The following is a 115,343-nucleotide window of genomic DNA, read 5'->3' on the forward strand; positions in this document are numbered from 1 at the left end:
CGATCTGGATGGGTCGACGGTAACCGCCATTGTGGTGTTGGCACAGGACGGGGCCAAAGTGCCGTCGTTAACTCCGGTGTTTCTGAACGCGGATTGGAACGAACGTGAGTTTATGGAGCTGTATGACATTGAGGTGGTCGGTCACCCCAATCCTCGTCGATTGTTTATCGATGAGAACATCTCGCCGGCGGTGTTGCAGCGGTACATTCCGTTTTCCGATCTGGTCAACGCCGCAAGCACCAAATCGCTGTGGGAGAAGATCATGAATAGCCGAGGAGAGCACTGATGAGCGGTTATAAAGTTCCTGTTGGCCCACTGCACGTTGCCCTTGAAGAACCGATGTATTTCAAGGTGGATGTGGAGGGGGAGACCATTCGCGATCTGGAGATCACCGCAGGTCATGTGCATCGCGGATTGGAATACTTGGCGGTGAAACGCAATTTTTATCAAAACATTACTCTGACTGAGCGGCTGTGCTCGTTGTGTTCCAACAGCCACCCCACCACCTATTGCATGGCGCTGGAGTCGTTGGCGGCAATTGAGGTGCCCCTACGAGGCCAATACTTAAGGGTGATTGCCGATGAGGTAAAACGGGTGGCGTCGAACCTGTTTAACGTGGGCATCATGGCTCATATCATTGGGTTTGATTCCCTCTTTATGCATGTGCTTGAAACCCGTGAGGTGATGCAGGATGTGAAAGAGACCATCTATGGCAATCGCATGGATCTGGGGGCTAACTGCATCGGTGGAGTGAAATACGACATCGATGAAACGCAGCGGCTTTGGTTGCAGGAGCAATTGACCAAACTGCTGCCGGAAGTGGACAAGATTCGTGACATCTACAGCTCCGATCATTTCGTTGTTTCTCGTACCCAAGGGGTGGGCATTTTAACCTTGGAGGACGTGCGAAAACATGGGCTTGTTGGCCCAGTCGCCAGAGGGTCAGGCTTGGCGTACGATGTTCGAGTTCAAGCTCCCTATGCGGTTTATGATAGGCTCGACTTTGAGATTCAGACGCGAAGCGGCGGTGATGTCTGGTCGCGGGCCATGGTGCGTCTGGATGAAGTGGTGGTGGCACTGGAGCTGATTCTGCAGTGTTTAGAGCAGATGCCAGCAGGGGCGACGGCGATACCCGGTTTGCCCGTGATCCCGGCGGGAGAGGCCATTGCCAAGAGCGAAGCGCCCCGAGGAGAGCTGATCTACTATCTGAAAACCAATGGTTCGGATCAGCCGGAGCGCCTCAAGTGGCGCGTGCCGAGTTACCCTAACTGGGACGCCTTGAGAACCATGATGATTGGCGAAAAGGTGGGGGATGTGTCATTGATGGTGAACAGCATTGATCCCTGCATCTCCTGCACGGAACGGTAACGCGGCGTCAGAAAGCCAAATAAAGGAACAGCTGGATGTACTCTAAGATGAAATTGAGCCAGTTCAACATGATTGAACTGCTCAAAAAGCCCAAGTACGAAGGGTTTCTGTCCGATTTTTGCTGTCGTCAGTTGCGTCGGGGCCAGCTGTTGTCTCAGGACTGCCACGAAGAGAGTAAGGTGTTTGTGTTGGTCTCAGGCCGTTTGCGGCTGTATCTCTCCTACGAAGGGCGGGAGTTTACCCTCTCTTTCTTGGAGCCCGGCGACATCTTTACCACCCACAGCCGCATGCTGATTGAGGCCAGTCGAGAGAGCGCCATCATGATGATCAGCGTTCACCGCTTTCATCAGGAGGTGGTGAGCTTTCCTGAGGTGTCCATGGTGATGACCGGAATTCTTGGTCAGGTGCTCTCTGGTACTTTAGATGTGATTGAAGGGATCATCTTCCACGATGTGCAGTATCGGTTGGTGGAGTTTCTCTTGGCTTTGGCGCAGGAGCGCGGCACCCAAACCTCAAAAGGGCTGGCCTTTGAATGCGATCTCAACATGGAAGAGATTTCGCTGCTCATCGGCACCACTCGTCAAACGGCGTCCTCTCTGCTGAATAACCTCATCAAAGAGGGGGTGCTTGAGCGCCACAGCCGCCGAGATTTTGTGATTCCCGAGCTGGAAAAGATGGAGGCGCTGTTAGAGCAGCCCTCTTAACCTAGCTAAGCGCTCAATGTTCGTTGCCCAGAGCTGGCGCCTCACTAGAGCGCGCCATTTTTGAGCGCTTGTCACTCTCCCTATCATGGCTGGCATATATTTCAAGGTGCGCATCAATAACATTATTATTGATGTGGGCTTTGCCTAGGCGTACCCTGAAGCCCCCGTGTTTTTTTGTTAAATCTATCTGGCACCTCTGACTAAATTCGCTTAAGGCCTTCGAGTAGGGCAGTTTTGGCTGCGCCTTTATTGGCGAGCCGATGGCGTATTTGTGGTGGTGGAGAGGCCGGCGCCGTAAGGAGTTTTTGTGCGTAATTTTTGTTTGGTTTTGAGTCAGTGTCTGTTGGGACTGGTGTTGAGTTCGTCTGCGATGGCCACCGAGCTAAGCGACTTTAAACAGATGAGTGGCACCTTGAACATTGCTGGCGGCACTGCCCACATTCCGGTGATGAAGAAAGCCGCTCAGGCGATCATGACCACCAACCCAGAGATCCGCATCACCATCGCTGGTGGTGGCTCCGGTGTTGGCGCCAAGCAGGTGGGCAAAGGCTTGGTGGAAATCGGCAACACTGGCCGTCCACTTAAGCCAAAAGAGGCCGCTCAGGGCCTAAATTCCTACCCGTTTGCCATTGATGGCGTGGCGGTAATTGTGCACCCAGATAACTCAGTGGCAAACCTGACTCAGGCGCAGGTAATCGATATCTATGCCGGTAAGATCAGCAACTGGAAACAGGTGGGCGGCGCAGACGCGGCCATTCATATCTACACCCGCGACGAAGCCAGTGGCACTCGCTCGGTATTCGTGAAGAAGCTGCTGAATAAAGGCAGCGTGGTTAACAGTGCAAACGTCGTTGCTTCCAACGGCGCCATGAAGTCGGCGGTCTCCCGCGACAAGGGAGCCATCGGTTACAGCAGCGTTGGTTACATCGATGCCATGGTCAAAGCCCCAAGTCTGGATGGCGTGACGCCAACCAACGAAGCCTGCGCCAACGGCGACTACCCTGTGGTTCGTAAGCTGTTTATGAACACCAAGGGTGAACCTAGCGGGCTGACCAAGCAGTTTATCGATTACATCTTCAGCGCCGATGGTGCTAAGTACATTCAAGCTTCGGGCTACATCCCGGTTGCTGCTCAGTAATGGCTGAAGGTGTTCGTTGATTAATATCAATTCCCAGCGGCTGTTGCTGTTGCCCGTCGGGCTGGCACTGTCGCTGATTACTCTTCTGTTCGGCTTCCTGCTCTACTTCTCCCTGCCCGTGATTGCTCAAAGCGACCTGTCGATGTTGATAGGCCCTTGGCAGCCGGAGTCCGGGCAGTTTGGCATTGGGGCCATGATCCTCGGCTCGCTGCTGCTCGGCCTCTGCGCCACGGCGTTGGCACTGCCGCTGGCCATCGGCGTGGTCTGTTTCTGCCTGCTGGAGCGATACCAAACCCTGGGGCTCTGGCTGAGGCGGCTAATTCGTTTGATGGCGGGCATGCCAACGGTGGTGTACGCGTTAACGGCGCTGTTTCTGTTGGTGCCGCTGCTGCGGGAGATCTTCGTTAACAGCTCGGGTTTCTGCTTGCTGGCGGCCATTTTGATGGTGGTGCTGTTGATACTGCCCACCATGGTGATGATGCTGGATAACCATTGCCTCCCCTTGGTGCGCCGCTATCGACAACTGACCCAATCCTTGGGCTTTAGCGATCTGCAGCTGCTGCGCTACCTGGTGCTGCCTCGAAGTGGTCGCGGCCTGTTTAGTGCCACTTTGATGGGGTTTAACCGAGGCATAGGTGACACCTTGCTGCCGATGATGTTGGCGGGCAACGCGCCGCAATTTAGCGCTGATCTGCTTGATTCCATGCGTACGTTGACTGCCCATATCGGTTTGGTGATCGCCACCGAGCATGGCAGCGGCATGTATAACTCGCTGTTTGTGGCTGGGTTAGTGCTGTTGCTGTTCAGTACCTTGGTGACGGCGTTGGTGCGGCGTTTGGCTGCGCCGCCGAAGGGCAACGCAACCACATCAAGCACACCGGGAGCCTTGTCATGAGTGAGCGCTTACTGGGACGCTGGAGCCTGTTTGCCAGTACCTTGGTGGTGGCTTGCCTAGTGGCAGTCATCGGCTTTGTGGTGATCAAAGGTGGGCCAACGTTAAGTTTGGCATTGCTGTTTGGAGACGCCGAGCCGTGGGCGGCCATGCTGGGGAACACTCCGGTGTGGGAGGGGGTCTGGCCAGCCTGTGTGGGTACCTTAAAAGCGGTGTTGTTGGCACTGGCCTTAGCGTTGGTGCCGGGCATCGCCACCGGGTTGTATCTGGTGTTGACGCCACACTCTCGCTTTTCTCAGGCACTGGCGTTTGTGGTTGATCTGCTGGCGGGCATTCCATCGGTATTGATGGGGCTGTTTGGTTTCACCCTGATTGTATTTTTAAAGCAGCACCTGTTTGCCAGTGCGGGCAGCAGTTTGCTGCTCTCCTCAACGTGTTTGGCCATGCTGGTGTTGCCCTATCTGGCGATGGCCACGCGTATGGCGCTGATGGCCCAACCTTCAAGCCTTGAGGTCACGGCGCTGTCGCTGGGGATGACACCATGGCAGGCGCTGTGGCATGTGCGCTTGCCCGAGGCGCGCATGGGCATTGTCGCCGGGGTGATTTTGGCGCTGGGGCGTGCTGCCGAGGATACGGCGGTGATCATGCTGACCGGAGCGGTGGCCAGTGCGGGCTTGGCTGGCGGTCTGTTTGAACGCTTTCAGGCGCTGCCATTCACCATCTTTTATTACGGTGCCCAGTATCAGTCTGAGTTTGAGCTGCAGATGGCCTTTGGCGCCGCGTTGATCCTATTGATACTGACCGCGTCACTGTCCACCTTGGTGGTGGCGTTAGTGGGTGGTTACCAACAGCGAGTTTTATCCCCTAACCAAGGGCAGGAGGAAGCATGAGCCATTGTCCCCAAGGGGCGAGTTGTAAATCGTCTCGCATCGCCACCATTCGTAACTTGTCGGTGCAATTTAATGGCCGCACGGCTCTGGATGACATCAACCTAATGTTGGAAAAGCATAAGGTGGCCGTGGTCAGTGGCCACTCAGGGTGTGGCAAAAGTACTCTGCTTAAAGCCCTCAATCGCCTCAATGACAGCGATGGTAATTGTCACACCCAAGGAGACATCGAACTGATGTTGTCTAGCGGTCCGGTGTTGGTTAATCGTCTTCCTCAGCAAGGGTTACCGCAGCTGCGTCAACGGGTCGGTATGGTGTTTCAGCACCCGCAGCTGTTGCCGGGCAGCATCGAAGACAACCTGCTGTTGCCCCTTAAGGTGGTTAAGGGACTGTCTGAAGCGGCGGCAAGGGCTAAGATTCGCCGCGCCTGTGAACAAGCCAGTTTGTGGGAGGAGATTGGCGATCGGCTGACGCTAAGTGCCGATTCTCTCTCTGGTGGTCAGCAGCAGCGATTGTGCCTAGCGCGAACCCTCGCGATGGAGCCGGAGCTGTTACTGTTGGATGAGCCTACCGCGTCTTTGGATCCCAAAGCGGCGGCGCGCATCGAGCAGTGCATTAGCCAATTGGCGGCGCAGTACAGCATCGTGATGGTGTCGCACAGTGAGGCGCAGGTTGAGGCGCTGGCAGACGTGCACATTCAGATGCAGTCAGGACGAATCGTCGGCATTAGCTAGATAAATGCCTAACACTAAAAAAGGCCCCGCAGGGCCTTTGTGGTTTCTAGTGCTTAGTAATCCGCTTTCAGGGTCACCCCAGAGAACGATGAGTAACCGCGCAGCATGATGTACACCCGAGTATCACCTGAGGTACTGATGTTGCAGGTTTCGTTGTTGCCCCAACGATATGGGCGACAATCGTAGTTGGAGGTGGTTGGCGCCGCGCCAGCACGTACGTACAGATCGGCGTCGCCACTGCCACCGCTGATGGTCACGCTAACCGAGCTAGCACTGGCGGGCACGTCGATGTAGTAGTTGGTTTCAGAGCTGCTGGCACCACTTAGGTTGCTAACCGCAACGCCATCTTGCAGTTCACCGCCCACAGGGTCTGGATCCGGCGTAGAGCCACAGCTGGCGTTGACGCCCACGGTGTTAAAGGCGGCGATAACATCGGCGCTGTTGTAACCGGCATCGTCAGAGGCTTTTTTCACCCCACAGGCGCCTTCGTCGAAGGTGGTGTCGATGCTCCAGTACAGTTGGTTGGCACGCACCATCACTTCAAACGCTTTCTGAACGCCCCAACCATTGGTGTTGGCCAACAGGTAGAAGGCGCGGTTGAACACACCACTGGAGTAGTGCACGTCCATGCCGCTGGTGTAATCATCGGCGTGGCCGATGGAGCGGCCATCTTGGGTTGGGTCTTCGAAGTAGCGCAGAGAGCCATTGCCCTTGAAGATTTGAGCGCCGACCAACCAGTCGTTGCTGCCGTTCATGAAGTACTCGGCGGCTTCCCCTGCCATGTCGGAGAACGCCTCGTTAATGCCACCGGATTGGTTGGAGTAGCGCAGGTTGGAGTTCTGCTCGGTAAAGCCGTGGCTAACCTCGTGGGCAGAAACGTCCAGGCTCACCAACGGGTAGAAGGTGTTTTGGCCGTCACCGAAGGTCATGGAGGAGCCGTTCCAGAAGGCGTTTTCATAGTTGCTGCTGTAGTGCACTCGCATGGTGAGCTGGAACGTCAGCGGCGCGGTGTTGTACCAATCGTTGTACATATCGAACACCACATTACCGAAGTAGTGGGCGTCGTTAAGCGGGCTGTACGCGCCGTTAATGCTCTTTACGGTGTTGCGCGGGCAGGTGTAGCTGTAGGCGGTGGAGCCAGAAGTGCCACCGTTAAGGTTAACGGTTTTGACGTTGGCGTTGCTCATGGTGCAGGTGTTACCTGACTGAGTTACGTCCAGATAGCCAAAGTCGGTGCCGTACTCATACTGACCGGTTTTGGCGTTACCACCTGGGCCGGTGCCGACCTCGGCGTGGGCTAAGCCCTCCCATTGGTCGATGATCTCGCCGGTGTTGGCGTCCATGATGGCGAAGGGACGAGATGGGTGATCGCCAGCATCAAAGTAGGACAGACGGTACACCAAGCGGGCTTGGTTGTTGTCGTCCATGTAGATGAATAGCTCCGCGTTTTCGTTTTCGCGGGTCTCTGAAGTTGCAAACTTGCTCATGGCATCGTCTGGACTCAGGCGGGTCTGCATCGACGGCAAGTCTTGCTCTAGTTGGGTCATCACCTGACCGCTGCTGAGCTGCATATTGCCAAAGCTATTGGTTTGAGCCACCACCGAAGCGCCGTACACCTTGACGCCTTGGTACATCTGTTGATAGCGCACCTTAGTCAGTCCCGCGGCGGAGGTGATCGCCCGAACTTGCTCTAAGGTGTGACCGGTTGGCAGATTCAGTTGCTGGTTCAGTGTTTGGGTCATCACTGAGTTGGCTGAGATGCCTTGGTTACTGGAGGGGGTGACTTCTTGCCACTGGGCTGCAACGGCCCCCTCTGCGATAAGCAGCGCCGTGGCGACTGCGGTTACGGTTAATGTAGTTTTCATCTACAAGTCCTTTCTAATTTATAATAACTATCCATTTTTCAGCGATTTGTATCGTTGATTGCGTGAGCTGCAAAACAAAATTCCAGCTCACTAGTCATTTAGGCACAGTTATCAAAAGGAGGATGAAAGCAATAACCAATCAAAAAGGTCGGAAAAGAGCACTTTGTTTGTGAGTCTAGTGAAACCTTTACTGGATGGCGGATGTGGATCGAGGGATTGAGAAAATGCCACCAATGGCGAAAGAAAAGGGCTTCTTCGGGTGCAATCAAACCGCAGAAGCCCCGCAAAGGAAAACGCCAGCACCTAGGGAGGAGGGCTAACTAAGCCGCTAATTTATAGCGGTTTCTTTGCAGTTTTATGTCGGTACTGATTGTCTTGATTTGTTTGGCTGAAAACTGAGCGATTTTACGTGTTTTTCAAGCCGGTTTTCCGCGGGGTCTAGAACACCATCCTGAGTTATCAAGGGTTGGCAGTGGTCTTGATTACAGGGAATCTGGCGTATCTTGCCAGGTAGCCAACCAATGGGGGCGATGGACCACCAATAATGTGGTGGTAAACCCATTGAGCATGGCTTCGGGGAAGAAGAACAACGGCATCAAAACCAGATAGTTGTCTTGAACAATGTACCAGTCGTACTGGCCGCTGAACCATAAACTCAGCAGGAGAGTGCGAACCACAAAACAGGCGATGCCAGCGAGAAAACCATCAATAAAGATGTAGATCCACAGATTTCTTGGCAGGTAGTTGTGGCTTAGGGTCAAGATGGCAAAGCTCAACAAGATGGGCGCGGCAATGCCAAGCAGTGCCATGATGCCGCCACTGTGCCAGGGCTCAATGCCCACGGCCATAATGGCCAATTGCACCAAGCTGGCCACCACGATGGCATTGCGCCAGCCAAAGACTAAGGTAGTCACGGTGAGGGCCACAAAATGCAGATCCAAGCCATCGTAGATGCCCGCCCGCAGCTGCCACAGCAGAAAGAGGCCCACAGTAAAGCCAAGAGTTAGATGTTGTACCGAGCTGTGGCTGCGAATGCGTTGCCACAATTGACCGGTTCGTAAGCAGTATAACGCCAGCCACGCCCACAGTCCCCAAGCCAAAAATTCCAGTGCTGCCATCGTTATTATCCTTAATCGGCCTTATAAAAGCGTAACCTAATTCATCGGTGAGACTAAAGCCCTTGGGGGAAAATTCCTGTTTGTATGAGGGCGGTGTTGCTGTTGTTGAGTTGCTTCACTGGTTTGATATTAATTTTGGCATCGGCATCAGTGGCGCCGCTGTTTTTCCGAGGTGTGGTGCGAATGCGATTATTGCATCGACGACTATTTCAGTGACGATAATTTAATAATGATTCCTATTATTAAATAAATTCAGTTCATTTATTGAATCGATATTATTCGATATTTTTGGAAGGCCAGTTAATCAATATCAAAATGATAAATCCCATAGGTTGGTTATCATTTTGGTTAACGGTTCTGGAAGGACTCTTCTCGATAATCACTAACTGCAGTCATGAGTGTTTTGTGTTTATGTTATTGTTTTATATGGATTTGCTTGTTGGTTTTGTGATTTGAATCATTGTTGGCATAGATGTTGGAATCAAATGTTTGGACGCTTGTTATCACCGTGCGGGTCGTTTTGGACTCGCCGACGTAACAAGCTTAATCAGTGGTAATGATTAGGCGAATGTTAATGAGCCAATAAAACAAAATATAACGTAAATACTAGTCGGATTTACCTGCGGTACCGTGGCACCGGTTTTTAATTAACACCAACTGATGTGCGCTGTTGTCGTCAAGGTATGGGCTGCGTTGTTTGCTTTAAGTAAAGTGCAGAACCCCCATAGGTAAGCCCTATGAGAACCGTAACTAGGAATTCAGTCTGTGTTGATGTTATTGGCCGCCGCGATACTGGATCGCCAAGTGCCGGTAATGTCGAAATGTATGAAGTCGTTAACAGTCGAGAGCGCTCGGCATAACGGCTTGTTTTAGTTGATATGACAAACGAAATGTACCTTCGACTATCCATTCATACAACCCGGTGCTGTGGGAGAAAGGGGCGATCGGACGGAGGTGGCCGCTACAGCAGCATAACGCTAATGGAGTACGTTTCTTGGTTCATGTCGACAGCAAGGAGAACACTATGAGCAATTGTCCTAAGGATATGACGCTGCCACCGGATCTGACTTTGAAAAAAGGATCTGGCCCAGTTCGTACCAAGTTCCCTATCTATTCCAACTCTCTCCCGCCTTGCAATCATGCCTGTCCTACTGGCAGTAATATTCAAGAATGGTTGTCACTGGCTCAGTCTGAGCAGTATGAAGAGGCGTTCCAGGCGTTGATTAAAAACAACCCCATGCCAGCGATTCATGGCCGTGTGTGCTATCACCCCTGTGAGTCCGCCTGCAACCGTGCCAATGTGGATCAGGCGGTGAGTATCCACGCGGTAGAGCGCTTCCTCGGAGACCAAGCCCTTGAGAAAAAGTGGCCCGTTCGGTTTGACGCGGAGCCTAGCGGCAAGCGAGTGTTGATTGTTGGTGCTGGCCCCAGTGGTCTGGCGACGGCGTATCACCTTAAGCGCAAAGGCCATGATGTGGAGATCCGTGATGCGGCGCCGATGGCGGGTGGCATGATGCATTTCGGCATTCCCGCTTACCGATTGCCACGGGACGTGCTTGAGAATGAGATCGCCCGTATCGAGGGGATGGGCATCAACATCGTTCTAAACCATAAAGTTGAAGACCTGCTGGCGGAGAAAGTGAAAGGTCGATTCGATGCGGTTTTCCTGGCGATTGGTGCTCACGTTGGCCGTGGTGTCGACATTCCTAATGACGATCCGGGCAAGGTGATCGATGCGGTTTCCTACCTGCGGGCCATCGAGATGAACAATGCCCCTAAATTGGGGCAGCGAGTGGCCGTTTATGGCGGCGGTAATACCGCTATGGATGCGGCTCGAACCGCGCGCCGCATGGGGGCAGACGTGATGGTGATCTATCGTCGTGACCGTGCCCATATGCCCGCCCACGACTTTGAATGCGTGGAAGCCATGGAGGAGGGAGTCACCTTCCATTGGCAGCGCACCATCAATCAAATTGATGGCAACCGTTTTACGCTGGAGAAAATGAACATCGATGACAATGGTCGCCCTCAGCCATCCGGTGAGTTTGAGACCGTTGAAGCGGACTCGCTGATTCTGGCACTGGGTCAAAACATCGATACCAAGCTAACGGAAAATATCCCAGGCATCGAGCACAAGTGGGATGGCACCGTCATGGTGAACGCCCAGATGATGACCGGCTATCAGGGGGTGTTTGCTGGTGGCGACATGGTGCCTTGTGACCGCACTGTGACCATCGCTGTGGGCCACGGTAAGAAAGCCGCCGCCCATATTGATGCCTTCCTTAACAAGCGCATCTTCACCAAGGTGAGCAAGCAGCCGTTGATTAAGTTCGACCAACTGCACCTTTGGTACAAAACCGATGCCGATCAGAGCGAGCAGCCGGCGATTCCGGTGATCAAGCGGGCGACCTCATTTGATGAGGTGGTTGGGGGACTGACTGAGCAGGAAGCCTTGTTTGAGGCTCAGCGTTGTTACTCCTGTGGCAACTGCTTTGAGTGTAATGGTTGCTTTGGTGCCTGTCCTCATGGGGCGATCACTCGCCTAGGTAAGGGCAAGGGGTACAAGGTGGATTATGACAAGTGCACCGGCTGCGAAGCCTGCTACTTGCAGTGCCCTTGTCATGCGATCGAGATGGTCGCGGCGGAAATGGAGTAGAAGTTGATCATGACCAAAACAATGAACCTTTCATCCGAGCAAGTCATGCACACTTGCGACGGCAACGAAGCCGCGGCTCACATCGCCTATCGCGTCAGTGAAGTGTGTGCCATCTATCCCATTACTCCATCGTCGACCATGGCCGAATTCGCCGATCAGTGGGCGGCGGAGGATAAGCGCAATATTTGGGGCAACGTGCCTCTAATTGCTGAGATGCAAAGTGAGGGCGGCGCTGCAGGTACGGTGCACGGCGCATTGCAAAGTGGCGCTCTGACCACCACCTTTACCGCCTCCCAAGGGTTGATGTTGATGCTGCCAAACATGTACAAGATCGCCGGTGAGCTGACCTCAGCGGTGTTCCATGTGGCAGCACGCTCTTTGGCGGCGCAGGGGCTTTCCATCTTTGGTGACCATCAAGACATCATGGCCGCTCGCGGCACCGGCTTTGCGCTGTTGGCGTCCTCCTCGGTGCAGGAAGCCCACGACATGGCATTGGTGTCCCATGCCGCCACACTGGATGCGCGAATCCCCTTTATCCACTTCTTCGATGGTTTTAGAACCTCCCACGAGGTGAATAAGATAAGCCTGATCCCTGATGCCGACATTCGAACCATGATCTCTGACGAGCTGGTTCGTGCCCATCGCCAGCGGGGATTGAGCCCAGACTCGCCCTTTATTCGGGGTACTGCGCAAAACCCGGATGTGTACTTCCAGGGCCGTGAGACGGTGAACCCCTTCTATGCCAAGACGCCGGAGATTGTTGAGTCCTGCATGGATAAGTTGGCCGAGCTTACGGGACGCCGATATAAGTTGATGGAGTTTTTCGGTGCGCCGGATGCCGAGCACGTGGTGATTGCCATGGGCTCTGGTGTTGAGACCATCAAGGAGACCGTTGACTATCTGGTGTCCAAGGGCAACAAGGTTGGGGTGCTGCAGGTTCGCTTGTATCGCCCATTGTCGGCCAGCCACTTGCTGGAGGCGTTGCCGCTTACCACCCAGAAGATCACCGTACTCGACCGAACCAAAGAGCCCGGTGCCAATGCGGATCCTCTGTATCAAGATGTGCTCACCGCACTGATGGACAATCAGGACCATTTCCCAACCATGCCGCGCTTGGTGGCGGGTCGCTATGGCTTGTCCAGCAAAGAGTTTACGCCGGCGATGGTGAAGGCGGTGTTCGATAACCTTAAGCTGGAACAACCCAAACACCACTTTACCGTGGGCATCATCGACGATGTTAGCCACTCCCACCTGGATGTGGATGCCAGCTTCGATATTGAGTCCAGCGATGTGGTGCGCGCCATGTTTTACGGTCTTGGGGCCGATGGCACCGTGGGGGCGAACAAGAACACCATTAAGATCATCGGCGAAGACCCAGAGTATTTTGCTCAGGGCTACTTCGTGTATGACTCGAAAAAGTCCGGCTCGCAAACGGAATCTCACCTGAGGTTTGGTCACCATCCGGTGAACAGCCCTTACTTGATTCAGTCGGCCAACTTTATCGCCTGCCATCAGGCCACCTTCGTTCAAAGCACCGACATGTTGGCAAAGGCCGCCGACAAAGCCATGTTCCTGCTCAATACCACCGCATCGGTGGATGAGGTTTGGGATCGATTGCCAGCGCGGATGCAGCGGCAGCTGATTGAGCGCAACATGCAGCTTCATATTATTGATGCGTATAAGGTGGCTCGCGACACCGGCATGGGCAATCGCATCAACACCATCATGCAGACCTGCTTCTTTGCGCTGTCTGGCGTGTTGGAAAAGGATGTGGCGATCGCCAAGATCAAAAAAGCCATCGAGAAAACCTATGCTCGCAAAGGGCCTGAAGTGGTTCAGAAGAACTTCGCTGCGGTGGATCATACCTTGGCGCACCTGTATCAGGTGGAGCTGCCAAGTCAGGTCAGTGCTAGTGATGTTAGCAAGCCGGTAGTGTCTGAAAAGGCGCCGGAGTTTGTGCAGAAAGTGACGGCGCAGATGATGGCGGGCAAAGGGGATCTGATCCCGGTATCGATGTTGCCCGTTGATGGCACTTACCCCTCTGGCACCACCCAGTGGGAGAAACGTAACATTGCCCAGAAGATTCCGGTCTGGGAGCAGCAGGACTGCATTCAGTGCGGTAACTGCAGCATCGTGTGCCCCCATGCGGCCATTCGTGCCAAGTTCTACGATAAGTCGAAACTGGATGAAGCGCCCGACGGGTTTAAGTTTGCTGGGATTACCGCCCGTGGTTTCCCAGATACCCGTTACACCTTGCAGGTATACGCCGAGGATTGCACCGGTTGCAGCCTGTGCGTGGATGCGTGCCCGATGGTGATTCAGGAGGCCACCGCTGAGCAGCCTGAGCGCAAGGCGATTAACATGGAGCTCAAAGCGCCCTACATGGAGCAAGAGAAGCGCAATTTAGAGTTCTTTGACAGCTTGCCTTACAACGAGCGTGCCCGGGTTGATTTCTCCAATGTGCGCGGTGCTCAGTTCCTGCAGCCGCTGTTTGAGTTCTCCGGTGCGTGCTCCGGTTGTGGTGAAACCCCTTATCTGAAACTGATGTCGCAGCTATTTGGGGATCGACTGATGATCGCCAACGCCACCGGTTGCTCCTCCATCTATGGTGGTAACTTGCCAACCACTCCTTGGGCGAAAAACGCCGAAGGTCGCGGTCCGGCGTGGGCCAACTCATTGTTCGAAGACAACGCCGAGTTTGGCTTTGGCTTCCGCCTAGCGGCGGTGAAGCAGCATGAGATGGCTGAGCAACTGTTAGTCGAAAATCGGGAGCAACTGGATCCTCTGCTGGTGGATCAGCTACTGCACGCTGAGCAGCTGACGGAAACGGACATTCAGGCGCAGATCAAGCGGGTGGACGTGTTGAAGTCGGAACTGGAAACCATTGGCTCTGAGTCTGCACGAAATCTGATCTCGGTGGCGGATCAACTGATTCGTCGTTCCATCTGGATTGTGGGTGGTGATGGCTGGGCCTATGACATCGGTTCCAGTGGTCTTGATCATGTGCTTGCCAGTGGTGCCGACGTCAATGTGCTGGTGATGGATACCGAAGTGTACTCCAACACCGGTGGCCAGATGTCGAAATCTACACCGCTGGGCGCCGTGGCTAAGTTTGCCGCTGCCGGTAAACAGGCAACCAAGAAAGACGTGGCGATGCAGGCGATATCCTACAACAACGTCTACGTGGCTCGAGTGGCATTGGGAGCGGATCCGCAGCAGGTGCTGCTGGCGATGCGCGAGGCGGAAGCTTACAAAGGGCCGTCGATCATCATCGCTTACAGCCATTGTATTGCTCACGGCATCAATATGGAGGATGGCTTGCAGCAGCAGAAGCTGGCGGTGCAATCCGGTCACTGGCCGCTGTTCCGTTACAATCCTGCGCTGCGTGATGTTGGCGAAAATCCGTTCTCACTGGATACCTTGCGACCGACCATTCCTCTTGAGGAGTACCGCTACAACGAGGCGCGCTATCAAAGCTTGCGTCGCAGCAATCCGGACGCGGCGGCAGACATTACCGCTCGAGCCCAGAAGGTTGCCGAGCGTAAGTGGCAGCTCTATGAAGAGTTGGCGACTCGTCGCCAAGGTGCGGTAGCGCCCCATGTAGAGCTTGACGCGCACACTTCGTAGGCAAGCAAAACCAATAACAAAAGGGCCGTTAGGCCCTTTTTACGTTTAATGTCCGAGGAGCACTGTAACCTTAGATCGCGGCGCCTAGGGTTTGTTTGTGGTGCTGAGCCTCAGTAGGTAAGCCCCAATCCACCAGGTTGCCGTGCTCGATGGGGTCGTACAGGGTATGACCCGCAAGGTGGTTGAGGATGCGGGCGGCGCGCCAACTGGCGAGGCTAAGTTGGGGCTCGGCGATGCCATGGGAGCCCATGCCTGCGTTCACCATGTAGATGCGATTGTCCGCCTCTCCCTGCCACTGCACCGAGAAATCGGGCGACAGCTTAGGTCGGCCGCGGCTGTCCCACTCGATACGAGATTGCAACTGGTTGAGGCATGAAGGCGCAGTGCGCTTGAAGCCGGTGCACAGCACCACCACATCGGCGCTGATTTCGGTGCGCTCTCCTGTTAGGCCATGCACCAAACTGAGCTGATATTCGCCGCCGCGCTTGACCATGGAGACCAGGGTGCGGCTAGGTTGAATCTGCCACCAGTTTGGCTTTCTCAACACGTACTTGTCGTGATATAGACGCTGATAGATCCCCTGCAGGCACTCATTGGTGATGCCATCGCTAGTGAGCTTTTGCCGAGCCACCTCTTTGTCTTTTAATGGCTGTTCCAACTGGTAGAAGCCGTTGACGTAGTCGGGCATAAAATACTGGTCGGTAAAGCAGCCCTCATCCAGAGCCTCGATGTTGGCGCGGCGGGAGACCCAAGTTAAGGACTTGGCCGAGCCAAACTCGCCATCAAAGCTGTGCTGGAACACATCGGCACCGGTTTGGCCGCCGCCGATGATCGCTACCCGTTTACCCTCGAGCTGAGGATCGCGCAGGGCCAGCTCACTGGCGTGGAAGCAGTCATCGCCAACAAAGGGTTTGGCGCAATCGGGAATGGCCGCTTGGGTGCCGATGCCCATTACCAGATGTTTGGCCCGGTATTGCTGATCGCCAACGGTGACGGTAAACACACCGTCTTGCTGCTCAATGGCGGTGACGTCGGCTTTAAACTGCACGTTAGGCAGTTGATTGGCGGCCCAGCTTAGGTAGTCAGAAAATTCCAGGCGGCTGATGGTGGACTGTCCCGATGCCATAAAGGGGTAGAACTTTCGGCTTTTCACCAAGTAGTTCAAGAAGGTGTATCGGCTGGTTGGGTTGACCGCTGTTACCAGATCTTTTAGGAACGAGGTCTGCATTTTAGCATCGCTGAGCAATAGACCTGGGTGCCAAGCAAAGTGGGGCTTTTTATCTAAAAATAGAGTCGACAGCTCCGGCTTTTCAGCAGCCAGAGCGGCAATGCTGAGGTTAAATGGCCCTAGGCCGACGCCGATAAGATCGTAAATTTTGGCCTCATCTTGAGGCTGGCGGTGAGAGGTGTGAGATAACGTCATGCTGCCTCCTAGAAAGCAAACTGGTTGAAGAAGCGTTCACGGCCGCAGAGGATCAGCGCCGCGCGTTTATGGGGAAAATCGAACTCGAACTGTTTTTCCAGACCGATGCGTGCATTGAGCATCTGGACTCTGGGGTTGTCGGCACGGGGTTCGCCAACGACGGCGGCCATGCGTGGTGCGCGTTGGAAGCAGTATTGAACGATGCTGCGAGCCCATACATCGAAGTAACTGCCACCGCGAAATGCCATGTTGCCCACCAGCATGTGCACGCCGGTGTCGAAGAGACCGTGGTCGTAGAAGGGGCCGATGCGGTCTTCGGCGGCCCAGTAGATCTCAAAATAGCCAAAAGGCACGCCATCAAATTCGCCGATGACGCCGTAGGCGTGTCGATCCTGTTTTTGGGCATTGAGGTAATCTCGATGCAGTGTGAGGCTGCCTTCCAGCTCCCACATCGCTGCCACTTCCGGGTTGTTCTGCCAACGGTGGAAGCAGGGCAAGTCTCGCTCAAGTTCGATAACCCTTAGGGTCAAAGTGCGCTTTAAGTGGTAGTAGTAGCGCTGGAACATCACCCCTCTTGGGTGGGCTGGCCGCTTGGGGTGACGGCAGCCGTTGTCGGCGCTGACCATCTCTATGTCTCCGGTGTCTTTGGCTGTGCAAAGCCAAAGAGGGGACTGCTGCAGAAACTCAGGTTTGGAGAGGGATTTTTCCCCTTCGGGCCACTGGGGCATCACCACCTTCTGGGCATCGAAGCTGCCAAATAGGTGCTCGGCGGCGCTCCACCACAACATGGGATCGCTGAGATCAGAATCGAGGGCAGTTAGTTGCCACTGCTTTGCTGCCGACTCTTTAGCGATAAAAGAGGCTTGATGCTGCCCCTGCTCGTAGAGGGCAAAATCGCTGCGGCTGTCGAGGCTTTGTACCAAGGTGATCTGGCGGTTATCTGGAAGCGGCTTGTGGATTCGCTGCTGGCCGCTGCGCTCTGCAGGCCATTGCAGTGGGTTGGGAATGTCGCAGTAGATCTGTGCAGGGTTTTCCAATGTGGCTTCGTTGAAATCCGCCAAGAAGCAGAGGAAATTGCGCTTCCAGCGCAGAGTGGGTGAGTCCAGTAAGTAACGGTAGAAGGAGTCATCCTGAGGGTGGCGTTGTGCTAGAGCATCGAAATGGTCTCGGCACTGGGCCCAGAGCTTGGCTTCACTGATGAATCCCGCTGCGGCGATGGCGGCGATGCTGTTGAGTAGGGTGTTTCCCACCACGTAGTAGGCGTGATAAGGGTTAAGTTCATCGCTCTCCATGTAGTAGTGAGGGGGCTGGTGTTCAAACACCTCAGCAAAACGGCGTTTGGCCAACGTTGTTAAACCGAAACCTTGGCAGTCGCGAATGGCGACGCCCACGGGCAGATCTTGCTCCATCTCCACCATCAAGTTCTGCTGATGAGCCAGCATGACGATGCCGTAATCGGAGCGGGCGATGCACAGTGGGGTGATCACCTGTTGCAAAAAGGCCTGCATCCAGTTGAGCGCCGCTTGCTGCTTGGCGATCGCCGAAAGGGGACTGTCGTCGTTGACGTTGTGCAGCTGATTGGCATAGCGCTGGAGATGATCCGCTAACTGACTCCCGTTGCCCTGCGGCTTACTTTGGTTGAGGGTGGCCAGCATATGAAATCGTTTAGGATCAAGCCGCGACGTGTGGTCCTGATGGAAGGGGTTATCCCTGAGGCTTACCAGTGGCAGGTCAAGAATCTCACCCTGTGGCGTTTGGATGCTGCACCACAACGGTTCCTGCAATAGGTAAGTGTTTGGCAGCCGCTGACGCATCTGCTCTCCAGCTTCGGTGGCCATCAGTGCACTGAATTGAGTACCACGTTGAGCCTCTTTGGCGGACATGGTTCTAAGGGAGTTGGTTAGGCGGACCGGCAGTGACACCTTGATCATCCACGGGCAATCGGGATGGTAGATGGCTCTGGAGGAGGAGGTGGCGGTCCAGCCTGAGCTGGTCAGTTTAAGGTCTATCACCGCGGCGTCAGTCCAGGGCGTTTGGCTGGCAAATTCACGCCAGGCATCGGCTTGTAGGGGATGCATGGGCAGCGGCAGGTAACCCTGAGTTAATGGGTTTGTTTCTGGGAGCTCATTAACCTGTGCATCGGTGCAGTGCTCAAACAGCGCAAGAAGTTCAGTTGCCAGTTCGCCTGCGGCGGATTCTCCTACCAGATGGCTGCCCTTTACCGCGAACCAGTGAAGAGGAAATTGACCTGCAAATTCAGGCAGGTAGTTTGCCTGCTGTATGTCGTTGAGTGGCTCGTTGCATTTGGGCGCGGGATGCATGCTGTGGCCACCACTGAGCTGCTGTTCTGAGGCGATAAAGCCAGAACGATTGACGTCTATGTCGTGTCGATCAGCGACCGCCAGATCCGCTCTAGCCACATAGCGGTCAGATTGTTGTACCCGTTCAAGAAACTTACGTCGTTTGTGGTCGTCAATGTCGGAAAAGTGCGCATCGACTAAGGCTTTGGCGGCCTCAGCAAATTCGATGCGCTGCGGTTGTCCGTTTGGCGTTAGCATCAGCCCAATCTCGCCCTGATAGCGATGTCGCCCAGAGGGGGAGACGTAGCTTAGGGGCAGTTGCAGCTCGCGCTCTTTGTCCAGGGGCAGCCGCAAGATCTGCTGCGATACCTGTCCAAGGCCGGTTTCGATTAGCACACTGTTAAAAAAGTGCTGAATCGTCAAGGGGTGAGTCATGGTGTCGTCCTGTACCAATGTCTGTCGATAATCTGGCTACTGCCGAAGCAGTAACTGTTTGAATAAAATTCCGTTTTTGATCCGTATTCGGCTCAGGTCTGATACTCCTGCGGCTGATGAGTCGGCTGGGGATTCCGCCGCGCTAAGGTGATGACGCTCATGCACAGTCCAATACCAAATAGGGCGGTAAGCACCACCAAAGTCCATTGCCATTTAAGGAAAAGCGCCGCGCTTAGGGTGCCAATGAGGTGCCCGGTGGTGTGGGCGCGAGTCAGCAAACCGCTGGTCCGAGCCTTCATTGAGGGTTGTGATTGATGTCGTAGCAAGGTGGCGGTGTACCAAGCGGGTAGGCCGGAGATGGCCAAGCAGAGGCCACAGACCGAGAGAGCCAAGCTCCACCATTGGTGATGGTTAATGAGCAGCAAAGCACAGCCACTGAGTAGGGCCAGCAGCAATGTGGCCAATAACGTGGTTTGCGGCTGTTGGCTTAACTTAGGCACCAAAATGCGTTGATTGATCAGGGTCATGACGCCGATGCCCAGCATTAAGCCTGCGTATATCTGACTGGCTCGGTCGCCCACAAACCCTTGGTGAGTCACAAATTCCAAGGCAAATAGCTGAAAGGCCGCCACCAGAGCCGTGGTAAAGATGGCAGCGAGGAAAGCGGGACGAACCTGCGCTTTGGAGCGTGATTTGCCAATCTTGTGCTTGTCCAATCGAGAGGTGAAGGCTGTCTGCTCGGAACGCTTTTCTTTGCGCGGCGGCGTGCTCAGTAACAGTGGCGTGATAAGCAGCAGCGGTGCCGCCAGAAGTAGCGGCAGTGGCAAAGGCAGTAACATCAGTGCTGGGCCTAGCAAGCGTCCGAGAGTCAGAGCGCTGCTTAAGCGGCCGAGATCGGCGGTGGACGCTTTGCCCACGCCGGCCAATTGGGTATGAGCTAGGGGCAAAAAGGCGCTACCAAAACCGCCGGTGGCCAGTCGACAAAGTCCCAGTATCCACAGGTTGGTTGGCATCAATATCAGTGCGGCGATAAATCCAATGTTGCTGGCAAGGTAGCCCATTGCGGCAATGCGAGTGGTGGTGGAGATACCAAAACGGTTTAGTAACTTGCCCCAGCTTGCTGCCCCAAGCCAATAACTCACTAGGTTTAGGTTCATACATAGAACCAGCAGCCCCATGTCTGTGGCGGTGGCTGGATGGCGGGTTAATTCGGCAAGTAGGGGGAGTGCTGCAACCAGCAGAGTTTGGTTAAGCCCCAAAGCCAGCAGGGGAAGTGATAATGAAAACCGCATGTGACAAAACTGCAATATTAATAAGAATGATTGTTATTTTTATTGTTGTCATCTCGGCGAGAGCATGTCAATAATAGCGCCCTGTAAAAATCACTGAATATTCACAATTAGTTTGAATTAGCCGCATTTCGCTGAATTTCGTGTAAGAACTTGACCTTTTCGCTGCAAGGTTATGGCTGTTGGCCCATAGGTTGCGAGCATAGGTGGCGTGAAAGGCTAGCGGTTTTTGCCAGCGGAATGGCAACGCACCAAAACAGGGACGACCTTGGATGAACACCAGATATTGGACTGAAGTAAACCGCACACTGTGTGCCAAAATCATCTCAGAGCTGCATTATGAAGAGCTGCTCTCCCCCCAGAAAACGGCATTGGGCTGGCAGCTTGATGGCGCAACGCAGCAGTGGCGATTTCATGCCAACACCACCCTATGGGGCATGTTAGAGGTTGATCCTAAGTCGATCTGCCGAGCCGATGGTGCAAAGGTGGAAGCGGTGGCGTTGGTCTTGGACCTGCGCCAATCCCTTGGTATGACCGACATCAATCTGGCCAACTTTTTAGAAGAGCTGCAGCAGACGCTCTACAGCGACATGGTTCGCCTTGAGCAGTTAGAAAACCTGACAGCGACTGATTTGGTCAACATGGGAGAAGCCCAGCGGCAGCGCTATCTGGATGCTCACCCCAAAGCGGTGGCCAATAAAGGCCGCTTAGGTTGGGGGGCGGACGATCTTCATCGTTATGCGCCGGAGTCTGGAAATGCCTTTGCCCTGCGCTGGTTGGCGGTACGAAAAACCTGTTGTCAGGCTGGGGTTGCCCAAGGATTGGATTACCAAACGCTGCTCACTCAGGTGTTGGGACAAGCTGAGTATCAGCAACTGGTTGCTAAGCTTTCAGGCTCGGTCGACGACTTCCATCTGTTGGCGGTGCATCCGTGGCAGCATCAACGCTTTCTAAGCAGCCAGTTTGCCACGCTGTTTGCCAGTGGCGATCTGGTGGATTTGGGGGAGGCGGGCCCGCAATGGTTAGCGCAGCAATCAATCCGTACCTTAAGTGCCAGTGACCCTGGCGTGCCTTTCGATGCCAAGACCGCACTGACCATTCTCAACACCTCGTGCTATCGGGGCATTCCTGGCAAGTTCATTGTGCAGGGACCACAGCTGTCAGCTTGGCTGGCTAAACTTGCAGCCAGTGATGCAACCCTCAAGCGGCAAGGCCTTTACGTTCAGCAGGAGGTGGCGGGTTTTTTCTGTGAACAACCCTATCAAACTCAGATTGCTAAGGGGCCATATCGCTATCACGAACAGCTTGGCTGCATCTGGCGACAGCGGGCTGAATCGGTGATTGGAGATCATTGCCGACCAATCACCATGGCGGCGTTGATGCAAACCGATGCTGAGGGCATGCCGCTGATTCAAGCGCTGGTGGAGCGTTCTGGTATCTCTCCGGCGCAGTGGTTAACTCAGATGTTCGAGCATGTGGTGGTGCCTCTGTACCATCTGATGTGCCAGTATGGTGTTGGGCTGGTGGCTCACGGCCAAAACATTACCTTGGTGTTGGAAAACGACGCCCCTGTGGGGTGCACCATTAAGGATTTTCATGGGGATCTGCGCTTGGTGGATCAGGAATTTGTGGAGCTGGAGAGCTTGGATGATGACATTCGCCACACTCTGACCAAGCTGCCAGCGGAGCATCTAGTGCATGATCTGCTGACTGGCCACTTTGTGACTGTGCTGAGGTTTATCTCTCCGAAAGTCACAGGCATGGGGGTGAGTGAACTGAGTTTTTATCGTCTGCTCCGACAGGTGATTGAGGATTATCAGCAGCAGCACCCTGAACTTCGTCACCGTTTCAAGCAATTCGACCTGCTATCGCCGACGATCGCCAAGGTTTGTGTTAATCGAGTTCGGTTTAAGATCGGCTACGGTGACAGCGATGAGCGGCCACTTCCGGACATCGGTGAACCGATTGCCAACCCGCTGATGATGTAGCGGGCTGGCATTAAGTGGCCGTCAGAGAGTTATTGGTGTCTTAGGCGGCCAGATTCAGTACCCAGCCCATCAAGGTAAAGCTGGTGAGCAGCATGGTAAACAGCAGAGCCAGCAGCTTCCACTGCATCACCTGTTTGAGCATCACGAACTCAGGGAAACTGGCGGCGACGGTGCTCATGCAGAACGCTAAGGTGGTGCCCAGTGGTACGCCCTGCATAATGAGGCTCTCCATGATGGGAATCACCCCAGTGGCGTTGGCGTACAGTGGAATGCCCATGAGTACCGCACTGGGAACCGACCACCATTGGCCGTCACCCAAATTGGCTTCCAGCCAGCCGGCAGGAACGAAACCATGTAAGCCAGCACCGATGCCTACGCCAATGATCACCCACTTCCACACTCGGCCAACGATCTCGGTGGTTTCCGATTTCGCAAACTCATGACGCTGCTTTGCAGTCATCTTTGGAGCCTGCTCAGTGGCCTCTGAGGGCTGAGCATCCAGGCCCATCTGATAAGCTTTGGCGGCAATGGGTTGCAACCAGCGATGGGCTTTCAGGGCATCTAAGATTGCCCCGCCGATGATGCCGATGGCCATTCCGACCACCACATACAGCAGGGTGAGTTTCCAGCCCAGTAGGCTAAACAACAGCAGAATTGCCACCTCGTTGATCAGTGGGGAGGTCAGCAGAAACGCCATGGTAATGCCCACGGGAATGCCTGCGGAGGTAAAGCCAAGGAAGACCGGAATGCTGGAGCAGGAGCAAAATGGAGTGATGGCGCCAAAACCGGAACCCATTAGGTAACCCGCCCAGCGGCTTTTGCCACTTAAGTAGAGGCGAACTCGCTCTACATTCAGCGATGCCCTTAGCCAGCCGATGCCATAAATCATCAGCACCAGCAGGGCAAAAACCTTGGTGGTGTCTTCCACAAAGAAATGCAGCGCTGTGCCAAGCTTGCTGGCTGGCGACAGCCCCATGAGCTCGTACACCAAATAGTTGGCGAGATCGGTGAAGATAGACAACATGGAGAAACTTCCTTAGCCCAGAGCTGGGACCAGATAGAACCAGAGATAGTAGAGGCCAGCAGCCACAAAGATGACGCCGGAGAGGCGACGTGCCCACAGTTCAAATCGACCAATTTGTGCAAACAACTTGGAGACCTGCAGGGTTCCCGCAGCCAGCATCACGGCGATAACAAATACCGGCAGGGCGGTGCCAAAGCCGTATACCGCTGGCAAAATCAGGGCGGAGTCCTGTTGCATCACCAATGGCAGCTGCGAGGCGAAAAACAGCGCGGCGGAGGTCGGACAGAACGACAGCGCAAACAGCGCGCCCAGAGCAAAGGCTCCCAGTTGACCCTTGGCCACCAATTTCTGTTTTAGCGTGTCTGATAAGCCCACATTGGGCAGCGGCAAGTTGATGACGCCCAGCAGCAGTAATCCCACCAGCAACAGTACTGGCCCAAGGAATAAGTTCATCTGACTTTGCAGGAAGTTGGAGAGCTTTGGTGCCGATAATGCGCTAAACAGCAGTAAACTGGCCCAAAGCACATAACTTGCCATGCGCCCTAGGCTGTACCACATGCCCATCATCATCGATTGGCTGGGCTGACTCACCTGTTTCCCTAAGTAGGAAACCGCAGCCACGTTGGTGGCGAAGGGACAGGGAGAGATGGAGGTCAGCACCCCAAACCACAGGGCGCTTCCTAGCATGAGTAACCATTCAGACACTGGGCTTGTCCTGAGTGATGCGTTCGATCTCTTTGTAGAGGTAGTTGGTGAATTTCTGTTCGTCATTCACTAACTGCCACACGCGATCCAAGCGCTGCCAACTGAGGGTTTTGCCATCTTCGGTCAACTCTAACACCACGGATCGGGTCATCAGTTGAAAGTCTTTCACGTAGTGGCCATTGCCTTCGGCTTCGACGTTCACGGTTTTAAGCTGCAAGGTATGTTGACCCAGAGGCTTAAGGTAGCCCTGCTGGAGTGCTTGTGTGGTGTACTTCTCGATGCGCTTACAGGTGGAGCAACGCACGTTTCCGTGGAAGTAGTAGACGTTCAGCACCTGGTTGTCTTTAAGCTCAAGCGGTGCCGGCTTATAGAAAATTCCTGGAGAACTGTGCACGTGCTGACTGGCGAGCAGCAGAGCGGTGGCGACAATCAGCAAGCTGGCGACGCCGAAAAACCAATTTCGAACTGTCATGGGGGAATCCTCGAGGGGCAGACTAGCTTAACAGGGCTTGAATCTCAGCATCGTTTGGCACGGTGCCTGAGGTTTTTACTTGACCATCGATGACGATGGCTGGGGTGGACATCACGCTGTATTCCAGAATACGGCCCATGTCGGTGACTTTTTCTAGGTCGATGGTTTTGCCCATGGCATCCGCCACGGCCTGAATGTTAGCGGCGAGGTTGGTGCATTTTTTACAGCCGGAGCCGAGTACTTCTACTTTCATCATTTTTTTCCTACAGGAGCTATTTAATCAGTGCCGAGGAGGCTTTGGCGTTGCGTTCCAACACGGTTTCCACACAGCTTAGGGAGTTCAATAAGCAGGGAGTCTCTAAGCGATAGAAGATCTGCTTGCCCTGTCGCCGACTGCTGACGATGCCCGTCTGCTTCAACTGAGACAGGTGTTTGGAGATGGTGGAGATATCCACGTCGGTACCGTCTACCAGCTCGCACACGCACAGCTCTTGCTGTTGCAGCTGAGTCACCAGCCACAGGCGAATTGGATGAGCTAGGGCTTTGAGCACTTGGGCTCGAGCTTCATATTGTGTTGGGTCGTATGGGATCACAGTGCCTCCTTATTTGGACACTTGGCAAAATAACCAAATGTTGTGTGGGGATCTGTGATCGATCTCTCTAAGTGAGTATTTGCTGGGGCCCGCAGGGTACAGATTATCTTTGGTGGTGAAATTTTGCCCGAGGCGCCCGCATTGACAGTCACCCTAGTAGCCAACTCTTTTCACCTTAGACGATTTGCCTAGGCGGAGGCGGCCAACTACCTTTTGATAAGGTTTACAGGTGTTTGTTCAGGGAGACTTTATGTTGCAGCAAAGCCGAATTCAGTGGGTATGGTCGGCGATTATGCTGTTATTTGTGGTCAATGTGATTGCAGTGTGTTCCTGTCTTCAAGATTGGCAGACCCTGAAATCCAAGCCGCTAACACCCTCTAACTTGGCAGAGCGCTATCTGCGCTCCGGCGATTGGCCCGCGTCTCGTCATGACAGTGTGATTATTGAAGGCCATAAACGGTTTTTGATCACGCCTGAGGCGAGCGAAGACTTGGGGCGCCGCTGATGATGAGTTCGGTTAAATCGCCGCCAATCGGTTATCAAAGGCTGTGGCTGCAGACCTGTGGTTTGCTGCTGCTGTTTAATCTGGGGTTGTGGCTGTTTCGTAGGGCGGTCTCTCCCAGCCCAACCCTATCTTTGGATAAACTGCTGGCGTTTTTAAAGGACGGCGAGCTCAGCACTGGGCTGATGATGGATGTGGGCTTTTTCATCCTGATGGTCGTTATGCTGCACCTGGTGTGGGCGTTGGTCATTGTGTTGTCTTTCCGCCCATGGATGCAGATTAGTGATAATGCCCTACGAACCTCATTGTGGCTGCTGCTGGTACTCATACATTTGACTGCGGTGCTGGTGCTTAACTCCTATTTTACGCCAACGTCTCTGTATGGATTTTTCCGAGATACGCCGTTAATGCATCCGATTTTGGTGGCGCTGGTGGCGTCGGCGCCCCTGTTGGTGGCCATCTTTGCCATGATGCAGTGGTCAAAGTTGGGGTTTTATACCCTGCTGGTGGGGCTCAGTTTGTGGCAAGGGCTATGGACCTTGAGTCATCAACCTTTGTTGCAACAGCGCCAGAGTGACCCAAATATCATCATCATTGGCATTGATGGCCTACGGCCGGATCATCTGGCCAGCTTTGGCAGTGCAAAAGCGCTGACGCCGAACTTGGATCAATTTTTGGCCAGCAGCCAAGTGTATCCCAATACCTACACGCCCATCGCCCGCACTTACGCCGCGTGGTTTAGTCTGCTTCGGGGCCAATACCCCCGTCATCATGGGGTGAGGTTTAACTTGGCTCCACCAGAACTCACCGGAACTGAGCTTCTTCTGTTAGAGCGTTTGGCTGAGCGAGGGTATTGGCGGGTATTTGCCTTGGACGAGCGCCGCTTTAATCACATTGATGAGCGGTTTGGTTTCGATGCTGTGGTCGGACCTAAAGCCGGTGCCGCGGATACGCTCATCACCACCAATGGTGATAACCCCTTGGTGAACTTAACACTTCAGTGGCGCTGGTCCCAATACCTGTTCCCCTACCTGTACGATAACCGCTCTTACGGTAAAGCGTATCAACCGGCACGTTTTAACCGAGCGGTGGTTGATGCCAGTGCCATGGATAGGCCAAACCTAGTTAGTGCTCACTTCTGTCTGCTTCACTGGCCATACAGCTCGCAGGACTTTATCGATCTGCCCGCCGAGGATTGGCAGGGTAACTACTACCACTTTATGTATTTGGCGATGCTGAAAAAGGTTGATGCGCAGTTTGGTAACCTGATGGCTCAGCTGAAACACGCGGGCCTGCTTGATAACGCCATGGTGTTTGTGATGTCGGATCACGGTGAAGGCTTAGGTCTATCCGGAGACGGGCTCAGCGCCAGTCATCAACAGACGCTGCCCTTCAGTGTTAACTCCCTCGGTCATGGCACCAATCTGCTGGTTCAAGCTCAATCTAAAGTGTTGCTGGCGTATCAGAGGTATAACCATGGCCTGAGCCGTTACCCTAGGGTATGGCACTCGGGGTTGCACTCTTTGGTTGATATCGCCGCCACCGTCGACAGTGCCTTAGAACTTAATCTGGCCAAATTGGATGGAAAACCGCTGCCCCACAAAATTGCCGAAATTGATGAGCGGGCGGTCTTTGTGGAGTCGGCTCTGCCATTGAGAGAGTTTGACGGCAGCCAGATTGATGAAGCTAAGGTGTTTTCCAAAGTGGCGTCGTTGTATCAGGTCCGAAGCGACGGCCGAGCGGTGATTCGACCTGAGCGTTATCGAGAACTGAATCTTCGCAAGCAGCGTTCGGTGTATCTGGGGCAGTGGCAGTTGTTGATGTTGCCTCGTCATGATGACTTAGTATTGGTGGATCTTGATAAAAACCAGTGGTTTAACCTATCTAGTTACCAGGGGGAAGCGCCCATCACCGAGCTGAAACGGCGTTTGTGCCGTTTCTATGGGGGGGATTATGGGTTTGATCACCTTGGGGCATGCAACGGAGTGCAATATGCGCAACATTCAGGCTTGGCGCCCGAGTAAGTTTGTCTATCGACAAGGGCGGCTTCGGGCAAGCCCTGACCCAGCCGAGGTTGCCCCGGGCTCTCGATTAATGGCCGGTCGCATTGCGGAGTTTTATCACCAACGATTGCCGACCTATGCCCGGGGGGAATTGCTGGATCTGGGCTGTGGTCAGGTTCCGCTATTTCAAAGCTACCGAGAGCGAGTGAGCGGCGTTACCTGCATCGATTGGCAGCACTGTCGTCATGAACACTGCCACCTTGACCAAGAGTGGGATTTGAATCAGCCGTTGCCAGTAGCGGATGCGCAGTTCGATACGGTTATCTTATCCGATGTGCTGGAGCATGTGACGGAGCCGCAGCAACTGATAGCTGAGATCGCCAGGGTATTGAAGCCTGAAGGACACCTGTTGCTGAACGTGCCATTTTTCTACTGCATTCACGAGCGCCCCCACGATTACTACCGTTACACCGAGTTTGCTTTGAGGCGATTTATGCTTCAGGCGGGATTGACGGTAGAGGAGTTGACCCCATTAGGGGGAAGCCTCGAGGTGATGGCAGATATGTTGGCAAAACACCTGCAATTTATCCCCTTAGTTGGTTCATTGTTGGCCAGCTGTGTGGTGTGGATAACTCAGGCTTTATGTGGCTTGACGCCTTTAAAACGCTTCAGTGGGAAGAGTGCCGAGGCGTTTCCTTACGGCTACGCTTTGGTTGCGCGTAAGCCAGCAAGCTAGCGCCCACATAAAGCAGATCGGCGATAATCCCCAACAGGCGCGCGCCAACTAAGCTCCACAATAGCAGTTGTGGTGACAACATCGACTCCAGCACCAACAGCTGCACCCCTTCTCTTACCCCCAAGCCACTGGGCGCGACGATGGCCAGCATGCCTGCGCTACTCGATAGGGTTTGTGCAGCAACCACCTGAAGGTAGTTGAGCTCAATTTGAGGCGTTAGGCTTAAGATAAGCAGTAATAACCCAAAGGCAGAGAACAGGCTAAAGCCGAGGTAACTCAGTAATAGCTTGGCCATTAAGGCCCAGTGGTAGTGCTCTGCAGCAATGCTGAGGTGGCGTTTCTTACCGGCCCAAGTCAGTATCGGTCGCAATACCGGTGGTGACAGCGCCGTCAGCAGCATACCAACCAGAAGCAGCAATAAGGGAATACTGGAAACTGGCAGAAAACTGTGCGACAGCAGCATGAGGCAGCTCAGTCCTAGACATAAACTGATGCCTATCTGCAGAGCAGCTTCCATCAGCGAGCTGGTGATCACCGCTGTTTTTGAGAATCCTAAAGGAGCAGCGAAGTACGCGCGCGCCAGAATGCCGGTTATCTTGCCCGGCACGTAACGGCCCAACCACGCTTTGGCAAACACCGTGTTGATGGCACTTGCCGAGCAAGCCTCTAGCGGAAGTGACCGTGAATCGGCTAAGCCCAATAACAGTTGTCGCCAGATCATCGCCAGTTGCCAGCGGCAGATTAGCATCACCAACAGCGACGCCAGCAGATAGGGCCATCGAAACTCCACTTCCAGCAGCTGCTGCCACTGGAGCTGACGAAAATAGACACCGATGGCCGCCAATAGCACCAGAGCGATGACCCAACCTAAGGCTCGCCGCAGTGGAGTCATCGGTGCTGCTCCGTGGTGGGAGAGTCGGGCAGGTGCTCAGCTAATATGGATGTCAGTTGCTGGCGCATTTGAGTTAGCACTTGCTGAGACTGGTGGCATACGCTGTCCCCTTGCTCCATCAGTTGCTGGAATGCCGCCAGATGCTTTGGGTGTTGCTGACGTTCAAGTAGGGACTCAATGGGAGCACTGAAACCCGACAGCCCCAACTGTTCAAAGTAGATGCGACCTTTATCCACGTAGTAAAACACCTGGGCTGGGGTTTCGGTGACCGTGGCTAAGATGGTGGAGTGCAGCCGCATCCCAACGAACGCTCGGGTGTGGGCGATGAGCGCTAAGCACTCGCTAGGGGAGAGCTCGTCACCCTCAATAACATGAACGCGATGCTTGTGCTCCATGGCGTCACGCAGTTGATGGCACAGGCCTTGATCGTTTTCACTGCTGGCCATATGCATCGGCAAAAGGATGAGGTTTCGCTGCTGCTGGTCGACCAACTGATCCAGATAATGGGCAAATTCTTCAATGAGCTGCGAGGCGGCTTTAGGGTCGATTTTTCGACTCCAGGGCAATTTGTGACGGTATTTATGGGGCAGCCAGCCGCTATTTTGGTAGTGAAACCAGTGGCGGGGACCGATGCCGATGCTGTTGTTCAAGTCACTCCGGCTTATGCCCGATGACTGCAGCTTGTTGAGCATCGATTCCGTATCGGTAGGAGTGGGTTGGCAGACGATGGCGGGATCAAAGCCAGCCAGTATTGGCGTGCGGCAGCCCCATTGAGTGAGCTTATCGGCTGATTCCTGATCTCGGGTAAAAAACAGCGAGCAACAGTCGACGGTACGGCGAATTAAGCCGCGACCAAACTGGCTGTGGGTGGGACCAATGCCTTGAAACAGTCCGAAGAGTTTTGGGTTCACCCACGACAGCAACCGGATCTTTAACCACCAATAGAGTAATCCCAGCTTGTTGGTGTAGTCCTTGAGAAACTCTCCACCGCCCCAAAACACAAAATCCACCGCGGCGGCCTTTCTAAGCAGAATCAGCAGGTCGATGGGCGATAGGCTTTGCACGCCCATATTCAGAAACTCAATGCCAAACCAGCGTTGGTCGCGTTCCGGAAAATTGGACAGTGCGGTGATCTGGCTGTCATCACCAAATTGTTGTTTGAGCAGAGTGATGTTGCCCGCAAGGATGGCACGGTCGCCCCGATTAAAGGGGGAGTCGCTGTTTAATAGGAGAATCTTAGTCGCCATCAAATAGGTGCTCCCAATGACGTTGAGCGACAGTTGGCCACTGCACCGCCTGACTGCTGAGTTTGGCTGCGGATTGCATTGCGTGAGTTTGAGCCGAAGGTTGGTGCCAAAGCCGCCGCAGTGCATCGGCAATGGCATTGGCGTCGGCATCGTCAATGAGTAGGCCGTTTTGATTGTGCTGAATCAGCTCATCGGCCCCACTGACCTTAGTGGCGATGCAGGCCTTTCCTAGGGACATCGCTTCCATGAGTGCCACAGGCAACCCTTCGGCGTCTCCGTCGGCAGCGATGATGGATGGTTGCACAAACACGCGGCATTGATTGAGCTGGGCCCACTTCTGCTGTTGGTTTAGGTAACCGCAAAACTTCACTCGTTTTCCTAGGGGCGCGGCTTGGGCTTTGAGCTGGGGCAGCAGTGGTCCGTCTCCGGCGATCACTAAAGTGCAATCGTCTAACTGTGGCAGGGCGCTGGCGAAGCCCTCTATCAAGAACCGAATGCCTTTCTTTTCGACCAAGCGCCCGATGAAAAGCACGGTGTTGTTGCCAAGGGCGGTTTGGGGCTGTGGCCGCACACCCATGGGGATGATCTCCACCTTTGGAGCCAATTGTCGCCACTGCGCTGGGGTAAAAAACGCTTGCAGCTTGGTTTGGGTTCGTCGACTGACGGTGCTGATGGCATGGGCTTTATAGGACAGAGCGCGCACCAACCAAGAGCCCAGAAACGGCAGTTTGGCGGCGATGGCCACGTCGCTGGAGTGGCTGGTGTAGCAGTGAGGTGTTTGAGTTAACCAGCCAACCAGTCCGCCGATGACGCCTTGAGGTACGAACCAGTGGCTATAGATGACATCAGGCCGAGTACGTTTCACGAGCCGATACAGAGCAAAGAATTGGCAAAGCATCAGCAGGGGCACTTGCAGATACAGCCAAGGGCGCTGTTTGAGGTTGGGCAAAATGGCCGGGTAGGCGAGCTGTTGCCATGCTTCGGGTAACAGGTAGCGATAACGGTGGATCTCGGCAAATCCTAGATTCTCTTTGCGTTTGGCCCCCTGATGATGGGGAGCCAGTATGGTGATCTCGAGTTGCGGATGCAGTTTATGCAGCTCCCTCAGTTGCTGGGCCACAAAGTCGGGAACTTGGTCACCCTGCCATCTGGGAAAGGTTGATGCACAAACCAAAATGCGGGAGATGGCGGTCATGGCGAATCGCCCTTTTTCGGAACCACACTGAGAGAGGGCTTATCTGGCTGAGGGTGGACTTTTGAGGGGTGATGGAGCTGTTCATCCAATTTCTCGACCCGTCGCAGCAGCTTCTCCATCAGTTTGCGATTGAAGTTGATAAGATCCGCTACTACTCCAACCAAAATGGTAATGACGCCCATCAGCACTAAGGTGCCACCGATCACCAGAGATTGAATGTGGCCATCGCCATCCCCACTGAAATAGAGAAACAGAAATCGGAGAATCGGTAGGGTACCGATAACCATGGCGGTGAGGCCAAGGGCGAGAAACGCACGCAGTGGTCGATACATCACGTAGATGCGAAACAGGCTTGAGACCGACATCTGAATGAACTGAGGAATGGTTCGAAACAGTCGCGACTCTCGGGTTTTGCTGTGAGTCCGAATTGGCACTGAGACCACTGACAAGCGCTTAGCGCTGGCCTGAACCAACATCTCAATGGTGTAACTGAAGTCGGAGACAATATTGATCTGCTGGGCGGTATCTCGAGACAGGGCGCGAAAGCCGCTGACGGCATCGGTGATGTTGAGGCCGGTGGCTTTGCGAATGACGGTGCTGCCTAGTACCTGCAAGCAGCGCTTAAACCAAGAGAAGTGGGGGTTATCCATGCCGCCGCGATCGCCAATGACAATGTCTGCCTGCTGAGCCAATATCGGCGCCACCAATTTAGGGATGTCGCCACTGTGGTATTGGTTGTCGCCGTCGGTGTTAACGATGACATCTGCCCCCAATCGCAGGCAGGTTTCGATGCCGTTATGGAAACTGTACGCCAAGCCTTTGTTGATGGTGTTGCTGATGATGTGGTCGGCGCCCGCTGCCTGAGCAACGGCGATGGTGTCGTCGGTAGAGCCATCATCGATGATAAGCACCTCCACCACATCAATGCCTGGAATCTGCCGTGGGATGCTTTGAATCACTTGAGTGATGGTGTGTTGTTCATTAAGGCAGGGGATCTGCACTATTAATTTCATGCCCGTAACATCTCCTAAAAACCACTAAATAGCGGTGAGTGTGGGGGGGAGTGGTGTGGCGGTTGTAGCCCCTGCCAGCGCAGCTGGTAGGTTCCGGGAACAAACGCCTTTAGGCGGTAGTGACCCGGGGCAAGGGTTATCATGTCATCGGCGGCGAAGCGCTGCTGATCCAGCAATACCGAGCCTGGGCCCATGAGCTGGTATTGACCGCCAATGACCAGTTGAATCTGTTGAGTTTGCTCGGTTAAGACGAGCTGTTTTCCTGCCACATACAGCGGCCCCCATAGGGGCAGATAGTGGGCTCTTAGGGCTTTCTGATCTTCTTCAACAAGCTTTGCTCCCCATTTGGGATAGATCCGATGGTCAAGATCCAGCACTGGCGTGTTAACCAGATAGAGGGGCGGTTGGTGTTTGAGAATGGCCTCACGCAGTACGGGGTGTTGATTGCTGGCGTATTTACTTAAGGTCCAACTGCTTAGGAAAGGGCCCACTTTGGGAAAGCTTGCGATCATGCCGCTGCGGTCTAGGTAGGCAACAGGCTCAGGGAACAGTTGATGGATAACAGACAGCAGTTGGCGCTGTTCGGTTTGGTTGTGCCACTGGGGCTTCATAAGCCCAAACTGAAATAGAGTCGGTAGGATGAACAGCAGCAATAGATACCGAAATCGTCGAATGCGGGAGTGTGATAACCATTGCCAGCCCAAGCCCGCAAGTAAGCTAAGGGGAATCAGCAGTAACGGGTAAAAATAGGGGTAGGCATTGCGGTAAAACAGCAGACTCAGCAGTGGCAATGACTGGGCAATCAGAGCGAGGCCCAGTGTGGGCGTTTGATTGGCGGATTGTCCCGCTAGGCAAGCTGGCCTCGATTTTATGAGTGAGATAAGCCCAATGCTGGCGGCAAACACCAAAGCAGGGTTGTCCAGCAGCAGTTGCTTGAAATAGTCAAACCGTGGGAACCACTGCAGGTTGAGCAAGGTGTATTGCAAGGCGCTGGATAGGGTGCCGGTGGCTCCCGGGGCAACTCCACTTATCTCTGGGGGGCTACTTACGCCCTGATGCAGCATCAGCATGATGCTAAACAGGGTCAGAGTCAGAGTGGCAGAGAGCAGCAGCCGAGTGATGGCCACGGCTTTTGAGTGATGAGCGCCCCATTGCAGCAGCGCTAGGGCGGGCAACAGCAGCAGAGACTTAATGGATAGCATCAAGGCGATGGCAACCAGTATTGGGGCTCCAAAGCGAGTGGAGCGGTGATGAGGGCGGCAGATCAGCAGCGAATAGGCGCTTGAGATAAGGGCACAGAGCAGTGGATCCACTCGAAACTGAGCACCGCTATTAAGCACATAGGAGACGCTAAGCCAGCAGATCAGCGCAAATAGAGATGCCTTAGAATCAAGGTAGTGACGAGCCAGTTGGTACAAGGCCCAGCCGCTGATGCTAAGGGCAATCAGCATCACCCCTCGACCAAGATTAACCTGATCCACTTCGTTGGCAGCCACTTGGGTTAGCCACGGAAACAGGTGGACATGAAGGCTTTGCAGGCTGCGAGCCTCGCCAAAATTCACAAATTGATGGATTTGAGCCAGGTAGTAAAACTCATCCCAATGGATCTGATACCGAGTCAGCCACCATAGGTAGCAGCCTCCCACGCACAGCAGCAGCGCCTGCAGTAGGTGGCTCTCTATATTAGAGCGAATTTGGTGGTTACTTAGGGCTGCCGTCAATGGCCAACAATCCATGCAAAAAAGGGCATGGAGTTAAGTGTAGTCAGGCCACTGATTTTCAGATACAAAAATGCCCTCACATGAGGGCATCGAATGTCGCTTGGGGGCGTTCAGTACTTGGTCTTCAGCCCTTTGGCTTCGAAGATCCCCTTGATGCGATTCATGGTATCGCCACTGGGTGGTTTCACGCCATCGAGTTGGTACTCTTCGCCTAATGCGACCCACTTGTGTTTGCCAAGTTCGTGGTAGGGCAGCAGCTCTACCAGTTCGACGTTTTTCATTGGCGCAATGAACTCAGCCAACTTTTCGGCGGAGTCATCGTCGTCGGTGTAACCGGGAACGACCACATAACGGATCCAGGTACGCTGATTGCGTTTGGCCAGGTACTCGGCAAACTGCAGCGGACGCTTGTTGGAGACGCCGATGAGATTACGGTGAATGTCGTCGTTGATATGCTTAAGATCCAGCATCACCAGATCGGTGTTGTCCAGCAGTTGGTCGATGGTGTCGGAGTGCTGGCGTACCATGCCGTTGGTATCCAGACAGGTATCAACGCCAATCTCGCGACATCGGCGGAACAGTTCGCCGACAAATTCAGGTTGTAGGATTGCCTCACCACCACTGGCGGTGACGCCGCCTCCTGAGGCTTCGAAGAAGAAGCGGTAGGATTCCACCTGCTCCATGACCTCATCAACACTGACCATCTTGCCGCCTTCCAGATCCCAAGTATCTCGGTTGTGGCAGTACTGGCAGCGCATCAGGCAGCCTTGCATAAAGACGATGAAGCGAATTCCTGGGCCGTCTACGGTGCCGCAGGATTCCCAAGAATGAACTCGGCCTTGTACGCTCATTGATTCTCCGAACTAACTTCTCATAAAAAAGGCTCTGCTAAACAGCAGAGCCTTAATAGTACTACTTAACCGTCAAACCTTACATGGCGTCGGTAAAGGTACGGGTGATTACGTCTTGCTGCTGCTCTTTAGTCAGAGCGTTAAAGCGAACGGCGTAACCAGATACACGGATGGTCAACTGAGGGTACTTCTCTGGGTGTTCAACGGCATCCAGCAGCATCTCACGGTTCATCACGTTCACGTTCAGGTGCTGACCACCTTCACGAGTCTGGGTGTTCTTGAAGTAACCGTCCATCAGGGCAGCCAGGTTGGCACGACGACCGTCTTCTTCTTTGCCCAGCGCACCAGGTACGATGGAGAAGGTGTAGGAGATGCCGTCTTTTGCGTGAGCAAATGGCAGTTTCGCTACTGAGGTCAGGGATGCTACCGCACCAGACTCATCACGACCGTGCATTGGGTTGGCACCAGGAGCGAAAGGCTGACCTGCGCGACGACCGTCAGGGGTGTTACCGGTCTTCTTACCATATACCACGTTAGAGGTGATGGTCAGGATAGACTGAGTTGGGGTCGCGTTGCGGTAAGTCTTCAGCGCGCGGATCTTGTTCATGAAGGTTTCAACCAGTTCACAAGCAATTTCGTCAACGCGAGCGTCGTTGTTACCAAACTTAGGATAGTCGCCTTCGATTTCGAAGTCGGTGGCTACGCCATCTTCATCACGAACTGGCTTAACTTTGGCGTACTTAATGGCAGCCAGAGAGTCAGCGGTGATAGACAGACCTGCGATACCACAAGCCATGGTGCGCTCAACGTCGCGATCCATCAGAGCCAGCAGAGACGCTTCGTAGCTGTACTTGTCGTGCATGTAGTGGATGGCGTTCAGTGCGGTAACGTACTGCTTTGCCAACCAATCCATGAAGGTGTTCAGCTTGCCCATTACGGTGTCGTAGTCCAGCACTTCATCAGTGATGGCGCCCAGCTGTGGGCCTACTTGCGCTTTGGACTTCTCGTCAACACCGCCGTTGATTGCGTACAGCAGGGTCTTGGCCAGGTTGGCACGAGCGCCGAAGAACTGCATGTGCTTACCCAGAACCTGTGGTGATACACAGCAAGCGATGGCGTAATCGTCAGAGTTGAAGTCTGGACGCATCAGGTCATCGTTTTCGTACTGGATTGAGGAAGTATCGATGGATACTTTCGCGCAGTACTTCTTGAAGCCTTCTGGCAGAGACTCAGACCACAGTACAGTGATGTTTGGCTCTGGAGATGGGCCCATGGTGTACTGGGTGTTCAGCAGACGGAAGCTGTTCTTAGTTACCAGAGTACGGCCGTCAAGACCCATACCGCCGATCACTTCGGTTGCCCAGATTGGGTCGCCGGAGAACAACTCATCGTACTCAGGAGTACGCAGGAAGCGAACCATACGCAGCTTCATTACGAAGTGGTCGATCATCTCCTGAGCTTGCTGCTCGGTGATGGTGCCCGCTTTCAGGTCACGCTCAATGTAGATGTCTAGGAAGGAAGATACACGACCCAGAGACATTGCCGCGCCGTTTTGAGACTTAACGGCAGCCAGGTAACCGAAGTAGGTCCACTGAATCGCTTCTTGAGAGGTTTCAGCAGGACGGCCGATATCGCAGCCATACTTCTCTGCCATCTGCTTGATTTGACCCAGAGCGCGGTGCTGCTCAGCGATCTCTTCACGCAGACGGATGATGTCTTCTAGGTTAACGCCGTTTTCGAAGTCTTCCTGAGTGCTGTGGAACTGGTTCAGTTTGTCTTGCATCAGGAAGTCGATGCCGTACAGGGCAACACGACGGTAATCACCGATGATACGACCACGGCCGTATGCATCAGGCAGACCGGTCAGAACACCAGACTTACGGCAGCGCAGGATATCAGGAGTGTAGATATCGAATACGCCCGCGTTGTGGGTCTTACGGTAGTCGGTATAGATCTCTTTGGTCATCGGGTCCAGTTCGCGGCCATAAGCCTTGCAGGAACCTTCAACCATGCGGATACCGCCATTAGGGATAATGGCACGCTTTAGAGGGGCATCAGTTTGCAGACCAACGATTTTCTCTAGGTCTTTGTTGATGTAACCGGCATCGTGAGCGGTAATGGTGGAGATCTTGGAGGTATCGAAATCAACCGGAGCGTGGGTGGAGTTCTCCTGACGGATACCTTCCATTACTTTGGCCCACAGGCTGTCGGTTGCTTCGGTAGAACCGGCTAGAAAGGACTCGTCGCCTTCATAAGGAGTGTAGTTTTTCTGGATGAAGTCACGAACGTTAACTTCGCTTTTCCAGTCACCAGCGGTAAAACCTTCCCAGGCTTTCGCAATTTGAGTCTGTTTCTCTGTCATAGTGATTAACCTTTAACAAGTAAAGATGAGACGCCGTTGCATCATCACTGAGCAGAAGATCGCTCGAGATAACAATGACCAAGCGTCCACCGGCACCGCTGAAATGACAAGCCATGCCGATACAATTCATTTTGGTTTTAACCGTGCTTGAGTATAGGAGCGAACTTCTGTTGTCGCTCATTGACTTAAGCGGTTCCGAGCCCAATTGAATCATCGAGGTTGGAACGTTTCCACCAAATTGGTTTTACCATTGTTCCAAAGGCTGTGGTTTTCGACAAGTTTATCGAGCCAATATCTTCTAGTTTGTGACTCTGATCAAGCAATGTTGTTTGAATTTGAGCAAGGGAGGTTTTTGGAATTGAGGTTCCGCGATCCACCGCATGCTTTGGTTGCGCTGGCGGTTTATTCGTCGAACCCACGCCAAACGGGAGCGGGTCGATTGTGCCGGAGAAGGCCGTTGGTTTACCATCAAAGGCTTATTGGTGCTTGTGTTTGCACCTGAAGAACAAAGGAAGAATGATGAATCAGCCATTCTTATCTGGGCGCTTGACCCGCTACTCCCTGCTGTTGACCGCTTGCTACTTTGCCCTTTGGGCCTTGGGGCCACTGCTATTTTCGGACATTTCCGCGAATCGCTATTTGGGCCTGCCACTTTGGTTTTGGCTCTCCTGTATCGCTGCCCCTGTTGCGCTGATTGCGTCGGCATACTGGTTTCTAATTAAGAAAAATACCCATGAATAACCCGATTCTGATCGCCATTTTGGGCTATCTGCTACTGACCTTACTGGTCTCTCGGTTCGCAGCCCGCGCGGCGGCCACCCCTGGCTCCTTCTCCCGAAGCCACTTCTTAGGGGGACAATTTATGGGAGGTGGGGTGTTGGCGCTGTCTTTAGTGGCCACCTACACCAGCGCCAGTTCCTTTATTGGCGGACCGGGTGCCGCTTACACCTTTGGCTTGGGCTGGGTGTTGCTGGCGATGATTCAGGTGCCCGTGGCGATGTTAACCCTTGGGGTGCTGGGGCCGAAACTATGGCAGTTGAGCCGCGATACCCAAGCCGTGACCATCTTGGACATTTTCCGCAGCCGCTATCAGTCGACACCATTGCTGTGGCTGGCAGGCCTAAGTTTGGTTGCCGGCTTTTTTGGCATGATTGTGGTGCAGTTCACCAGTGGCGCTCGGCTGCTTAGCGTGGTGGCCGGCATTGATTACACCGCGGCGCTGTTGATGTTTGTGGCCACCGTGGTGATCTACACCCTATGGGGTGGATTTCGGGCGGTTACCTATACTGACGCCATTCAAGGTTTGGTGATGCTTGGGGGCATGTTTGCTCTGCTGATTGGGGTGATAAGCGCGGGCGGTGGGGTGTCGAATTTGACCTCACAGATGGCCAGCATCGACCCAGGCCTGCTCGAACCTCATGGACCTAATGGGTTTATGTCGTGGCCATTTTTGCTGTCATTTTGGGTTTTGGTTTGCTTTGGCACCATAGGTTTGCCCCACACCGTGTTGCGAGTGATGGCCGCCCGTGATGGCCGTGCCATTGCTAAGGCGATGGTGCTGGGCACAGCGGTCACCGCACTGGTCACCATGCTGCCCCATTTGGCAGGGGCTTTAGGTCGGCCGCTGGTGGCGGAACTGGCAAGCCCTGATGAGATCATTCCCAGCCTAATGGTGCAGTTGTTCAGCCCTTGGGTGGCGGGCATTTTGCTTGCTGCGCCCATTGCTGCGGTGATGTCTTCGGTGGACTCCATGTTGCTGCAGGCAACCTCGACCTTGGTCAACGATCTGGTGATTCAGCGCCGACCATTGACTCGCTCACAGCAGCAGTGGCTAACGTGCATGGTGACCCTCGCGGTGGCCGCCATCTGTACTCTGCTGGCCATCGAACCGCCGCAGATGATCATCTGGCTTAACATGGCGGCTTTTGGGGCGTTGCAGGTGGTATTTTTGTGGCCATTGGTCTTAGGACTGTTCTGGAAGCACGCTAGAGCCAGTGCGGCGATAGCCAGTATGGTGGCGGGCTTAGGCTGTTATCTCCCTTTGACCTTTATGAAGATCAAGCTATTAGGTACCCATGCCATTGTGCCGGCGCTGCTGTTGTCTTTGGTCAGTTTTGTGGTGGTTCAAAAGTGGGGCGACAACCGCTAACTCACTACTCAACGGGAGATCAGAGGGGAGCCAATGGCTCCCCTTTTTGATGAGTTCAGCCATGCTCTTGTCTGCGCTGAGCTATGGTTAAGTGAACCCAAATTGGGGGAGAGTTACCTTCTGGGAAGTCTATTGGAATAAACCGGTTTTGGCTTCAAAGCCGAATTGGCTCAAGAGTCAAAAATGCATTTGTTTTTAAACAAGAAAATGTCATTTTTGTGTGTCGGGGTCGATAAGGGAAATTTATCTTTTATAACTGGTACTTATCTGAACAAATGGCCTTAGGGCAGGTATGGGTAAACCGAATGTTGTGATCGAGCTATCATTTTGATATTTGACAACGATTCAGGGGTACAGTTTAATTCGCCCCATTACAGCCAGTAAATTGGTCTTACCATTTTTATCTATGTAGAAATATGGTAAGCCCCCCATTGATTTTTATCGAGGTTGAGAAGCATGCGGGAGCACGATAACTCGAGTTACAGCGAGTTGCACAAGCCTAGCAGTGAATTTGAAAGCCGCTCTGATTATCTGGATCACGAGCTGCAAATTATGAAACCCCGCCGTTGGGGCCTAAACCTTCCAGGTCGAGACTTCCGTTTCGAGTGGGAAGATTTGGTTCCTGCCATTGCCGGTACCATCGGCATTACCGTGATGTATTCAGCCGTAATGGCTGCTTGGGGTGCGGGCCTGACCGAGCGTTGGGATCACGTCAACCTAGGCGCTGAGTGGGCCATTGAAGTGGTTCGCGTTGAGATGCTGATTCCAGCTTTGCTGTTCTGCATCTTGGGCTCCGGCTTCTTGAATCCTAGAGCTAACCTTGCCGGTAACCACGGCCCAATGATCCCTCTGATCGGTGCCATTGCCTTGGCGGGTGCTCACCCACTGGCTCTGGCTATCTTGCTGGGTATTTTCGGTTTGCTGCTAAGTTACTTCAAAGGGGGGTCGAAACTCGTCAACCTCACCGGAGAGGGGGTTGCCGGCGGTCTGCTGGTGTACCTCGGGGCGATGGGCTCGATGGGCCAAATCGGTTCCCTGTTTACTTGGGCTGAAGGCCTACAAGCTAAGCACGCCTTGGATTACAGCTTGAGCCACGTGGCGCTGATGATTCTGGCGGTGAACATTGTGGTTTACTCCGTGCTGGCTCGATTGGGCAAGCGTTGGTTGGCGATTCCACTGTGCTCCATTGCTGCGGTTCTGATTGCGTTCCTGTTTGGTGCGGGTCTGGATCTGGAGTTTGTCACTGCTCCTGGTCTGCCAAATCTGAATCCAGTGTACTGGTGGGGTTCTACTGAGACCGGCTGGCAGCTAGGCTTGCCTAATCTGCAGCACTTTATTGCGTCTCTGCCATTTGCGATTTTGGCCGTGGCCATGTGGTCTCCAGACTTTTTGGGACACCGTATCTTCCAAGAGCTGAACTACCCAAAAAAGACCGACAAAGTACTGATGGACGTGGATGACACCATGACCACCTGTTCACTGCGTCAAATCGTAGGTACTGCGTTTGGCGGCGGTAACATTACCTCCTCTTGGGGTACTTACATGATTCCTGCGGCCATCGCTAAGCGTCCAATTCCTGCGGGTGCGATTCTACTGGGTACTCTGTGTATTGTGGTTGCCATTATTGGCTACCCAATGGACATCACCGTATGGCGTCCTGTTATGTCCATTGCTCTGCTGGTAGGCGTATTCCTGCCACTGCTTGAAGCGGGCATGCAGATGGTTAAAGACACCAAAGATTCTCAGTCTGCCGGTATCTGTATCTTTGCTTCCATCGTGGTGAACCCAGTATTTGCATGGGCTCTGACCATGCTGCTGGATAACAACGGCCTGATTGGCGATAAGACTCGTGCTAGCAAGCTGTCTTTTGCTGACCGACTGTTGATCCCTGGTATGGCGTTCATCATCTGTGTCGCAGCGATGCTGGCAGTGGGCATGCTACCTGGTGTGCCAGCAATGCTGTAAGCATTCTCGGTTTGAAAAAACGCAGCCCTGTGGCTGCGTTTTTTTATGCCTGCGGTTTAGTACCTACGGGCATCAGTATGGGGCTGACTAAGTTAGCCAGCACTGGCCCTAATTTGGCCCGGCAGAGACTCTAGGGCGGATACGACGCTGGTTGGAGTGACGCCGGCAGGCAAGCTGAGATTCAGCTTCGCCCGTAAAACCGGAGAGTCGAGGTTGGTCGCCGACATCCTTTGCTGCTCGCTGTGGGTGATGTTGATGTCCAACTCCAGTAGCGCTTGGGTCACGTCATGCATGATCCCTGGCCGGTCGTTGGCGTCGATGCTGATGATTGTCTCGGCATTCAATCCGGTTACGTCTTTGGGGACGGAAAAGTGGCAGTGCAGGTTAGTAATGGCAAGAAACTGCTGCTGCAGTGGGCCAAGCGATTCTTCCGAAACCGCAATTTCAAGCAAGATTGCCGTTTGCCCACCGACATTGATGACTTTGCTTTGACGCCAGACGCCGTGGTGTTCATGGGTCAATTTGGCAAGCAGTTGCAGTAGCCCGCTTCTGTCGGGGCCGGTGAGTGTCGCGATAGTGGTGGTGACCATGTGAACTCCTGATTTGTGAAGGAGAGTCCTTCAACCAAACTAGCAGTTATGGCGATTGTAGACCAGAGAACAGTTGACCTTTCTTGACTGAATGAGGTCGTCCTCAATCGGGATATCATCATCAAAGAGAGATTAGGTTTCGATCTGCGAAAACAAAAATGCCGCTGTAAAAGCGGCATGATTCAATCAACTGAAGAGTCAGAGCTAGGCGATGCTGGTCAGGCGATCACGAATCTCTTTGCCCTTTTCAGTTAGGTAAGCGCGTTTGATGCGGTAGTCTTGTTCATCGATTCTCAGCTCCACAAGGCCTAAACCTTGACGACCAGAATGTACTCGGTCTGAAAGCAGGCGGGCGTTGCGGCTCGCACTTGCTTGGGACATTTCGAAGCGTTCTTGAAGATCTTTGATTGAGCAGCCTTCCTCCTGACAAACTTGCATAAACATCAAACAAGTTTGTGGCGGGATTTCGGAATAGACATCTCTGAAGATCTCTACAGCTTCCATCAGTTTGGTCAGTTGAGCTTGTGCCATTTTTTTTGGTTCCTCTGCCAAGGCTTTTTAGGGCCGGCTTATTATTTTTATTTAAGTCGCGACCTCAGTGATTGTGTCGTCATTATAGATACCAACTGAAAAGCGACTGTACCAGTGTAAACCAATAGAAATTTGATCTGAAATACAAGTAAACTAAATTTATAAAGAAAAAAGAACGGTGTTCAAAACAGGATTTTTACAAATAAAAAACAACTGATTATGGCGATTTACTTTGTTTAGAAAGTTCTTATGTAAACAATAAATCGCCATCGTATTTTAATGGGGCAGTTGATTTAGCCTCTCTGGAACTGTGTGTTAAACCTAATTTAAGTTAAAAGTTGTCCAGATTGGTGCGTGATCTGAAGGTTTCTCGATCCCGCGTAGTTCATAGTCTACATCGGAGCTGTCACTTGATTTCATTAACGAGTTTGTTGCCAAGATGACATCAATTCTTAACCCTCTGTTATCATCGAAACCTTTTGAGCGATAATCAAACCAGCTAAACCGATCACTAATATCGGGATTTATTTCACGATAGCTGTCCTTAAAGCCCCAGCTTAATAGAGTTGCTAACCATTCTCGTTCTTCAGGAAGGAAAGAACATTTACCTGTTTTTAACCAACGTTTAGCGTTGTTATCACCAATTCCAATATCAAGATCAGTTGGGCTAATATTAATATCACCCATGACTATAATATTTTCATCATTGCTGTGATGTTGATTCAAATGAAACATAAGATCTTCATAAAACTTTTGTTTCGCAGGGAATTTAGTTTCATGAGTGCGATTTTCTCCCTGGGGGAAATAACCATTTAATACTCGAACTTTCTCTCCATTCGGTGCTTCGACCGTTGCCATGATCATCCGCTTCTGATCGTCCTCGGTATCGGTATCCCAACCTTTTTGAACGTCCGTAGCGGGAGCTTTGGTCAGTAAGGCAACGCCATAGTGTCCTTTTTGACCATGGTGGTATACGTGATACCCCATGGACTCCACCGCTTCGATGGGAAACTGCGGGTCATTAACCTTGATCTCTTGCAAGCCGATCACATCCGGCTGATGTTTATCGATCAGCGCTTGCAGTTGGTGAAGGCGGGCACGGATGCCATTGATGTTAAACGAAACAAATTTCACAGGAGTTCCTTATTAGAAAACCGCTTTAAAAGGCTTGATTGTGGAACGCGCATAGACGCCAGCATCGATGTACGGGTCGGCATCTGCCCAAGCTTGGGCTAGCTCCAAGGAGTCGAACTCGGCGATGACCAGTGAGCCGGTAAATCCAGCGTCACCCGGATCGTTGGAGTCGATGGCTGGCAGCGGCCCTGCAGTCATCAGGCGGCCTTGCTGTTGCAACTCGGTCAGGCGTTCTAGGTGTTTGGCGCGTACCTGTTTACGCAGTGGCAGGCTGTTGGCGACGTCTTCGGAGTAGATCATGTACCACATGGTGAGGCTCCCTTGTTTTTGCGAAAAATTCGATTATTACGGCATTGATCTTGAGAGTAAAGCGCTGGCAACGACAGAAGTTGCCGGAGACGGTGTGGCTGTTGGACTTTAGATCGGTACCATCTACGAACAGCCATGAGAAGTGTGTTGCCGCTTTAGCTTGCGATCTTAGCAAGTGGAAAAGGCCCGCAATGATGCGGGCCCTGGTTTGATTTATTGGCCCAGCAGTACTTCGACGGCACGCTTAAGCTGCAGGTCTTGCCCTTTGGCGACAGCGCGTTTGTCGTTTTCGACCAGCACATCCGGCTCCAGTTGGTCATTCTCCATGAATTTACCGTCCATGTTGGTTACCCCGAGTTGAGGAATACCAAACACCAAGTCACCGCTTTGTAGACCCTCCCACCATACTGCGGTGCAGGTGCCGGGCACTGGCATGCCCACAATGGTGCCAATTTCATTGGCGCGGTAACCGTTGGGGAAACAGTTGCCATCGGAGTAGTTTCCTTCATTAACCAGCAGCACTGATGGCTTGCTCCATCGCTTCATGGAGTTACCTTTGGTACGATTTCCTCGAGGAGTTAGCCAGGAGTATTGCTTGCCGCTGAGCAGGGTGACTAAGTCGTCGGTCAACCAGCCCCCGCGGTTAAAGCGGGTATCGACGACAACCGCTTGTTTGTCAAAACCACGACCAAAGAGCTCAGAGTGAACCGCGCGGTAGGCGGTATCGTCCATCTGTGGAATGTGAACGTAGGCCAATTTGCTACCGGATAGGTTATCTACGTAAGCGCGGCGACCATCAACCCAGCGCTTGTACATGGCATCGGCTTCTGCGGCTAACGCTTGTGGGCGCACCACGACATCGAACTGAGATTTGCCGTTGATGAAGCTCAGGCGAGTGCGCTTGCCTTGTTTGCCATTCAGTTGCTTTGACAGGTTACTGCCGGCATTGACTGGCATGCCATCGATGGCGGTTAACACCGAGCCGGGTTTAACTTGGTCGGCATACTTTAGCAGTGGGCTTCGTGGCAAGACTTCAGCCACTTTCAGCCCGGCTTCACTGGGCACCATATCAAACAGCAGTCCAAGAGAGGCAGTTTGGGCGGCCGGTGCCGTTGGGTGGCGATAACGAGTGCCTGTGTGTGAGGCATTGAGTTCACCCAAAAGCTCGCTGGTGATGATGGCAAAGTCACGATTGTTTCCTGCCGCTTTGGCTTTTGGCAGGTATTGGCGATACATCAGCTCCCAATCCACACCGTGTAGGTTGGCGTTGTAGAACTTGTCCTTGGTTTGACGCCAGATGTGCTTGAACATGTACTCGCGTTCAGCATCGGTTTTCAGCGCCATCTCACTGGTGATGGCGATGGCATCCGCGGTAACGCCTTCTCCAAGGCTAAGTTTAGAGAGTACGCCGTCGGCCAACAGAATGGCTTCGTCGCCATTTTCATTAAGGGACAAAGCGGCGGACTCAGCATTAAGCTTGAGTGCCAAAGAGGTACTGTGCTCTTCGAAATCTTGTAGCCACAGGTCGTAGCCCCCCTCAAATCGCGCTAGGTAGTAGAGCTTGTGCTGCTCTGGGGTTAGCACAAAGTCGGCCATGTCGGAGGAGTGCTTAGTGAGGCGAACCATGCGGTCATCCAGGTGGTGCCAATCGATCGTAACTTGCGCAACTTGCTCTTGCTGCTCGTCGTCCTTCTCCTCAGTGTTTACCGCTTTCTCTTCAGCTTCAGCTTGCAGTTCCCGCTCCTCTTTCGACATCTTGTAGTTGTCGTAGGCGTCTTGAGTCAGGAATAGTCCCATGACGTCCATTTCGCTGCCCCAACTTCCATGGGAGCGCATGCCAAAACGGTCGGAAGCAAACAGCAGCAGTTCGGGGCTTGCCCATTGAGGGGCAAACTCACCATAGCCAGACATCGAAACATCCACCGGTGCTTTGCTGCCATCTGCCGGAGCGATACCGATGTCGGTCAACATGGTGAGCCCACGGGAGACGAAACTGGCGGCAATCCATTGGCTATCTGGAGACCAGACAAAGCTGATGTCGCCGTCGGAGTAGCTGTAGTTGTATTTGGCGGGAAACACGGTGTTGCTGGTGCCATTTTCCAGATCCAGAACTCGGATCTCATCTCGCTGATGCAGGTAGGCCAACTTTTTACCATCAGGGGAGATAACGGGTTGGAAATTATCAACTTTACTCTTGAGAATCTGAGTTTCGTCAAACTTGGTGGCGGCAAAGAAGTAGGGCTCATTGGCGTCACTGATGGAGACTTTATAGAGCCCCCATGCCCCATCGCGTTCTGAAGCGAAGGCGATGCTGCGTCCATCTGGGAACCAGCTTAGCCCTCGTTCCTGCTCTGGGGTGTTGGTCAGTCGCACCGTGGTGCCGTAATCCACTGAGGACACAAACAGCTCGCCTCTGGCGACGAAAGCCACCTCTTTGCCGCTTGGAGACACAGAGAACCAACTGGCTTGTCCCGCCACGTTAACGGCGGTTTCGTCGAGGTTATTCTTCATCGAGGCCAATTGAACGTTGAGCTTTTTGGGTGATTGGCCAGAAATTTGGGTGTAGAGCTCACCATGCCAACTGAAGGCCAGGGTGCCGTTGTCACTAAGGCTCAATGAACGAACTGGGTGGGTATCGAAGTGGGAAAGTTGTTGCGGCGCGCTGCCATCGGCATTCATCTTCCAGGCGTTGAAATTGTTGTCACCCTGTTCACTTAAGTAGTAGAGGCTGTTGCCATCGGCAGACCAAACTGGGGTGCTGTCGCCACCAGCAAAACCAGTGAGTTTCTTATGCTCTTTTGAGGCCTTGTCATAGAGCCAGATGTCTCGAGCGAAAGAGGAACGGTCGTGTTTACGCAGGCCGTCTTCGTAGCTCTTGTTATCCATGTAGGCGATGGTTTTTCCATCTGGAGACACCCGCGCTTCCATGGCGGCGGCGGTTAATTCCATGGTTGGCGTGCCACCGGTTACCGGCACGGAATACAGTTGGTGCATCCGAGTGGTAGGAAATGCCGACGAACTGGGGGAGGGCTGTCGACCTGAGTTAAAGATCACCCGGCGGTTATCAGGGCTAAAATCGGATGGAAAATCATCACTGCTGTGAAAGGTTAGTCGCGTGGGGACGGGGTTGTTTAGCGCCATCACATACACATCGAGGCTGCCGTTTCGGTCACTGGCAAAGGCGATGGATTGACCATCGTGGGACCAGATAGGGTAACCATCCCAGCTGCTGTCTGTGACCAGAGGAACGGCTTTGCCGCCAGAGATCGGAACTTGATAGATGTCGCCTTTGGCGGTGAATAACACCGTTGTACCATCGGGCGATATGGCCGCGTTTCGGAACCAATGACTTGTGGGGGATGCCGCGTGAACCCCTGTTACGGATGCCAGTGTGGCAACCAAGGTGAGTAATTTTTTCATATTGGTGGACTTTTTAGGGTGATTGCAAGCTCAGTCCTATGCTTGCGGGCCAGCCGCTGCAACAGACGGGTCATCGATCAGAGTTGTCTATGGGGAAACAGATAGGGTGGCTCAGTAGCGTGTCTATTGGATATGCGTAGGCCCCATCCTGGGCGCATCACAGCGGCTTCCCTGAGCTGATGATCGGTATCGACACAACTAAGCGCCCGACTTGTTTTCATAAATCCAATCTATGAATGAGCGTTAGTTATTGTTGTTTCGAGAAATTATCATAATGGCAACCAAACTCATCAGTGAAATGTTATTTGGTAACAATTGCTTTCGAACTGTTTCTGAATACGAGGAAGACAGGCGCTTAGCAGTGAATCCGTAAGCGCCAATCACGGTTATTGCGCCGAAGACAATGGGGCGGCTCTTAGCATTTCGGCTTTGATCTGAGCCTCTTTGCTTGGAAATGATAAGACGCTCTGATGGGAAGATGCGGTGGCTAATTTACCCTGTAACTCTTGGAGTTTTTCGAGATTATCTTGGGCTTTGGCAAAGTAGGTCGGCGATGAATCAATGGCCTTTAAGAACAGCTCTTTGGCTTGAGCGTAGCGCCCCTCCAGCATGGCGAAGTAGCCAAGGTCGTTGAGAGCGTCGGGCTCCGGCATCACTCGCTTCAGAGCCACTAGAGCGCGTTTGTAGTGATTCATCCGAACGTACAGCAGTCCAAGGTTGTGCCAGGCACGCTTAAAGTCGGGTTGTTTTTGAGTGGCTAAGCGTAATTTGATCTCCGCTTGTTTTAGGTTGCCATCAAGATAGTAGGAGTAGCCCAAATTGGTCAGCGCTGGCGCATTTCCCGGTTGCTGCTGCAATACCAGCTCATAGTATTGCCGAGCCGCTTCATAGTTGCCGTCAAGGTCATTGAGGATACCCATGGCGTTGTAACCTGGCAGTGGAGAGTCAGCGTCCAGCGTTTGAAGTTCGGGCTTTTCGCCAACGATGACGGTTTGATTGAGTTGAGCCAGGCGCTGTTGATCTAGGTCCAGTGCTTTGGTTAGGTAGCGTTTGGCCTGCTCATTGTCACCGAGTGTTAAATTGATTAAAGCCAATGAGGTCATGGCATTGATGTGATCGGGTTCTGTCGTTAAGGCATCTTGAAGGGCTTTAAGCGCGTAGCCCGTATTCCCTAACTGAGACTGAACTTCGCCAATGCGGTACAAGATATCTGCAGATTGTGGCTGCTGCTCAAGTGCCTCAATGTAATTTTTTAGAGCCATCTCATACTGTTTTAATTTCTCTGCTTGCTGCCCTTGCTGCATCAGCGTGGCGACACTGGGCCGTTGAATTTCCGGCACTTCGGTCTTTGAGCTTGATGCACATCCGCTAAGCCCTAAGGTGGCTAGCAACACGAATAGTATTCGGGTCATGATCAGTCCTTATTAAAATGCAACATCCCAAACTTCAGCTAGTTTCAGCATAGCTGGCCCAATAGCGACGATGAAAAAAGATGGCCAGATACAAAAGATCATAGGGAACATCATTTTCACCCCAAGTTTTCCGGCCATCTCCTCCGCAGCTTGAATCCGTTTTTCTCGATACTCTTCCGAGTACACCCGTAGAGTTTCAGCAATGCCGGTACCTAATCGAATACTTTGAGTGATTGAGCCGTTTAGTCCGCGAATGTCTTCCAGCCCGGTTCGCTCAGCGAACTCTTGCAGCGCGATCTGCATAGAAAGTCCGGCTCGGGTTTTCTGACAGACGAGTTCAAGTTCTTCTGCAAGGTGATAGTGACTCAGGCGAACCTCGGCCGCGACTCTATTTAGTGCGGCTTGTAACCCTAATCCTGCCTCACAGCAAACCACCAGTAAGTCTAGGGCGTCTGGAAACCCGATGCGCATCTTCCGCATTCGCCGTTCAGCAAGATTGTCCAGAACCAAGCTGGGCAAAATGAAGGCGATCCCCAGAAGCACAGCCACTCCGTAGAACAGGATGGTGGTGGAGGTGTTAGGGAAGGCGCGCAGTAGGTACATGCTCAAGAATACGGCAATAATAAACAGTAAAATTCGGCAGCCGTTATAAATAGCGAGAGCGTTGTTGGAATGAAACCCAGAGTGAATCAAGCGTTTTCTTGTGTCTTCGTTACCAAACGCGAATCGACCGGTGAGCTTTGAGTCGGCTTTGTGGCTGAGGTTGTGCTCCAAAGAGTGATCAAACTCCTCTTTGAAGTTGTTGACGTACCCCTCTTGGGCTCGAATTTGTGCTAATCGCCTTTTGGCCGGAGAGTACAATCCACTGAAGAGCAAACCCAGCCCCATCGCCAGTGAGACGCCTGCGATGGCGGCGATCACATAGATAGCGAACTCTGAATAGGTTTCGTTTTGAAATACCTCGTTAACTAAGCTAAGTAGATACTCCATGTTAAACCTCCAGGCGGATCAGTCGTCCGATCCAGTAGGTGCCAATCATCATGCCGATGGCACCGTATAGGAGTAGCCGATTGCCCGATTCGGTGTCAGTCAACTCCTTGGCGTAGCTTGGAGAGGTTAAAAACAGAAACGCAAATAGTCCGAGCGGCATCAGCACCAGCACCCAAGCTGACATGCGCCCCTCTGCAGACATGGATTTTACTTTGCGTTTAAAGGTAAATCGCTGGCGAATCACGCGAGACAGGTTTTTCATGTTTTCCGCTAGGTTACCACCGGTCTCTTTTTGTACCTGCACGGCGGAAGAGAAGGCCATTGCAGACACCGAAGGCACTCGCTCAACGAATCGTAGCAGTGCTCGCTTGGTGTCTTTGCCGTAATTGATGTCGGCAAAGATAAGTTGGAATTCGAAAGCGAGTGGCCCATCCATCTCTTCAAATGCCAGTTTGATGGAATCTGAGAAGGCGTAACCGGCCTGTAGGCCTCGCCGAAGTATGTCTAATGCTTCGGGAAATTGAATCTCAATGAGCTCCATTCGCTTATCAAAATCACGATTCATTTTGAAATTAAACAGGGCCAGCACACCCAGAAACGTCAGTAGGGCCAATAACCAATCGTTACTTAGCATCCAAAGTAGGAAGCTGATAATGATTGCAGACAGTAACGCTAACCCCAGAAATTGGTGCCCCAGAAGTTTGGAGCCTGATTGTTCCAGTTTGAATGAGATGTTCTGTACAAAGGGAAGCTCCTCAAGACTCCTGCCGAGGGGGGAGGCTTTCTGGAGTCGATTCCGTCTTAGTAGAGAAACGTTGTCACCACTCTCAGCGTTCTCTTTCGCTAGCTGTTTCAGCCGCTCCTGAATAACACGAGTATCGCCCCGTTGAGGCCGATACACCGGTAGGAACAGGGCTTGCGACAGAAGGAGTACCGCCGCAAATACGCAGATGAGAAAGATGACTTCAATGCTCATGGCCGCTCCTATAACAGATCCATATGATGGTCGACGCCAAACAGCTCAAATGGCAGGTGAATGCCTTTCTTATTGAGTTCCGAGTGGAAATGAGGCACCACGCCGCTGGCGGCAAACTTGCCTTGAATCAGGCCATCTTCCGAACGCCCTTGACGCTGGAAAGCGAAGATCTCTGAAAGCGTGATGACCTCTCCTTCCATGCCATTAATTTCGGTGATGCTGACGATTCGGCGACGGCCATCTTCTTGGCGCTCTAACTGAACCACCAGATCAATGGCTGAGGCGATCTGGGTGCGGATGTTTTTAACCGGTACATCGAAGCCGGCCATACACACCATGTTTTCCAATCGGCTCAAGGCATCTCGAGCGGAGTTAGCGTGTAAGGTGGTGAGCGACCCTTCGTGGCCAGTATTCATGGCCGTGAGCATGTCCATGGCTTCGGCGCCTCGCACCTCCCCCACCACGATACGGTCGGGGCGCATCCGTAGGGAGTTTTTGACCAACTCTCGTTGAGATACTTCGCCGCGTCCCTCAAGGTTTGCTGGGCGGGTCTCCAGTCGAACGATGTGCTGCTGTTGAAGCTGCAGTTCAGCGGAGTCCTCGATGGTGATGATGCGTTCATCGTCAGGAATGTAGCCGGACATAATATTGAGCAGCGTTGTTTTGCCGCTACCCGTACCTCCGGATACCAGCACATTAAGCTTGCCCAGCACCACGGCATTAAGTACGTCTGACATCGCTTGAGTCATCGAGCCGTATTCCACCAACTGTTCCGCTTTGAGCTTTTCTACGGTAAACCGGCGAATGGACATGCTTGGCCCATCCAGCGCCAATGGTGGAATGATGGCATTAACTCGCGAACCGTCTTTCAGGCGTGCGTCTACCATGGGGCTGGACTCATCCACTCGTCTACCAACACCGGATACAATTTTATCGATGGTGTTGAGCAGGTGCTGGTTGTCGTTAAACGCCATGGGAACGCGCTCAAGCTTACCGAAGCGCTCTACGAAGATGTTATTGAAATTGTTGATGAGAATGTCTGAGATGGTGGGGTCTTCCAGTAGCGTTTCCAACGGCCCTAATCCCATAACTTCATCATTGATCTGTTTGATGATCTTCTCTCGAGACGCCAGGTTAATTGGGCGAGGATTATCATAGAGAATCTCATTACAGATGTTTGAGATCTGTGCTCTGGCTTCCTCTTCGGAAACGGCACCAAGACGAGAGACATCCAACAGCTGCATCAATCGTTCATGAAGTTCATTTTTGATGATGGTTTCTTGCTCGGTCAGCAGTTTCTTGCTGATGTCATAATCGTGGTTAGACGACATTTCCATTGGTTATTTTCTCCATAACTTGGCCCACAACCCTTGTTGGTTGGGAGCGTTCTCATCGGGAAGTAGGGCATCACATATGGCGTGTATGTCTTTGGTAATGGCCTCTTTGGGAGCAAAGCTAGAAAGGCGTTTACCTTCGTCTGCACAGCAACTGGCGCGCTTAAAATCATTGCGTACGGTGAACACCGAACGAATGCCAATGGTGTCAATGACATCTTCAACACTGATTTGGGCTCTCGATTTATCAAATCGGTTAAAAATCAAATGGATGCGATCTTTGCTGATGCCTAATTGCATGGTGAAATAGCGCACCGCGGCGGCGGCGTCCCGTATGCAGGCCACGCTATCTTGAATCACTAAAAGGATGAATTGGGCATCGGTCAAAATGGGTACTGACCAGTGATCCGGACCTTGGGAGAGATCAACGGTAACTGACGGATAGTGAGCCCTGATCTTAAACAGCAGATTGGGGAGGTTATTAAACTGAAAGTGGTCACTATCGAGCTGACTAAACGGCAATGTTGGCAATAGGTGGATGTTGTCAATTTGGCTCATAAAGCCCGTGATAGCGCTGTCTTCCAGTTGCTCCACGTGGCTCAGGGCGTCCTGAAAGTAATATTGCGGTTGCTTATTTAGCAGCAGCATCTGGTTACCATGGAGGTGGTCACCATCGATCAGGGCAACCGGGGTGCCTCCATCTCGCATACACAAACAGTCTGCTATTGCGGTGCTGATGAAGCTGGCTCCTGCGCCTCCTTTGGCATTAACTACCGCGATGGTTGGTGCTAGCTTCAACTCTTCAGCGAGGGCGGAGGCGATGGTGTAGATGGCGTTAGACAGCTCTTCGGTTGGAGCATCTAGGGCGATGAAGTCATTGGCTCCACACTGCATGGCGGTTCGCATCAATTCTGCACTTATCTCCTTGCCAAGCACCAGCATGTTGGCGCATTTACCTGAAAAGCTCTGAATAAGCGTGACCGCCTGTTTTTGATCCGATGGCACAATCAAAATGAGTAATTTTGCGGCGCGCAGAATCTCAGTGTTGAGTTGATTGATGGGGTGTGAATCCAAAGTCAGGTTGGGTGTCGACTTTAGGGTTTTAACCACCTCGGTTTGATCGATTGGATTTGCAGCCACCAAAAGTGCCCGAACCGGCGCGGGCAGGGCTTTTATTTTTTTAGGGATGGATACACTCGTATTGTTATTGGTTTCCCACTGAAGAGATGTTGGCATTGATTTATTCTCCCTCATTTTGCCCCCTTAACTGCACACCGTGGTGCCGAAGCGAGTCGCACCTAAGCTCTCTCGAGGCAAGGTGGTAGAAAAATCTGGCGAGTTGAACGTAAAAGCCAGTCCCGGAACGATGAAACTGTGTTGATAATTGACGATGGACGCTCGAACTAAGGCGATATCGAAGAAGGTCGCTGCTGGGGTGCCATCTAGAGACAGATATTCGATATTTAGATTGGCGGTGGACAGGTCGGGACCAATCCGTGTGCCGTCATACAGTGCCAGTGACTGCAATGCCAATGGTGCGTCAGGGGAGCCACTGGTATCTGGGGCGCATACGCTGGCCAGTCGAGCCGCGCGTCTGGAGGCTTCCGCCAACACGTTGTAAGTGAACATCAAACGTGACACTTCCAGACAGGCAAAGATAACGATGAACACCACGGTTGCTACAATCGCAAACTCAACTGAGTAGACCCCTGCTTGACCTTTACGGCTATTCATAGTGCCCTCATGGAAACGGTTGCGGTAAGAGGGAAGCCGTAATTTAAGGTTTGCCCGTAGTTGCCTCCAAGATCGCCGCTAAAAATTGAGTTCCAGTTGTAGGTGGCACTGACGCTAATAAGATCCCCAGAGGAGGGAACGGAGATGGTGATATTGCTGACGCTCAGCCCAGGTAGCACAGGCGTTAGGTTACCGGTATCGCCATAGACACCTAGATTCTTCGCTGTGGCCTGAACCTCAGCAGTAATGTCTATGAGTGAAGTGGTGCCTGGCTTGGCGTTGTTTATCAGGTAGCGGCAGGTGTTGCGTACAACGCTGTTAAGCTGGTTATACTGATACATCGCTCGCCCCAGCTCACCGATGGCAAAAAACAGTAAGAACAATATTGGTAGGGTGATGGTGGCTTCGATGGCGGCCACGCCCCGTTGGTGAAGGTGTGAGCGTTTCATCTTAAGAGTCCTTATTATCTGGGTCGCGATAAAGGACGATGGTGTAAGGGCCATCTTCTAAGGTGGTATCGTCAGTTGCTACGCCCGTACCGGTACAATCTTCCACAAATTCACCTATGACGTAGGCTAGGTTCCCCTTTTGGATCACCTCTTGCATGAAATAGAAGCAGGCAAACCCCAAGAAGGGGATGTCGTTGTTTTGGCCATTGGACTGGCCATCGCACTGACCCACCACAATGGCAAATTCCCGTCGATTGGCACCGCCGCTGCCATCCCAGGTGTCACTGTTGTGGGGACAGCTATTCTGGAACCTTGAGCCACCATCAACGGTGTTGTCGACATAGTTGTCGCTGTAATCGGAGTAACGATAGAGGGATGGCGTGGCTAAGGTGCCATCCACTGGGGTGTTATCGGAGGAGAAGACAATATTGTCGTCGCCATCAATGTCTAAGGCTTCACCAACGCAGATATCTTTGTCTCGCGGGTGATCAGTGGCATTCACTGTCCCCCCATGGTAAACGCCCAATCTGGTGTTCATGCCGGTAGCAACTGGGCCGACGTTGTTGCCTGGTTCAGTGGATATGCCGTCATCGCCACTGAAACAGTAGTTATTGCCGGAGTTCTCCCCTGCCATCGCCGCACGAATGTCGGCGGCCCCTGAGTTATCGCCTAAGCGAATGAGCTGAAAGTTACCTGGGCCAATAGGGGAGTCTTGTTCGCTGGAGATCTTCATCGCCATGATGTTGCCCTGAGGGTAGCCGAAGGGCTCCCCAGCGGTATCTCCTTCACACACCATCATAGGTAATACGTTCTGAGAGCAGTTCACCAAGGGAGTTGAGGGACCGGCGACCGCAGAGGAGCGAACTCGCTTATCCATGCCGATGGCTTTGCCGAGGTAGCTGGCCAGCGGAACGGACTCAACCCGAACTCGGACATACTCTGCATCGGCTGCCGTGGTAGCAATGAATGGGTCGGGCTGCTCAGAAAACTCAATGGTAATTTGCGGAGTGACTTCATCTTGTGAATAGACGAGTGAAGCCATGTCGATGCCATCGTCGAGCTGACTGAAGTCAGACTCAGACATTAAGCTACTCAATGTTGCGATGGCATCTTGGCGAGCTCCTTGATGATCGTCGCCCTGCTCTAATGATAGGGCGGCACTTAGGGCGGCAGAGTCCACCGCATTTTGCAGACGCGTTTTACTCAGCAGCAAATGTCCACTTTCCAGCGCCATGGCTCCCATGACGATGATGGTCACTAGAGCGATGGTCACCATTACCAATATCGCTCCCCGCTGCCGAGCTAACGGAGAGAAAACCAACGAGCGATTTGAGCGCTTCATGTTGTTCTCCTGCAAAGAGAGGGTTCAATAAGTTTAGTTGCTTCCTCCGCCAAGGCTGACTTCTCTTATCTCGCCTCGGGCCTCTTTAGGCTGACTGGCGGCACCGTTATAGTTGGTCATCACCACATTGCCCACTTTTCCTGATAACTCGTTGACTGCACCGGCATTCCTGCGGGCAGCGTCCGGATCCAAAACTTGCTGTTGTTGTAGTTGAGCCGTGGTTTGCCCCAGCTCAAACTGGTTCATGACATTGCTAGTACAGCCGCAGAGTAGGCTGGCTGTGCAGGCAGACAACAGAATGAGTTGCTTCATGGGTAACTCCTTACAGTGAATGACCGTACTTGTTCTGAGTGCCACCCGCATCGGTGGACGGCGTATCAACAGTTTGGTCGACCACGACGGTGTTGGGGTTGGTGTCCGGTTGCTGCTCAAGGTTGCGCTTAGAGAGCTCTCCGAGCAGGTAAAACTCGACGTCGTCAGGGGAGACAAAGCCGTCCGTTGGAAGCACCAAGTCATCTCGGATAATGGGGCGAACTAAGCGAGGTGTAACGAGAATCACCAGCTCGGTTTCACCGTTGCGGTACTCTTGGCTACTGAAGAGCTGACCTAGAATTGGAATGTCGCCTAGGCCGGGCAGTTCATCGAGGCTTTCGCGAACCGTATTACTTAATAGGCCCGCAATGGCAATGGTTTGACCGTCTCCCAGTTCAACGGTGGAGTTGGCACTGCGCTTGATAATAGAAGGGGTGACCAGAGCGGTGGTAGAACCTTCTGGAATGATGCCTACTGAATTGGCGTTACTCAGTTCGCTGACTAAGACGTTTAGATTGAGGTTGATGCGGCCACTGTCGAGTACGGTGGGTACAAATTTAACCCCAACACCAAAGCTCTTGTATTCAATGGTAGTGCCTTCGCGACTTGGAACCGGAACAGGGAACTCACCACCGGAGAGAAATTCAGCCAGCTGCCCACTTAGCGCGGTTAAGTTGGGCTCAGCCAGCACACGAGCCAAGCCCTGCTGTTTGGCGGCGTCTAAAGCGAAATTAAAGATAAAGTCGCCGCTGACGTAGCTACCAAAGAAACCTTTGTCATTAATGGCACCGTCACCACCAATGATGCCTCCCAGAAAATCGCTGCCGTCAGAGATTATTTGAAAGTCTGAGTCCAGTTGGCGCGCCAGCTCGCGCTGCACTTCAGTTACGGTGACTTCAAGCATGACTTGATGGCCGCCACCCACAGACATGATGTTTAGTACCGAAGATGGATTGCCTGAGGTGTCTGCTGCAACGGCGTAGCCTTTGGCTAGGTCCATGGCCATATTCATTTTTTCCAAGTTGGAAACCTGACCGCCGATGACGAGCTGCCCTTGGGAGCTGTGAACCTGAATCGACTCATCGGGAAGAAAGCGATACAACTTTTCTTTTAAACCATTGAGATCGTGGGTGATCTCAATATCGATGATATCAACCAGACGATCCTCTTCATCCCAGACCAATATGTTGGTGCTACCGAGCTGCTTACCGAGAATATAGAGCTCGGTAGGCTGCATGATCAGAATGTCGGCGATGCTTGGGTTACCAACGGAGACTCGGGCAGCTTCCTGTTTTATGGGAAGGGTACGAGATTTATAGATAGGAACCGGAAAGCTCTGCTGCATTAGCTCGGTTCCGCCGCCTGCATAGGCCTTTTCAGTGATGCCTACGGCGCCAACTGACAGAGCCAGGACGGCGATCTTGGTTAGACTTTTTGCCACTTTAACGAACTCAAACATAAGCATGTTCCTATGAAGGCTTAGTGGTTTTCGACGGAAACGGTGTGCTGTTGGGTGCCTCTGATCACTTCGATTTTTTTGGAGACAGCTTTCGGCTCGGGACGAACGGTACGAGAAACGGCTTTTGGTGTCGGTATGGTGGCCACGGCAGTTTCAAGTACAGGCTCGGGAGCGGTTGGTGTCTCTACCACCTCAATCGGGGCATCGTCATTGGGGTTTCGTAGTGCTAACTGGATGGTGCCTTTGCTGCGTGCGCTCATTAGCGTTTCCGCCTCCTCAAGGGTGACCTCTAACGTTACGGCGCGCACAACAATAGGTTGGCTGGAGTCTTGGTTGGCTTTCTGGTCGATGGCGAGCACTTTTAGGTTGCTCAGCACCACGTCCGTTTGAGAGCGTTTTGACGGACTGCGAGGATCTCCTGCTTTAAAGGTGACCAGTACGTCGACTCGGTTTCCGGGTAATAGGAAGCCCGCCACACCAACAACGTCGTTGACTCTGATGGTGACTGCCCGCTTGTTGGGGGAGATCAAACTGGCTAAGACACTGCCTTCGCCTTTATTTGCCAGCTTTTGTGGGTGAAGCGTGTCTCCTCTAAGAAGAGGAAATTTGGTGACTTTGCCGACGGCACCTTCCACATCGGTTAAGGCTTGGTCTGAGGCTAGGGCTTTTGGAATCGTCTGCAGCGATAGGTGTTTTCTTTCAAGCACCGTTCCTGAGGGGACATCGATGGCCATTGTGACCACCAGTGCTTGATCTGGAGCAATGTTGGTTGGTTGCGTTTTTTTAAGCCAATTTTGAGCGAGCATGACGGCACCGACTCCAAAGATTAGCGACAGCAATACGAAGAAGAGAGAGCGCCTATTCATATCAGCTCCTAGTACGCATTAATTCATGGATTGCACGAAGTAGATCGACCAAGCCTGATGAAGCAGTTGCTTAGTCACTTGATTAGGTAGTTCATTGAAGTTGATTTGATCAGCGACAATGGACAGCAGATCCCTTGGGTGGCAAGGAAGCAGTACCTTGTCGTTGGGTTGGTAAAGCTCTGTGAGCAGCCAGTCGAAGGTTTCATCATCACAACGCAGAGCCAGCTCATCGCAATTTTGTTGCCAAATCGCTTTAAAATGTGATCGCTCTAAGGCTGTGAAGGGGATTTTGTAGCCAAGTCTACGCAAGAATGCCTCATCCACCAGTTGAGCCGGATCTAAGTTGGTGGAAAACAGTAATATCTGCTCGAACGGCACGTCAAAGTGTTCACCGCTAGGGAGCGATAGGAAATCTCGACTCTCTTCCATGGGCACAATCCAGCGGTTAAAGATCTCTTTGGGAGTAATTTGTTGTCGTCCTAGATCATCAATCAGCAATACGCCGTTATTTGCCTTTAAACCAATAGGGGCGTGGTAGGTCTTCGAGTCTCTATCGTAGTGGACGTTAAGCATCTCTTGGGTCAACTCGCCGCCAACGACGAGAAGCGGCCTGCGACAGCGATGCCAGCGCGGGTCGTGGCCTTGAGTGAGCATGATTGAGTTGTCCTGAGCCTCTTGCTCATGGAGTTCATGCAATTGAGGATCAAAAATTTGAATGATTGCCTGATCGATGCTGACTGCATGGGGTATTAACACATCATCGCCGAACACTAAGTTGAGATGACGGCAGAGGTAACTTTTACCTGTACCTGGAGGGCCATAGATTAAAACGGGTCGTTTCGAGTTTAGAGCTGGGCCAATCAGCGTCAGTAATTGGTTCGGCAACGTGATCTTTTCAAACGCTCTTTTAATCACCTCGCGGGTAACTTTATGCTGGCGACTTGATTGCGCGCGACATACAGACCAGTACTGCTCTAGAGGCACAGGAACCGGCCCTAAATAGCCACTTTTCTCAAAGGCAAGTTTCGCTAGGTTACGGCCGGCTTCACTTAATGCATAGCGCATTTGGCCATCAGAGGTGGTTTGTTTATTTTCAACCAGATTCGCCCGTTTGGCTTCGTCTAAGAGGGTTTGAACGATGTTGCCAGCTAAGCAAAGGCGATTGCTCAGTGCGATAAGGGTGAGTACGTCGGCGTCCAGTAGGTGCTTTAATACTAGGTTTTGCAATAGTTGTTCACTAACACCAACCTCGGCGATGGATGTCGGTTTACTGGTCATGGTCTTAGTTTGACTATCGCTTTTGACTCTAGCTTCGGTAATCATCGTGAACCCTCAATGAGGACAATTAGAAATAAAGCTCTACCAATGGCGCACAAAACGGCGCTTCATTCTTAAAAGAGACAAGTAAATAACAGCTATATTTAGCGGTGAGGCATTATGTTTACTGGCCGTCACAATCTCCCGCCGAGTCTACCGTCGCGCAAATTTCAGAAATCTGTTCTGCAGTTTCAGTGCCTAATTCGGTAAAAGCAATGACCATCCCACCGGCGACTAAACTTCCTGCGATAGCGTATTCGACAGCGGATAATGCAGATTCGTCATACCAGAACTTTTTGATAACTTTAATAAGCATGACGGCCTCTAACTTATTGAAATATGTCTACACCTGTTCAGTTAAGAGTAGACGTGGAATGTTGATGTTGCTGTCCTAAATTTGCTATAAATTGCATCTATCTGTCGTGCAAAGGGCAACCTTGTGTTGTTTTTTATTAAAAAATTCATATTTATCAATAGCTTTTATTTGTTTTTCGGCGATAAAGCGGGGAACTTATAAAAATAGAGGGTTATTGTATGTTTAATTGTTATTGTTAATATTTTGTTTTGGGTATGGACATTGTGGAATTAATGGCCTACCTCCTTGTCAATTTAGACCTGGAAATTTAATTGGAACGGTAATTAAGATAAACCAACCTATGGCTAAGGCTGGGGCATAAGGTACTTTTAGGCCGGCTGCTTCGTTGAGCGAAGGTTTAAAGTAGGTACGGGTTATTAGGCATTGATAATAACGCTCAGCAGTCATTTTAATTCCTTGCCAACCTACCCGATATAAAGCGATGGCCAGAGTTGTGACACCACCGGCTGCGATGCCAAGGCAGAGGCTCCAGAACACCATCGCTGGGCCGACAAAGCTGCCGATCGCCATCATGAGTTTGATGTCGCCAGCCCCGATAATGCGTTTCTTATAAAACCATACGAGGCTGAGTAGAGCTGTTAATGCGCCCAGTAAAGAGGTGCCGAAACCGGCGAGCCCGTCATAAAAGCCATTAAAGGAGATACCAGTGATAAGCCCTAATATAACGATCAGGTTGGGGATTTTTTCTGTTGTAAGATCAGTCACTACCGCGATGATAAACAGCGCAGAAACTAAAATATGTTGCAGCGTTTCATATTGAATATCGGCCATCTAGCATCCCTCTAGATCAAACAGAGCACTGCCATGCAGTGCTCTCACACGATAAAGTACTAAACGTCCTTATTTAGGCGCCGTCGCAATCACCTGTTGAATCAACAGCTGCACATAGTGCGGAGATCTCTTCGGTCGCTTCTGTCCCTAGCTCACCAAACGCGATAACCATGCCACCTACGACTAGGCTACCTGCAATTGCATACTCTACCGCGGATAAACCGCTTTCATCATTCCAAAACTCTACGAGTGCTTTCTTGATCATCGCAATATCTCCGCATAGTAAGAAAAATGCTCCGCCGTTTGAAACCTAGGAGCTGACCCCACAAGTTGTGAGTCGCATGAATAAAGTTAGACGACAAAGTCCTATGTTGCTAATACGAATTTGCGGTTTTTGTCATTATTTTTATTATCTTAGTTTTTATGAGTTTCGATGAGTGAAACCAAATATGGTTAGTGGGGCTTTTCTTTTTAGATTAATTTGCCTTGGAGTTTGTTTTTATTGCGAATTAAAATCTCTAGTGAGGTTATCTTCTGACAGTTGGTATATATCTTGGTTCATAGACAAGTCACCATTTACGTCAACTCTAGCAAGGAAATAAGTCAGGTAAACGAAAATGGTACGGTTTATCATTTTCATTTTGGTCAGATTGGTGTCTTTACTTAAGGCTAAATTTTTATACTCACTCGGAGGTAGAAGTACTTGGGCAAGCGACTCAATGTTTTTTACTCTCACGCAGCCATGGCTCAATGCCCGAGTTGTTTCTCTAAATAAGTATTGATTGGGAGTGTCGTGTAAATAGATTGCATTACTTTGAGTCAGGTTAAGTTTGAGAAATCCGAGCGCATTATTCTTTCCTGGTTTTTGCTTAAGACTGTGTGAGGAAAACCAATGGTTCAACGGTTGTTCTCGAGCTATCGCCCAGTCAAGGATGGGCTCTCCTGATTGATAGGGAACCAGCTCAAAGCCGCGATTTTGCAGTTGATAAGGGTCCTTACGATGAGCTGGCAGTAGCTCCCCATTGATGATCGATGGTGGCGGTGTCCAGTTGGGGTTAATGGTGATGGAGCGAAATTTTGAGTTCATCCTTGGTGTCGGTGTGGCTGACTTGCCAACGATCACTGGCAAAGACAGGTGAAGCCGTTGGTTTCGGTAATAATCCAGCTGAAACTGTGGGATGTTGACGATAATGCTGTGTTCCGGCAGCTGACTTGGTAGTTGCAGCCACTGCCTCAAGGTAAATCGGATTTGTTCAATCCGCTTGGCTTTGGGGGTTGAGATCAGTCGAGCTGTTGGTTGATCCAGTTTACCTGATGGTGTGAGTTCATGTTGCGTTTGAAATGCTTTCAAGCTGTGTATTAAGGCAGGATCCCAAACGTGGCGATCTTTTAGGTGACTTGGCAGCGATTGACCCGCTTGACTGGCCAACCAGCGGCGCAATACGGCGACTTCTGGGTGCTGCTGCCCTAACTTTAAACCGATTAGTGGCTCTAGGTTAGGAAGTGGTAGGGCCGCTAGGGCTTGCTCCTTTTTTAGAGCCTGCCTTAATCGGCTAAATTCTTGATATTGAGGAATCTGCTCAACGCCCCATGCAGCCAGTGAATTGGTCGATATTGCTTGGTTGAGTGCTTGGGTTGCTTTGGTTTCAGGGCTGAATCTGAGCCGCGCGCGTGCATTAACAAATTCATAGGAAGCGGCTTCAATAGCCTGAGTATTTGGATAAGTGTCAGCGAGAAAACCTAGATCATGGAGAAAGTTCGCCCATTGCATCGTAGTGCGATTCTGCGCCGACGAGCCTGCGTCGGCGAGCAATGAAGCACAAGGGAGTAACAATAGCCATGCTAGCCAGATTCGCATATCAGTGTTCTTGGCTCCGGTTGTCTGCACTTTAAGTACTGATGATAGACCTTGCTGTGAGACTCGCTCTTTTTCAATTGCCGATATTCGGTTGGTGTTAAGCCCAGATGCTGCTTAAAGGAGCGACAAAAGTGTGATGGCGTTGAGAAGTTTAAGCGATAGGCGATGGCGGCTACGCTGAGGCCGTCATCCCTGAGGAGATCCGGTGCTGCTTCTAAGCGTCGACACAGCAGGTAGTTACTGAATTTTATCCCTAAATATTGATTAAACAGGTGGCAGAGTCGACTGTCACTGATGCTCACCTCATGAGCCAATTGCTGCAGTGACAGAGGCGTGCCAAACCGCTGCTCAATCAATTCCAGGGTTTGGCGCAATTTCTCGTGGGTATGGCGCTGCTGATGGCCAATAGGTTGGTAGTTGGGGTTAAGTCGACATTTGATGTCCACCAGATCGATGGCTGGTGGAGGGGCCATGTAGCCTTGCTCAACGCGATGATCTAAGCACCACTTTAAATTTGGTACCGACAGATTGGGAAACAGCACAATGAACTTGCGTCTTGGCTGTTGTGCCATCAGGAGCTCGATGGCTTTAATCTCTTGCTCATCTTGGTTTTTGAAGATCACTATGCAAGCTGAGCTCATTGCTTCATGGGGCTCAGGAGCTCGGCATTGGAGCACGGCAGCGTCTCCCAATTTTCCGATCAGTTTCACCGGAGGTTGGTCTTCAAAATGGCGTAAAAAGGCCACAGGCAGCTCAGCTTGGTTCATGGATTCCTTTCCTAAACGACTAAAACTCAAAAGGACAACGGGCGTTTTTTTGATGTAACCCCTAGTTAATAGCTAGTACAGCTATAGGGGAAAGGCAAAGGTGAGAGTGAAGAAACTGTCTGGTTTGGCAGTAAAAAGCCCTCAAATGAGGGCTTAAAAGTGGGGAAGCGGGTTACTTTTTGTTTTTGAATTCTTCCGGCAGGTGACGGTAGAGATAGACGATGGTCAGTACGGTGTAGACCAGTGTCATTCCCATTAGGCCGAACACTTTGAAGTTCACCCAGGCTTCTTGAGATAGATTGAAGGCTATGTAGATGTTCAGTAGGCCGCTGCCGATAAAGAACACCACCCAAGCCAGAGCCGCATTGCGCCAGATGTTGTCAGGTAGAGGCATCTCTTTTCCGAGCATCGCTTTGAGCAATGATTTTTTCATGAGCTCAGCAACCAGCAGCGCCCCAGCAAACAGGAACTGGACAATGGTCACCTTCCATTTGATGAAGGTGTCATCTCGCAGCACCATGGTCAAAGTGCCGAAAACCGCCACCAAGATGAATGTGATGATGTGCTGCTTCTCCACCTTCTTGTAGAGGGTGTAGAGCAAACCAATTTGGATGGCAGATGCGGCTACCAGCGCGCCACTGGCCAGATAGATGTCGTAAAACTTATAGACGGCGAAGAACACCAGCAGAGGCAGAAAATCTAAAATCTGTTTCATAGATTACTTTTGTTGAGTAAGGGTACGGTTTTCGAAGTTAAGTCTACCTAAAGCTTATAGAGGCGCAAAGGCGATTCCCATTCGAGAACCGCCTTTAATGTCACAAACTGAGTCAAATTTGCGTTAAGCGAGGGTGGCCGCCTTCATCTGCTGGGTGAAGCGAGTCACATTTTGCAGCAGCTGTTGCGGCTTATCGTGGCTGTCGGCAATGAGTTTTACCGTGGCGCTGCCGGCAATCGCTCCAGCGGCGCCAGAGCTAATCGCCTCTTTGACCTGCTCAGGTGTTGCGATACCAAAGCCGAGAATGGCTGGCGGTGCGTTATGGGCCTTGAGGGTTTCCAGTAGTGGCCCCAAAGGCTTGCCTGCTTTGGTTTCGGTACCGGTTACGCCAGCTCGAGAAACCAGATAGGTGTAGCCTTCGCCCAGCTCAGCCACCTGCTTTAAGGTGGCTTCATCGCCGTTTGGTGGGGCGATGAAGATTGGGGCGATGCCATGGCGACGGGCGGCGTCCGCAAACGGTGCGCTCTCTTCGATAGGCACATCGGCAACCAGCACCGAATCGATGCCCGCTTGCTGACAGCGAGCGTAGAAGGCGTCAATACCTGGGCTGAACACTAGGTTAGCGTAAACCAGCAGACCAATGGGGATCTGAGGGTGGCGCTCACGAATCTGGTCCAGCATCTCAAAGCACTTGGCTGGCGTGGTTCCGGCATGTAGCGCTCGCAGGGTGGCGTCCTGAATGGTTGGGCCGTCCGCCAGTGGGTCGGAGAATGGGATGCCAAGTTCCAGCGCATCCGCGCCGCCTTCGATGAGGGCATCCACAATCGCAAGGCTTAATTCAGGGTTGGGATCACCTAGGGTAACAAAGGGGACAAAAGCGCCTTGGTTTTGAGCTTTGAGCTCGGTAAACAGGGTTTGATAGCGGCTCACAGCTTGCCCTCCTGAGTCAGAATGTCATGTACGGTAAAGATGTCTTTGTCGCCTCGTCCTGAGAGGTTCACCAGCATAATTTTCTCTTCGGTCTCCTGTTCGGCCAGCTTGTAGGCCATCGCCAGTGCGTGGGCGGACTCCAGTGCCGGAATGATGCCTTCACAGCGGGCCAGCAGTTGGAACGCCTCTAGCGCCTCCTCATCGGTAATAGATAGGTACTGGGCGCGTCCGGTTGCCGCCAGATGAGCGTGCTGAGGGCCAACGGAAGGGAAATCCAGGCCGGCGGAAACCGAGTAGGATTCCTGAATTTGGCCGTGCTCGTCCTGCATCATTGGCGCTTTCATGCCGAAGAAGATGCCGGTTTTGCCGTGGCCAACTGGCGCGCCATGTTCGCCGGTTTCGATGCCTTTACCCGCAGGCTCAACGCCGATTAGGGCGACCTCTTCATCGTCGATGAAATCCGCAAACATGCCGATGGCGTTAGAACCACCGCCAACGCAGGCCAGTACGGTATCTGGTAGGCGGCCCTCTTTGGCCAGCATCTGCTGTTTGGCTTCCTCACCAATCATCTTTTGAAACTCACGAACGATGGTGGGGAACGGGTGAGGGCCCGCTGCGGTGCCCAGCAAGTAGTGGGCGCTGTCGTAGTTGGCGGACCAGTCGCGCATCGCCTCGTTGCAGGCATCTTTTAAGGTGGCGGAACCTGCGTGCACCGGAATGACCTCGGCACCCATCAGCTTCATGCGGAACACGTTGGGGCTTTGACGCTCGGCGTCTTTGGCGCCCATGTACACTCGGCATTTCAATCCTAGCAGGGCACAGGCCAGTGCGGTGGCCACGCCGTGTTGACCGGCACCGGTTTCGGCGATGATCTCGGTTTTGCCCATGCGTTTGGCTAGCAGCGCTTGCCCTAGAACTTGGTTGGTCTTGTGGGCGCCGCCGTGCAGCAGATCTTCTCGTTTTAAGTAGATCTTCACCTTGGGGTTGGGGCTGAAGTTGCGAGTCAGGGTCAGCGCAGTGGGGCGACCGGCGTACTCTTTCAGCAGTGACACAAACTCTTGCTGAAATTCTGGGTCTTGTTGGGCGTCCACAAAGGCTTGCTCAAGTTGCTTTAGGGCTGGCATCAGAATCTGCGGCACGAACATGCCGCCGTATTCGCCAAAGTAAGGATTTAATAGGGTCGTCATGGGGTACCTCAATACTGTCGTAGGCGTGCGAACGCCAATGCGATTTTGTCTGAATCTTTGATGCCTGGGGCTGACTCCACACCGGAGTTCAGATCCAGACCGATAAATTGCTCTTTGATGGCGTCCTGCACGTTATCTGGGTTTAAGCCGCCGGCTAACATCGCCTGATGCCGTTGCTGGCCCACCTGGCTCCAATCGAAGGTGTGGCCGCTGCCGCCAAACTGACCTTTGCTGACGGAATCAAACAGCAGGCGGTCTGCGTTACTTACCAAGTTACTGCCATCGGGCTTGACCGCTTTCCACAGCTTGGTCTGTGGCAATTTGCTGCGCAGGGCATCCAGATAGGCGTCATCTTCGTTGCCGTGGAGCTGCACCCCGTAAAGCCCCAGTGTGGTGGCTGCGGCGACCACTTCATCCAGTTCGGCGTTTACGAATACGCCGATGTAGTTGAGCTCGGCGGCACCTCTAACCTGTTGGGCCTGCTCAAGAGAGACGCAGCGTGGGGACTTGGCGGCGAAAATGAGCCCACCATAAACCGCACCTGCGGCCGCAACCGCTTGAGCGTCTTGTGGGCGGGTTAGGCCGCAGACTTTGTTTTCACCAAAGATCAGCTGGCGGCAGGCCAAGTCGATATTTGGCTGAGCGGTTAGGCTGCTGCCCACCAAGAAAGCGTCGGCGTGGGGGGCAAGGCGACGAACCTGTTGATGGTTCTCGATGCCGGACTCGCTGATCACCACTCGGTCGGCGGGGATCTGGCTGGCCAGTTTTTCGGTGGTGGCTAGATCGATGGAGAGATCTCGCAGGTCGCGGTTGTTGATGCCGATGATGCGAGCGTTCAGAGCCAGTGCTCGGTCAAGCTCCTGCTGGTTGCTGACCTCCGTGAGAATGTCTAGCCCCAAAATTTGCGCCTCGTCGGCCAGCAGCTGGTACTGCTCATCGCTAAGTACCGACAACATCAGCAGCGCCGCATCGGCGCCCATATGGCGAGCCAAGCGCAGTTGGCGGCGGTCAATAACAAAGTCTTTGCACAGCAGAGGTTGGTCAACCTCGGCTCGAATCGCTTTTAGGTATTCAAAATCGCCCTGAAAGAACTGCTTGTCGGTGAGTACGGACATCGCCGCCGCATAGGGCGCATAGCTTTTGGCAATGGCCACAGGATCAAAATCAGGGCGAATCAGGCCTTTGGAAGGGCTGGCTTTTTTACACTCCAAAATGAATCCGGTATTGCCGCCTTTAAGGGCGTTAAACAAGGATCGTTGGCTTGGCTCAGCTTGGGTGTCCAGCAGCTCGCCATAGCGGGCGCGCAGCTGGTCGATGTGCGCGGCCTTGGTGGCAACGATTTTATCTAAAATGGTCGCCATCTTATGCGTCCTCTTGGGGTTGTTGCTGAGACAGCTTGGCAAAGGCCTGCACCAACTCCAGCGGCTTGCCGCTGTCCATGGTGGCAAGGGCTAGCTCAAAGCCTTGCTTCAGGGTATCGGCCTTGCCAGCTAGGAATAGGCCGGCTCCGGCATTAACCGCCACTGCGGCGCGCTGGGCTTTGGTGCCGCCGCCGCCGAGAATGTCGCGGGCGATGGCGTGGTTTGTTTCTGGCTCGCCCCCTTCGATGGCGCTAAGTGGGTAGGCATCGATGCCAAAGGTGGCTGGGGACAGGGTGAGTTCGGTCAGCTCGCCGGCTTTGATCTCAACCGCTTTGGTTTCGCCGTGAATGGCGATCTCATCCAGACCACTGCCATGAACCACCAGCGCCCGCTCAACGCCTAAGGCGGCGATGGTTTCGGCGATGGGGCGAATCAGCTTGGCATCGTACACACCCAACAGCATCTGGTTGGGTCTGGCTGGGTTGATGAGTGGCCCTAACACATTAAACAGGGTGCGGGTCTTTAAGGCTTGACGCACCGGCATCGCATGGCGAATGCCGCCGTGGTAGTGAGGGGCAAACAGGAAGGTTACACCCAGCTCCTCCAAACAGTGAGCCGACTGCTCGGGGCTCATGGCCAGATTGACACCGAATTGGGTAAGTAGGTCGGAAGCGCCGGATTTGCTGGATACGCTGCGGTTGCCGTGCTTAGCGATGCGAGCCCCAGCGGCGGCGGCCACAAAAATGCTGGTGGTGGAGATGTTGATGGTGTTGGCGCCATCGCCGCCGGTGCCAACGATGTCCAGAAGATCACCTTCGGGGCGAGGAAAGGCAACGGCGTGTTCACGCAGGGCGCTGGCGGCACCGGTGATTTCGCTGACGGTTTCGCCGCGCAGTTTCATGGCGGTAAGGATGCCTGCCAGCTCAATTTGGTCGACCTCTCCTTGGACGACTTGGCCAAACAGGTGCTGGCTTTGCTGTTGCGTCAGTGGCTGACCATTTAAGACCTGGGCCATCAGTTCGGTAGTTTGGGTTAACACAGCGGCGTCTCCTCGGTCAGTTGGGTCAGGGTGCGGGTCAGCAGTTGGCTGCCGACTTCGGTCAAGATGGACTCAGGGTGGAATTGAAAACCGACGGCGCGGTCTTGATTGTGTACGACTGCCATCGGCATCTCATCGACACTGGCGGGTACGTGCAGGCACTGGGGCACTTCATGGGCTACCAGGCTGTGATAGCGAGCGACGGAAAGTGGGTTGTCCATGCCTGCAAACAGCGGACCGTTGTCATGGCGCATAGGACTGGCTTTGCCGTGAACCACAGAGCCCGCAAAGCTGACTTTGCCGCCGTAGTGTTCAACCAGCGCTTGATGGCCCAGACAGATGCCTAAAATTGGCAGTTTTCCGGCCACCAGCTTTAATAGCGCCATCATGCAACCTGCTTCGTGGGGCGCACCTGGACCTGGGCTTAGTACTAATACTGCTGGCTCGGAGCGATTCAGCAGTTTGTCGGCCAGAAGCTTGGCATCGACGTCGTTGCGATAAACGGTTACCGGATGGCCTAGGCTTCGGAACTGATCCACCAGATTCCAGGTAAAGGAGTCAAAGTTGTCCAGCAGGATGATGGGGGTCATAGGGCACCTCCGATGGCGCGAATCACCGCCATGGCTTTGTTCTTGGTCTCATCGGCTTCCGATTGCGGGTCGGAGTCAAACACCACTCCAGCCCCCGCTTGAACGTGGGCGATGCCGTCGTTCACCAGTGCTGAGCGGATAACGATGCAGGTGTCCATATCACCGCGGCCGTTGAGATAGCCGACGGCGCCGCCGTAACTGCCGCGACGTTCGCCTTCGGCTTCGCGCAGCAGCTGTGCGGCGCGTACCTTTGGGGCGCCAGTTAGGGTGCCCATGTTCATGCAGGCTTGGTAGGCGTGCAGGGCATCGAGATCATCACGCAGCTGGCCGGTCACTCGGCTCACCAGATGCATTACGTGGCTGTAGCGGTCAACCTTGAGTAGCTCCGGAATCTGGCGGCTGCCAGCCTGACTGATGCGGGCAATGTCGTTACGGGCCAAATCCACCAACATCATGTGCTCGGCGGTCTCTTTGCTGTCTTGGCGCAGACCCAGTTCTATGCGGGCGTCCAGATCGAAATCGATGCTGCCATCGGCGTTGCGGCCGCGTTTACGGGTGCCGGCGATTGGGTAGATCTCCACCTGATTGCTGTCGGCGCCGTATTTCAGGGCGCTTTCTGGTGAGGCGCCAAACAGGGTGAACTGCCTGTCTTGCATCACAAACATATAGGGACTTGGGTTGTCGTGGCGCAATCTGGCATAGGCTTCCAGGGGATTGGGACAGGGCAGTGAGAAGCGGCGCGCCGGAACCACCTGGAAGATGTCGCCAGCACGAATGTGCTCTTTTAATGACACCACTTTCTGTTTGAACTGCTCATCGCTCTGGTTAATGCTGACCTCGACCGGCGCTGCCTCAGGCAATTGTTCATCGGCTTCAAAGGCGGCGATGGTGTGAGACAGCTCGGCTAAGCGCTGGCCTAAGCTGTGGTGGTAGCGGCCGTCAAACAGGGCACCCACTAGGCGAGCGCTGCGGCGACGATGGTCTAGCACCAGTGATGTCTCTGCCAGATAGAACAGATAATCGGGGCAGTTATTAGGACCATCTTGTACTTGAGGCAGCGGCTCGACACTGGCAACGAGATCAAAGGCAAAAGAGCCAGCTAACAGCAGCGATTGGGCGCAGGCGTCGTCGTGGTCGATGGCGGCGATCAACTGGCGCAGTACCGACAGCGGCGATGGCGCTTTTAATCGGGCGTCTTCATCCAAAATGTCGTCAGAGGTGGGAACGCTGAGACTCAAGGTGTTGCTATTAAGTTGTGGGACAAACTCCCCCAAGCTGGCGGCTAAGTGTGGCAGCAGGGCTTCGCCGTTGGCGCTCATGGCTTCCATGGTCACGTTAAGGCCATGGCACTCGATGCGCAGGGCTGCATCGAGTAACAGTAGGCTTTGGGTGCCTGCCTTGGTGTCCACTTCCGCAGACTCCAGCAGCATGGTGTTAGGTTTGTTTTGGCACAGGTGCTGATACAGTGCCGCGGGCTGGTGCTGATAACGGCACCCCAGCGTCAACGTATGGCTCTGTCCGGCTTGCAAGCTCAGCATAGTTACAGGCTCCTTCCTGCGGCTTCCACAAAGGGCTTCATGGAGGACATCAAGTCATCAAACTGTTGTGGATCCAGATTCTGGTGTCCATCAGACAGAGCTTGCGCTGGATTGGTGTGGGTTTCAACAATAATCCCGTCGGCACCCACCGCAGCCGCAGCGCGAGACAGAGGGATAACCAAGTCGCGAACGCCGGTGCCGTGGCTCGGATCGACTAGAACCGGTAAGTGAGTCTTTTGCTTAAGGTAAGCGACGGCGTTCAGATCCAGCGTGTTGCGGGTAGCGGTCTCGTAGGTGCGGATGCCGCGCTCGCACAGAATCACATTGGGGTTACCGGCGTTGACGATGTATTCGGCGGCTAGTAGCAACTCTTCGATGGTGGCGCTCATGCCACGCTTGAGCAGTACCGGGGTTTGCAGCTTGCCGACCGCTTCCAGCAGACGGAAGTTTTGCATGTTGCGAGCGCCAATTTGTAGGCAATCTACGTACTGTGCCATCAGTTCGGCGTCGTTAGCATCAACAATCTCGGATACCGTCGGTAGGCCTGAGCGCTCGCTGGTGGCTTTAAGAATTTTTAGCCCCTCTTCGCCTAAGCCTTGGAAGCTGTATGGGCTGGTGCGGGGTTTGTAGGCACCACCGCGGATGGCGGCGACTTTATGTTGGGTGAGGTAGTCGGCGATGCCATCCAGTTGCTGTTGGCTTTCAACGGCGCAAGGGCCAGCGATAACAGTGAAGGCTTCGCCGCCAACGGCAAAGTTGCCAATCTTAACTCGGGTATCGATTGGGTAGAGCTCTCGACTTACCAGTTTGTAGGAGGAGAGGATTGGCTTGACCTCATCCACCAGCGGGTGGAAATCCAAGTGTAAAGAATTCAGTACGCGCTCATCGCCAATGGCCCCAATAACGGTACGCTCAACCCCTGGCATGTAAAGAGGCTTGAGTCCCGCCGCTTCGATCTGGTCGAGGAGTTGTTTGGCGTCTTGTTCGGTGGCGTGTGGTTTTAAAATAAAGATCATGGCTTAAGTTCTCGGCAATTTGGTATAAAAAAACCCGCTGGGCGTACCTAGCGGGTTTTCTGTGTCTGGTTTTTGCTTGAATTTTTACTCAGGCATAGGCCAACGAACACCCCGCTTATTTGGGATGCGCCACCACCAATTGGTGTTGTTCATTGCGGCGTGTTGGGCTGATTTCATTCTGAGTGGTTTCCGTATTCAAAGCTTTACAACTGTGGTTTACAGCGACCTTACCTTGATGGCGTCGGAGGTGTCAACCGGCAAAGCCGAATATTTGCAGAAAATGATTAAGTTTCTGTTTTTAGCCTTATGACCCTGCCATACTTTATAGGTTGATTTTTAGTCGATCTCGCTTTGAATCCTTTGTCTTTTCTGAGACTTGGTAAAACTCGGTGTCATCCCAGCGCAGATATGGCGTACAATATAAGCACACAGATGCTTAGTGGATTGCTAAGCTGCGCCCCGTTTTTCTTAAGGTTTGCCATGAAGTTTGATTTTCACTCCCACACTAAAGCATCCGATGGGGATCTCACTCCCACGGAGCTGGTGCTGCGCGCCTGCAATCAGGGAGTGGACGTGTTGGCAATTACCGACCACGACACCACCGCGGGGTTGGCTGAGGCTCATGAGGTGGCCAAAGATAAGCCCCTAACTCTCATTAATGGTGTGGAGATCTCCACCCGTTGGCACAGCTTTGACATCCATGTGGTGGGACTGGGTATCGATACCGAGAATCAAGCGCTGCAGACGCTGTTGGCAGGCCAGCGGCAGCAGCGGGTGATTCGCGCTGAGGAGATCGGTGCGCGATTGGCAAAACGAGGCATCGAAGGGGTGTATGAGGCGGCTTGTCAAAAGGCGGGCGCTGCCGCAGTAGGCCGAGGCCATTTTGCTAAAGTATTGTTAGACCGAGGTTTAGTGAATACCCAGCAGGCGGCATTCGATAAGTATCTGGGCAAAGGTAACGCCGGTTACGTGCCAAATAATTGGTGCGATATTGAAACGGCGGTGGCACACATTCATCAAGCCGGCGGCATTGCAGTGCTCGCGCATCCTGCACGTTACCGACTATCGAACAAATGGCTTCGCAAATTGATCACCCTATTTAGTGAGGTGGGCGGCGATGCCATGGAGGTGGTGCTGTGTCAGCAGGCCCCTCATGAAAGAGCGTTTTTGCAAACGCTTTGTGAACAATATCAGTTGTTGGCTTCGGTCGGCAGCGATTTTCATACGCCAGGGCGCTGGATTGAGCTGGGAAGGCATCTGCATCTGCCTGAGATTCCCGGCGTGTGGCAGCGTCTTGGTCTGGAGGTTGAATGAGTCAATTATTCTATGTGCACCCTGAAACGCCTCAGGCGAGGCTGATTAATCAGGCTGTGGCCATCATTCGTAATGGTGGCGTGGCGGTGTATCCTACCGATTCTGGCTATGCCATCGGCTGCTTGCTGGGTAATAAGAAGGCGCTGGATACCATCTGCCGGATTCGACAAATTAAGTCCGATCACAACTTTACTCTGGTGTGTCGAGACCTGTCTGAGCTGTCGCTCTACGCTAAGGTGGACAATCAGGCCTACCGTTTGTTGAAGAATAATACCCCTGGGGCCTACACCTTTATCTTCAAGGGCACCAAAGAGGTGCCTCGCCGCTTGCTTAATGAAAAGCGCAAAACCATCGGCATTCGCATCCCAGATAACGCCATTGCTTTGGCGCTACTGGAAGCCTTAGGTGAACCACTGATGTCCAGCAGTTTGATCCTGCCCGGCAGTGAATTGACCGAGTCGGATCCTGAAGAGATTCGCGATCGCTTGGAGCATCAGGTAGACCTCATTATCCATGGTGGCTATCTGGGTGAGAACCCAACCACGGTGGTCGACATGAGTGATGATGCGGTGGAAGTGCTTCGTGAAGGCAGTGGCGATCCAGCGCCGTTTTTGTAAACCCTTTGGGTTTGTCTCTAAAAGGCACTCAAATGGGCATCAAGTTAGCGATTTTGCTGGGAACTCTCTATAATGGCGCCCGCTGAGTATCTTGGTCGCCATTGTGAGGGGAAATTGCCCTCAAGTAGGTAGGCATCGAGATGGTCAATGTGAATGGTAATAACCATTTATACGATATTGATGTGATTAACCTCAATGCGTGAGAGCCAATGAGTCAGGCCCCTCTAACCGTTCAACCCCCTTTGCCTTTGGCTGTCGTTCGCGGCGAGCCGGTAATGGAGTTGCCTGCGGATCTCTATATCCCCCCGGAAGCGCTGGAGGTGATTTTAGAGTCATTTGAGGGACCGCTGGATCTTCTGCTCTACCTGATTCGAAAACACAAGCTGGACATCGTTGACCTGCCAGTGTTTGAGATCACCAAACAGTATATGAACTACATCGCCGTTATGGATCAGCTGCAGATGGAGCTGGCAGGCGAATACTTGGTGATGGCGGCAACCCTAGCGGAGATTAAATCTCGGTTGCTGCTTCCGAAACCTGAGCTGGAAGAGGGGGAGGAGGAAGATCCTCGCCTAACTCTGATTAAGCAGCTGCAAGCCTATGAAGTACTCAAAGGCGCAGCAGAGCAGCTGGATGACCTGCCACGGGTTGAGCGTGAAACCTGGGTGGCCAAAGCGGGCAGAGCTGCGGACTTGGTGCCAAGGGTTTTGCCTCCTGAGGTGAGCCTCGATGAGCTGGTGTCCGCTTTGAGGCAGATAGCGGCTAAGGCCGAGCTGTTTGAGCAGCATCAGGTTTCTAAAGAGGTGCTCTCCACCCGGGAGCGCATGAGCTTGGTGTTGGCACAGTTAACTACAGACACCTTTACCCCGTTCGTTGAACTGTTTGACTTCGAAGAGGGAAGGGCTGGCGTGGTGGTGACCTTCTTGGCCATTTTAGAGTTGTCGAAAGAGGGCTTGGTCGAGATTCAGCAGCTTAAGCAATTAGGTGTGATTCATGTGAGGGCCAGAGCATGAACCGAATCAATGAGATTCAGCTCAAACAACTGATAGAAGCCGCACTCTTTGTGGCCGATGGGCCGATGACGGCCAAAGGCCTGCGCCAAAGTGTACTGGCCAATTATCAGGTGAGTTTGGGGCGCATCAACGAAGTGTTGGACCAACTGCAGGCGGATTACGCTGGCCGTGGTGTACACTTGGAAAAAGTGGCCTCTGGGTATCGGTTTCAAACCAACCCGGATCTCAGCGAGCCTCTGTCGGCCTTATGGCAGGAGCGAGCGCCTCGGTATTCGAGGGCGCTGCTGGAGACCTTGGCACTGATCGCCTATCGGCAGCCAGTGACTCGAGGTCAGATTGAGAAAATTCGCGGGGTGGCGGTGAGTTCAAACATCATCCGCACCCTATTGGAGCGCGACTGGGTAAAGGTAGTAGGACATAAGGAGGTGCCGGGACGGCCCGCCCTCTATGGCACTACCGCCGCGTTTCTGGATTATTTTTGCCTAGAGTCTCTGTCGCAGTTACCGAGTCTGTCTGATGAGGATGCCATCGATGCCTTGTTGGCCGGAACCGCCGCGATAGAGCCTGTACATTAAAGAAGAGATTTGATGAGCGAAAAGCTACAGAAGGTGTTGGCTCGTGCTGGCCACGGCTCCCGTCGTGAGATGGAAGCCGTTATTCAGGCTGGACGAGTGAGTGTTAACGGTGCCGTTGCCAGTTTGGGTGACCGCATCGATTTAACCGCAGATATCAAGGTGCGCATTGATGGCCACCCGGTATCCATTCAAACAGAGAACGACGTGGTATGTCGTATCCTGGCTTACTACAAGCCTGAGGGTGAGCTGTGTACTCGCACCGATCCTCAGGGGCGTCCCACCGTTTTTGACCGTTTGCCAAAAATTCGTGGTAGCCGCTGGGTAGCGGTAGGTCGTCTGGACATTAACACATCCGGTCTGCTGCTGTTCACCACCGACGGTGAGTTGGCTAACCGTTTGATGCATCCATCCCGCGAAGTTGAGCGTGAATATGCCGTGCGTGTATTTGGTGATGTGACCGAGCAAAACCTGCAGGCGCTGCGTATGGGTGTGCAGCTAGAAGATGGCGAAGCCAAGTTTAAACGCTTGATTGCGGCTGGTGGTGAGGGCCTGAACCATTGGTACCATGCGGTACTGAGCGAAGGTCGTAACCGTGAGGTTCGTCGTTTGTGGGAAAGCCAGGGCATGCAGGTGTCTCGCCTGATGCGAGTTCGTTACGGTGACATTACTCTACCAAAAGGCTTACCTCGTGGTGGTTGGATGGAGCTGCCTTTGGATCAGGTGAACTACCTGCGTCGTTTGGTGGACCTTAAGCCTGAGGGCCGTACCTTGTTGGATAAAGACAAGCAAACCGCCCGTCGCCAGAAGAAGATTAAGACTGGCAAAATTCGTCGCGCGGTTAACAAGCACCAGCACCGCAAGGCCAAAGGGCCTAAGCGCTAAAAAGTGCGATAGCGCAGACGGAAAAACGGCTCCCTAGGGAGCCGTTTTTGTATCTATATCGCTTTGTTATCGAAGGCTTATCGCTTCGGCTGAGCGTCTAGGCTTTGACCCGTAGTGTGCTTGCTGTCACTGCTCATCAGGTACAGGTACAGCGGCATAATCTCTTCTGGGGTTTTCAACGTTTGCGGATTTTCCGCAGGGTAGGCCAGTGCACGCATTGGGGTGCGAGTGCCGCCAGGGTTGATGCAGTTGACTCGAACCTTGGTCTGTTCCAGTTCATCGGCCCACACCTCCATCATGCCTTCAGTGGCAAACTTGGAGATGGCGTAAGGGCCCCAGAAAGCTCGGCCTTTTCGGCCCACACCGGATGAGGTGAAGATGATGCTGGCATCACCATGCTCGTTGGCGCTGGTTTTCATCAGAGGCAGAACGGCTTTGGTGAGCATGAACTGAGCTTGCAGGTTGATCTGCATTACCTCATTAAAGGTCTCCACTGAGACGTGCTCTAGCGGCGTTAAGCTGCCCAGCATGCTGGCGTTGTTCAGCAGGCCATCGAGGCGGCCAAACTGACCTTCAATGGTGTCTGCCATGTCTTGATAGTTGGTCTCTGTGGCGCCTTTCATATCCAGAGGGATGATGGCTGGCTGCGGGCCGCCGGCGGCTTCAATTTCGTCGTAAACCGCTTCCAGTTTCTCGACGGTTTTACCCAGTAAGATTACGGTGGCCCCTAGAGAGGCGTAGCTCAAAGCCGCTTGGCGACCAATGCCGCTCCCTGCGCCAGTAACCAGAATAACCTTGCCCTGGAGCTCTTCTTTGTTTGGTTTGTAATCCAACATCTTAAAACGTCTTCCTTAATCATATTGCACGCTAAACGGTTTTGTGTCGGGGCAGGAAACGAGTGTTTAAAACGAACGCTTGCTTCGGATGTCACCGGCTTGTACCGATTGGTTGCAAAAATGTAGCTAATACAGGATTTTTGCGTTACTTTGGTTAAGGTCGCAATTGGCCTATTGGCGCTACGTTACAGTCAATATGCCCCTATTGTGACCAAAATAGATATGGAAAACAAAACAAGCGCTCGCGAGATGGAGAATCCACCTTTTATGCCTTGGAGGTTCGTGAGTCACAACAAGGATTGGGGAGAGAAAATGAGACGACAGCTGGTAACCACCGCCGTCCTAAGCGCCTTGGTATTGGCCGGGTGTAGTGGAGATAGTAGTGATGAGGCGCAGAACAAAGCGCCGGAGATTAAGCCGTCTTCGCGAGTAACATTTGATCCTGGCGCTGGCGTCCTGCCACTGCCAAACGATCTGCTGTTTCTCGGAACGCCAGATGGCACCATTCAGATTCCAGGTGAAGCCGATGCCGTAGCTGCCTTTGTGGCGGCCAAGCAAGCGGGCACCATCCCTGCCTCAGCTCAGTTTGATTACAGCGATCCCCAGCTCGCCCTAGGCGCACTGGATGGCTGGAGTACCACTCAACCAATTACCCTCGACATTGCTTTGGATGAAGGCGTCACTATTGATGCTGTTAGCGTTGCCCAGCCTGGTGCGGTGCGCGTGTTTGAAGTGGTACTTGGCGGAGCCCTGTCTCCAGATTCTGAGTGTGCTGAGGCGCCGTCACTGTCTATCTGTAAGCCAGTGAAAGAGCTGACTTGGGGCCCAGACGGTGACTTTGTTACTGCTGTGAATGGCAACAGCATCGCCGTGGTGCCGGTTAAGCCACTTAAGGCAACAACAGGTTATCTGTATGCCACCACCACGTTGTTGCAAGACAGTGAAGGTCGCAGCATCGATGCCTCAGAAACCTACAAACAGTTAGCGTTTGATATCAGCACTAAGCCGCTTCCCGAAGGCAGCAGCCGTGATCTGCAGGCGTTGGTGAACAACTATCAGGGCACACTGGCCCAAGCATTCAGCGTAGATCCTGAGACCTTGACCTACACGGGCGTGTTCTCGACGCAATCGGTATTTGATGCGGTGGGAACGGTGAAACAGCTGATTGTCTCTCCTGATCCAGCCCATGCGCCGTTTGAACCTAGCATGACGGTACCGCCAACCTACACAGGTTTCTCCGCAGCACAACTGCTGCAACTGACTCCGGTGACCGATCCGACTAATCCAGGTTTTGCCGCCTACGCAGCACTGGATGCCACCATGGTATTCCAAGGGGCGCTGAGCCTGCCGTACTATCTGAGAATGCCAACGGCTGCTGATCCAAGCATCAACAGCACATGGTCTGCGCTTGGGGATAGCCCATTGGCGGTATTGCAGTCTCTGCAAGCGGGTACCATCACGTTAGAGAAGTTCTCTCCTCAAGTGGTTGCTTGTGGCCAAGACCCTCTGGAAGTGACGACCAACCCTGCACTGCTGGTAGGCTGTACGGTCAATCTTGATGACGGCACCATGAGTGACCCGACTCGAAACATCACCCGCTTCAACCCTGTGCCAGCAATTAAAGGCTATCAAACTGTGCCCTTTATCATGACCATGCCAGATACCGCTAAGTTTGCGGCGCTGGGCATGACCATTGAGAAGCCAATGACGGGGTGGCCGCTGAGCATCGCATTGCACGGGCTTGGTGCCACCAAAGAGAGCACTTTGGCTAACTCTGGCAGCATGAGTGCCGCAGGTCTGGCTACCATCGCCATTGATATGCCGCTGCACGGTCAGCGCGGCTTTGACTTTAATGGCGATGGTGTACTGGAAGTCAGTGCTACCGACCCGAGCTTCGGTGCAGCCTACGCTAACGGCAGTCCACTGGTGTTTATCAACATCGACAGTGGGTTAACGGTACGGGATAACTTCCGTCAAGCGGTGGTGGATCACTTCGGTCTGCAAGCCGCCGTTGCAGGAATGGTGATGGCGGAAGTGGGTGCCGGTGGTGCTCCAAGCTTTGATCTGTCGCAAATGACCATGCAAGGCTTGAGCTTGGGTGCCATTGTGGGCACTGACTTTACCACTCACGCTAACATGCCGATTGACGGTGTGCCTGCAGAGATGAATCCATTTACGCTGCAAGCCAGCTCCTTGGTTGCACCTGCGGGTGGTTTGGCTGGCGTATTCGCGGGCAGCCCAAGCTTCCGTCCACTGCTGATCGACAATCTGGTTGTGGTCGTGGCGGAAACTCAAGGTGTTGAGCTTCCTGCTGTGGGTACGCCTGAGTTTGAAGCCTTTAAGCAAACTCCTGAGTACGCGGCGTTCGTCGCTGTGGTTGAGAGCGATGTGATTCCACCGCTGCTGTTCTCCATTCAGACACAGGTTGACTCTATTGACCCAGTAAACCATGGCGCTGCCCTGGCTGCGACCGGTTCAAATGTGCATCTGATTGAAGTCGTGGGAGATGGTGATACCAACCTGCCGGATCAGGTTCTGCCAAATACCGTTGAAGGCGCTCCGCTTTCCGGTACTGAGCCGCTGATCGCCAGCATCGGTTTAGGCTGTGTTTCTAGTTCAACCATGGCTGCCGATGGCGTCAGTGGTGCGGTTCGCTTCACCAAAGGTCATCACAGCTCGTTGCTGAATCCGTCTGAAATTCCAGGCGTGACCGATGGCATGAGCGCGGCGCTGGCTACCGCTGAGATGCAAACTCAGGTTGCCGCGTTTGCAGCATCCAATGGCGCTGCGATTAGCGTTAGCGAAGATATCGGTCCTTTGGTATTGAAAAGCTGCGAATAATCGCTAAAGCACGTTAATTAAGCCCGCCTTGATGGCGGGCTTTTTCGTTGATGACGCCAACCTTAATTCAAGATTTGAACTAAGTTGAAGATCGCACTCTATCTCTGAGGGTGCATTGTGACTTGAGGATTTCGTTATGGCTTACGTGCATATTGATGGTGTTCGATTGGAAAAAGAGCTGCTTGATCTGGCGAATGCCCACACCACAGGGCGAGGTGAAGGACGGATATCAAAAGATGAGGCAATGGATTTGATTAACTCTGCCAACGATGGTCGAGGCATGACTGACGTGGAGGTCGCGACACTGAACTACATCAGAGACAACTTTTCACTGACCGATGCGGCTCAAGCGGTATTTGATGAGCATGTGAAATAACTTGTCTTTATTATTTAAGCGCCTGGCTCTGTGACACGGGCGCTTTGCTTTTTTCTCCACTCTAATTGGGGGTAGAATACCGAGCAAACACAAATAGGGAGTGGATTTTGGAGTTTTTATTTGAATATGGCCTGTTTCTGGCCAAAGCGGTGACCATAGTGATCGCCATCATTGCCGTGGCGGTGATTGTGGCTCAAGCGAACCGTTCCCAGAGGCCGGGCAAAGGTGAACTTAAGGTAACCGATCTGTCTGAACAGTTTAATGATTACCAAGAACACCTAGAACATGAGCTGTTGACTAAGGCTCAGTTGAAGGCGAAAGAAAAACAACTTAAAAAAGACGATAAAGCCAAACAGAAGCAGGAAAAAGAGAGCGTTGATGCCGAGCGGGAAAGCCGGGTGTTCGTTCTGGATTTTAAAGCGGGGATTGATGCTGCGGAGGTGGCCAGTCTTCGTGAAGAGATCAGCGCACTGCTTACCGTTGCCAACGATAAAGATGAAGTTTTGGTGCGCTTGGAGAGTGGCGGTGGCATGGTGCATGCGTACGGCTTAGCCTCCAGCCAATTGGCTCGAATTCGTGATGCGGGCATCCCCATGACCATCAGTGTCGATAAGGTTGCGGCCAGTGGTGGTTACATGATGGCTTGTGTGGCCAACCACATTGTGGCGGCACCGTTCTCGATCATCGGTTCCATTGGTGTGATTGCTCAGTTGCCTAACTTCAATAAGTTGCTGAAGAAGGGCAATATCGATTTTGAACAACACACCGCCGGTGAGTTTAAGCGTACCCTGACTATGTTTGGTGAAAACACCGACAGCGCTCGCGAGAAGTTTCGTGAAGAGCTGGAGGAGACTCACGGCCTATTTAAGGATTTCATTGCTCAATATCGCCCAGAGTTGGATCTGGGCAAAGTGGCCACCGGCGAGCACTGGTTTGGCACGCAGGCGCTTGAGTTAGGCTTGATTGATAGACTGAGCACGTCAGATGATTGGTTGATGAACAAAGCGAAGGACAAGCAAGTACTGAAGCTGGAATACAGCATCAAGAAGAATTTGGCTTCTCGCCTTAGTAAGGGCAGCAGTGAGCTGCTGGAGTCGGTATCAACAAAGTTGGCTGAGCTAAATCAGAACAGCCGACTTTCCTAACCCTTTGCAATGAAAAATGGCCCTCAGTTGAGGGCCATTTTTTTGTTGCTTAACTTGGTTCTGAGTCGATGGGATGCTGCTCAAACAGGCTAAGCAGCTGATCGCCACTAAGGCTCTTACTCAGGCTGTCGCGGTCCTTATCGTAGATGCTGTCAGCCAATGTCTGCTTCTGCAGTTGCAGCTCCATCACCCGCTCTTCAATGGTCTGCTCACAGATAAGCTTGTAGACAAATACCGGCTTATCTTGACCGATACGATAGGCTCGATCCGTTGCCTGATTTTCGGCGGCCGGGTTCCACCATGGGTCATAGTGAATCACCGTATCTGCTTGAGTCAGGTTAAGGCCAACGCCACCGGCTTTTAGGGAGATCAGGAAGATGGGCACCTCTCCAGATTGAAAACGCTCAATGACCTCATCCCGTTTGCGGGTCTGGCCAGTCAATTTAGTGAACGCTAACCCTTCGGCTTCCAGGCGACTTTCAATAAGGCTGAGCATCTGGGTGAATTGAGAGAAGATCAGCACTCGGCGGCCCTCCTCCAACATGGACGGCAGCATCTCCATCAGGAAATCCAATTTGGCGGACTCCTGAACGGCACTGGCTTGCTCCAGCTTCACCAGTTGTGGGTCGCAGCAGATCTGGCGTAATTTGAGCAGGGCATCCAAAAACTCAATTTGGCTTTTGGCCATCCCTTTGTTGGCCAACAGTTCGCGAACCTTAGCCTCCATGGCCACACGCACACTCTCATAGAGCATACGCTGTTGAGGCGGCAATGGGATGGTTTGCACCATCTCGGTTTTCGCAGGCAGCTCTTGAGCCACTTCGGCTTTGGTGCGGCGCAATAGGAATGGGGCGATGCGTCCCAACAGCTCGCGCTTGAGCTCAAAGTTACCTTCTTTCTCAATGGGCTTGCGATAGTAGCGGCTAAATTGACCTTCGCTGCCTAAAAATCCTGGCATCACAAAATCAAACAACGACCACAGCTCACCTAGGTGGTTTTCCATGGGCGTGCCGGTGAGGCATAACCGCTGGCCAGCATTGAGCTGTTTTACCGCCTTGCTGACTTTGGCCGATGGGGTCTTGATCGCTTGAGCTTCGTCCAAAATGGCCAGACTAAATTGCTGCTGTTGCAGCAGTTCAATATCACGCGCCACGAGGCCGTAGGTGGTGATCACCAAGTCCTGTTGCGGCAACTGTTCGAAATAGCGGTGACGGTCCTGACCGTGGAGCACCATCACGTTAAGGCTTGGGGAGAATTTATGAGCTTCACTGCGCCAGTTACTGATGAGGCTAGTGGGGCACACCAGTAGGGCAGGTCCGGTCAGTTGCTGGTTGGCTTTGAGTCTGAGCAAGTGCGCTAGGGTTTGGATGGTCTTCCCCAGCCCCATGTCGTCCGCCAAAATACCGCCAAAACCGTATTGGTGTAAAAATGCCAGCCAATCTAGACCTTGCCCTTGGTAGGGGCGCAGTGTGGCCATCAGGCTTTCCGGTGGCTCTACGGTTTCGATGCCACTGAAATGGTTTAGTTTATGGGCTAATTGCTTGAGCTTTTCCCCTCCAATCCAGCGTCCGGTGTGGGGCAGTTGCTCAAGCATGGCCGCTTGATGGCTGGGCAGGCGCACCTTATCGCCATCCACATTGGCCAGCTCCTCGAGCACCGCCAACACCGGGCGGATGGTGCGGTTAGCGATGCGCAGAGGCATGGCGCCATCACGGTGCAGCAAAATGGGACTGTCATTTCCACGCCAGTCACTGTTTTGGTTCAACCAAGTCAGAAGCAGTGGCAACAGCTCCACTTGGGTGTCGTCAATTTCTACCGATAGGCCCAAATTGAACCAGTTGTCCTGCTCTTCCACCACCAGATCAAAGGCTGGGATTTCATGGGGAAGTAGGGGCAAGCTCGGGTCGATATTCAGTTGCCAGCCTTGATTTATCATCGCCGCCTGATGCTGGCTGAGGAGTTTTTGCCAGTACGCTAGATCGGTGGCAGCGGTCGCTAGCTTTAGGTACGCGGCGGTGGCCACCTGTGGTGCAAATTCACCATGGTGGTCAAAGGGAGACAAATTCAGCTGCTGATAAAGCTCGACAGCGGCCTGCTCTTGTTCAGGCTGGCGCTCTACCTGCAGATGGTTGCCATCTTGATTGAAGCGCTGCTGCTGAGGCCGTTCGATTACCGACTCCGGCAGAGCCAACTCTCCATAAGCTAGGTGGAAGTAGCTCTGAATGCCTTCGTCACTGGGGCGCAGGGTGAGCACCGGCGTCAGTGATGCCTCTATCTTGTGATAGCTGACCTGGATAGGGTGCGGCAAGATGGCATCGTCAAATTGCAGGGCGATGTTGTCGCCAAAATGCTGGGCCTGCTCTTGAGGCAGTGCAGGCAAGCGGCTGAGATAGTAGAGCACTTCCCGCGTTAAGTCGGTTTGCAGTGGCCCGGTGGTAAACAGTGTTCGGTCTAGGTACCAGGGCTGCTCAAAGGGCAGCAGTACATAGTCATTGCCTGAGGCTAGTTGGCCTTGAAGCTGATATTCCTCCCCCTCTCGCTCCCAGCGAAAGTGCAGGCTTTGGGGGTCGGAAAGCGTGAGGGTGTTATTCGGCTTGTCCCAGAACACCATTTCCGCGCTGAGCAGGCGTTTAAAGCTGAGCAGATCCAGCTCACTGTGCAGGTGGGCAAATCGAGACCATGAGTTGTCGCGGCTGGCCAACAAGAGTCGACTGCAGGTGACCACTTCGTCATTAGCCCAACCGTCACCAAAGTGACCAGATACGTTAAACAGCTGTTTTGGCGTGAACTTACTATAGCCACCCCGCTTCAAGCGGCGACAGTTGCCCACTTCAACCACAATGGACTCGGTGATGTCGGCGTCGCTGCTGGGGTTTTTACTCAGACGAAACCGCCCTTCTAATGGGGAAGGCTCCGGCTCCGGCGTCGGCTTGGGAGGATGAATATCTTGGAAGTGTCCTAGCCATGCTTGGTATCGGTCTTTGTGACCGTGATGCTGATCCAATAGGGTCAATAGCAGGGCGACGGCGTGTTTGCACTGGGTCGCTACTGGGCAGTGACAAAAGCTCTCTAGCTTAATGAATTTACCCTGTTTTTTGATCTCAATACTGGTGTCGTATTGGTTATCACCACGGCCTAATGTGGTGCCGTGAACGGAGAGTCCACCAGGGCCGAGTTCGGCACTCAGCACCATCTCTTGTTCGAAGTATTTTTGGCCACGGGCAAAGGTGGCGGAGTCAAAATTTCGCTCAATATCTTGCTGACGAAACAGAAGCATGGTGATAACGCCGAGTCTATAAAACGCAATCCGCCATCATACCACTGCCCAGATTGAAAGCTAAGGACAATTGCGTGTTAACCCTCACTGATTTGGCAATGCTTAGCCTGCCTGGCAGACGACGTTTGAGTCGTTGTCGACCTGCTCAATGATCTGCTGGTAAAGCGCTTTTGCTTTACGCTTTTGATCCACATCGGGCCTAGAATCATTGAGGTAAACCCAGAGTGCGGACTTGGCAATTGCTTGAAGTTGATTGGGTTCGTGGGACGTTTCTAGTTTGAGCGCCAGCAGCTCGAGTAAGGCTAAGCTTAGGCGATGGTGGAAGGGCACCAAGAAAAAGGCTTCGATGCCCTGTTTCAATGCCAATTCGAACTGGCCCCCTTGGTATTGGGTGAGGCAGGATTCCGCTAAGGTACTGCCACTGCTCAGTCGCTGCTGAACTTCCAGTTGGCGATGCTTGAGTAATTTTATCTGGGATACCAGCAGGTCATCATCGTCATTTTTCTCGCAACAGTTGGAGGCCAGTTTTACGCAGTGTTGAAACTCCTCGGTCATGCCGCAGATTCCAAATAGGGTGCAGAGGTTGATCAGCGTATAGAAATTGAGGTTGGCAAGTTGGGCTTGCTGCAGGCGGCTGCACAGAGCAAAGCAGATCTCAATGTTACCTTCAAGCAGCGCGATAAGGGCACTGGCTGCCGCAAAACAGGCTTCACTTTCGCTGTCCAAAGGTTGTTCCAGCGGGTTTCTTAAGGCCAGAAGACGCTCTTTTGCTTGGGTCAGTAAGCGGTGTCTTTGCTGGGGCTCCCCACCATTTAACGCGGCAAAGATGAGGCATTGGTAACTGTGAATATGCAGCTGCAGGGAGTAACGGTGTGAGCCTTTTACTTTTAGGGCGTATTTTTCAAACTGTACCGCGGCCTGATCGTAGTGGCCTAACACGCTGCAGAGATTGGCGATCACAACTTGTCGTAGCGGGTTAGCGGGGCTTATTTCATTGAGTTCTTCAAATTGAGACAGCGCTCGAGGGTACTCCTCTTTAAGCATGATGCAGGTAGCCAGATCTCGATGGATTTGCGGGTTGTTCGGTTGATTGTTAAGCAGGGTTTTCAGAATGACCTCCGCTTCATCAAAACGGCCAAGCCCCTGAAGTGCTTGGCTTAAACCCAGCTTTGGCCAGATAAGCTTTTGATTCTGACGTTGGAAAAATTCCACGGCCTGTTGGTGTTTTTGTAGCCTGAGCAGGCAATCGCCGTGGATTCGATTCAGGTAACCTCGGTAGGGTTTCAGTTCGTTGGAGGGAGCGTGAATCATATCGAGCACTTGTTGGTGCTGACGTTTAGCCAGTGCCTGCAATATGGGTTTCATCGCTTGTTTGCGCTTCACCACTTTAGTGAGGCGTTTGACGAAGTCGATGTATCGAAATGGTTTGGTCAAATAGTCATCCGGTTCCATCTCGATGAAATGATTCACCACATCTCGGGTGTTGTCGCCGGTGACACATAGGAATACCCCATCTGCGGCTTGCAACTGCAACTGACGAACCTCATCAAGAATCAGTCCACCATCGATATTGCAGTTCATGTTGTAGTCGCACAACACCACGTCGTATTTGGTCTGGTGAAGCAATCGCAAGGCTTTGTGGCTGTCGGCGGTGGCGGTAATACGATCATTACTGATGCCAGCCTGAACCAAAATGGAGCGGGCCAGCGCCAAGAATGAGGAGGAGTCGTCAATGATTAGGTACTTCAGTTTTCCCAGCATCCTTGCCTCACTAAAACTCAAGATTTATAGATATGGGCTGCCAAGCATCCCTTTGGCAGATTTCATCACTGATTTTCTTTAAAAAAGCATAGCAAAGTGCTCAGAATTTGCTGGCAAAATCCCCTTTTCTTATTCCTTTATGGGATTTAAATATGAATCCAGCTTCCATTTGGTTATATGAAAGTCCGAAGTTGAATTGTTGTGAACTCAGGTTTGGCGTTCACTTAATGGAAAATTTCATCCACAAGGATCTTCAGGATGTCCGATACACAGGCATTGACCCATCTTGATCGACTGGAAGCGGAAAGCATCCACATTTTTCGAGAGGTAGCAGCAGAGTTTGAAAAGCCGGTGATGCTTTACTCCATTGGTAAAGACTCCTCGGTTCTGCTCCATTTGGCCCGTAAGGCGTTTGCGCCGGGCAAGATACCTTTCCCTCTATTGCATGTAGATACCAACTGGAAATTCAAAGAGATGATTGAATTTCGAGATCGCATTGCAAAGGAGTACGACCTAGATCTGTTGGTGCATAAGAACCCCAAAGGCCTAGAGATGGATATCAGTCCATTTGTTCATGGCAGCGCCCTTCATACCGACATCATGAAGACCCAAAGCCTGCGCCAGGCATTGGATCACTATGGTTTTGATGCGGCTTTTGGTGGTGCTCGACGTGATGAAGAGGCGTCTCGCGCCAAAGAGCGAGTGTATTCATTCCGCGATGCTAACCACCGTTGGGATCCGAAAAACCAGCGTCCAGAGCTGTGGAACCTCTACAACGCGCGGGTTCACCCCGGCGAAAGCATTCGAGTGTTCCCGTTGTCTAACTGGACTGAACTGGACATCTGGCAATACATCTATCGAGAGAAAATTGAGATTGTGCCCTTGTATCTGGCTAAGCCGCGCCCTGTGGTTGAGCGAGACGGCAGCCTGATCATGGTGGACGACGAGCGAATGCCGTTGGCGGAGCACGAGCAGCCACAGATGAAGAGCGTGCGTTTTCGAACTCTGGGTTGTTACCCGTTGACCGGAGCCATTGAGTCTGAGGCCGAGACCTTGCCGGGCATCATCGAAGAGATGTTGCTGGCGACCACCTCAGAGCGCCAAGGGCGGGTTATCGACCGCGATAGCACTGGCTCCATGGAGAAGAAGAAGCGCGAAGGCTACTTCTAGGTCACAACTTAAAGCGCCGCCGTGATGGTGGCGGTGCTTAACCAGATTCAAGGAATTCTCTCATGTCATATCTTTCCGCACTTTCTAGCCCAAGTGCACAGGGCAGCGTTGAGCAACGGGTCGCCGATTACCTGTCGCAACATGAAAATAAGGGGCTGCTGCGTTTTATCACCTGCGGCAGTGTCGATGACGGCAAAAGTACCTTGATTGGTCGATTGCTTCATGACACTCAAGCGCTTTACGATGACCAGTTGCAAGCGGTCAATGAACAGAGCCGTCGCAGCGGAACTCAAGGGGAGCGGGTCGATCTGGCGCTGTTGGTGGATGGCCTTCAAGCGGAGCGAGAGCAGGGGATCACCATTGATGTGGCCTATCGCTACTTCTCCACTGACAAGCGCAAATTTATCATTGCCGACACTCCGGGTCATGAGCAGTACACTCGCAACATGGCTACCGGCGCCTCCACGGCGGATCTGGCGGTGATTCTGGTGGATGCTCGCTATGGCGTGCTAGAGCAGACCCGTCGCCACAGCTTCATTGTGTCGCTACTGGGGATCAAACAGGTAGTGGTGGCCATCAATAAGATGGATCTGAAGGGTTACTCTCAGGAAGTATTTGAGTCCATTCGCGGTGACTACCAAGTGCTGGCCGATAAACTGGACTTTGAGCGCATCGATTATCTGCCGTTGTCGGCCCTTGAGGGAGACAATGTCGCCAGTGCCAGCGAAAACACACCTTGGCATGATGGCACCACCCTGTTGTCTCTGCTAGAGAGTGCTGAGCTTGATAGCAACGATGCCGAGAAGCCGCTGCGTTTCCCTGTACAGCTGGTGCAGCGACCTAACTTAGATTTTCGTGGCTTTGCTGGCACCATCGCCTCCGGCCAGGTAAGCGTAGGCGATGAGCTACTGGCACTGCCCTCCGGTAAAACCGCAAAAGTCAGTGGCATTCAGAACTTTGATGGTCAGCTCAATCAGGCTCAGGCTGGGCAAGCGGTTACTTTGGTTTTGGACACCGAGATCGATCTCAGTCGAGGCGACTGGTTGGTGGCTGCCGATCAGGCGCCAACGTTGAGTCAGGCTTTCAAAGCCAACCTCGTGTGGATGGCAGAAACCGAGCTTAAAGCCGGTGATGAATACCGCCTTAAGCTGGCCAGTGGCAGTTATCGAGTCCGCATTCGCGGCATCAACCATCAGAATGACATCCACACCTGGTCCAAAAGTGATACCGACGTTTTGGCGCTTAATGGCATTGGTGAGGTGGAATTTGAAGCCGACAGACCGCTGCCCATCGACGATTATCGTCAGCTGCGTCAAACCGGGGCTTTTATCCTCATTGACCCTATCAGTAATGGCACTGTGGCTGCGGGGATGATGGTGGCCGCCATTGAAGCCAAGCAGGACACCGCACCACAAGGGGCATTCTCTCAGTTTGAATTGGAGCTCAATGGGCTGATTCGAAAACACTTCCCCCATTGGCAGGCAAAGGATCTTACCGAGCTAACCTCGATCATCTCTAAGGGTAAGCCGGGCAGCGCGTGATGACCCTAGTCCATGGCCAACTGCTGGTGCTGACCGCATCGGTATTCGTTGGCCTTGCCTTTACCCGCCTAAGACCGGTGATGCTGTTCAGCGCCGTCGGTCTTGCGCTGGTGCTTCTCGGCCAATTGGAGGTGGAGCGCCTACTGCAACTGGCGGCAAATCCGGCGGTGATATCCTTGCTGCTGCTGATCTTAGTGTCTGCGGGCATGGAGAAAACTCGGCTGCTCAGTTGGCTGAGCTTAAAGCTGTTCCGAGGCGGCTATCTAGCAACGCTGGCTCGCACCAGCATCGGTGCCATGGTCAGCTCAGCGTTTTTGAACAACACCGCCGTGGTGGCAGCCCTGATGGGACGCATTCGTAGTCATCGGGATCAGCCTCCGTCACGGCTGCTGCTGCCGCTCTCCTATGCCGCCATCTTAGGGGGGACTCTGACTCTGGTGGGAACCTCCACCAACCTGATTGTGAACAGCTTTCTGGTTGAGCTTGGGCAGCCGCCGTTGGCACTGTTTGATTTTCTCCCCGTGGGGTTAGTGGCGTGCGGGGTCGGATTTGTGGTGCTGCTGTTGGTCAGTCCCACTTTGCCAATCCACAGCGTCGAAGAGGAAACCCCTGACAGCTACTTTATTGACGCCAAAATTGAACCCAATAGCCCTCTCATCGGCCGCAGTGTCGAAGCCAATGGCCTGCGCTCCTTAGAGCGGCTCTATTTGGCGGAAGTGGTTCGTGGTGAGCAGCTTATCTCGCCGGTGACGCCCCAAACTGAGCTTCAAGCCGGTGACAAGCTGGTGTTCTGTGGTGACGTTCGTGCTGTGGGACTGCTTGAGCGATTTAAAGGCTTAACTCTGTTTGCCCACTCCAGTGGAGAGCTGCAGCGAAATTTAACGGAGGTGGTGGTGAGTCCCACCTCAACCGTCATTGGGCAGACGCTCAAGTCCAGCGATTTTCGCGCCCGTTTTGGTGCGGCGGTGGTGGCGATGCGTCGCCGTGGCCAAGTGCTGTCAGGAAAGCTGGGGCAAATACCGCTGCAAGCGGGGGATCTGTTGGTGCTCTCCTGTGCCGACCCCAAAGGGTTAACCGCCCAAGCTCGCCATTTTGTGGTGGTGGGAGATGCGGAATTGTCACCCAATCTGTCTTTGTGGCAGGAGCTGATGACGGTGGCCGGCTTTGTAACAGCTCTGGGCCTTAGCGCCGCAGGCATGCTGGACTTAGCGGCGTCACTGGGGTTGTTGCTGTTGGTGATGCTGAGTTTTGGGGTACTTAATGCCTCAGAGGTTCGCAGCCGTTTTCCGTTTGAGATCTGGATGATCATCACCGGGGCACTGGCGATGGCAGACAGTTTGGCACAATCGGGCTTGGCCACTCTAGCGTCAAATTGGCTACACCAGCTGTTCAATGGTGAAGGGGTCTGGGTGGCTTATGTCGGGGTGTTCTTTATCTCCCTGCTGCTTACCGAACTGATGACCAATAACGCCGCTGCGGCGCTCGCCTTGCCGTTGGCGCTGGGGCTGGCCTCCGCCTTCGGGGTTAGCGCCCTGCCTTTTGTGATGGCGGTGGCCTATGGTGCCAGCGCCAGTTTTATTAGCCCCTTTAGTTATCAAACCCACTTGATGGTGATGAGCTTAGGTAACTATCGCAAGCGGGATTTCGTCAAGATGGGGCTGCCATTGTCACTGGCGTACAGTGCATCGGTGCTCTGGGCGATTCCCTATGTATTTCCGTTTTGAGGTGAGCAATGAGTACCAATTTAACCTGGCATGATCACAGTGTCAGCGACGGCCAACGGGCCAAGCTTAAGGGGCACGGAAGTGCACTGATCTGGTTTACGGGATTAAGCGGCTCGGGCAAATCTACCCTAGCCAATGCCTTAGAGCAGAGATTGGTAACCCTGGGTGTGCATAGCTTTCTGCTCGATGGCGATAACGTGCGTTTGGGACTGAATAAGGATCTGAGTTTTAGCGATCACGACCGAGTGGAAAACATTCGACGTATCGGTGAGGTGGGCAAGCTGTTTGTGTCTTCGGGCACCCTGTGCCTATCGGCGTTTATCTCACCCTTTATTGCGGATCGTGAGCAGGTTCGTCAGTTGTTACCCCAAGACAAGTTTATTGAGGTGTATGTGGATGCGCCCCTAGCGGTGTGTGAGTCTCGAGACCCTAAAGGCTTGTATGCCAAGGCGAGAGCTGGCGAAATCCCTCACTTTACTGGCATCGACTCTCCTTATGAAGCTCCGGAAACGCCGGAGATTCATATCAAAACCGATGAGCTTGACACCCCCGCGGCGGTTGACGCCATAATCACTTATCTGGTGGCGCAAGGGATCATCAATGAACAGTAGCAATCAAGATTGGCAGGCGTTGATGGCCGCAGTGGGTGAGGTGGTTGAGGAGGCCGGTCGTCGCGCGATGGGGTTTTACGCCAATCCACAAATTCAGTACAAACCGGATGACTCTCCTCTGACTCAGGCGGATCTGGTGAGTCACGCCTATCTGGTGGAGCAGCTGCCGCAGCTTGGCCCATGGCCGGTGCTGTCGGAGGAGTCGGCCAGCATCGATTGGCACACGCGGCGTAATTGGAAACGGTACTGGTTAATCGACCCCATTGATGGCACCAAAGAGTTCATTGCTGAGAATGGTGAATTCACGGTGAATGTGGCGCTGATTGAAGACGGTTATCCGCTGTTTGGTGTGGTGGGCGCCCCAGCAATGGGCACCCTGTATTGGGGTGGCCGCTCTTTAGGCGCTTGGCGGAAACAGGGCGACGAAGTGGCCACGCTTAGGGCGCGACCTAAACCTGAGCAGCCTGTGGTGGTGTGCAGCCGCTCTCACCCCTCCAAAGCATTGGCCGATTATCTTGACCAGCTTGGCGCTCATCGTGCCGTGGCGGTGGGAAGCTCGCTGAAGCTGTGCCGCATTGCCGAAGGGCTGGCGGATCTCTACCCACGATTGGGACCCACCAGTGAGTGGGATATTGGCGCGGCTCAAGGCGTATTGGAGGGAGCTGGCGGTAAAGTATTAACTTTGGATGGCGAGCGGTTGGCGTACAACCAAAAAGCGTCGATTCTTAATCCCCATTTTATTGCCTCGGGTAGCGATATTGGGTGACCGACCCGCTAATTTTCAATAGGCATAAAAAAACCACCTCAAAAAGGGGAGGTGGTCAAATAATGGAGATGATGATGAAACAAATTCAATTTCAAACTTGTTACCCTTCATCAGACTGACGTGGTTGAGAATGGTTCCCAATCAGGGCGAAAAAAGTTAACTTTTTTCGCCCTTTTTTTATTTATTGATATTTTTCTGTCAGTTAGCGACCACAGCAGCGCTTGAATTTTTGGCCACTTCCACAAGGACAGGGATCGTTTCGGCCCGCTTTTACCACGGAGTGTGTCGCCTGTTGAGCTGGCTCGATAACGTCCTCTGGTGCGGTTGGCGATTGCCAGCCTTGGTTCACACACTCTTGATGCAGCTCGCGAATGGCGGTTTCAGCCCCGTGCCAAAGCTTAAGCGTGGGAAGGGGGGCAGGCTCTCCCCAAAGGGAGTCGGCCTGGGAGAGCCAACCGGCGGTTTCGGAACTGGGCTCACTGAGTTTGAGCATGGCATGCAGCCACTGCTGCCACTGGGTAGGTTTTGACTTTTGTTTGGCATCCAGCAACGGAGCCACCGCTTCTTGCCAGCGAGCGGCGGTAAGCAGCTTCGTTTGTCGCAGCTGATACAGAGCGAGCAGGGTCATAGCGCGAGCCAGTTCACTTAGGCCGGAGTGTTTTGCCCACGCCATTAGGTGTCCAGGCTGCTGGGCATACAGCTGTGCGAGTAGGCCAGCCAATCGGCCTAGGTTGCCGCCAAAGAGTTCATAGACTGGGCTGCCCTGTTGCCAGTTTAGAGCCAGCAGATGTTCAATTTGTGCTTTTGACTCCGGTCCCTGCTGATGGTGCGCCAGCAACATCAAGCTGTGCCAGTGGCCAAGGTAGCCTGGGGTTTCGGCATCGATTTGTGGGGCATCGAGAAACAGTTGCAACTCTTCCGTTGCCAACTGACAAGCCTTGGGCTTGTTGGCGATAAGGCTGATGAGTTCAGGGGCAAGTTGTTGGCTGAATAGGGTTAACGCCTCCAGTAGAGGCTCTTGCTCATCAGAGACCGCAAAGTGTTGCTGCTGGAACACACCGCGACATTCATTGAGTACCGTTGTCAGTTGGCGGCGCACCTGAGGCAGTTCCATTGCCAATTCCGATTCCGACTGGCCACTGTCGATAAAGTGCTGGCGAATTGACTCAAGGTTTGCGAACAGGGAGCCGTAACTGGCAAAGGCGGCAAAGGTTTGCTGCATCCCCGGATCTTCTGGGTCAAATTGATCGCTCAATAGTGGTAAGGCGAGCTCAAAGCCTTTGGCCCATTGGTGCAGAGGTGATTGGCCATCAAAAGCTGCCAGTGGATTGTCTCTTGGAACTCGGCATTGACTGGGTAGGGCAATCGGCTGCTCAGACAACTGCAGAGCGAGCTGGCTAAGGGCTGGGGTTGACTCGTCATCAATTTCGGCATTTGGACCTAACAGAATGGCCAACCAATGGCTGGGCAAGATGGGCTCAGGCGCAGCAATGACGGCACTTAAGAATCCGTGCAGATAGTAGAAATTGAGAGAGTTCGGACAGGATAGCGGCAATGCATTGATGTGGGCGCGCAGTTTTTGTGGCGACAGGCTCATGATAGTTGGCTCAAATGGCAGGGCTGCAAAGGCGTATGATTCAGCTTGCAGTGTGGAACGACAACAAGCGCCAGAGTTTAGCAAATTTACTGCCGCGATTTTGAGGATTTGAAAATTTACTCAGTATTACATAGCAGCAAAAAGCGCAGCCCAGTGGGTGATTAGATGTAATTCAATGTAAATTTAACCTCGCTTATGTGTTGATGCCAATTCCACTTGACGCTGCTTTTGTTAGCATGACGTCAATTTCAGTTCGGAGGGTTCTATGCGTATCGCCTTTGCAATGTTGATCGGTGCTGTGGTTATGGTTGGCTCACCGCTGGAGGCCAAACCTTATCATGGTCACAAGCCTCATAAACGAGTGATTGTGGTAAAGCCGGGATACCATCATCTACCTTATCGTGGTCATTATCACTACCATCACCGAGACCTAGCGGGGATCGCCACTTTCGCCGTGTTTGCTGGCATCACTTATGCCATCGTTGATAATGCGTATTACCAAAAACAGGGCGATACCTATGTCTATGTGGAACGTCCACCAGCGGGTGATTATCAAGTGGTGTCGACAACAACAACGGTGTCATCTGGCACGTCCGCATCTGGGGCGTCTCAACCCGTAAACAGCGCGGTATCTGTTTCCTACTCTATTGGCACCGTCGTTAATGCTGCGCCAGTGGGCAGTCGAGAGGTGGTGGTCAGTGGCGTTCATTATCGAGAGTTAAATGGCACTTGGTTTGTGCCGGTAGCGGGGTCGAGTCAATTTGTTGTTGTCACCTCTCCTTTCTAAATCAATAGATTAGAGATTTTTTAAATTTATTTTGGAGACAGTGGGAACTTTTCTGGTGTGGGACGACTCTATTACTACGTGAACAGAATTTGTTTCATCATCATCTCCCAAAAGACTTCTTCTTTACGCCATCTCTTTGAGATGGCGTTTTTTTATGGGGCGCTGCCAAAAAGAAAAACATCAAAAAAGTTGCTGTGGTGATGAACTTATTCAAACGCCAAGACTCTATTACAGCATGAACAGGATTTGTTTCATCATCATCTCTCAAAGACTTCTTTGTGTTACGCCATCTCTCTGAGATGGCGTTTTTTTAGGTGTTGCCACCGAAAAGAAAAAATTAAAAAAATTTTGCCGTAGTGGTGAACTAATCCGAATGCCAAGACTCTATTACAGCATGAACAGATTTGTTTCATCATCATCTCCCAAAGACTTCTTTGTGTTACGCCATCTCCCTGAAATGGCGTTTTTTTTTAGGTATTGCCGCCGAAAAGAAAAAATTAAAAAAATTTTGCCATAGTGGTGAACTAATCCGAATGCCAAGACTCTATTAATGCATGAACAGATTTGTTTCATCATCATCTCCCAAAGACTTCTTTGTGTTACGCCATCTCCTTGAGATGGCGTTTTTTTATCTGTCGGCGTATCGATAAAAAAACAAAAAAGTTGCTGTGGTGATGAACTTATTCAAACGCCAAGGCTCTACTACTACGTGAACAGAATTTGTTTCATCATCATCTCTCATCGCTTTATCGTTTAACGCCACCTCATTGAGGTGGCGTTTTTTTATCTAAAGCTCTCTAATTTACAACCAACTAGGCAGTTTTGCGTCGGTCCAAGCTTTCCGCCGAGCGGCCTTTTGGCTGAAGAAGTGACGCATTTTAGCCAATAGGTAGTAGCAATAAGGCACCAGGAATAGACTGGTCATGGTGGAGAACAGCAGACCGCCAATGATGGTGATGGCCATCGGGGTGTAGGAGGGACCACCTCCAGCCAGTCGGGTGTCATTGAGAGCCAATGGCACCAGCCCTAGCACCGTGGTCGCCACGGTCATCAGTACCGGCCGCAGTCGAGTTTGAGCCGCGGTAACAATATCGTGCTTGAGCTGCTCAATGTCGCTTTGGCGTTGATTGATCTGATCCACCAATACGATGCCATTGTTGACCACCACGCCCATGAGAATCAGGATGCCGATCATCCCCATGATGCTCATGTCCATGCCGAGTAACAAGAACGTCCAGTACACCCCGGTGATGGAGAACACAATGGAGCTGATCACCGCCGTTGGCAGCAATAAAGACTCAAACAAGGCCGCCATTACGATGTAGATCATCGCCATGGCCAGCAGCATGTTGGTCATCATGATCTTCTCTTCATCTTCTCGTTGGCTGAATCCGCCGGAGAAGCTGTATTCATAACCGGCGGGCCAGTTTATCTGATCTAAGATCGCCTCTAGGTCACCGCGTACCTCGTCCATGGGGCGATCTTCGATGTTGCCGCCGATGGTAATGGCGGTGCGGCGGTTGTAGTGGTCGATCTCCTCAAGACGGGGCTGCACCGTGAGATCGGCCAACATCTCAAGGGTATAGAGTTTGTCATCGTTGCGGGCGATGGGCAGTTGTTTTAACTGATCCAGAGACTCTCGCCAGTGACGATGCCAACCGAGGTAGATCTGCACTTCGCCACTGGGGTCGTGACGGAAGGAGCGCAGGTTCTGACCGCGCACTGCCGTCGCTAAAGACTGCGCCGCTTCACTCAGGGGAATGTTCAGTCGGGATAGCAGGTCGCGGTCGAATTTAACCACCATCTCCTGTTGCCCCATGCCCACTTCCGAGCGCACGTCTTCTAAGCCATCAACCCGATTCATTAGTGGCACGACTTGCTCTGATAACTTCATCAGTTCGGTGGTTGACCGGCCAAATAGGTGTACGCGCATGCCGGAGTTGTTATTGCCCCAGCCAAACTCCGGATTGGCGTTTGGAAGAGACGGCATGTTGTCGCGGATGGTCTGTTTGATGGTCTCGATGTCGGTTGGCAACTGCTCCTTCATCAACAGGGTGGAGGTGACGTTTTCCGCCGAGTAGTAACTGTAAACACTGTCGATGCCAAGTTCATTTTGGTTGGCGTACAGATACTCCTCCATACGTTCCACCATCGCTTTGCTGACCTCCACCTGCTGCTGTCCTTCAAGGTGGTAACGTAGGTAGAGACGGCTTTGATCGTCATCATCATTGGCCTGTCCCACTTGAGTCAGCGGGAAAGCGGTGCTGGCAAGAATCAGGATGGCAATCAGGCCGGTGACTTTCGGCCAGTCCAGAGCTTTGGTCAGCAGTTTGGGGTAGCGAACCGAAGGCTTGGGAGGGTGTTTCAGGACGATGGACTTAAGCTTAGACAGCAGCAGAGGGAGTAAGGTTTTTGCCAGCAGCAGTGAGGCCAGCAAAGAGATGCAGATCGCCATCGCCACGTGTTCTAAGAACATGGTCAGCTGGACTTTCACGCCGAAGATGTTGGGCAAAAATACGATGATGGTGGTCATGGTGCCAGCCATGACGGCCAAGGCCACCTTGTCTACGCCAGCCAAAATGGCGGATTTGGTGTCTGGGTATTCGCCACTTTCGATGGCCTGCAGCACCGATTCTGTGACCACCACGGAGTTGTCGATCAACATGCCGATGGCCAGTAGCAATCCCATCATGGACAGGATGTTGAGGCTGTAATTCATGAAGTACATGGCGGCCAAGGTGATGGCGATGGAGATGGGAACCGACACCACAATCACCAGAGTCATGGGGACGTTTCTCAGGAACAGAAATAGCACGCCAAACGACAGCGCGGCGCCCACAAGGCCAGCACTGGTGAGATCTTTCAGAGAGGACTTCACGCCGTCGGCTTGGTCGTCCATGGCAAACAGGTCGATGCCATCAAACTGAGGGTTGGCCTTAGTCTGTTCAATTAACGCGGTAACCCGATCTGCCACTTCCACCAAGTTGGCGCCGGACTCTTTGAAGATGTCTAGGCCGATGGCGTAGCTACGATTGAGTAGGCGGCCATCAATCTTCTCCGGTTGGGTGAAGTTGACGTCGGCGATGTCATCCAGCTTCAATCCGGGTTTAAGCACCAGTTCTCTAATCTCGTCGATAGAGCGGTACTCCCCCTTGGGAGAGACCTGCCATAAGATGGGGGCGGCTCTTAAGGTTCCGCCACTGATAACAAAATTCTCCTGATTGAGGCGAGTGGACAGCTCTGGGGCAGACAGGCCGCTGGCGGCCAAACGCTCGGCATCGATGCGCACTTCGATGCGATCTTTTTCAACGCCATACAGCGTCACCTGGGACACGCCCGCCAGTCGTTCTAGGGGGCGCTTTAACTGCTTATCTAGCAGGTCAAAAGCGCCGCTGAGATCCCGCTCAGAAGAGATACGCAAGGTGTAGATCGGCATGTCCGAGGTGGAGAGCTTGCGCAGCAGCACTCGCTCGACGTCATCGGGTAGAAGATGACGTACGGAGTCTAAACGCTCTCGGGCTTCCACGGTTTTCGAGGCCACGCTTTGCCCCCAGGCAAACTCCATCTCGATGAAGGCGCCATTCTCTTCTGAGCGTGATTCCATTGATTTGACGTCGCTGAGGGTGGCCAAAGACTCCTCCAGTACCGAGGTAATGTTACGTTCGACCTCTTGGGGAGAAGCCCCCTGATAGGGCACCTCCACCATGATCAGCGGCACCTCCATGCCTGGAAACATCTCCAGTGGCAACAGACGGCTGGAGACCAAGCCCATTAATACCGTGGCGATAAACACCATGGTGACGGTGACCGGACGGGTCAGCGCCAGTTTAGTCAGATTACTGAGCATGGCCGGTCTCCTTGGCAAGGGTGTCGTTGTTATCGCTTACGTCATCAAAGCGCTTGCTGTCGAACAGGCTGTAGAGCACTGGCAACACCACAAGGGTCAGCAGCGTCGACAACAGCAAACCGAAGATAACGGTGATCGCCATCGGCGCTCGCATCTCGCTACCATCTCCTAGGCCCAGCATCATTGGCGCCAACCCCAAGGTGGTGGTGAGGGTTGTCATTAGAATTGGGCGCAATCTGGACTCGGCGGCCTCTGTGATGGCCTGGGCTCGTGGCGTGCCTTGTTGACGTAGTTGGTTGATGCGATCCACCAACACAATGGCGTTGTTGACCACAATGCCCGACAACATAATGAGGCCGATAAATACCACCACCGAGATGTGGGTTTGGGTAATCCACAAGCCGAAGACACTGCCTGCCAGTGCCATGGGAATGGCCACCAGAATCAACAGTGGGTGTAGCAGAGACTCAAATTGGCTGGCCATGACCAGATACACCAGAAATACCGCCAGACCCAGGGCGATGTAGAGGGAGTTGATGGAGGTTTCCATCTCCTCGTTCTGGCCGCCAAAGCGGATGCTGGTGCCCGCAGGCAGGTCAATCTGGCTGAGTTTCTGTTTGGCGTCGGCCACGGCGTCTTTGAGGGAGCCGTGGGCGAGGTTGGCAGAAACAATGGCAACCCGCTGTTGGGCGATGCGGTTAATGGCCGCCGGTCCCACTTCCTGTCTGATGTCAGCCACGGCATCCAAGCTGATTGGGCGATTGGAGCCTGGGTTGACGATGAGACTGGCCAAGTCTTCCAGCTGATCTCGGTCTTGAGTGCCTGCGCGAACCAAAATCTCAACTTTGCGGTCGGCGATGGTGTAACGGGAGGCGACACTGCCGCCAATCACTTCGCTGATGCGGGAGGCAACCTGTGGAGCGGTTAGCCCTAGGTTAGCCAATCTGGCGTGGTCAAAGCGAACCGTCAGCTCAGGCTGGCCTTCGCGAAGGCTGTTTTCGATGTCTTTGAGACGGTCTGATTGACTGAGGGTTTGGGTAACCAGTGCGCTGGCTCGTTTTAGCTGCGTTAAATCGTAGCCGCTGATCTCAAGCTCCATGGGCGTTTTAAAGCTGAATAGCTCCGGAGACTGCACGCTGTATTCCAAGTCGGGAATGCGGCTGGCGGCGCTGCGAAGCTTCGCCATGACGCGGTCTTGTGCTTGGCTGTGCTTAAGTACCACCTGTAAGCGGCCCCAATTTTCGCCACCAATGTTGGCAGCGGAGCTTAGCAGACCAGCGCTGCCCGCTTGGGAGTACACTTGGTCGACGGCCTCATCCTCCATGCAGCTGGCGGCGAGGGTGGCCAAAACACGGTCGGTTTGGTGCACTTCGCTACCAGGAGGCAACTGCATCTCTAAGTAAAACTCCCCTTGATTCATTGGCGGAATCAGCTCCATGCCCAGTCGTGGCAGCAGGCTGCCAGCAAGGCCCGTGATGGCGATGGCGATGGCTAAGGTGGCCAGTCGCATCGACAATGCCAGAGTTAACAGCTTGGGGTAGGCCCACTGCACGGCGCCATAGAGGCGGTTAAATACCCATAAAATAGGAACGAACAGCAGGTGCCCAAGGCGGCGCACCACTCTGGCGATCACCAACACCACGGTAATCAATAGGCTTGGAAGGTAGGAAAACAGCAGCACAAAGGGGAAGCTAAAGGCTTTGCCAGCGTAGTAGCGGGTCAGCCCCAGCTTGGTGGTGGGCTTGGGAGTTTCGGTTTTCTGTAAACCATTGACGTCCAGACGCAGCCCTTTTCGGGAAGAGAGCATCGGAATGGCAGACAGCGCCACCAGCAGGGAAGCGATAAGCGCAAAGGTAACCGTCATCGCTTGGTCGGCGAACAGTTGGCCGGCAACGCCCTCGACGAAGATAAGTGGTACAAACACCGCCAAGGTGGTTAAGGTGGAAGCGATGATGGCGCTGCTCACTTCGCTGGTGCCTTTCTCGGCGGCTTGGTGAAGGTCGTCTCCTAACTTCTTGCGGCGGTCGATGTTCTCCAGTACCACAATGGCGTTGTCCACCAGTAGGCCCACGGCCAGAGCAATGCCTCCCAGAGACATGATGTTGAGACTGATGCCGTTAAAATACATCAGGTTGAAGGTGGCGATCACCGAAATGGGAATCGACAACGAGATGATCATCGTGGGCTTAAGTTCACCCAAGAATAGGAAGATCACCAGCATCGCCAGTACCGCGCCGATCAGCGCCGCCTGAGTCACCTCGGTGACCGCGCTTTCAATAAAGGTGGATTGATCGTAGAGCAGATTAATCGGGTATGGGGACTCATCCTCCAGAGTTTTTAGGCGGTCTTTTAGTGCCTTAGCGACGGCGACGGTGTTGGCGTCCCCCTCCTTATAGATAGCAAGTTCCACCGCTTCTTTGCCCTGATTACGGCTGATGTTGTCCCGCTCTTTGTAGTTGTCGACGATGTTGGCCACTTCAAAAAGACGTACTTGACGTTGACTATCTTGAAACACGATCAGCTGACGGATCTCATCTAAGCTCTGGAACTGGTTCAGGGTGCGGATCAGCAGCTCCTCTTCACCTTCGGTGAGCTTGCCCGCTGACAGGTTGATGTTTTCGCGGCTGATGCGGTCGATGACATCTGCTGAAGTGAGCCCCAACTGCGACAGCTTGCGCTGGTCAATCAGAATCTGAATCTGTTGCTCTAATCCACCGGATGGGCGTACCGAGGCGATACCGGGGACAGTTTCCAGTGTGCGTTTGAGCTCCTCATCGACCCAGGTACGCATCTTAATCAATTCGGCATCGCTGGCTTTGCTGTCAAGTTCCGTTTGGGCGACTACCGCGAGCCGGACAATGGGGTCAAGGTTAGGGTTGAAGCGCAGCAGTAGAGGCTTGTCTACATCCAAAGGCAGTTCTATGGCGTCCAGTTTTTCTCGAGTGTCGAGGGCGGCCATGTCCATGTCGGTGCCCCATTCGAACTCCAACTGAACATCGGAGAGGCCGGCGCGGGAGATGGACGACACCTGTCGTAGCCCTTTGACCACGCCCACGGCTTCTTCGATGGGCTTGCTAACCAGTTGTTCCACTTCCGCAGGGGCGGCGCCCTCGTATGTGGTTCGTACCGTTAAGCTGGGATAGCTCATATCCGGCAGCAGGTTTACGCTTAAGCGATTAAATCCCACCATGCCAAACATTACGATCGCCAGAATAAACATCCAGACGGTGACTGGACGCTTCACAGAGGTTTTGATGATTCCCATAACGGCCTACCCTTAGTGCTGAGCCAGCTGTAGGGAGTCGATCACTTCAACGACGGCGTCTTGTTTTAGCTGGTGTTGGCCTCGGGTCACCACCTGTTCTCCAGCCCCTAAGCCATCCAAAATCTCAATCAATCCATTGTCTTCAAAGCCTAAGCTAACCTCTCGGCGCTGGGCCTTACCCTCTTGAATGACAAATACCGCATGACCTCGGTCTTGGCGTAGTAGTGCATGACGGGGAATCACTAAGGCGTGATCATGGCTGGCGTACTTAAGTTTGGCTTTGGCCAACATGCCAGCTTTCAGTTTGTCTTGCTGATTGTCGATGGTCAGGGTGACCTTAAAGGTGCCTGTGGCGGCATCCACGACTGGGCTGATGCGGGTCACGGTGCCGTAAGCATTGGTGTGGTCGCTCAGCTCCAGTTCCGCCAGTTGGCCTTTTTGGATCTGCTCCAATTCGCGCTCTGGTAGGTGCAAAATGCCGTGAAGTTCGCTTTGATGAACGAGGTGGAATAGGGTGCTGTAGAGCTCAGCCATGTTGCCGCGCTTGACCATGCGGCTGGCAATGACGCCATCAAAGGGGGCAGTAATGCGGCTGTAGTTCAGCTCAAGTTGGGCAAGCTCAAGGTCAGCCAGTGCTGATAAGCGGCGATACTCTAGGCGGGCCATGGTCTCCTCGCTCACCAGTTGCTTGTTGGCGATCTGCTTCATTCGCTCCAGCTCTTGATCGATCACATTGAGCTCGGCTTGGGCTTTTTTGAGGTTGTACTCATAACGTTTAGGGTCGATCTGCGCCAACAGTTGACCCGCTTTAACTTGGTCGCCCTCTTCAACGGCGATGGCAGTAATGATGCCAGATACTCGGTTTACCACCATGGCTTCTTCGGGGGCTTCTAAGATGGCGGTGGTGGCGTAGTAGGAGCCGATGGAGTCGACATTTACTGGGGTGACTTCAACTGGCAGAGAAACTACCTGAGTTTCCTCTTCGGTCTCGGTGGTCGCTTCAGGCTCTGCTGGGGCTTGATTGCAGGCGGACAGAGCAAGTAGGAGTGGTAGAGCTAAAAGTGCGCGATGCATGATCAATTCCTTTGGTATCTTTTTCTTGTCCCTCATAAAGCACGCATCGTGCCAACCACTATAAAGGCTTTAATTTCAATTGCTTGTGTCTTGGTTTCGAATTTGTATTCCGTTAGATTAATTGAATTTTATTACAAATCCCCAACAAGTGGTGCAATTCACTAACTTGGTTAATACGACCGATGTGAAGCAGCCAAGGTTCCTGCGCCCGTTAACAAAACGCCACGACAGCAATAAAAAACCACAGCGATTGGCTGTGGTTTAAAAAAGGGGCAGGTTAGGCCTGGGTGTTTGGGGGCTGAGGGCTCAGCGTTTGAGACTGGGCACTGCGTTGTCGAAGCCGGTGATTGAGCCAGCCTTCTCGGGTACAGATCAGTAACCCAAGCCAGATTAAGCCAAAGGTGATTCCTTGCTTGAAATCGAACAGCTCTCCAAACAGCAGGGTGGCCAGAATGAACTGTAGGCTGGGCTCAATGTACTGCATCAAGCCAATCATGGTCAGGGAGGTTCGCTCTACCGCAAGACTAAACAGCACTAAGGGGATCAGTGATACTGGTCCTACGCCCACAAACAGCCAAAATAGTGATGCGCCCTCTGAGCTGGCTTGCAGGTTGCCGTCGATATGCCAGAACAACACCAGCGGCAATGCGATGGGAACCAGAACAATCGCCTCAACGGTGACGGCGGTAAGGGCATCGTAACGGATGAATTTTTTCACCAAACCATACAAGGCAAAGAAGGTGGCCATGAGCAGGGCCAACATCGGCAGCTCACCACTGAATAGGACTTTGAGGCCGATGGCGATTAGGGCAAGCACCACGGCAATCTTTTGTCCTGGGGATAGGCGCTCCTTTAAACACAGGGCGCCCAGGGCGATGGCCATCAGAGGGTTAATGAAAAAACCCAGACTTGCGGCCAGTACTTGTTGATTAGTGAGCGCCCAGGTAAAGGCATACCAGGAAACGCTCATCACTAAAGAGGCTACTAAGCACAACAGCAGCGAACGTTTGTCACGCCATATCGCCATAAAGTCGATGTTTTTGCCGGTCACCAGCAAGATCAGCAGCATCATGGTGGGCACGGAAGATAAGATGCGAAACGCCAATAACTCATTCATGTTGGCGCCGGGCAGGAAGTGATAATACAGAGGCAGCAAGCCATAGAGCACAAAGGAGAGTGCGGCGATGAGGCTACCCTTGGTTGAGCTAGTCATTTTATTGTTCGAAATTAGAGCCGGTAGGGGTCTTTATCTTAATTCAATCCGGCGTAAAGGCGCAGATGGCCTGCCGCCATTTAATGGCCTTTGTGAGAGGGATCGCAAATGCACTTCAGCCCAGCAGTGAGGAGAGAGGTGGGGAACAATCCTGAGTTACAACTGCTTAAGTTTGTTGTCGAGCTCACCGGTGATGGCGTCTTTAAGCATGACCCAATCGGCCAATAAGCTATAGAAGGGGTATTTGAAGGTGGCGGGGCGGTTCTTTTCAAACCCAAAGTGGCCAACCCAAGCAAAGCCGTAGCCGATGACCGGTAGAGCGGCGAGGAGCAGGTAGGTTTCAGAGGCGATGGCGATGCCAGCGACGAGCAGCACCAAGGTGGAGCCGATGTAGTGCAGAATGCGACAGCGGCGGTCTTGGTGCTCCCCTAAGTAGAAGGGGTAAAACTCGTCGAAACTAGTAAATTGTTGAGTCACAAATCGGCCCTGATTAAAAATTCATCAAGACAGGTTTATCACGCAACGGATTAAGAGGCAAGATCCGCCTGGGCTCTCAGCACGTCAAAGCCTTCCGCTTTGAACATCTCAATCAAACGAATCAATGGCAGGCCCATTAGGGTATTCGGGTCGCGGCCATCCAGCTTATCAAATAGGGCGATGCCCAGAGCTTCACTCTTAAAGCTGCCAGCACAGTTGTATGGCTGTTCGGCTTTAAGGTAGGCATCAATCTGTTTAAGGCTGAGATCTTTGAAGTAGACTTTGAAGGTTTCGGCGTCCACTTGGCATTCGTTGGTGTCGGTGTTGAGAAGGCAGAGGCTGGTGTAGAAGGTCACTTTGCGGCCACTGGCGGCCTGGAGTTGAGCGATGGCGGTGTCGTGGTCTCCGGGCTTGCCCAGAATCTCATCGTCGATGACGGCGACTTGGTCTGAACCGATAACCCAGGAATCGCGATGGCCTTTGGCGGCGGCGCGGGCCTTGTCTTCGGCTAGACGCATTACTAACTGCAATGCAGTCTCGTTCTCTAATGGCGTCTCATCGACTTCAGGTTTTTCACAACTGAAAGGCAGATTCAGTTTTTCCAGAATTTGACGGCGAAACGGCGATGTAGAGCCAAGAATAAGCGGCTTTTTCATGATGATTTTCTAAAGTTGATACAAAATTTCAGGCCGCAAGCCTAGCAGATGCATTTTGCAGTGACCACACGTAAGGCCAATCAAAGCTGATCTAGGTCAATTGTTGGCCAGGATCGCTGCCTATATTCCCGCGATATTGTGATCCACTTTGTAGTTCTGCTGGCTTGGGTTAAAATTGCCTGCATGTATGGAGAGTCAAAGGCTGATTATGCCTTAGCCGAATAGGCTTAACAGGGTGAAAATATCCTTTGACTCCCTTAGTTTCACTCGATAAACTGCGCGCCCTATGCAGAATGTACAAATACCGGTATCGCTCGACCCAAAACGAGCTGCTCAACGGGGACTTAGTTACGAAGGCATCCTTCGTTCCAAGAACCTAAAGCGTTTGAATGGTGTGAGTTCCGGCGATTGCACTGATGCTGAGGTGTCCGTTGAATGCGGCACTGACATCCAGGGGATAGTCTACCTCAAGGGGAAGGCTGTGACGGAGCTCACTCTGATGTGTCAGCGCTGTATGGAAACTTTTCAGCATACTATCGCAGTTGAATTCGCATACAGCCCTGTGAAAGACGATGCACAGGTCGAAGAGCTCCCGGATGCTTACGATCCCATCGAGTTGAATGAACACGGTGAGGTTCGTCTACAGGAATTAGTGGAAGACGAGTTGCTTCTGGCCGTTCCGATGATGCCTATGCATGATCTGGCCGACTGTAACAGACCGGAAACTGAGATCGTCGTTGGTGAATTGCCACCTATTACACCTGAGGAAGAGCGTCCGAATCCCTTTGCGGTGTTACAAAACCTTAAAAGTAAGTAATTAGGAGATTGGGGCCATGGCCGTACAAAAAAGTAAAGTTACTCGTTCTCGTCGCGGTATGCGTCGTTCACACGATGCTCTGACCGAGTGTCAACTGTCTGTAGATGCGACTTCTGGTGAGACTCATCGTCGTCACCACGTAACTGCTGACGGTTACTACCGTGGCAAGAAGGTTATCAACAAGTAAGTTGATGCCATCTTGACTCATCTAACCCTCGCGTTAGATACCATGGGGGGCGACAACGGTCCCCATGTGACAGTGCCTGCATCTTTGCAGGCATTGTCGATTTACGCAGACCTCAATATTATCCTCGTGGGCGACCGCCCAACCATCCTTGCTATCTTGGCAAAACATCAGGTTTCTGAATCCCCTCGGCTGCAAATTTTGCATGCGGAGCAGGTGGTGCAGATGGATGACAAGCCCATTCATGCCTTAAGGCGCCTAAAGCAGAGCTCTATGCGACTGGCTTTGGATCTGGTGGCCAATGGCCAGGCGGATGCCTGTGTCAGTGCTGGCAATACCGGCGCATTGATGGCCATGGCAAAGGTGGTGTTGAAGACCCTGTCGGGCATCGACCGACCCGCTTTAGTACGTGCCCTGCCAAGCATCAGCGGCCAACCCGTGTACCTATTGGATCTGGGAGCGAACACCAGTTGTGATTCGCAAACTCTGTTTCAATTTGCGGTGATGGGCTCGGTGTTGGCGGAGCAGGTAACCGGTAAAACGGCGCCAAAAGTGGCGCTGCTGAACATAGGTTCAGAAGAGATCAAAGGAAATGATCAGGTGCAACAGGCGGCGCGCTTGTTGCAAACCACCCATGATGTCAATTACATGGGTTACGTCGAAGGTGACCAGATTTTTTCTGGTCAGGCAGATGTGATCGTCTGTGATGGTTTTGTTGGCAATACCACCTTGAAAGCCAGCGAAGGCATCGCTCGATTGCTGTTTCATCAGATCAGCGAAGCGGTTCAACGCAACTTGATTGCACGCTTATTAGCCTGGCTGCTGAAAAAACGTCTAAAAAAGCTATTTTTGCAAATGAACCCCGACCACTACAACGGAGCCAGTCTGTTAGGATTGCGCCATATCGTAGTGAAAAGTCATGGTAATGCCGATGCCGCCGCATTTTTGCGGGCCATAGAAGAGGCCATTACTGAGGTTCATAGACGGGTGCCGAGCAAGATTGAAGCTCGCCTCGAGTCGGTGTTACTAGAAAAGTCCTGTTGATATTCCTATGCATACAAAAATTTTAGGTACTGGGAGCTATCTGCCCACCCAGATCCGCACTAATGCCGATCTGGAAAAAATGGTAGATACCAGTGATGAGTGGATTTTAGAGCGCACCGGCATTCGTGAGCGCCGCATCGCCACCGGCGATGAAACCGTATCCACCATGAGCCACCGCGCGGCTGAAAAAGCCTTAGAAGCGGCCGGTCTGACTGCAGATGACCTAGATATGATCATCGTGGGTACCTGCAGTGCACCAAACTCTTTTCCATCTGCCGCCTGTGAAGTGCAACACCTTCTGGGGGCAACGGACATTCCGGCGTTTGATGTCGCCGCGGCGTGCAGTGGCTTTATCTACGCGCTGTCGATTGCCGACAACTTTATTAAAGCCGGTACCTGCAACAACATTCTGGTTGTGGGCGCCGATGTGTTGGCGGACATGTGCGATCCTGATGACCGTACGACGGTTATTCTGTTTGGCGATGGTGCTGGGGCTGCGGTCGTTGGCCGCTCTGAGCAGCCAGGTGTGCTGTCAACCCACATCAAAGCCGATGGGAAGCACGGCCCTCTGCTCAAAGTGAAGGCTCCGAAGCGCAGTAAGCAGGAGCACATCACCAGCAGCGAAGAGTACATGTTCATGAAGGGCAACGATGTGTTTAAACACGCCGTAACTCGCCTAGCGCAAGTGGTGGATGAAACCCTTGAGCACAACAACATGGACCGCAGCGAGATCGATTGGCTGGTTCCCCACAACGCCAACTACCGAATTTTGAAAGCCACTGCCAAGAAGCTGGGCATGGGGATGGACCAAGTGGTTCTGACCTTAGAGCACCATGGCAATACCTCCGCAGCATCAGTGCCAATTGCATTGGATGTGGCGGTGCGTGATGGTCGCATTCAACGTGGCCAAGTGCTGCTGCTTGAAGCTTTTGGCGCTGGATTCGCTTGGGGCTCAGCCCTGATTAAGTATTAAGGAAAACTCATGTCCAATACCGCATTTGTGTTCCCTGGACAGGGAAGCCAAACCGTAGGCATGTTGGCCGAATTGGCCGCAGACAACGCCATCATTGAACAGACCTTCGCTGAAGCCTCGCAAGTACTGGGTTATGACCTGTGGGCACTGGTTGCCAACGGCCCAGCGGATGATCTGAACCAAACCCAGCGTACTCAGCCAGCCTTATTGGCCGCCAGTGTTGCTCTGTATCGCGCCTATCAAGCGGCAGGCGGCGAAGCGCCTAAGCTAATGGCGGGTCACAGTTTGGGCGAATACTCGGCACTGGTGTGTGCGGGTGTAATTGAGTTTAAAGACGCCATCAAACTGGTTGAGCTACGTGGTTTGGCGATGCAAGACGCCGTTCCTGCCGGTACCGGTGCCATGTACGCCATTATCGGTCTGGACGACGATGCCATTGCTAAGGCGTGTGAGCAAGCTGCTCAGGGCCAGGTGGTGTCTCCTGTGAACTACAATAGCCCAGGTCAGGTGGTTATCGCCGGCGAGAAAGACGCCGTAGAACGTGCTGGTGCACTGTGTAAAGAAGCGGGCGCGAAACGAGCGCTGCCGCTGCCGGTGAGCGTACCGTCTCACTGCGCTTTGATGCAGCCAGCGGCAGAGAAGTTAAAAGCGGCATTGGCGGAGCTGACTCTGTCTGCGCCATCAATCCCGGTTATCAACAACGTGGATGTGAAAGCGGAAACCGACGTGGATGCCATCCGCGATGCACTGGTTCGTCAGCTATACAGCCCAGTTCGCTGGACTGAAACCATCAACGCCATGGCTGAGCAGGGTATTGAGTCTGCATTTGAGTGTGGCCCAGGCAAGGTGCTAACCGGCCTGTCGAAACGAATTAATAAGAGTGTTGCTGCTGTGCCGTTGAACGATTCAGCGAGTTTGGCTGCAGCCCTATCATAAGGAAATCACAATGAGCGTTACATTGGATCTTAGCGGCAAGATCGCGCTGGTTACCGGTGCAAGCCGTGGTATTGGTCGCGCCGTTGCCGAGCAACTGGTTGCTGCAGGCGCTAAGGTGATTGGAACGGCGACCAGCGAACGCGGTGCCGCAGCCATTAGCGAATACCTAGGTGACCAAGGTCAAGGAAAGGTATTGAATGTCACTGAACAGACCTCTATCGAGGAACTTTTTGCGGCAATCAAGGCCGAACATGGTGACATCGATATTTTGGTGAACAACGCCGGTATTACTCGCGATAACCTGATGATGCGCATGAAAGAGGATGAGTGGACCGATATCATCGACACTAATTTGACCTCTCTGTTCCGCACCTCAAAAGCGGTTCTGCGAGCGATGATGAAGAAGCGTCATGGACGCATCATCAACATCGGTTCGGTGGTGGGCACCATGGGTAACCCTGGTCAAGCGAACTACTGTGCAGCCAAAGCGGGTCTGTTGGGCTTTACTAAGTCTTTGGCCAAAGAGGTGGCAAGCCGTGGCATTACCGTAAACGCGGTTGCACCAGGCTTTATCCAGACCGACATGACCGAGGAACTGAATGATGAGCAGAAAGCCAATATCATGAATCAAGTTCCTGTGGCACGTCTAGGACAAGCACAAGAAATCGCTGATGCAGTTGTATTTTTGGCATCAGATCGGGCAAGCTATATCACTGGCGAAACCCTGCACGTGAACGGCGGCATGGTAATGGCCTAAGTCTCAAGACTAAACCGTGATCCAGAAGCTAAATTGAGTCGAATTTCGCCTAAATGATGCAATCTTCGTGGTTTGACCACAAACTAGCAGCTTGCATTGTTGGATGAATCGAATAAACTACTCGCAACTCTGCGCAATAGCGTAAAATTAATAGGAAAGCGAAGACTATGAGCAACATCGAAGAACGCGTTAAGAAGATTATTATCGAACAGCTGGGCGTAAAAGAAGAAGACGTTAAAGCTGAAGCTTCTTTCGTTGACGATCTGGGTGCTGACTCTCTGGACACCGTTGAGCTGGTAATGGCTCTGGAAGAAGAGTTCGACACCGAGATTCCAGATGAAGAAGCTGAGAAGATCACTACCGTTCAGGCAGCGATCGACTACGTAACGGCTAACCAATAAGCCGACGAGTTTCGAAACAGGCGGCTTTGGCCGCCTGTTTTTATTTCTGACGGAGAGAAAAAATGACTAAGCGTCGTATTGTGGTTACCGGCATGGGTGCGGTAACGCCTCTGGGTCATGACGTTGAGAGCACCTGGGAAGCTTTGCTGGCAGGCAAAAGCGGTGTGACTCCCATTACCCACTTTGACGCCAGCGAGTTTGCTGTGCGTTTCTCCGCCTCAGTCAAGGATTTTGATGTAGAGGCTTATCTTTCTAAGAAAGATGCCCGCAAGATGGACCTTTTCATTCAGTACGGTTTGGCGGCTTCCATTCAAGCCCTGAAAGACTCCGGACTGGAGATCAACGACAGTAATGCTCACCGCATTGGCGCCGCCATTGGTGCTGGCATGGGTGGCTTGGATCTGATTGAAGCCAACCACACTCAACTGCAGAAATCTGGCCCTCGTCGTATTTCTCCGTTCTTCGTGCCATCCACCATCATCAACATGATTGCCGGTCACCTGTCCATCATGTATGGCTTCACTGGCCCTAACATTGCGATCACTACCGCTTGCACTACTGGCGTGCACAACATCGGTCACGCAGCCCGTATGATTGCCTACGGCGATGCCGACGTGATGATTGCCGGTGGCAGTGAGTTTGCAACCACTCGATTGGGCGTAGGCGGATTTGCCTCAGCGAAAGCGTTATCGACGCGCAACGACGAGCCAACCAAAGCCAGCCGCCCTTGGGACAAAGACCGTGACGGCTTTGTGATTGGGGATGGCGCCGGCATCATGGTGCTGGAAGAGTACGAGCACGCCAAGGCTCGTGGAGCCACCATCTACGCTGAGCTGTCAGGCTTTGGCATGAGTGGTGATGCCCACCACATGACCTCACCACCAAAAGACGGTCGTGGCGGCGCAGCGGCAATGCAAAATGCCCTCAACGATGCCGGTGTGGCCCCTGAGCTGGTGGGTTACATCAACGCTCACGGCACCTCAACACCTGCCGGTGACATCGCTGAAGTGAACGGCGTTAAGTCGATCTTCGGTGATCACGCGTACAAGCTGATGATGGGTTCCACCAAATCCATGACCGGTCACCTATTGGGCGCGGCGGGTTCGGTAGAGTCGATCTTCACCGTACTGGCGCTGCACAACCAGAAAGTGCCGCCAACCATCAATCTGGAGAATCCAGAGGAAGGTTGTGATCTGGACTTTGTGGGTCCGGTAGCCCGTGACGCCGAGCTGGAGTATGCCCTGTGCAACTCATTTGGCTTTGGTGGTACCAATGGGTCATTGCTGTTTAAGAAAGCGTAATTCTTAATACAGCTTGAGCCTCAAAAACTCCGAGCGCCTTTGGCCTCGGAGTTTTTTTATGCCCATTACCCTGACTAAGAAACCAGGTTCAGGAGGTGCGTCGCTTGGTTTCAGTCGCCAACGGTTGAAATGACAGCTTGGGTCTCACACAATTAGAATTGAGTAATAACTCTAATTTTGAGGGTAATCAAAATGGCACTAAGAAATTATGTATTTATGATGATTGGCAAAGGCTATCGACCACCTCAGGTGGCCACGTTGCAGTCTGAGTTTTTTCGCACAACGGTGATCTGCGTTGAAGACATCGACCTGGCCTGTGAAGAAGCCGCCAAGCTCAAGGGGAGCGATACCCAACTGATTGAACTTTGCGGTGCCTTCAAAGGAGAGATGGTGGACAAGATCATCGATGCGGTTGACGGCACCATTGGCGTTGGCAACATGTCCATGCGCGATTCAGAGCGCGCGAAGCTGATGCAAGCCATCGGCTAGAGACAGCTGGAGCCAGCATCGCCAAAGCGCTCTGCTGGCTCAATATGACTGACTAATTAAGGTAGATCTCCACTCGGCGGTTCGCCGCTCGCCCCTGAGCGTCCAGGTTCGATTGCACCGGTTTGCTATCGCCTCGGCTATCCACCTGTATCTTCCCTCTGACCCCAAGGCCTAGCAATTTGGACTTAGTTGCGTTTGCCCGAGCCAAACCTAGGTTCAGGTTATAGGCATGATTGCCTTGGCTGTCTGCATGCCCCACCAGCTGGATGTTTTTCTGATTTGCCAGTTGGGGTGCCAACGCGTTTAACTGTCGCTCTGACGCTGGGGTCATTTGCGTTTGATCCAGATAGAAGTACAGGGTTGCTAAAGCCTCTGCCGCTTTGGCTTTCGGTAGGCACTCAGTCTCTGACAAGGCAAGAGTTTCTGGTTTTATCTGAACCCGACTGGGGTCAACCCGCTGGGTTATCTGATAAGCGGTATCCCTGTTGCTGCCAACCACCACCGCCTGACTAATTGTCGCTTGGTGAGTGAATAGCGCATCGCAATTTGCATGGGCTGTTGGAGCCAACAAAGGCAGAACTAAGGCGATAGAGAGGGCTCGCATCATCATGGGATTATCCTGAGTGTCGATAGTAGAGGCGGCTGATGCCATCGGTACGGGCACCGCGTTGAATAAGGGTCTCGAGTACCTCTTCCAACTGGGAAGGCTTGCTGGCATCAAGAATGTTGGCTTCACCGACGCACTGTACAAAGGCGTCCTGATCCGTTGCCTTAAAATCGATGCCAACTACGCCGATGTAGAGGTCCAGTTCACCATCGGCAAAGCGTTGTCTTAGAGCACCGCACATGCCGGCTTTGACCAGTTTGGTAAAGGTTTGGGTATAGGGGTCTTCGGTACCATCGCTTAGAATCAGCAGCATCTTCGCTCGGCGATGGTACTCCTCTTGAACCTCATCGGATGCACCAGGACCTGGAATGCCTTCGGCTAGGATCTGCGCTCCGCGCATAATGCCTTGAAATACGGCAGTGCCACCGGTGGCGTTCATCCCCTGTACCCGATCAAATTCCGATTTTGAGGTGGTCAGTTTGATGCTGGAGAAGTTTGAGCTACACATGCCACCAGTAAACAGGGAGTAGCTGGTTCTAAAGTGCTGTTTGGGCTCGGTACTCATTTTGTGTTCGAACAGATGCGATACCGATTTATCAATGTCGATGAATGCCAAGGGGTCTGGGAAGTGGGTGTATGCGGTTTCGTTGCTGGTGGCAGCGAACACCGTTTGGAGGGTTTTTGCCTCATTACGCTGTCTTGAACTATAACGTGAGGGGCAATAATAGGAGTGATAGGCACAGTTGTTAACTGTGTCCACACTGTACGCTGACCAGTTGTACCAATTGATATCATGGTAGTCTGTGGGGGCGTTGGCGACATTCTTCTTGTAGATGAGCTGGGAAACGCAGTAGCTGTTACCTCGATGAGTTTCTTGGGTGCGCATGTTAAAGGGAACAAAGCTTAGCCTGTGATCAAACCCCTGATCTTTGGCGTCATCAGAGAGTAAGTTGGAGCTAAGTTTGGCGATCTCCCGCTTAAGTACGCTGATCTTGCTTTGATTGTCCCAGCTGTTATTCATTGAGCCGGAGAAGTCGGAGACAAACACAATGTCGACATTTCGCTGCAGATTGACGGGGTAGCTCTTAGCCCGCGCGCGGTTAACGATGTCTTGCTGCTTATCGAAAGAGGGCACCATGGTGTTAGCCAGCCAAGAGTCGTGCTTGGTTGAGGTGGCCAGTTGATACTGAATGTAATCGGCCTCTTCCCCTTGTAGCTGCTCCTCTCCCTCGGTGCGAACCACGGTGACATCGTTAATCTCTTTGATGTTACGGATGTACGCATTGAGGTAGGCGTCACTAAGTTGGCGATTGTAGACACTGGGCTGGCGCCCTTGGGCATCCGTGGTGGTTCTATCGGCCATCGACAGCGCCATCACCGCAGCCTCTGAGGCATCGGCGAGGCGATTTTTCTTCTGCACATAGCGGCTGCCTTCGATGGCCAAAAACACCATGCCAAATAGTGGCACCAGCAGCAGAGCTAGGTAGATGGCGGCAGCGCCACGTTGGGTTTGTATTGAACGTCTCATATTAGCGTCCTGCCATCACGGAACTTGAGCGAATAAGTGCAATCCCGCGGCTGCGATCAAACCACGCATCACTCCCTAAACACAGGGTAACTTGATACAAAGGAAACTCATCGCCAGAGGCTTTACTGGGCACCAGTTGTGATAATTGGGCAATGGGGGTTTCCGGCTCGCAACCGGTTTCCCCAGGGTAGGGCTGATTAAAGCTTTGAGAGCGGCCCTCAATGAGACTGTCTATCTGAATGCCAAAGTCTACAGTTTGCCCTGATTCGTTACTCAGCATCTGAGCGGCGATGGTTTGTAGTTGGTTGAAATCCGTCTCCGATAGCTCATTACGCTCTTCGAAGAAGCGCTGGCGCTCCTTAACTAAGCTGACAAGGGAGTAACTCAGCCGGTCTAACTTAGCGCGATTGAGCACTTGAGTAGACAAGTCGATGCAAAACAGAAATAGGGTCACCATAAAAGCCAATACGAACGCCAACTCGATGGCGAAAGCACCCTGTTGATTGTGGACTCTACTGCGCATCTGGCCATCCTTCGTGTTCTTGAATGGAGAGCAGTGTTCGACGAATTTGACGGTCTTGGATGATGCCGAAGTAGTAGATGGGCTGGTAGTCGTAGCTCAGCTCAGCTTTGACGATGGGGCAGCGGGCGCAGTTGTCGCTGGGAAGGTCGGCAGCCAGATCCTCTAAAGAGGCATAGCTTTCCAGCTTGGCATTAAAACGGCTGGGATCGAGCATGTGCAGCCAGATCTCGCCTCGGGTTTC

General features: G+C 52.9%; 99 protein-coding genes and 1 pseudogene (2 of these 100 cut by a window edge). 39 read left to right on the top strand and 61 right to left on the bottom strand.

Annotated elements, in window-relative coordinates; genetic code table 11:
• From FCL42_RS01135 to FCL42_RS01165, 7 genes are all read left to right on the top strand, one after another.
• Positions 1-286, top strand: the 3' portion of a protein-coding gene (locus FCL42_RS01135) for an NADH-quinone oxidoreductase subunit C (RefSeq protein WP_136861531.1). 227 nt of this gene lie to the left of the window's left edge; only the last 286 of its 513 coding nucleotides appear in the window; the start codon falls outside the window, past its left edge; its stop codon occupies positions 284-286.
• Positions 286-1,368 carry a hydrogenase large subunit gene (locus FCL42_RS01140; RefSeq protein ID WP_136861532.1) on the top strand — a complete coding sequence of 361 codons (1,083 nt, stop codon included), beginning with the start codon at positions 286-288 and terminating at the stop codon, positions 1,366-1,368. The genes FCL42_RS01135 and FCL42_RS01140 overlap by 1 nt, the downstream gene beginning before the upstream one ends.
• 35 nt (positions 1,369-1,403) lie before the next feature.
• On the top strand, positions 1,404-2,072 hold the full coding sequence (locus tag FCL42_RS01145; protein ID WP_136861533.1) for a Crp/Fnr family transcriptional regulator: 669 nt from the start codon (positions 1,404-1,406) through the stop codon (positions 2,070-2,072).
• Positions 2,073-2,379: 307 nt separating this feature from the next.
• Entirely contained in the window at positions 2,380-3,210 is an 831-nt protein-coding gene (locus tag FCL42_RS01150) for a phosphate ABC transporter substrate-binding protein (RefSeq protein ID WP_229359743.1), read from the top strand.
• Positions 3,211-3,226: 16 nt separating this feature from the next.
• Positions 3,227-4,105 (top strand): PstC family ABC transporter permease, encoded by an 879-nt coding sequence (locus FCL42_RS01155; protein WP_136861534.1) that lies wholly within the window; start codon positions 3,227-3,229, stop codon positions 4,103-4,105.
• Positions 4,102-4,992: a PstA family ABC transporter permease gene (locus tag FCL42_RS01160; RefSeq protein ID WP_136861535.1), complete on the top strand. Its 891-nt coding sequence runs from the start codon at positions 4,102-4,104 to the stop codon at positions 4,990-4,992. The genes FCL42_RS01155 and FCL42_RS01160 overlap by 4 nt, the downstream gene beginning before the upstream one ends.
• 104 nt (positions 4,993-5,096) lie before the next feature.
• Positions 5,097-5,723, top strand: a complete 627-nt coding sequence (locus FCL42_RS01165) for a phosphate ABC transporter ATP-binding protein (protein ID WP_407644360.1) — start codon at positions 5,097-5,099, stop codon at positions 5,721-5,723.
• 56 nt (positions 5,724-5,779) lie between these two features.
• Here FCL42_RS01165 and FCL42_RS01170 read toward each other — a convergent pair.
• Both FCL42_RS01170 and FCL42_RS01175 read right to left on the bottom strand, forming a co-directional pair.
• Positions 5,780-7,588: pseudogene (locus FCL42_RS01170) on the bottom strand (M4 family metallopeptidase); the annotation flags it as partial.
• Positions 7,589-8,070: 482 nt separating this feature from the next.
• Positions 8,071-8,706, bottom strand: coding sequence for an energy-coupling factor ABC transporter permease (locus FCL42_RS01175; RefSeq protein ID WP_136861537.1), 636 nt, complete (start codon positions 8,704-8,706; stop codon positions 8,071-8,073).
• 1,024 nt (positions 8,707-9,730) lie between these two features.
• On the opposite strand from FCL42_RS01175, the gene FCL42_RS01180 reads away from it, so the two are divergent.
• Both FCL42_RS01180 and nifJ read left to right on the top strand, forming a co-directional pair.
• Complete coding sequence (locus FCL42_RS01180; protein ID WP_136861538.1) at positions 9,731-11,362, top strand: NAD(P)-binding protein; 1,632 nt, start codon at positions 9,731-9,733, stop codon at positions 11,360-11,362.
• Between the two features lie 9 nt (positions 11,363-11,371).
• The gene (nifJ, locus tag FCL42_RS01185) at positions 11,372-14,989 is read left to right on the top strand and encodes a pyruvate:ferredoxin (flavodoxin) oxidoreductase (protein WP_229359744.1); all 3,618 of its coding nucleotides are present in this window, start codon (positions 11,372-11,374) and stop codon (positions 14,987-14,989) included.
• A 70-nt stretch (positions 14,990-15,059) separates the two neighbouring features.
• Here the strand turns inward: nifJ and FCL42_RS01190 are convergent, their stop codons facing one another.
• The 3 genes from FCL42_RS01190 to FCL42_RS01200 form a co-directional block, all read right to left on the bottom strand.
• Entirely contained in the window at positions 15,060-16,412 is a 1,353-nt protein-coding gene (locus tag FCL42_RS01190) for a lysine N(6)-hydroxylase/L-ornithine N(5)-oxygenase family protein (protein ID WP_136861539.1), read from the bottom strand.
• 8 nt (positions 16,413-16,420) lie between these two features.
• Positions 16,421-19,147: a GNAT family N-acetyltransferase gene (locus FCL42_RS01195; RefSeq protein WP_136861540.1), complete on the bottom strand. Its 2,727-nt coding sequence runs from the start codon at positions 19,145-19,147 to the stop codon at positions 16,421-16,423.
• Positions 19,148-19,239: 92 nt separating this feature from the next.
• Positions 19,240-20,439 carry an MFS transporter gene (locus FCL42_RS01200; RefSeq protein WP_136861541.1) on the bottom strand — a complete coding sequence of 400 codons (1,200 nt, stop codon included), beginning with the start codon at positions 20,437-20,439 and terminating at the stop codon, positions 19,240-19,242.
• A gap of 269 nt (positions 20,440-20,708) precedes the next feature.
• Here FCL42_RS01200 and FCL42_RS01205 point away from each other — a divergent pair, with 269 nt between their 5' ends.
• Positions 20,709-22,424, top strand: coding sequence for an IucA/IucC family protein (locus FCL42_RS01205; RefSeq protein ID WP_136861542.1), 1,716 nt, complete (start codon positions 20,709-20,711; stop codon positions 22,422-22,424).
• Positions 22,425-22,464: 40 nt separating this feature from the next.
• Here the strand turns inward: FCL42_RS01205 and FCL42_RS01210 are convergent, their stop codons facing one another.
• From FCL42_RS01210 to FCL42_RS01230, 5 genes are read right to left on the bottom strand one after another with little or no spacing between them, the layout of a single operon-like run.
• Positions 22,465-23,448: a permease gene (locus FCL42_RS01210; protein ID WP_136861543.1), complete on the bottom strand. Its 984-nt coding sequence runs from the start codon at positions 23,446-23,448 to the stop codon at positions 22,465-22,467.
• A 12-nt stretch (positions 23,449-23,460) separates the two neighbouring features.
• Positions 23,461-24,153, bottom strand: a complete 693-nt coding sequence (locus tag FCL42_RS01215) for an aromatic aminobenezylarsenical efflux permease ArsG family transporter (RefSeq protein ID WP_136861544.1) — start codon at positions 24,151-24,153, stop codon at positions 23,461-23,463.
• Entirely contained in the window at positions 24,146-24,625 is a 480-nt protein-coding gene (locus FCL42_RS01220; protein ID WP_136861545.1) for a nitrophenyl compound nitroreductase subunit ArsF family protein, read from the bottom strand. The genes FCL42_RS01215 and FCL42_RS01220 overlap by 8 nt, the downstream gene beginning before the upstream one ends.
• A 22-nt stretch (positions 24,626-24,647) precedes the next feature.
• On the bottom strand, positions 24,648-24,881 hold the full coding sequence (locus FCL42_RS01225) for a thioredoxin family protein (RefSeq protein ID WP_229359745.1): 234 nt from the start codon (positions 24,879-24,881) through the stop codon (positions 24,648-24,650).
• A gap of 16 nt (positions 24,882-24,897) precedes the next feature.
• Positions 24,898-25,218, bottom strand: coding sequence for an ArsR/SmtB family transcription factor (locus FCL42_RS01230; protein WP_229359746.1), 321 nt, complete (start codon positions 25,216-25,218; stop codon positions 24,898-24,900).
• A 250-nt stretch (positions 25,219-25,468) separates the two neighbouring features.
• Here FCL42_RS01230 and FCL42_RS01235 point away from each other — a divergent pair, with 250 nt between their 5' ends.
• The 3 genes from FCL42_RS01235 to FCL42_RS01245 are packed head-to-tail and all read left to right on the top strand — an operon-like array spanning position 25,469 to position 28,459.
• Positions 25,469-25,723, top strand: coding sequence for a hypothetical protein (locus FCL42_RS01235; RefSeq protein ID WP_136861546.1), 255 nt, complete (start codon positions 25,469-25,471; stop codon positions 25,721-25,723).
• Complete coding sequence (locus tag FCL42_RS01240) at positions 25,723-27,744, top strand: sulfatase-like hydrolase/transferase (protein WP_136861547.1); 2,022 nt, start codon at positions 25,723-25,725, stop codon at positions 27,742-27,744. The genes FCL42_RS01235 and FCL42_RS01240 overlap by 1 nt, the downstream gene beginning before the upstream one ends.
• A complete protein-coding gene (locus FCL42_RS01245) occupies positions 27,713-28,459 on the top strand; it encodes a class I SAM-dependent methyltransferase (protein WP_205729199.1) in 747 nt (248 codons plus the stop codon). The genes FCL42_RS01240 and FCL42_RS01245 overlap by 32 nt, the downstream gene beginning before the upstream one ends.
• Here the strand turns inward: FCL42_RS01245 and FCL42_RS01250 are convergent.
• From FCL42_RS01250 to pflB, 7 genes are all read right to left on the bottom strand, one after another.
• A complete protein-coding gene (locus FCL42_RS01250) occupies positions 28,392-29,351 on the bottom strand; it encodes a lysylphosphatidylglycerol synthase domain-containing protein (protein ID WP_136861549.1) in 960 nt (319 codons plus the stop codon). The genes FCL42_RS01245 and FCL42_RS01250 overlap by 68 nt on opposite strands.
• Positions 29,348-30,598 carry a polysaccharide pyruvyl transferase family protein gene (locus FCL42_RS01255; RefSeq protein ID WP_169308241.1) on the bottom strand — a complete coding sequence of 417 codons (1,251 nt, stop codon included), beginning with the start codon at positions 30,596-30,598 and terminating at the stop codon, positions 29,348-29,350. The genes FCL42_RS01250 and FCL42_RS01255 overlap by 4 nt, the downstream gene beginning before the upstream one ends.
• A complete protein-coding gene (locus FCL42_RS01260; protein WP_136861551.1) occupies positions 30,588-31,793 on the bottom strand; it encodes a glycosyltransferase in 1,206 nt (401 codons plus the stop codon). The genes FCL42_RS01255 and FCL42_RS01260 overlap by 11 nt, the downstream gene beginning before the upstream one ends.
• On the bottom strand, positions 31,790-32,806 hold the full coding sequence (locus FCL42_RS01265; protein ID WP_136861552.1) for a glycosyltransferase family 2 protein: 1,017 nt from the start codon (positions 32,804-32,806) through the stop codon (positions 31,790-31,792). Before FCL42_RS01265 ends, FCL42_RS01260 begins: the two co-directional genes overlap by 4 nt.
• A gap of 14 nt (positions 32,807-32,820) precedes the next feature.
• Positions 32,821-34,527: a glycosyltransferase family 39 protein gene (locus tag FCL42_RS01270; protein ID WP_169308242.1), complete on the bottom strand. Its 1,707-nt coding sequence runs from the start codon at positions 34,525-34,527 to the stop codon at positions 32,821-32,823.
• A gap of 110 nt (positions 34,528-34,637) precedes the next feature.
• Positions 34,638-35,378, bottom strand: coding sequence for a pyruvate formate lyase 1-activating protein (gene pflA, locus FCL42_RS01275; RefSeq protein WP_136861554.1), 741 nt, complete (start codon positions 35,376-35,378; stop codon positions 34,638-34,640).
• 79 nt (positions 35,379-35,457) lie between these two features.
• On the bottom strand, positions 35,458-37,740 hold the full coding sequence (pflB, locus tag FCL42_RS01280) for a formate C-acetyltransferase (RefSeq protein ID WP_136861555.1): 2,283 nt from the start codon (positions 37,738-37,740) through the stop codon (positions 35,458-35,460).
• Positions 37,741-38,259: 519 nt separating this feature from the next.
• On the opposite strand from pflB, the gene FCL42_RS01285 reads away from it, so the two are divergent.
• From FCL42_RS01285 to FCL42_RS01295, 3 genes are all read left to right on the top strand, one after another.
• Positions 38,260-38,481, top strand: coding sequence for a DUF997 family protein (locus FCL42_RS01285; RefSeq protein WP_229359747.1), 222 nt, complete (start codon positions 38,260-38,262; stop codon positions 38,479-38,481).
• Positions 38,474-39,889 (top strand): sodium/pantothenate symporter, encoded by a 1,416-nt coding sequence (panF, locus tag FCL42_RS01290; RefSeq protein WP_136861557.1) that lies wholly within the window; start codon positions 38,474-38,476, stop codon positions 39,887-39,889. The genes FCL42_RS01285 and panF overlap by 8 nt, the downstream gene beginning before the upstream one ends.
• A gap of 456 nt (positions 39,890-40,345) precedes the next feature.
• The gene (locus FCL42_RS01295; protein ID WP_136861558.1) at positions 40,346-41,854 is read left to right on the top strand and encodes a DUF3360 family protein; all 1,509 of its coding nucleotides are present in this window, start codon (positions 40,346-40,348) and stop codon (positions 41,852-41,854) included.
• 92 nt (positions 41,855-41,946) lie between these two features.
• Here FCL42_RS01295 and FCL42_RS01300 read toward each other — a convergent pair whose 3' ends face one another.
• From FCL42_RS01300 to FCL42_RS01445, 30 genes are all read right to left on the bottom strand, one after another.
• Complete coding sequence (locus FCL42_RS01300; protein WP_136861559.1) at positions 41,947-42,444, bottom strand: glycine cleavage system protein R; 498 nt, start codon at positions 42,442-42,444, stop codon at positions 41,947-41,949.
• Positions 42,445-42,648: 204 nt separating this feature from the next.
• On the bottom strand, positions 42,649-42,975 hold the full coding sequence (locus FCL42_RS01305; protein ID WP_136861560.1) for a helix-turn-helix domain-containing protein: 327 nt from the start codon (positions 42,973-42,975) through the stop codon (positions 42,649-42,651).
• A gap of 321 nt (positions 42,976-43,296) precedes the next feature.
• Entirely contained in the window at positions 43,297-44,109 is an 813-nt protein-coding gene (gene xthA, locus FCL42_RS01310) for an exodeoxyribonuclease III (RefSeq protein WP_136861561.1), read from the bottom strand.
• Between the two features lie 12 nt (positions 44,110-44,121).
• Positions 44,122-44,418, bottom strand: coding sequence for a YciI family protein (locus FCL42_RS01315; RefSeq protein WP_136861562.1), 297 nt, complete (start codon positions 44,416-44,418; stop codon positions 44,122-44,124).
• Between the two features lie 213 nt (positions 44,419-44,631).
• Positions 44,632-47,838: a S41 family peptidase gene (locus FCL42_RS01320; protein ID WP_136861563.1), complete on the bottom strand. Its 3,207-nt coding sequence runs from the start codon at positions 47,836-47,838 to the stop codon at positions 44,632-44,634.
• 386 nt (positions 47,839-48,224) lie between these two features.
• Complete coding sequence (locus FCL42_RS01325; protein WP_136861564.1) at positions 48,225-49,250, bottom strand: tetratricopeptide repeat protein; 1,026 nt, start codon at positions 49,248-49,250, stop codon at positions 48,225-48,227.
• A gap of 12 nt (positions 49,251-49,262) precedes the next feature.
• Positions 49,263-50,240: a type II secretion system F family protein gene (locus FCL42_RS01330; RefSeq protein WP_136861565.1), complete on the bottom strand. Its 978-nt coding sequence runs from the start codon at positions 50,238-50,240 to the stop codon at positions 49,263-49,265.
• Between the two features lies 1 nt (position 50,241).
• Positions 50,242-51,216, bottom strand: coding sequence for a type II secretion system F family protein (locus FCL42_RS01335; protein WP_136861566.1), 975 nt, complete (start codon positions 51,214-51,216; stop codon positions 50,242-50,244).
• A gap of 8 nt (positions 51,217-51,224) precedes the next feature.
• Positions 51,225-52,553, bottom strand: coding sequence for a CpaF family protein (locus tag FCL42_RS01340; RefSeq protein WP_136861567.1), 1,329 nt, complete (start codon positions 52,551-52,553; stop codon positions 51,225-51,227).
• Positions 52,554-52,556: 3 nt separating this feature from the next.
• Entirely contained in the window at positions 52,557-53,786 is a 1,230-nt protein-coding gene (locus FCL42_RS01345) for an AAA family ATPase (RefSeq protein WP_136861568.1), read from the bottom strand.
• A 27-nt stretch (positions 53,787-53,813) separates the two neighbouring features.
• Entirely contained in the window at positions 53,814-54,284 is a 471-nt protein-coding gene (locus tag FCL42_RS01350; protein WP_136861569.1) for a TadE/TadG family type IV pilus assembly protein, read from the bottom strand.
• On the bottom strand, positions 54,281-54,733 hold the full coding sequence (locus FCL42_RS01355) for a TadE/TadG family type IV pilus assembly protein (protein WP_169308243.1): 453 nt from the start codon (positions 54,731-54,733) through the stop codon (positions 54,281-54,283). Before FCL42_RS01355 ends, FCL42_RS01350 begins: the two co-directional genes overlap by 4 nt.
• 1 nt (position 54,734) lies before the next feature.
• Positions 54,735-56,075 (bottom strand): Tad domain-containing protein, encoded by a 1,341-nt coding sequence (locus tag FCL42_RS01360; RefSeq protein WP_136861571.1) that lies wholly within the window; start codon positions 56,073-56,075, stop codon positions 54,735-54,737.
• A gap of 33 nt (positions 56,076-56,108) precedes the next feature.
• Positions 56,109-56,387: a hypothetical protein gene (locus FCL42_RS01365; RefSeq protein ID WP_136861572.1), complete on the bottom strand. Its 279-nt coding sequence runs from the start codon at positions 56,385-56,387 to the stop codon at positions 56,109-56,111.
• 10 nt (positions 56,388-56,397) lie between these two features.
• A complete protein-coding gene (locus FCL42_RS01370; protein ID WP_205729200.1) occupies positions 56,398-57,846 on the bottom strand; it encodes a type II and III secretion system protein family protein in 1,449 nt (482 codons plus the stop codon).
• Between the two features lie 20 nt (positions 57,847-57,866).
• The gene (gene cpaB / locus FCL42_RS01375; RefSeq protein WP_136861573.1) at positions 57,867-58,712 is read right to left on the bottom strand and encodes a Flp pilus assembly protein CpaB; all 846 of its coding nucleotides are present in this window, start codon (positions 58,710-58,712) and stop codon (positions 57,867-57,869) included.
• 18 nt (positions 58,713-58,730) lie between these two features.
• Positions 58,731-60,035, bottom strand: coding sequence for a P-loop NTPase family protein (locus tag FCL42_RS01380; RefSeq protein WP_136861574.1), 1,305 nt, complete (start codon positions 60,033-60,035; stop codon positions 58,731-58,733).
• 118 nt (positions 60,036-60,153) lie between these two features.
• Positions 60,154-60,345 carry a Flp family type IVb pilin gene (locus FCL42_RS01385; protein WP_136861575.1) on the bottom strand — a complete coding sequence of 64 codons (192 nt, stop codon included), beginning with the start codon at positions 60,343-60,345 and terminating at the stop codon, positions 60,154-60,156.
• 288 nt (positions 60,346-60,633) lie between these two features.
• The gene (locus tag FCL42_RS01390) at positions 60,634-61,176 is read right to left on the bottom strand and encodes an A24 family peptidase (protein ID WP_136861576.1); all 543 of its coding nucleotides are present in this window, start codon (positions 61,174-61,176) and stop codon (positions 60,634-60,636) included.
• Between the two features lie 73 nt (positions 61,177-61,249).
• On the bottom strand, positions 61,250-61,441 hold the full coding sequence (locus FCL42_RS01395; RefSeq protein WP_136861577.1) for a Flp family type IVb pilin: 192 nt from the start codon (positions 61,439-61,441) through the stop codon (positions 61,250-61,252).
• Between the two features lie 234 nt (positions 61,442-61,675).
• On the bottom strand, positions 61,676-63,034 hold the full coding sequence (locus FCL42_RS01400; protein WP_136861578.1) for a L,D-transpeptidase family protein: 1,359 nt from the start codon (positions 63,032-63,034) through the stop codon (positions 61,676-61,678).
• Complete coding sequence (locus tag FCL42_RS01405; RefSeq protein ID WP_136861579.1) at positions 63,019-63,801, bottom strand: helix-turn-helix domain-containing protein; 783 nt, start codon at positions 63,799-63,801, stop codon at positions 63,019-63,021. Before FCL42_RS01405 ends, FCL42_RS01400 begins: the two co-directional genes overlap by 16 nt.
• Positions 63,802-63,973: 172 nt before the next feature.
• Complete coding sequence (locus FCL42_RS01410; protein WP_136861580.1) at positions 63,974-64,516, bottom strand: septation protein A; 543 nt, start codon at positions 64,514-64,516, stop codon at positions 63,974-63,976.
• Between the two features lie 123 nt (positions 64,517-64,639).
• Positions 64,640-65,446, bottom strand: coding sequence for a tryptophan synthase subunit alpha (gene trpA, locus FCL42_RS01415; protein ID WP_136861581.1), 807 nt, complete (start codon positions 65,444-65,446; stop codon positions 64,640-64,642).
• Positions 65,443-66,633, bottom strand: a complete 1,191-nt coding sequence (gene trpB, locus FCL42_RS01420; RefSeq protein ID WP_136861582.1) for a tryptophan synthase subunit beta — start codon at positions 66,631-66,633, stop codon at positions 65,443-65,445. The genes trpA and trpB overlap by 4 nt, the downstream gene beginning before the upstream one ends.
• 8 nt (positions 66,634-66,641) lie before the next feature.
• A complete protein-coding gene (trpCF, locus tag FCL42_RS01425; RefSeq protein ID WP_136861583.1) occupies positions 66,642-67,994 on the bottom strand; it encodes a bifunctional indole-3-glycerol-phosphate synthase TrpC/phosphoribosylanthranilate isomerase TrpF in 1,353 nt (450 codons plus the stop codon).
• A gap of 1 nt (position 67,995) precedes the next feature.
• A complete protein-coding gene (gene trpD / locus FCL42_RS01430; protein WP_136861882.1) occupies positions 67,996-69,009 on the bottom strand; it encodes an anthranilate phosphoribosyltransferase in 1,014 nt (337 codons plus the stop codon).
• 17 nt (positions 69,010-69,026) lie between these two features.
• Positions 69,027-69,623, bottom strand: coding sequence for an aminodeoxychorismate/anthranilate synthase component II (locus tag FCL42_RS01435; protein WP_136861584.1), 597 nt, complete (start codon positions 69,621-69,623; stop codon positions 69,027-69,029).
• Positions 69,620-71,161 (bottom strand): anthranilate synthase component 1, encoded by a 1,542-nt coding sequence (locus FCL42_RS01440; RefSeq protein WP_136861585.1) that lies wholly within the window; start codon positions 71,159-71,161, stop codon positions 69,620-69,622. The genes FCL42_RS01435 and FCL42_RS01440 overlap by 4 nt, the downstream gene beginning before the upstream one ends.
• Positions 71,162-71,163: 2 nt before the next feature.
• Positions 71,164-72,177 carry a bifunctional 3-deoxy-7-phosphoheptulonate synthase/chorismate mutase gene (locus FCL42_RS01445; protein WP_136861586.1) on the bottom strand — a complete coding sequence of 338 codons (1,014 nt, stop codon included), beginning with the start codon at positions 72,175-72,177 and terminating at the stop codon, positions 71,164-71,166.
• Between the two features lie 480 nt (positions 72,178-72,657).
• Between FCL42_RS01445 and rnm the strand changes: the two genes are divergently transcribed.
• The 5 genes from rnm (at position 72,658) to rluB (ending at position 76,578) form a co-directional block, all read left to right on the top strand.
• Complete coding sequence (gene rnm / locus FCL42_RS01450) at positions 72,658-73,491, top strand: RNase RNM (RefSeq protein WP_205729201.1); 834 nt, start codon at positions 72,658-72,660, stop codon at positions 73,489-73,491.
• Positions 73,488-74,108, top strand: coding sequence for an L-threonylcarbamoyladenylate synthase (locus FCL42_RS01455; protein ID WP_136861588.1), 621 nt, complete (start codon positions 73,488-73,490; stop codon positions 74,106-74,108). Before rnm ends, FCL42_RS01455 begins: the two co-directional genes overlap by 4 nt.
• A gap of 209 nt (positions 74,109-74,317) precedes the next feature.
• Positions 74,318-75,121, top strand: a complete 804-nt coding sequence (locus FCL42_RS01460; RefSeq protein ID WP_136861589.1) for a segregation and condensation protein A — start codon at positions 74,318-74,320, stop codon at positions 75,119-75,121.
• Positions 75,118-75,696: an SMC-Scp complex subunit ScpB gene (gene scpB / locus FCL42_RS01465; RefSeq protein ID WP_136861590.1), complete on the top strand. Its 579-nt coding sequence runs from the start codon at positions 75,118-75,120 to the stop codon at positions 75,694-75,696. The genes FCL42_RS01460 and scpB overlap by 4 nt, the downstream gene beginning before the upstream one ends.
• Before the next feature lie 12 nt (positions 75,697-75,708).
• Positions 75,709-76,578 carry a 23S rRNA pseudouridine(2605) synthase RluB gene (gene rluB, locus FCL42_RS01470; RefSeq protein WP_136861591.1) on the top strand — a complete coding sequence of 290 codons (870 nt, stop codon included), beginning with the start codon at positions 75,709-75,711 and terminating at the stop codon, positions 76,576-76,578.
• Positions 76,579-76,655: 77 nt separating this feature from the next.
• Here the strand turns inward: rluB and FCL42_RS01475 are convergent, their stop codons facing one another.
• On the bottom strand, positions 76,656-77,414 hold the full coding sequence (locus tag FCL42_RS01475) for a YciK family oxidoreductase (RefSeq protein WP_136861592.1): 759 nt from the start codon (positions 77,412-77,414) through the stop codon (positions 76,656-76,658).
• A 312-nt stretch (positions 77,415-77,726) separates the two neighbouring features.
• Between FCL42_RS01475 and FCL42_RS01480 the strand changes: the two genes are divergently transcribed.
• The 3 genes from FCL42_RS01480 (at position 77,727) to sohB (ending at position 81,776) form a co-directional block, all read left to right on the top strand.
• Positions 77,727-80,255 (top strand): VolA/Pla-1 family phospholipase, encoded by a 2,529-nt coding sequence (locus FCL42_RS01480; RefSeq protein WP_136861593.1) that lies wholly within the window; start codon positions 77,727-77,729, stop codon positions 80,253-80,255.
• A gap of 136 nt (positions 80,256-80,391) precedes the next feature.
• Positions 80,392-80,631 (top strand): hypothetical protein, encoded by a 240-nt coding sequence (locus FCL42_RS01485; RefSeq protein WP_136861594.1) that lies wholly within the window; start codon positions 80,392-80,394, stop codon positions 80,629-80,631.
• 107 nt (positions 80,632-80,738) lie between these two features.
• Entirely contained in the window at positions 80,739-81,776 is a 1,038-nt protein-coding gene (gene sohB, locus FCL42_RS01490) for a protease SohB (RefSeq protein WP_136861595.1), read from the top strand.
• A gap of 49 nt (positions 81,777-81,825) precedes the next feature.
• On the opposite strand, the gene FCL42_RS01495 is transcribed toward sohB, so the two are convergent.
• Both FCL42_RS01495 and FCL42_RS01500 read right to left on the bottom strand, forming a co-directional pair.
• Positions 81,826-85,053, bottom strand: coding sequence for a DEAD/DEAH box helicase (locus FCL42_RS01495; protein WP_136861596.1), 3,228 nt, complete (start codon positions 85,051-85,053; stop codon positions 81,826-81,828).
• Positions 85,054-85,155: 102 nt separating this feature from the next.
• Positions 85,156-86,814, bottom strand: a complete 1,659-nt coding sequence (locus tag FCL42_RS01500; protein WP_136861597.1) for a response regulator — start codon at positions 86,812-86,814, stop codon at positions 85,156-85,158.
• Between the two features lie 258 nt (positions 86,815-87,072).
• On the opposite strand from FCL42_RS01500, the gene cysD reads away from it, so the two are divergent.
• The 5 genes from cysD (at position 87,073) to cysQ (ending at position 92,626) form a co-directional block, all read left to right on the top strand.
• Positions 87,073-87,984, top strand: coding sequence for a sulfate adenylyltransferase subunit CysD (gene cysD, locus FCL42_RS01505; protein WP_136861598.1), 912 nt, complete (start codon positions 87,073-87,075; stop codon positions 87,982-87,984).
• A 62-nt stretch (positions 87,985-88,046) separates the two neighbouring features.
• Positions 88,047-89,525, top strand: a complete 1,479-nt coding sequence (gene cysN, locus FCL42_RS01510; protein ID WP_136861599.1) for a sulfate adenylyltransferase subunit CysN — start codon at positions 88,047-88,049, stop codon at positions 89,523-89,525.
• Positions 89,525-91,249 (top strand): SLC13 family permease, encoded by a 1,725-nt coding sequence (locus tag FCL42_RS01515; protein WP_136861600.1) that lies wholly within the window; start codon positions 89,525-89,527, stop codon positions 91,247-91,249. Before cysN ends, FCL42_RS01515 begins: the two co-directional genes overlap by 1 nt.
• An 8-nt stretch (positions 91,250-91,257) precedes the next feature.
• Complete coding sequence (gene cysC / locus FCL42_RS01520; RefSeq protein WP_136861601.1) at positions 91,258-91,860, top strand: adenylyl-sulfate kinase; 603 nt, start codon at positions 91,258-91,260, stop codon at positions 91,858-91,860.
• Positions 91,850-92,626, top strand: a complete 777-nt coding sequence (gene cysQ, locus FCL42_RS01525; protein ID WP_229359748.1) for a 3'(2'),5'-bisphosphate nucleotidase CysQ — start codon at positions 91,850-91,852, stop codon at positions 92,624-92,626. Before cysC ends, cysQ begins: the two co-directional genes overlap by 11 nt.
• Before the next feature lie 202 nt (positions 92,627-92,828).
• On the opposite strand, the gene FCL42_RS01530 is transcribed toward cysQ, so the two are convergent.
• Positions 92,829-94,223: a UPF0149 family protein gene (locus FCL42_RS01530; RefSeq protein WP_205729202.1), complete on the bottom strand. Its 1,395-nt coding sequence runs from the start codon at positions 94,221-94,223 to the stop codon at positions 92,829-92,831.
• A gap of 265 nt (positions 94,224-94,488) precedes the next feature.
• On the opposite strand from FCL42_RS01530, the gene FCL42_RS01535 reads away from it, so the two are divergent.
• Positions 94,489-95,010, top strand: a complete 522-nt coding sequence (locus tag FCL42_RS01535; protein WP_136861602.1) for a hypothetical protein — start codon at positions 94,489-94,491, stop codon at positions 95,008-95,010.
• Positions 95,011-95,812: 802 nt separating this feature from the next.
• Here FCL42_RS01535 and FCL42_RS01540 read toward each other — a convergent pair.
• The 6 genes from FCL42_RS01540 to FCL42_RS01565 all read right to left on the bottom strand — a co-directional run bounded on the left by FCL42_RS01540 (position 95,813) and on the right by FCL42_RS01565 (position 105,542).
• Positions 95,813-98,857, bottom strand: coding sequence for an efflux RND transporter permease subunit (locus tag FCL42_RS01540; RefSeq protein ID WP_136861603.1), 3,045 nt, complete (start codon positions 98,855-98,857; stop codon positions 95,813-95,815).
• Positions 98,847-102,122, bottom strand: coding sequence for an efflux RND transporter permease subunit (locus tag FCL42_RS01545; protein WP_136861604.1), 3,276 nt, complete (start codon positions 102,120-102,122; stop codon positions 98,847-98,849). The genes FCL42_RS01540 and FCL42_RS01545 overlap by 11 nt, the downstream gene beginning before the upstream one ends.
• Positions 102,123-102,134: 12 nt before the next feature.
• On the bottom strand, positions 102,135-103,196 hold the full coding sequence (locus FCL42_RS01550; RefSeq protein ID WP_169308245.1) for an efflux RND transporter periplasmic adaptor subunit: 1,062 nt from the start codon (positions 103,194-103,196) through the stop codon (positions 102,135-102,137).
• A gap of 277 nt (positions 103,197-103,473) precedes the next feature.
• Positions 103,474-104,409 carry an EamA family transporter RarD gene (gene rarD / locus FCL42_RS01555; RefSeq protein WP_136861606.1) on the bottom strand — a complete coding sequence of 312 codons (936 nt, stop codon included), beginning with the start codon at positions 104,407-104,409 and terminating at the stop codon, positions 103,474-103,476.
• Positions 104,410-104,565: 156 nt separating this feature from the next.
• On the bottom strand, positions 104,566-104,886 hold the full coding sequence (locus FCL42_RS01560) for a DUF962 domain-containing protein (RefSeq protein WP_136861607.1): 321 nt from the start codon (positions 104,884-104,886) through the stop codon (positions 104,566-104,568).
• A gap of 50 nt (positions 104,887-104,936) precedes the next feature.
• On the bottom strand, positions 104,937-105,542 hold the full coding sequence (locus FCL42_RS01565; RefSeq protein WP_136861608.1) for a Maf family protein: 606 nt from the start codon (positions 105,540-105,542) through the stop codon (positions 104,937-104,939).
• A 286-nt stretch (positions 105,543-105,828) separates the two neighbouring features.
• On the opposite strand from FCL42_RS01565, the gene yceD reads away from it, so the two are divergent.
• From yceD to FCL42_RS01610, 9 genes are all read left to right on the top strand, one after another.
• Positions 105,829-106,359, top strand: coding sequence for a 23S rRNA accumulation protein YceD (gene yceD, locus FCL42_RS01570; RefSeq protein ID WP_136861609.1), 531 nt, complete (start codon positions 105,829-105,831; stop codon positions 106,357-106,359).
• Positions 106,360-106,375: 16 nt separating this feature from the next.
• Complete coding sequence (rpmF, locus tag FCL42_RS01575) at positions 106,376-106,546, top strand: 50S ribosomal protein L32 (RefSeq protein WP_090363256.1); 171 nt, start codon at positions 106,376-106,378, stop codon at positions 106,544-106,546.
• 12 nt (positions 106,547-106,558) lie between these two features.
• Positions 106,559-107,587 carry a phosphate acyltransferase PlsX gene (plsX, locus tag FCL42_RS01580; protein ID WP_136861610.1) on the top strand — a complete coding sequence of 343 codons (1,029 nt, stop codon included), beginning with the start codon at positions 106,559-106,561 and terminating at the stop codon, positions 107,585-107,587.
• 7 nt (positions 107,588-107,594) lie between these two features.
• Positions 107,595-108,560: a beta-ketoacyl-ACP synthase III gene (locus FCL42_RS01585; protein WP_136861611.1), complete on the top strand. Its 966-nt coding sequence runs from the start codon at positions 107,595-107,597 to the stop codon at positions 108,558-108,560.
• Between the two features lie 9 nt (positions 108,561-108,569).
• Positions 108,570-109,496, top strand: coding sequence for an ACP S-malonyltransferase (gene fabD / locus FCL42_RS01590; protein WP_136861612.1), 927 nt, complete (start codon positions 108,570-108,572; stop codon positions 109,494-109,496).
• Positions 109,497-109,506: 10 nt separating this feature from the next.
• On the top strand, positions 109,507-110,253 hold the full coding sequence (gene fabG, locus FCL42_RS01595; RefSeq protein WP_136861613.1) for a 3-oxoacyl-ACP reductase FabG: 747 nt from the start codon (positions 109,507-109,509) through the stop codon (positions 110,251-110,253).
• 167 nt (positions 110,254-110,420) lie between these two features.
• Positions 110,421-110,654, top strand: a complete 234-nt coding sequence (gene acpP / locus FCL42_RS01600) for an acyl carrier protein (protein ID WP_136861614.1) — start codon at positions 110,421-110,423, stop codon at positions 110,652-110,654.
• A 62-nt stretch (positions 110,655-110,716) separates the two neighbouring features.
• Positions 110,717-111,955 (top strand): beta-ketoacyl-ACP synthase II, encoded by a 1,239-nt coding sequence (fabF, locus tag FCL42_RS01605; RefSeq protein ID WP_136861615.1) that lies wholly within the window; start codon positions 110,717-110,719, stop codon positions 111,953-111,955.
• A 192-nt stretch (positions 111,956-112,147) separates the two neighbouring features.
• Entirely contained in the window at positions 112,148-112,444 is a 297-nt protein-coding gene (locus tag FCL42_RS01610) for a DUF6506 family protein (RefSeq protein ID WP_136861616.1), read from the top strand.
• A gap of 52 nt (positions 112,445-112,496) precedes the next feature.
• On the opposite strand, the gene FCL42_RS01615 is transcribed toward FCL42_RS01610, so the two are convergent.
• The 4 genes in view from FCL42_RS01615 to FCL42_RS01630 are tightly spaced (at most 4 nt apart) and all read right to left on the bottom strand, a layout consistent with a single transcriptional unit that may run on beyond the window.
• A complete protein-coding gene (locus FCL42_RS01615) occupies positions 112,497-113,054 on the bottom strand; it encodes an OmpA family protein (protein ID WP_169308246.1) in 558 nt (185 codons plus the stop codon).
• Positions 113,055-113,058: 4 nt separating this feature from the next.
• Positions 113,059-114,579 (bottom strand): TadE/TadG family type IV pilus assembly protein, encoded by a 1,521-nt coding sequence (locus FCL42_RS01620; protein ID WP_136861618.1) that lies wholly within the window; start codon positions 114,577-114,579, stop codon positions 113,059-113,061.
• A 1-nt stretch (position 114,580) separates the two neighbouring features.
• Complete coding sequence (tadF, locus tag FCL42_RS01625; protein WP_136861619.1) at positions 114,581-115,102, bottom strand: tight adherence pilus pseudopilin TadF; 522 nt, start codon at positions 115,100-115,102, stop codon at positions 114,581-114,583.
• Positions 115,092-115,343: the 3' portion of a TadE/TadG family type IV pilus assembly protein gene (locus FCL42_RS01630; protein WP_136861620.1), read on the bottom strand. It continues 219 nt past the right edge of the window; 252 of the gene's 471 nt are visible here — the last part of the coding sequence; the start codon falls outside the window, past its right edge; it ends in the stop codon at positions 115,092-115,094. The genes tadF and FCL42_RS01630 overlap by 11 nt, the downstream gene beginning before the upstream one ends.

The sequence above is a fragment of the Ferrimonas aestuarii genome, from assembly GCF_005116665.1.
Classification (GTDB): domain Bacteria; phylum Pseudomonadota; class Gammaproteobacteria; order Enterobacterales; family Shewanellaceae; genus Ferrimonas; species Ferrimonas aestuarii.

Bases quoted from the DNA above. Each gene is read 5' to 3' on its own strand.
- FCL42_RS01565 (WP_136861608.1), bottom strand. From the start codon at position 105,542: ATGAAAAAGCCGCTTATTCTTGGCTCTACATCGCCGTTTCGCCGTCAA.
- trpD (WP_136861882.1), bottom strand. From the start codon at position 69,009: ATGGCCCAGGTCTTAAATGGTCAGCCACTGACGCAACAGCAAAGCCAG.
- FCL42_RS01485 (WP_136861594.1), top strand. From the start codon at position 80,392: ATGGCTTACGTGCATATTGATGGTGTTCGATTGGAAAAAGAGCTGCTT.
- rluB (WP_136861591.1), top strand. From the start codon at position 75,709: ATGAGCGAAAAGCTACAGAAGGTGTTGGCTCGTGCTGGCCACGGCTCC.
- tadF (WP_136861619.1), bottom strand. From the start codon at position 115,102: ATGCGCAGTAGAGTCCACAATCAACAGGGTGCTTTCGCCATCGAGTTG.
- yceD (WP_136861609.1), top strand. From the start codon at position 105,829: ATGCAGAATGTACAAATACCGGTATCGCTCGACCCAAAACGAGCTGCT.
- FCL42_RS01295 (WP_136861558.1), top strand. From the start codon at position 40,346: ATGCGGGAGCACGATAACTCGAGTTACAGCGAGTTGCACAAGCCTAGC.
- FCL42_RS01165 (WP_407644360.1), top strand. From the start codon at position 5,097: ATGTTGGAAAAGCATAAGGTGGCCGTGGTCAGTGGCCACTCAGGGTGT.
- FCL42_RS01410 (WP_136861580.1), bottom strand. From the start codon at position 64,516: ATGAAACAGATTTTAGATTTTCTGCCTCTGCTGGTGTTCTTCGCCGTC.
- FCL42_RS01315 (WP_136861562.1), bottom strand. From the start codon at position 44,418: ATGTGGTACATGATCTACTCCGAAGACGTCGCCAACAGCCTGCCACTG.
- FCL42_RS01175 (WP_136861537.1), bottom strand. From the start codon at position 8,706: ATGGCAGCACTGGAATTTTTGGCTTGGGGACTGTGGGCGTGGCTGGCG.
- nifJ (WP_229359744.1), top strand. From the start codon at position 11,372: ATGACCAAAACAATGAACCTTTCATCCGAGCAAGTCATGCACACTTGC.
- cysC (WP_136861601.1), top strand. From the start codon at position 91,258: ATGAGTACCAATTTAACCTGGCATGATCACAGTGTCAGCGACGGCCAA.
- FCL42_RS01340 (WP_136861567.1), bottom strand. From the start codon at position 52,553: ATGGAAATGTCGTCTAACCACGATTATGACATCAGCAAGAAACTGCTG.
- cpaB (WP_136861573.1), bottom strand. From the start codon at position 58,712: ATGAATAGGCGCTCTCTCTTCTTCGTATTGCTGTCGCTAATCTTTGGA.
- FCL42_RS01320 (WP_136861563.1), bottom strand. From the start codon at position 47,838: ATGAAAAAATTACTCACCTTGGTTGCCACACTGGCATCCGTAACAGGG.
- fabD (WP_136861612.1), top strand. From the start codon at position 108,570: ATGTCCAATACCGCATTTGTGTTCCCTGGACAGGGAAGCCAAACCGTA.
- FCL42_RS01385 (WP_136861575.1), bottom strand. From the start codon at position 60,345: ATGCTTATTAAAGTTATCAAAAAGTTCTGGTATGACGAATCTGCATTA.
- cysN (WP_136861599.1), top strand. From the start codon at position 88,047: ATGTCATATCTTTCCGCACTTTCTAGCCCAAGTGCACAGGGCAGCGTT.
- FCL42_RS01360 (WP_136861571.1), bottom strand. From the start codon at position 56,075: ATGAAGCGCTCAAATCGCTCGTTGGTTTTCTCTCCGTTAGCTCGGCAG.
- FCL42_RS01335 (WP_136861566.1), bottom strand. From the start codon at position 51,216: ATGAGCATTGAAGTCATCTTTCTCATCTGCGTATTTGCGGCGGTACTC.
- FCL42_RS01610 (WP_136861616.1), top strand. From the start codon at position 112,148: ATGGCACTAAGAAATTATGTATTTATGATGATTGGCAAAGGCTATCGA.
- FCL42_RS01250 (WP_136861549.1), bottom strand. From the start codon at position 29,351: ATGACTCCACTGCGGCGAGCCTTAGGTTGGGTCATCGCTCTGGTGCTA.
- FCL42_RS01180 (WP_136861538.1), top strand. From the start codon at position 9,731: ATGAGCAATTGTCCTAAGGATATGACGCTGCCACCGGATCTGACTTTG.
- scpB (WP_136861590.1), top strand. From the start codon at position 75,118: ATGAACCGAATCAATGAGATTCAGCTCAAACAACTGATAGAAGCCGCA.
- FCL42_RS01300 (WP_136861559.1), bottom strand. From the start codon at position 42,444: ATGGTCACCACCACTATCGCGACACTCACCGGCCCCGACAGAAGCGGG.
- FCL42_RS01400 (WP_136861578.1), bottom strand. From the start codon at position 63,034: ATGCGAATCTGGCTAGCATGGCTATTGTTACTCCCTTGTGCTTCATTG.
- FCL42_RS01235 (WP_136861546.1), top strand. From the start codon at position 25,469: ATGTTGCAGCAAAGCCGAATTCAGTGGGTATGGTCGGCGATTATGCTG.
- FCL42_RS01195 (WP_136861540.1), bottom strand. From the start codon at position 19,147: ATGACTCACCCCTTGACGATTCAGCACTTTTTTAACAGTGTGCTAATC.
- FCL42_RS01585 (WP_136861611.1), top strand. From the start codon at position 107,595: ATGCATACAAAAATTTTAGGTACTGGGAGCTATCTGCCCACCCAGATC.
- FCL42_RS01245 (WP_205729199.1), top strand. From the start codon at position 27,713: ATGCGCAACATTCAGGCTTGGCGCCCGAGTAAGTTTGTCTATCGACAA.
- FCL42_RS01380 (WP_136861574.1), bottom strand. From the start codon at position 60,035: ATGATTACCGAAGCTAGAGTCAAAAGCGATAGTCAAACTAAGACCATG.
- FCL42_RS01515 (WP_136861600.1), top strand. From the start codon at position 89,525: ATGACCCTAGTCCATGGCCAACTGCTGGTGCTGACCGCATCGGTATTC.
- FCL42_RS01435 (WP_136861584.1), bottom strand. From the start codon at position 69,623: ATGACCCCCATCATCCTGCTGGACAACTTTGACTCCTTTACCTGGAAT.
- pflA (WP_136861554.1), bottom strand. From the start codon at position 35,378: ATGAGCGTACAAGGCCGAGTTCATTCTTGGGAATCCTGCGGCACCGTA.
- cysQ (WP_229359748.1), top strand. From the start codon at position 91,850: ATGAACAGTAGCAATCAAGATTGGCAGGCGTTGATGGCCGCAGTGGGT.
- FCL42_RS01305 (WP_136861560.1), bottom strand. From the start codon at position 42,975: ATGGCACAAGCTCAACTGACCAAACTGATGGAAGCTGTAGAGATCTTC.
- FCL42_RS01145 (WP_136861533.1), top strand. From the start codon at position 1,404: ATGTACTCTAAGATGAAATTGAGCCAGTTCAACATGATTGAACTGCTC.
- FCL42_RS01200 (WP_136861541.1), bottom strand. From the start codon at position 20,439: ATGCGGTTTTCATTATCACTTCCCCTGCTGGCTTTGGGGCTTAACCAA.
- panF (WP_136861557.1), top strand. From the start codon at position 38,474: ATGAATAACCCGATTCTGATCGCCATTTTGGGCTATCTGCTACTGACC.
- FCL42_RS01445 (WP_136861586.1), bottom strand. From the start codon at position 72,177: ATGATCTTTATTTTAAAACCACACGCCACCGAACAAGACGCCAAACAA.
- FCL42_RS01330 (WP_136861565.1), bottom strand. From the start codon at position 50,240: ATGGAGTATCTACTTAGCTTAGTTAACGAGGTATTTCAAAACGAAACC.
- FCL42_RS01455 (WP_136861588.1), top strand. From the start codon at position 73,488: ATGAGTCAATTATTCTATGTGCACCCTGAAACGCCTCAGGCGAGGCTG.
- FCL42_RS01365 (WP_136861572.1), bottom strand. From the start codon at position 56,387: ATGAAGCAACTCATTCTGTTGTCTGCCTGCACAGCCAGCCTACTCTGC.
- FCL42_RS01285 (WP_229359747.1), top strand. From the start codon at position 38,260: ATGAATCAGCCATTCTTATCTGGGCGCTTGACCCGCTACTCCCTGCTG.
- FCL42_RS01205 (WP_136861542.1), top strand. From the start codon at position 20,709: ATGAACACCAGATATTGGACTGAAGTAAACCGCACACTGTGTGCCAAA.
- FCL42_RS01615 (WP_169308246.1), bottom strand. From the start codon at position 113,054: ATGATGATGCGAGCCCTCTCTATCGCCTTAGTTCTGCCTTTGTTGGCT.
- FCL42_RS01535 (WP_136861602.1), top strand. From the start codon at position 94,489: ATGCGTATCGCCTTTGCAATGTTGATCGGTGCTGTGGTTATGGTTGGC.
- rpmF (WP_090363256.1), top strand. From the start codon at position 106,376: ATGGCCGTACAAAAAAGTAAAGTTACTCGTTCTCGTCGCGGTATGCGT.
- FCL42_RS01550 (WP_169308245.1), bottom strand. From the start codon at position 103,196: ATGCATCGCGCACTTTTAGCTCTACCACTCCTACTTGCTCTGTCCGCC.
- FCL42_RS01540 (WP_136861603.1), bottom strand. From the start codon at position 98,857: ATGCTCAGTAATCTGACTAAACTGGCGCTGACCCGTCCGGTCACCGTC.
- FCL42_RS01325 (WP_136861564.1), bottom strand. From the start codon at position 49,250: ATGACCCGAATACTATTCGTGTTGCTAGCCACCTTAGGGCTTAGCGGA.
- rarD (WP_136861606.1), bottom strand. From the start codon at position 104,409: ATGACTAGCTCAACCAAGGGTAGCCTCATCGCCGCACTCTCCTTTGTG.
- FCL42_RS01355 (WP_169308243.1), bottom strand. From the start codon at position 54,733: ATGAAACGCTCACACCTTCACCAACGGGGCGTGGCCGCCATCGAAGCC.
- FCL42_RS01395 (WP_136861577.1), bottom strand. From the start codon at position 61,441: ATGATCAAGAAAGCACTCGTAGAGTTTTGGAATGATGAAAGCGGTTTA.
- FCL42_RS01225 (WP_229359745.1), bottom strand. From the start codon at position 24,881: ATGATGAAAGTAGAAGTACTCGGCTCCGGCTGTAAAAAATGCACCAAC.
- FCL42_RS01405 (WP_136861579.1), bottom strand. From the start codon at position 63,801: ATGAACCAAGCTGAGCTGCCTGTGGCCTTTTTACGCCATTTTGAAGAC.
- FCL42_RS01620 (WP_136861618.1), bottom strand. From the start codon at position 114,579: ATGAGACGTTCAATACAAACCCAACGTGGCGCTGCCGCCATCTACCTA.
- FCL42_RS01160 (WP_136861535.1), top strand. From the start codon at position 4,102: ATGAGTGAGCGCTTACTGGGACGCTGGAGCCTGTTTGCCAGTACCTTG.
- pflB (WP_136861555.1), bottom strand. From the start codon at position 37,740: ATGACAGAGAAACAGACTCAAATTGCGAAAGCCTGGGAAGGTTTTACC.
- fabG (WP_136861613.1), top strand. From the start codon at position 109,507: ATGAGCGTTACATTGGATCTTAGCGGCAAGATCGCGCTGGTTACCGGT.
- FCL42_RS01220 (WP_136861545.1), bottom strand. From the start codon at position 24,625: ATGACAGTTCGAAATTGGTTTTTCGGCGTCGCCAGCTTGCTGATTGTC.
- acpP (WP_136861614.1), top strand. From the start codon at position 110,421: ATGAGCAACATCGAAGAACGCGTTAAGAAGATTATTATCGAACAGCTG.
- FCL42_RS01530 (WP_205729202.1), bottom strand. From the start codon at position 94,223: ATGAGCCTGTCGCCACAAAAACTGCGCGCCCACATCAATGCATTGCCG.
- trpB (WP_136861582.1), bottom strand. From the start codon at position 66,633: ATGACGACCCTATTAAATCCTTACTTTGGCGAATACGGCGGCATGTTC.
- fabF (WP_136861615.1), top strand. From the start codon at position 110,717: ATGACTAAGCGTCGTATTGTGGTTACCGGCATGGGTGCGGTAACGCCT.
- FCL42_RS01210 (WP_136861543.1), bottom strand. From the start codon at position 23,448: ATGTTGTCTATCTTCACCGATCTCGCCAACTATTTGGTGTACGAGCTC.
- FCL42_RS01475 (WP_136861592.1), bottom strand. From the start codon at position 77,414: ATGTTGGATTACAAACCAAACAAAGAAGAGCTCCAGGGCAAGGTTATT.
- FCL42_RS01480 (WP_136861593.1), top strand. From the start codon at position 77,727: ATGAGACGACAGCTGGTAACCACCGCCGTCCTAAGCGCCTTGGTATTG.
- FCL42_RS01140 (WP_136861532.1), top strand. From the start codon at position 286: ATGAGCGGTTATAAAGTTCCTGTTGGCCCACTGCACGTTGCCCTTGAA.
- FCL42_RS01545 (WP_136861604.1), bottom strand. From the start codon at position 102,122: ATGGGAATCATCAAAACCTCTGTGAAGCGTCCAGTCACCGTCTGGATG.
- FCL42_RS01345 (WP_136861568.1), bottom strand. From the start codon at position 53,786: ATGCCAACATCTCTTCAGTGGGAAACCAATAACAATACGAGTGTATCC.
- rnm (WP_205729201.1), top strand. From the start codon at position 72,658: ATGAAGTTTGATTTTCACTCCCACACTAAAGCATCCGATGGGGATCTC.
- cysD (WP_136861598.1), top strand. From the start codon at position 87,073: ATGTCCGATACACAGGCATTGACCCATCTTGATCGACTGGAAGCGGAA.
- FCL42_RS01390 (WP_136861576.1), bottom strand. From the start codon at position 61,176: ATGGCCGATATTCAATATGAAACGCTGCAACATATTTTAGTTTCTGCG.
- FCL42_RS01240 (WP_136861547.1), top strand. From the start codon at position 25,723: ATGATGAGTTCGGTTAAATCGCCGCCAATCGGTTATCAAAGGCTGTGG.
- FCL42_RS01260 (WP_136861551.1), bottom strand. From the start codon at position 31,793: ATGACCGCCATCTCCCGCATTTTGGTTTGTGCATCAACCTTTCCCAGA.
- FCL42_RS01495 (WP_136861596.1), bottom strand. From the start codon at position 85,053: ATGCTTCTGTTTCGTCAGCAAGATATTGAGCGAAATTTTGACTCCGCC.
- FCL42_RS01265 (WP_136861552.1), bottom strand. From the start codon at position 32,806: ATGAAATTAATAGTGCAGATCCCCTGCCTTAATGAACAACACACCATC.
- FCL42_RS01440 (WP_136861585.1), bottom strand. From the start codon at position 71,161: ATGCTGAGCTTGCAAGCCGGACAGAGCCATACGTTGACGCTGGGGTGC.
- FCL42_RS01460 (WP_136861589.1), top strand. From the start codon at position 74,318: ATGAGTCAGGCCCCTCTAACCGTTCAACCCCCTTTGCCTTTGGCTGTC.
- FCL42_RS01370 (WP_205729200.1), bottom strand. From the start codon at position 57,846: ATGTTTGAGTTCGTTAAAGTGGCAAAAAGTCTAACCAAGATCGCCGTC.
- trpCF (WP_136861583.1), bottom strand. From the start codon at position 67,994: ATGGCGACCATTTTAGATAAAATCGTTGCCACCAAGGCCGCGCACATC.
- FCL42_RS01350 (WP_136861569.1), bottom strand. From the start codon at position 54,284: ATGAATAGCCGTAAAGGTCAAGCAGGGGTCTACTCAGTTGAGTTTGCG.
- FCL42_RS01500 (WP_136861597.1), bottom strand. From the start codon at position 86,814: ATGCTGGGAAAACTGAAGTACCTAATCATTGACGACTCCTCCTCATTC.
- FCL42_RS01190 (WP_136861539.1), bottom strand. From the start codon at position 16,412: ATGACGTTATCTCACACCTCTCACCGCCAGCCTCAAGATGAGGCCAAA.
- FCL42_RS01255 (WP_169308241.1), bottom strand. From the start codon at position 30,598: ATGGCGACTAAGATTCTCCTATTAAACAGCGACTCCCCCTTTAATCGG.